Genomic DNA, 88,198 nt, shown 5'->3' on the forward strand with positions numbered 1-88,198 from the left:
CGTCAGATGTGTATAAGAGACAGCGACGTATCGATCCCCGAGATGCCCTTCACGGTTCGCGCGGCACAGGTCCTCGCGCTCGGCCTGGCCGTGGTCGGCGTCGGCTGCACGGTCACCGCGGGCTGGCTGTCCGGCTCGCATATCGCACTGATCACCGGGCTGTCGTTCGTCGCGAGCTGGATATTGGGCGCGGTAGCCCTGGCCTTCGGCGCCGTCGGCGCGAGCATCCGGATCAGTGCGGTCCTGCTCGCGGTGCTCAACGCACTGTGGACGGTGCCCTCGATCGTCGTGGGCCGCCCGCCCGGCTGGCTCGGGCCCGTGGTCTCCGTGCTGGTCGCCGGGTTGCTGCTGCGACGTTCGGCCCGAGACTGGTTCGAATCCTGAGGTCGCCGACCGGGCCGATCAGGAGGCGGCGGCGGTGGCGTGTGCCGGAGTCCGGCTCGAACCCGCGGACCGGACCGCGAGCAGTTCGGCGGCGATCGCCACGGCATGTTCCATCGGGGTGCGGGCGCCGACGTCGAAGCCCGCCGGCGCGTGCAACCGGGCGAGCGTGTCGGCGCCGAATCCGCCGGCCTGTAATGCCTCGAGCCGATGGTCGTGCGCCGAATGCGAGCCGAGCGCGCCCAGATAACCCAGCTCGGGTAGTCGCAGCGCGACTGTGAGCAGGGGAATCTCGAATTTCGGGTCCTGGGTCGCGGCGACGATCGCGGTGGTGCGGTCGATGGCCCCGGCGCCGGACTGGGCGTTGAGATAGCGGTGCGGCCAGTCCACCACCACCTCCGCGCCCGGGAACGAGGCGGGCACGGCGAAGGCCTCGCGCGGATCGCAGATGGTGACCCGGTAGCCGAGCAGCCGGACCTGGGTCGTCAACGCGGCGGCGAAGGTGTTCGCGCCGAAGATGATCAGTCGCGGCGGCGCGGTGTGGGAGGAGACGAACACATCCGATTCCGGCAGCGACACCAGCTCGGTGTTGTGCCGGCGGTCGGTGACCAGATGCTGGCCGATCACCTCCGGGTCGTTGTGCCACACGACGGTGAACACCGTGACCGGCTTGTGCCGCGCGATATCACCGGCCACCGCGGCGAATTCCGGAAAGTGGTTGCGGGAGAACGGTTCTACGAACACGTCGATGGTTCCGCAGTCCGCGCTCACCTCGAACCCGGAGGTCGCGTCGAAGCGCCGCAGCTCCCGGTGGCCGGTGCGCGCGGCCTCCACCGCGGTCTCGTAGACGGCTGCCTCGTAGCAGCCGTCGGAGACCGATCCGTGCACACCGCCGTCGGGGTCGACGAGCATCGCCGAGCCCACCGGTAAGGGGGAGCTTCCGAAGGTGCGGACCAGGGTTGCCAGGCCGCCCGTGCGGCCGCTATGCCAGACCCGTAGCAGGTCCTCGACGATGTCACGCATCACATGCTCCCGATCAGCGTGCGCGAGTGGGCGGGCCCGCCGGTCGTCGCGGCCCGTCGCCAGATCGTCACACGTGAGGGCCACGATAACCGCTTCCGTGCGCGGCGTCGTGTCGGTGATGGGAATTCCCCGGCGGGCACCGATCGGCGCGGGAATCCGGTTGTGACATAGCACAGCCGAATAACCGACCGAGTTGTACTGTCAGGCGAACAGGCCGCGAACGAACGGCAACGAATCGACCAGAGAGGCGTTCACCGTGCCGCTGTGATCGGTGGGATAGCTCCTGAAAGTCAGCGGCTGCCGGTTGGCGGTCAGAACCCCCGCGTAGCGCAGTGTCTCCGGGGTGATCACATCGGTGTCGCGCAGGCCCTGGCCCATGAAAACCGGCTTGTCGTAACCGGTTTCGGGCAAGCCCAGGTAGCCGGCCAGCAAACCGTGCAGATTCGGAATCTGCGCCAACGGGCGGGTGAACAGATCGCCGATCACCACGCCTGCGGCGGCCAGATCGTCCCCGAGGGGTGTGAGACATTCGTCCTTCGCGCGGTCGAGCCAGTTCCGGCCGGAATCGGTCAGGAAGGATTCGATGCCGAGCTCCGGGAATGTGGTGCGCAGGCCGTTGAGGATGTAAAGAACGTATCCGGTGGTGTGCGGGCTCAGCTTCACCGGCGGGATGCCCGGGCCCAGCGGCATCAGGATGTCCTCGATATAGGCCGGTACGCCGGTGCCGACGCCACCCCGGTAATCGAGGTCGGGACCGCCGAACTCCGTCGCGTAGCGCGCGGTGAACATCGCCGCGCCGCCACCCTGCGACTGGCCGACCACGACCCATCTGTGCGACAGCTGCGAATAGTGGCCGACGGCCGCCCGCACGGCGTCGACCACGTTGTGCGCTTCGACGACGCCGTTGAGATACGGGTGATCACCGGGAGTGCCGAGGCCGGCGTAATCGGCGGCCACGATCGCGTAGCCCTGCTTCAGCCAGGTACCCAGATACGCCCAGTCCCGATCCACGTCGCCGGGGCCGGCGATGCTGTAGGCGCAACTGTCACCGAGTCCGACCGTGCCGTGCGCCCAGGCGACGACCGGCCAGCCGCCGGCCGGGGCCGGGTCCGGCGGAAAGTACACCGCGGCGCTCGCGACCGTCGGCTGGTTCCCGACCGTGCTCGTCGTATAGAGAATGCGCTGGGAATCCACGGATCCGGGCAGCGTCGCCGCCGCGGCCAGCGGCTCCACCGATTGCACCGCCGGCGTATCTGCCGCCGCGCCGGGCGCCTCGATCACGGCGGCCGTCGTGACCAGTGCCAGGGAGCAGGCGACGCCCGCGACCGCGGTCCACAGTTTGCGCATCGTGTTCCTTTCCGGGTTCCGGTGCCGACCCCCGGGGCACGACGATCAGTGTCGCAGCCGCTCGGCCGAGCCGCCGCGGTATGTCCGAATCGTGCGGAGCTGGGAGTGACGCGACGCGCACCGAGGGCAGCCGCCCGCGCTTGTGAAGGTCATCACAGTCGGCAATGCGTGCTCCCGAATCGCCGCGGTGGTACGGCTCGCTGAAACAGTACGGGCGTTACGTAAAACCGCATGTCAGGCCTACTCGCCAGTAGAACTGGGGCGCGCAATCAATAGGCAAATTTTGCAGACTTAGCAAAGGCCCCCGCAAAGCTAGCGGAGATTCACACTTGCAACAGGTAGACGGCAATTTTTAGTTGTGCCATCGTGTGGAAGTACACCCGATGGGCATAGCAACCCTGCAAATTGCCGCTCCAGCAGAGTTTGGACATCGCGACCCGTAGTCGGCGCGGATGTTCGGCGAGCGGGGCAACCGAGACCGAACGAAGAAGTGGAGTCATCAGATGTCGAACGTCGGCACCCCGAAGACCGCTGCGGAGATCCAGAAGGACTGGGACACCAACCCGCGCTGGAAGGGCATCACCCGCGAGTACACGGCCGAGCAGGTCGTGCAGCTGCAGGGCAATGTCGTCGAAGAGCACACGCTTGCCCGCCGGGGTGCGGAGCTGCTGTGGGAGGGCGTCAACGCCGAAGGCGAGTACATCCACTCGCTCGGCGCTCTGACCGGTAACCAGGCCGTGCAGGCCGTGCGTGCCGGCCTGAAGGCCATCTACCTGTCCGGTTGGCAGGTCGCCGGTGACGCGAACCTGTCCGGCCACACCTACCCCGACCAGTCGCTGTACCCGGCCAACTCGGTGCCGTCGGTCGTGCGCCGCATCAACAACGCGCTGCTGCGCGCCGACGAGATCGCCAAGGTCGAGGGCGACACCTCGGTCGACAACTGGGTCGTGCCGATCGTCGCCGACGGTGAGGCCGGCTTCGGTGGCGCGCTGAACGTCTACGAGCTGCAGAAGGCCATGATCGCCGCGGGTGCCGCCGGTACCCACTGGGAGGACCAGCTGGCGTCGGAGAAGAAGTGCGGCCACCTCGGTGGCAAGGTGCTGATCCCCACCCAGCAGCACATCCGCACCCTGACCTCGGCTCGTCTGGCCGCCGACGTCGCCGACGTCCCGACCGTCGTCATCGCCCGCACCGATGCCGAGGCCGCGACCCTGATCACCTCCGACGTCGACGAGCGCGACCGTCCGTTCATCACCGGTGAGCGCACCGCCGAGGGCTTCTACCACGTCAAGAACGGCATCGAGCCCTGCATCGCGCGTGCCAAGGCCTACGCCCCCTACTCCGACCTGATCTGGATGGAGACCGGTATTCCGGACCTCGAGGTCGCCCGCAAGTTCGCCGAGGGCGTCAAGTCCGAGTTCCCGGACCAGCTGCTGGCCTACAACTGCTCGCCGTCGTTCAATTGGAAGGCGCACCTGGACGACGCCACCATCGCGAAGTTCCAGCGCGAGCTGGCGGCGATGGGCTTCAAGTTCCAGTTCATCACCCTGGCGGGCTTCCACTCGCTCAACTACGCGGCCTTCGACCTGGCCTACGGCTACGCCCGCGAGGGTATGACCGCCTTCGTCGACCTGCAGGAGCGCGAGTTCAAGGCCGCCGCCGAGCGTGGCTTCACCGCCATCAAGCACCAGCGTGAGGTCGGTGCCGGCTACTTCGACACCATCGCCACCACCGTGGACCCGAACACCTCGACGGCGGCCCTGAAGGGCTCCACCGAAGAGGGCCAGTTCCACTGAGATATCCCAGTCGCCCTTCGCGGGCGGCGGTGGTGTGAACCGGCGGCGGCAGCTGTCGCCGCCGGTTCCCACCACCCGAGATGGGCGCTCCTGCAACGAGTGTCCGAAGCCCTTCCCGTCCGAACAGCCCCGGCGGGGAGGGCTTTTCCGATAGCACACCACCCACAACCGGTTTGGCACCCGACGTAACACAACGGATGCACGACTACCGCGGCACTTAGCCGCCCGCAAAAAACCCGGAGAGGCGGAACCGCAGTGAGCAGCGAGAAGATTCAACGCGTCGGAGTCATCGGCGCTGGACAGATGGGCGCCGGAATCGCCGAGGTCTGCGCTCGGGCGCATATCGATGTGCTCGTGTTCGAACAGACCCGGGAACTGGCCGCCGCCGGCCGCGCCCGCATCCTGCGATCGCTGGATCGCGGTGTGAGCAGCGGCAAGATCACCGAGCGCGAGCGTGAACAGGCCGCCTGGCGGTTGCGGTTCACCTCCGACCTCGGTGACTTCGCCGACCGGCAGTTGGTCGTCGAGGCCGTCGTGGAGAGCGAAGACGTCAAGACCGCGATCTTCAGCGAACTCGACAAGGTGGTCACCGACCCCGACGCCGTGCTGGCCTCCAACACCTCCTCGATTCCGATCATGAAGATCGCCGTCGCCACCAACAACCCCGAGCGGGTCGTGGGCATGCACTTCTTCAACCCCGTGCCGGTGCTGCCGCTCGTCGAACTCGTGACCACCCTCAAGACCAGCGAAGCCGTTTCCGCGCGCGCCGAAGCCTTCGCGGCTGACGTCCTCGGCAAGCAGGTCGTGCGCTCCGCCGACCGCTCCGGCTTCGTCGTCAACGCGCTGCTCGTGCCGTACCTGCTCTCGGCCATCCGCATGGTCGAATCCGGTTTCGCCACCAAAGAAGACGTCGACAAGGCGATGGTGCTCGGCTGCGCCCACCCCATGGGCCCGCTCGCCCTGACCGACCTGGTGGGCCTCGACACGGTGAAGTCGATCGCCGACTCCATGTACGCCGAATTCAAGGAGCCGCTCTACTCGGCGCCGCCGCTGCTGATGCGCATGGTCGAGGCCGGACTGCTCGGTAAGAAGACGGGTGCGGGCTTCTACCAGTACAACCGGGGGTAAGCGGTAGAACGGGCCGAGGAGCAGCCGGCTCGGATGCTGCGGCAGAGCCTTTGCCCGGTCTGTGGACCAGGGGCTCGCTCGCCGGATTCGCTCCGGCCGGGGCGGGTGGGTCGTAGGCGCCGATTCGGTCGCCGGTGCGCAAACGCCGGGAGGCGTCGCGGCGCGGTTCACCCGGTGCACGTGGTGGCGATGCGAAGGCCCGGCATCGCAGCGCCCCGGACTGTTCCCAACTTCATCCACACCAGCTAGTACCCACCGCCTGGTCGGCGGGTATTCACCGTTACCGGGCATACGCTGCAGACAGGTCCTCGACCGCAGCTCGAAAGGGAGTCCCGCTCATGGTCAACGTCACCGACGGTTTCGGATCGAGCATCCTGGGTTACCCGCGGATCGGTCCGCACCGGGAGCTCAAGCGTGCACTGGAGTCCTACTGGCACGGCACCCTCTCGCGTGCGGAGTTGCTCGCGGTGGGGCGCGATATCCAGGACACCCAGTTCTCCGAGCTGGCCGCGACCGGACTGACCCAGGTACCCGGTAACACCTTCTCCTTCTACGACCACATTCTCGACAACGCGCTGCTGTTCGGCGCGGTGCCGAAGCGGTTCGAGCCGTATCGCGAGGAGTTGCACCCGCTCGACTTCTACTTCCTGATGGCGCGCGGCCGACCGGATCTGCCGCCGTTGGAGCTGGTCCGCCTGTTCGGCACCAACTACCACTACCGGCAGCCCGAACTCGACGCCGATACCGAATTCTCGCTGCATCCCGAGGCTTTGCTGGAGGAGTGGGATCGGGCGATGGACCGCGGCATCGAACTGCGGCCGGTGGTGCTGGGCCCGCTGTCGCTGCTGTTGCTGTCGAAGGCCGGACAGGTGCCGGGCGAGACCGAATTCGACAAGCTGACCCTGCTGGACAAGCTGCTGCCGGTCTACGAACAGCTGCTCGAGATTCTGGCCAAGCGCGGTTCCACCTGTGTGCAGTTCGACGAGCCGTGCTTCACCAGTGAGCGCACTCCGGAGGAACTGGCCGCGTTCGAGCGTGCCTACCAGCGACTGTCGACCGCAGCGCTGCGTCCCCGCATCCTCGTCACCGGCCAGTACGGCGATTTCGGTGAGGCCGTGCGGATTCTGGCGGGTACCGCGGTGGAGGCGATCGGGCTCGACTTGGCCAGTCACCGCACCCGGCCCGAGGAACTCGCCGAGATTCCCGGAATCCGGCGCAAGCGGCTCTACGCCGGCGTGATCAGTGGCACCAACGTCTGGCGTGCCGACCGGCTGGTCACCCTCGAATACCTCAACGCGTTGTCGAAGGTGTGCCCGGATCTCGTCGTGTCCACCGGTACCACGCTGCTGCACGTGCCCTACGACCTGCTGGTCGAATACGACATCGAGGGCAATGTCGCCGATCGCCTCGCATTCGCGAAACAGAAAGTGCTCGAGGTTGTTTCGCTGGCGAAGGCATTGACCGAAGCGCATCGGGGCGGCGAAGGGGGCGAGACCGCGGCGAAGTGGGCGAAGCGGCCGACGTCGGTGCATTTCAAGCAGAAACACGCTGTGCGGCAACGGGTTTACGCCGTCACGCCGCAGATGCGCGAGCGCGAACCGTACGAGGTGCGCGCGAAGGCGCAACGGGAGCGGCTGAATCTGCCGCTGGTTCCGGCGACCACGCTCGGCTCCTTCCCGCAGACCGATGCGGTGCGCCAGGCCCGCTACGACCTGGGCGAAGGCCGGTTGTCCTACGAGGAGTACCGCAAGCGGATCGAGGCCGAGATCGAGTCGACCATCCGCCTGCAGGAGGACATCGGCCTCGACGTGTTCGTGCACGGTGAGCACGAACGCAACGACATGGTCCAGTACTTCGCCGAACTGCTCGACGGTTTCGCGACCACTCACTTCGGCTGGGTACAGGTATACGGCTCGCGGTGTGTGCGGCCGCCGATCATCTACGGCGACGTGTCGCGGCCGAAGCCGATGTCGGTGGAGTGGATCACCTACGCGCAGTCGCTCACCGACAAGCCGGTGAAGGGCATCGTGACCGGTCCGGTGACGATGGTGGCCCGCTCGTTCGTGCGCCAGGACCAGCCGCTGTACGAGACCGCCGATCAGGTGGCGCTCGCGATCCGCGACGAACTGGCCGATCTCGAGAAGGCCGGCGTGGCGATCATCCAGGTCGACGAACCGGCGGTCCGGGAACTGCTGCCGCTGCGACCGGACGGGCGCACCGAATATCTGCGCTGGGCGGTCAACGCGTTCCGGCTGGCGACCTCCGGGGTGCGGCCCGACACCCAGATCCATACCCACATCGCCTATTCGGCCCGCTCCGAAATCGTCCGTGCCATCGAGGAACTCGACGCCGATGTCACCGCCATCGTCGCTACCCGCTCGCTGGAATGGGTGCTCAAGGCGCTGGCCGAGGATGTCGAGGAAGGTCACGGTCTGAGCCACGGCGTGGGTCCCGGTGTGTACGAGAGCCGTTCGGCGCGCATTCCGGATATCGACGAGATCGACGAATTGCTCACCGCCGCAGCCGAAGCCGTGACGCCGCAACGGCTGTGGGCGAATCCGGACGGCGGTTTGAAGACGCGCCATTACTGGCAGTTGGACCCGTCGCTGCGCAATATGGTCGCCGCGGCTCGCCGGGTGCGCCGCCGGGCGGAAGCGGCCGAATAGGTCTGCTCCGCTGAGCTATCCGCATCGCCCGGGTGGTCCGCCGCCCGGGCGTTGTGCGTCCGTGCCGGTCCTTCGCGGCCGGAGCCGGGCGAAATTCACAGCTGTTGCCGAGGATTCGCTCGCCCCGAGTGCGTTAGCCTACGAATACTGTTTCGAGATCAGGAGAACCGCTCATGGGTATGTTCGACCAGCTCAAGGATGCCGCCGGTAAGGCGGCCGACCTGGCGGCCAAGAATGCCGACAAGCTCGACCCGGTGATCGACAAGGTCGGCGATCTGGTCGACAAGCAGACCGGCGGCAAGTTCGAAAAGCAGGTCGACGCCGCGCAGCAAGCCGCGAAGAAGGCGCTGCACGAGCAGACCGAGAAGTAGACCACGCACAGGTGGTATACGGGCGAAGGCCACGTCCGGCTCCGCGCCGGACGTGGCCTTCGTGCTGTGCGAATCAGTGCCGGCCGAACAGCAGCGCCATCAGAGTCGCCATGGTGTCGTCGGCCTTCTGCGTGCGGTCGAAGGTCGTCAGGGCGAGCAGCGAGGGAAAGCGCTGCCGCGCGACGGCGTGGGCGTAGGTGAATTCACGCAGTCCGTCGGGGCCGTGGATGCGGCCGAAGCCGGAGTCGCCGACACCGCCGAAGGGCAGCGACGGAATTTGCGGGAAGGTGAAAACCGCGTTGACGCTGACCATTCCGGTGCGCAGCCGATCGGCCAGTTCCCGTCCGCGCGCCTTCGAGTACACCGCGGCGGACAGGCCGTAGCGGCTGTCGTTGGCGCGAGTGATCGCGGTGTCCATATCGGGCACCTTCGCGACCGTCAGGGTGGGCCCGAAGGTTTCCTCGGTCACGGCCGGGGCGTCCTCGGGCACGTCGACCAGCACGGTCGGCTGCACCACCTGCCCGACGATGGTGTCGATGCCGCCGGTCAGGGCCCGGCCGCCGCGCGCGACGGCGTCCTCGATGTGGCGGCGGATCACGTCGAGCTGCTTCGGCATCGTGATAGGGCCGATCTTGGCGCCCGGATCATTGCCCGCCCGTTGCTGTTTCGCCTTCGTCACCAAGGTGTCGACGAAGGTGTCGTAGACGCGCTCGTGGACGTAGACCCGCTCGGTGCCGATACAGGACTGGCCGGCATTGGCCATTCCGGCCCACAGCGCGGCGTCGGCCGCGGCGTTCAGATCGGCGTCGGCGTCGACGAGGAGCACATCCTTGCCGCCGCATTCGGCGACCAACGGCGTGAGGTTCTCGGCGCAGGCGGCCATCACCTTCTTGGCCGTCGCCGTGGAGCCGGTGAAGGCGATCTTGTCCACGCCCGATCGGCACAGCGCCGCACCGGTCGCCCCCTCGCCCGTGATCAGTTGCAGCACCGGCTGTTCCGGCACGACCTCGGCGAACATGTCGACCAGCCAGCGGCCGACACCGGGGGAGTATTCGCTGGGTTTGAACACCACGGCATTGCCCGCCGCCAGCGCGTACACGATGGAACCCAGTGGCGTGAACACCGGATAGTTCCAGGGGCCGATCACGCCGATGACGCCGAGCGGCTTGTACTCCACCGAGGCCGCCTGATTGATCGTGAGCAGTCCCACCCGAGCGCTCTTGCGGCCCAACACCTTCGGAGCGTTGCGGCCCGCCCACGTCAGATGGTCGAGACTGAGCGCCACCTCGAGCGCGGCATCGGAATACGGCTTACCGGTCTCGTCGTGCATCACCGCGGCCAGCTGTCGCATCCGCCGGGCCAGCAGTCCCGCGAATCCGGCCAGGCACCTGGCCCGTTCGGCGTAGTCGAGGCCCGACCACCACTCGTATGCGGTGCGGGCCCGGGCCACCGCCGCCTCGATATCGGCTTCGGTGTGGATGGGGTAGGTGCCCACCACCTCGCCGGTGCCGGGATCGTGCACATCGAAGGTGGCGTGCGTGTCGATCTCACCGATCTCGTTCACGGTCGTCATCGAGTGGCCTCCTTCGTAGCGGCGCCGGTGGTGGACGACGGGGTGCGGCCGCGGATCAGATCGGCCGCCTTCTCGCCGATCATGATGGTCGGCGCGTTGGTGTTGCCGCGGACCACGCGGGGCATCACCGAGGCGTCGACTACGCGCAGTCCGCTGACACCGTGGACGCGCAGTTCGGGGTCGACCACCGCGGCATCGCCGGTGCCCATCGCGCACGTGCCGACCGGGTGGAACAGCGTCTGGGTCCAGCGCGCGATGTGGGCCCGCCAGCCGTCCTCGTCGATCTGGTCGGCGCGTTCGGGCAGGTAGGAGCGATCGAGGAGCGGGGCCAGCGGCTGCTGCCGCGCGATCTCGAGCAGTTGCCGGCAGCCCGCGAGCAGGGCATCCGCATCGCGTGGGTCGGCGAAGTAGGCTGGATCGATCTCCGGCTTCCACCGCGGATCGGCCGACCGCAACCGCAGCCGGCCGCGGCTGTGCACCTCGACCAGCGTCGGTCCGGCGGTGAACATGGGCGCGATGTTCTCGTGAAAGCCGTTGTCGTAGAACGCCGTCGGCGCGACATGGTACTGGATGTCGGGACCTTCGAGCCCCTCCCGGGTGCGCACGAATCCGCCGCCCTCGCCGACATTGGAGGTCAGCGGCCCACGGCCGAGGGCCTGCCACTGGACGAGCCGGAACAGGGTCTCGAAATCGGCGAGATCGGAGACGCCGCGGGTGCGCCACAGGATCGGGGTCACCGGGTGGTCGTGCAGATTCTCGCCGACACCGGGCAGGTCCACCGCCACGTCGATGCCCAGTTCGCGCAGATGCGCCGCGGGCCCGATACCGGAGAGGATGAGCAGCTGCGGCGAGTTGATCGTGCCGCCGGACAGCAGCACCTCGGCCTCGGCATGCACGGTGTGCTCGCTGCCGTGGCGGCGATAGGTCACGCCGGCCGCGCGGGTCCCGGCGAGCACCAGCGCGGTGGCGTGCGCCTCGGTCCGCACGGTCAGATTCGGCCGGTCCAGCGCCGGGCGCAGATAGCCGTCGGCGGTGGACCAGCGGCGGCCGTTGCGATGGGTGACCTGGTACCGACCCACGCCCTCCTGCGTCGCGCCGTTGAAATCGTCGGTGCGGGGAATGCCCGCGGCGGCGGCCGCGGCGATCCAGGCGTCGGTCAGTTCATGGGTGTAGCGGCGGTTCTCGACGTGCAGCGGGCCGTCGGTGCCGTGATACGGCGAACGCAGGCCGGTGTTGGTCTCCGACCGCAGGAAGTAGGGCAGGACGTCCTCGTAGCTCCAGCCGACCGCACCGAAGTCGCGGCGCCAGCCGTCGTAGTCGGCACGGTTGCCGCGGATGAAGATCATCGCGTTCATCGATGAGCATCCACCCAGCGCCTTCATCCGCGGCCAGTACGCGCGCCGGCCGCCGAGATGTTTCTGCGGTGTGGTCTCGTAGCGCCAATCCCATTGGGTGCGAATCAATTTCCCCCACGCCGCCGGCATCGCGATCTCGTCGGCCCGGTCTTCGGGACCGGCCTCCAGCAGCAGGACCGAGACCTGTGGATCCTCGGTGAGGCGATGGGCGAGGACGCAGCCCGCGCTCCCGGCTCCGATGATGATGTAGTCGAACGATTCACGGTCGGGCACGCGAGGACCTCCAGCACGGTTGCCGAACACCGACACGGATCCGGCGGGGGACGACCTGCGGTTATAGCGGCAGTGGCGGTCCCGGACCCGGTTCCAGGGTCGACCTTACGCTGTGTGCGGCGGTCGGGAGCGGAGTTCGGAGGTAGCGAATCGGGGCCGGGGCCGGTGGGTCCGGACGGGGCGCGTACGCGGTGCGATTTCGCCGCCGAATACCAAGGCGCACAGGCGATTACCCGTCGTACGGGCGTCTGACGGCCGCGTGGCGGGCGCCCGCGACCTGTTCCGCCGTGCTGCGGCCGACTCCTGAGCGGGGTGTTCTCGGTGTGCGCGAGCCCGGGCGTGTCCGGACCACGACACGTAGGATTCGGCCGGACCCGCGAACCGGCCCGGATGCGTCGATGCCCGGCGCGACTGCGGGCGCGTGGGTATGGCGGCGAACGGCAGGAGGACCGTGATGGGTGGTTCGTTCCCATGGGGTGCGCGCCGTGGCCGGCGACGGCTCTCTCGGCGCGACCGGGGCGGTGCGCACGGGCCGGTCGGCGTCGGGCATGTCGCGAGTGTGGGCGTTCTCGCGACAGTGTGGGTCGGCGTTGCGGCCGCTCTTCCGGCCGCGCTCGCTCCGGTTCGTGCCGAGACGCCCGGCTGCCCGGCCTCGTCCGTGGAACAGTTGCTGCCCGCCCCGGCCCCGCTGCTGGATTTCGCGGAGAACCTCGGCTACGACGGGGAAGGCAACCTCTGGGTATCTCGCGTCTTCCGAAATGTGGTGCAGCGCTACGACTCCGGCGGGCACGTGACCGCGGAGGTGCCGGTGGATGCGCCCGGTGCGATCCGGCTCGGCCCCGACGGTGCGCTGTACGTGGTCTTCGGTGACTCGTCGACCGGACTGCTGCCCGGCGCGCATTCCTCCGGCGTCGTGCGGTTCGATCCCGGCGCCGGCCATCCGGCGCCGCAGGTCTACGTTTCCGGTCTCGGCATGGCCAACGGCGCGACCTTCGACGGCGCGGGCAATCTGTACGTCGCCGATACGGCGCACGGAGTGGTGAAGGTGCGGCCCGGCGGCTCCGTCGACGCCGACTGGACCGCGCGTGCGGCCGCATCCGGGGTGAACGGCATTGTGCTACAGGGTGATTCGCTCTACGCGACGCTCTATCAGAGCCTCGACGGCCGCATCGTCCGCATTCCCGTCGACGCTCCGCAGGCGCAGACGACCGTGGCCTCGGTCACCGTCGGGGCGCTCCCGCTGACCGCCCTGCCCGACGATCTCACCGTGGGTCCGGACGGGATGCTGTACGTCGCGACCACGACCGGTCGCGTGGTCCGCGTCGACCCGGACGCCGGCGGGGTCTGCACGGTCGCCGACCTGGGCGTGCCGGCCACCTCGGTCTCGAAAACCCCAACCGACGATCGCGCGCTGCTGGTCACCACGGGAACGGGGACTGTGCTTCGCGTGGTCCTCGGCGGGTGAGGTTCGTCGGCGCCTGTGCGCGGATGACCGGATGCGGGCCACGCCCGGACCGGCGGCTACAGCATCGGGGCGAGGGTGCGCAGACCGGCGACGAGCTGCTCGGCCGAGGGGGCGGACTTCGGGTCCAGTAGCCGCTGGACGAGCAGACCGTCGAGTAGCGTCCAGAGCAGCACGCCGATCGGGCCGCCGTCGTCGTCCTCGATGTCCTCGATATCTCTGTCGGGCAACAACATTCGAGTCAGCGCCACTTTCCCCTCGCGCTGTTCGGTCGTGATGTCGGCCTTCACCTCGCCGGATCCGAGCGGATCGAGCTGGAACCGGAGGTGACCGCGGCCTTCGCCGCCGCGGCGCGCTCGGCCGGGATCGGGGTCAACGCCTTGCTGAGCGGCTGTGCGCTGGCCGCGGTCCGGGCCGAACTGGGCGGCGTCGGCGCACTGCCGATGGTCTGCGGCTATGCCGCCGATATGCGGGCCGCGTTGGATCCGTGGCTGCCCGACGAGACGGTGCTCAACTGCGCCTCCGGCTGGGACACGCGCCTCCGGCTGGGACGCGCTACTGGCGGTGGCCGAATCCGCCGCTCCGTTCGAACTGGGCAGGGTGGTGCACGCCGACGTCCGCGCGGCCCTGGAGCGCCGCGACCCCGCGCGTCTGGCCTTGGCGGGCAGATACATTCGCGACGAGGCCACCGCCCGGATGCTCGCGGACAGCCCAGTATCGCGCGGTCGAACATCGGGCGGTTGCCGGACCATATCGTCCCCGAGGGGGTGCGGCTGGTGCGTGACACTCTGCTCGCCATGGGGCCCGGGATGCCACCCAAGCTGACCGCGTTCACCCTGGGGGAGCGGCTGACGGTGCAGGTGGAATACGACACCAACGATCACAGCCGCGCCCACATGGGAGAGTGCGCCGCAATCTTGCGGAGTTGTTGCATCGCACCGCAGGCCGCGCGGCAGCGTTGTCCGGCGACCGAGCGGGGCCATCCGCCGACGGCTCGATTGCGACATCGGCGGACGGATCGGTACCGCCGTCCGGCGACGGCACGGCTTCGCCCTGCGGTGACGACGCCGAGCGCGCGGACGCCGGCGTCGCCTCGACATTCACATGGTGGCGGCGTCGATGACGAACCGGTACCGCACATCGCTGGCGACCACGCGCTCGTAGGCCGCATCGATGCGGTCGGCGGAGATGACCTCGATTTCCGCGCCGATGCCGTGTTCGGCGCAGAAGTTCAGCATTTCCTGGGTTTGCGGGATACCGCCGATAGCCGAGCCGGCCAGCGACCGGCGGTTGCCGGTGAGGGTGAACGGATGCACCGCGAGGGGCTGGTCGGGCAGCCCGAGTATCACCATGGTGCCGTCGAGGTTCAACAGGCGCATATAGGTGTCGATCGGCAGATCGGCGGACACGGTGTTGATAATCAGGTCGAACCGGTTGCGCAGATCGCGGAAGATCTGGCGGTCGGAGGTGGCGTAGTAGTGATGCGCGCCGAAACGCCGGCCGTCGTCCTCTTTGCTCAGCGAATGGCTCAGCACCGTGACCTCGGCGCCCATCGCGGCGGCGAGCTTCACACCGACATGGCCCAAACCACCCATGCCGATGATCGCGACCTGCTTGCCGGGGCCCGCGTTCCAATGACGCAGCGGTGAATACAGGGTGATGCCGGCGCACAGCAGCGGTGCGGCCTCATCGAGTCCGATGCCCTCCGGAATGGACACCACGAAGCCGTCGGTCACCACGACCTGGGTCGAGTACCCGCCCAGGGTGTAACCGCCGGCCTGGACCTCCTCGGGGACGGTGCCGTTGTAGGTCGAGGTGGCGCCGCGGACGCAGTACTGCTGCTCCCCGGCCAGGCACGGCGCACACTGCCCGCACGAATCGACCAAGCAGCCGACGCCCACCCGGTCGCCCACCGCGAACTTGGTCACCTCGGAACCGACCGCGGCGACCAGACCGGCGATCTCGTGGCCCGGGACGCAGGGGTACTTGGTGCCGTGCCACTCGTTGCGGGCGAGGTGGATGTCGGAGTGGCAGATGCCGGCGTACATGATGTCGATCAGCACGTCGTGCGGGCCGAGTGCGCGGCGCTCGATAGTTGTTTTGGTGAACCGGCCGTCGGGCGCGGAAACGGAATACGCGGCAGCTGTGATCATGCGTTCATGCCTACCCCCGCATGGTTGCGTACGCAACTACAGCACCCGGAGCGACGCGACCGTAGGAGGCAGTGCGCGTAACCACGGAGGGAGCCGCGCAGGGGGCCATGGATACAGCACCCGGAGCGACGCGACCGTAGGAGGCAGTGCGCGTAACCACGGAGGGAGCCGCGCAGGGGGCCATGGATACAGCACCCGGAGCGACGCGACCGTAGGAGGCAGGCTGCCCTGACGCCTCCGGCGACCCGCCGGTCGGATGTGCTCGGCGGGCTCGCGCCGATATCGGATGCTGATCCGGTGGCGATCCTGCTGGCGTTGATATCGATGTGTTCGACGCTGGCAGGCGGGTTGGTCGCCGCGCGCATCGGTGAACGCAAGCGGCTGATCCTCGGGCTGGCCGCCGGAATCATGCTCGGCGTGGTCGCCTTCGACCTGATTCCGGATGCCCTGGCCGAATCCGGCCAGGTCGTCGCGGGTGTGCCCGGCGTGCTGGTGGCGGCGGTGATCGGCTTCTTCACCATTCACATCATCGAACGCGAGATGGCGATCCACGTCGGCCACGAACAGGATTTCGGCCGCCACACCCACGACTTCGCCGCTGTCGGACTGGTCGCCACCGGCGGGTTGATCTTCCACAGCATGCTCGACGGCCTGAGTATCGGCGTCGGGTTCCAGGCCGGGACGGCGCTGGGCATCTCGGTCGCGATCGCGGTGATCTCGCACGATTTCGCCGACGGATTCAACGCCTTCACCATCCCGACGCTGTACGGCAATGCGCGGCGGCGGGCGCTGACCCTGCTGTTCCTGGATGCGCTGGCGCCGGTCGCGGGCGCGATCATCGGCACCGTGGTCCGGGTGCCCGCCGATGTCGCGGGCTTGTATCTGGGATATTTCGCCGGATTCCTGCTGTATCTGGCGACGAGTGACATTCTGCCGGAAGCGCATTCGGGTCGACCGTCGCGCACCGTGCTGTTCTGCACGATCGCGGGCGCCGCGCTGATGTTCGCGGTGGCGGCATTGCAGGACTGATACCGGCCGTCCCGCCGATTTGATACACATAAAAGCACAAACTCCGCCAGCCCACCCCGGGCATGCAGAATCGGGAGCGGCGATGGACGAGCAGCATCAGGGCCGGCAATCGCGTCCGGCCCGCAGCGGGTGGCTGTCGGCGGTCGTCTTCGTGCTCGTCATGGCCCTGGTCGGCGCGGCATTTCTGGGCTATCGCGGGGATCTCCCGCACTGGGCGTTACCGGGGGGCCACGCCACGTCGGCGTTGTCGGGCCCGCCTGTGCCGCCGATGGATCCCGCGGCAGTGGCTTCGGCAGTCGAACCCGAATTGGTGAATATCAATGTCTCGATCCGGCCGAGCGGGATGGGCGCGGCCGGCTCGGGCATCGTGCTCAGTCCGGACGGGGAGATTCTCACCAGTCATCACGTGGTGAAAGGGGCGGAGACCATCACCGTCGGCGATCTCGGCAACGGCGGGCACTATCCGGCGACGGTGCTCGGCTACGACTCCGATGCCGATATCGCCCTGCTGTCGCTGACCGGCGCGACGGCGCTGTCGGTGGCCCGCATCGGCAGTTCGGCCGGGGTCCGGGTCGGCGACCAGACGATGGCGATCGGCAATGCGGGCGGAACGGGGTCACCGACCGCGACACCGGGCACGATCACCGCCCTCGATGCCTCGATCGTGGCGCGCGATGCCGCCGATCTGTCGCGGAAGGCGCTGATCGGGATGATCGAGGTGGCCGCGCCGGTGGTCTCGGGCCAGTCCGGCGGCGCACTGGTCGACCGGTCCGGCGCGGTGATCGGCGTGGTGACGGCCGCATCGGGAGAGCTTGCCCGCTCCGAGGGGCGGGCCAGCGGATACGCGGTGCCCATCGATCGGGCGTTAGGCGTGGTGCGCCAGATCCGCACCGGTATTCCGACCGATACGGTCCACATCGGCCCGACCGCGACTCTCGGCGTACTGACGTCCGATGCCAAACCCACCGGTGCCCGCGTGGACGTGGCGATCTACGGGCTGCCGGCCTTCACGGCCGGGGTGAATTCCGGCGAGGTGATCGTCGCGGTCGACGACACACCGGTCACCTCGGCCCAGACCCTCAAGGCAGCGCTCAACATGCGTCGGCCGGACGAGGTGATCCGGCTGGATGTGGTCGAGCCGGACGGCACGCACCGCATGCTCGCGGTGACCCTGGTCGCCGGCCCGCCCAACTGATCAGAACAGCGAGAGCCAGTAGTCCTGGAAGCGCAGGAAGACCAGCAGCAGCACGATCGCGTAGTAGACCACCACGATCGTCCACCGCCACTGCGCGATGATCCCGAGGATGCCACGGGCTCCACCCCACAGCTGGTCGGTGACCACCGCCAGGCAGACCGGCGTGAACGTCCACACCACCATGCAGTACGGGCACAGCGCGCCGATGCGGTAGAGGCTCTGGAAGATCAGCCAGAAGATGAAGCCCATCCCGGCGATCAGGCCGATCCACAGCCCGCCCCAGAACCAGCGCGGCAGGGCCACACCGGCGACGGCGAGCACCGCGATGGTGACCGCTACGGAGAATCCGCTCACGCCGATGATCGGATTCGGGAATCCGAACACCGACGCCTGATGGGTCGCCATCACCGAACCACAGGACAGGATCGGGTTGATACTGCACGACGGCCGATAGGACGGATCCTTCAGCAGTTTGAAGTCTTCGATCGTCAACGTCACCGCGGCCAGCCAGCCCAGCAGGGTGCCGAGCAGGAGCAGCCACGCGGGGCGGGGCCGGACGGTGATCACTTGGCCGCGGCCTCGATCACCGGGCGCAGACCGTCGGGCTGCATCAGCTGCTGCGAGCCGGTGATCTGCTTACCGTTCACATACACCGTCGGCGTGGACTTGATGCCGCTGTTGAGCACGTCTTTGGTGGTCTTCTGCACGTACTTGTCGTACTTGTCCGAAGTGATGCACTCGGCCACGGCCGGATCGGTGTATCCGGCGGCCTGGGCGATCTGCACCAGCTTCTCGTCGGGCAGGCCGGTGCCGCCCTCCGGGGGCTGCTGGTCGTACATGGTGGTCAGCCACGGCAGGAACTTGGTCGGGTCGGAGCCGGCGACGCAGTAGGCGGCGTTGGCCGCGCGCGAGGAGTAGCGGGTGCCGCCCGAGGACTGGTCCAGGAAGGCGATGATGTTGTAGCGCACGCTGGCCGTGCCGGCGTTCACCGCATCCTCGATGGCCTTGGCGTTGGCGGTCTCGAACATCTTGCAGGCCGGGCACTGCAGGTCGGCGACGACGCGAATGTCGACCTTGGCGCCGGGCTTGCCGATCTTGATCTCGCCCTGGTCGGTGATCGAGCCGGTGACCGCGTCGGGCGAGGCCGGCTGCGCGGTGACCGAGGGCACCGGCCCGGTGTCGTTCTTGTTGGACTGTTTGACGGCGATGCTGATGCCGATGGCCGCAATGAGCGCGATCAGCACGGCCGCGACACCCACCTGAATCAGGATCGTGCGGCTGCGATCTCCGCCTCGCACCGCCGTCAGCGAGTTCTTCCCACGCGGATTCTTGCTCACCTCGGAGTTCACCACGCCTTTCCTGTGTTACGTGTCTGTGTGCGACTCGGTGTTGTGCGGCCGGGCGCCGCCTGCGATCGTACGGGCCGTCCGCCGCGCCGTCGCGGTGCCGCATCGCCGGCGGGCGGCCGCACAGGGCGCACTCGGCACCACATGATTCCCTCTCAACCTGAGAGATCGCCGAGATTCGGGCCGAAATTTTCGCGGTGGTGACCGGCGTCTCCGTGCGGATCGGGCGTCGATCGAGCCGTGCCGATCAGCTCGCGGCGAGCCGCGCCTTCTCGGCATCGATGTCGAACTGCGGGGCGGGCCAGCTCAGCTTCAGACCGCCCAGCGCATCGATGAGCAGTTCGGTGACGGCCAGCCGGGCGAACCACTTCCGGTCGGCGGGAACGACGTACCACGGCGCGTGGTCGGTATCGGTGCGGCTCAGTACGTCCTGATAGGCCTGCTGATATTCGGGCCAGAGGGCGCGGTCGTCGACATCGCTCGGGTCGTACTTCCAGTATTTGTCCGAGCGTTCCAGCCGTTCGCCGAGCCGGCGCTTCTGTTCCTCCAGCGAGACGAACATCGCGACCTTGACGATCGTCGTGCCCGCTTCGGTGATTTCTTGTTCGAACCGATTGATCTCGTCGTAGCGCGGCTCCCATTCCGCGCGCGGCACCAGGTTCTGCACCCGCACCACGAGGACGTCCTCGTAATGCGAGCGGTCGAAGACACCGATCTGACCGCCGGCCGGCAGCCGGTGGCGGATTCGCCACAGATAGTGGTGCCGGCGTTCCTCCTCGGTGGGAACTCCGAAGGCGGCATGGCGCACCCCCTGCGGGTCGACCATGCCGATCACGTGCCGCACCACGCCGCCCTTCCCCGCGGTGTCCATACCCTGCAGGATGAGCAGCAGGTTGCGGTGGTCACCCGAGCGGCCGTTCGCGAACAGCATCTCCTGCAGCTCCGACAGCACCCGGCCGCGTTCGGGCAGCAATTGCTCGCCGAGTTTCTTGTCGCCGGTGAATCCGGGCGTCGCGGATAGGTCGTAGGAATCGAGCCGGACCCCGGCGGCTCGCAACGCGGTGGTGGCAGGTTCGGTCCACGGAGATTTCGCCATAACCGTCGAGTATGGTCGGCAGCCCGGCAGCCGGGTGGTGATCGTGCCGTGAGTCAGCCGATTCCGGCCAGTCTCGTCAACTGTGCGGCGAATTCGGCGTCGTCGACCGGGGTCAGCACCAGCTCGGCGGCCGTGGTGAGCAGATAACGTCCGTCACCGGTGATGTCGAGCCAGGTGCGATGCCGCGTCGGCGGCGACATGGGATTGTCGGGTGCGACGGTGACGGTGACGAATCCGCGCGCGTCGACCGGGGCGCGCAGCGTGCGGCGGAAACGGGCGACGCCCGGATCCGGCGGTGTGTCGACATCGCCGCCGGGCCGGGCGTCGGTCCCGATGTCGAGCACCGCGTGCTGCGGTTCGCGCATCGGCCCGCATGTGCCCGCCGGCGCCGAGCCGATCGCGGCCACCAGCCGTTCGCCGAGCCCGCGCGCGTGGCAGACGGCGACCGTGACGGCGTCGGGCCGCGCGATCAGCAACCCCGCGTGCCGGTGGACGACGGCGGCGAAGGCGAGGATCAGTTCCGGCTCGTCCGCCGGGGTGGAGCGCCGGCCGGAGACGGTGATCGTGGTGGCGTCCGGCCGGGTGCACAGCAGCAGTGCGGCGGTGAGATCCGGGTCGGTGTTGCGCGCATAGCGGGTGCGCAAACCCAGTGCGGCATATTCGGATTCGGTGCGCACGGTGGATCCCGGGATCATGTTCACCGGATAGGGGCGGCGGTCGAGATCGGTTTCGGTGGCCCAGACGTGGGCGAACTCGTCCGGCGTCAGCACCCACTTCACTACGGGTGACCCCCACCCGAATCCGGCCGGGGCGCGGGAACGAAGCGCGGCACCCGATCACCGGAGGCGACCAGGGTGCTGTTGTAGCGGAAGGTCATGATGTCGCGGGCGTCGGCCAGGGCCGCGGCGGCGGCGACGTCGTGGGTCATCCGGCGGGCGCCGCCGTGCACCACCTCGGCGACCGGATCGGGCAGCGGAATGTAGTTCGGCGGCGCGGGCAGGGCGTCCCGAATGGATTGCGCCGCTTCGGCATCGGACTCCAGCAGTTGCCGCAGCCGGGCGCAGACTTCAGCGGCGGCGGCGCCTCGTTCGACGAACGCCGCCGTCGCGGGTTCGGCCGCCGCACGGGATCGCCCGGACCAATGCTCGAATTCGGCGTGCGTGGCCTCGGCGAAGAACCGGAATGCCGCGGCGACGGCGTCGGCCTGTTGTTGCCAGGCCGCGGCCGCCGCACCGAGCGCGGCCGGGTCCAGTGCCTCGTGCACCAGCTCCCACAGTTGCCGGTGGCTGTAGGAGCCGTACACCTCCCGATCCGCGACGAAGGGCGGATCGAAGTGGGATGCGTCGGTCACTTCAGGCTCCCGGCTCGGGCCGGATCAGCGCCAGCGCCGCGCGGTTGGCGGCCTCCGCCTCGTCGAAGTGTTTCCCCGCGGCCAGGTAGGCGGCCTTGAACAGCAGTGCTGTCTGCTGGAACGAGAGGACGGTCTCGAGGAATTCGCCGCCCTTGCGGGAGAATCCGCGCGCCAGGGCCCGGCCGGAAGCGAGTTCGCCGAAGCCGCGCACCGCGGTCGGTACGGCGCCGCCGCTGCGAGCGGCATGGAGGTCCTCGACGAGGCGGTCGCAGGCCGCCGCGAGATTGCGGGCGGTGTCTTCGGCGATCTCGAACACCTCCGCTCCGGAACCTGTCGCCGCGGCGTACAACTCGCGCGCCAGATGCTGACCGGTCTCCGGAATCGGCACCGTGATGAACCCCTTCCGCCCGAGAGTTTCCCTCGGCGAGCTTACCCGAGCAGCCGGACGCGCGGCGACGCGTTGTGCATATGCACATCGATGAGCGCGAGAATGCGTAAATCGCTGTGGCGCTGCCTGTTTCACGGAGCTGGCTGTTTCGAGGCGCTGCCGGCCTCAGGCGGCGTCGGCGGCGCGGGCGCTGACGTCCTGCAGCAGGCCGTGCACTTCCTGCTCGATATCCACCAGCCCGTATTCGGCGAACAGTTTCGGGAAAGTATCGAGGTCGAATACGCGGAGCCCGCCCGCCCCGCCGACCGCGTTCGAGACCTGCCCCACCCAGCCCCGCGGGCGATGACTGGTGCCGATCGCGATGCGGCCGCTGGTGCGGCGTGCGAGATTCACCGGGTCATCCTCGGGTCGAGGTCGTCTACTGTCGAGATCCGATACGGCGGTGCGCTGTGCCCGATGAGCCGCAGTCGCCCCCGGAAGTCGCGATCACCCAGGATCGCGGCCGCGGCGCCTTCGGTGGTCCGCAACTCGACGCGCTGTTTCCGAGTGCCGGCCGCCGCATTCAGCGCCGCATCCGGATCGACGCGTCCGTACCAGCGGTAGATGCCGTCGATCGGCTGGCGACGGCCGCGCAGCCGCACCCGAACGGTCCTGTGTCGCAGGCTCTTCCGTCGTTCAGACCCGTTCCACCCCGATGGTCATCCCGGCCCGCCGCAGGCGATCGGTGAGGGGGTCGCCCATGGCGGAGGCGGGCGTGAGGATGCCGGCCAGTTCCGGGAGTTCGTCGAACGCCAGGCACAGTCCGGCCTCGCCCAGCATCACCGAGGTGGCCTGGTGACCCGGGTCGCCCTGTCCGGAGAAGGTGCAGACGTACCGTGCGCCCGAGGTGGTGTCGGCGAAGGTCTTCATGGTGAACCAGCCACTGCGGCGGGCCTGCTCGCCGGGGCCGGTGCCCGGCTTCGGCAGGATCCGGTCCAGGAGCCGGCGCCCCACCGACACGCGGGAGAGCAGGGCGCCGGCGGTCATGGTGGCGACGATGCCACCCGCCATGCCCGCGGCGACCAGCGGTGCCGCCGGCGAGCTTCCGGCGCTCATCACCTCGCGATAGCGGAAGTTCTTGCCGTACACCCAGCCCAGCAGGCCGTTGCTGCGCCGCACGACCTTGGTGTTGTGCGCGGCCATCACGAAGGTGGCGACCCAGCCGTCGAGGCTGGGGTCGATGGCCGAGGCGCGCGAGAGAGCCTGATCGGACTGCCGGCCCACCTCGGGTTCCATCGACTTGTCGGGGCTCAGCGAATACGGGTGCGAGAGCACCGAACCCTTGGCCGGATCGGTGGCGATGGCCTCCATCATCGCCCGCCCGGAGTCGATGGTGCCGCCGCTGGCGCCGCCCTTGAGCCACGCCACCAGGGTGGTGTCGGTGAGCTCCCCGGTGTTGTCCTCGACCGACCGGCGGTAGAGCCGATATACGCTCAGATCGGACGGAATCGAGTCGTAGCCACAGGAATTCACGATTTTCGCGCCGGTTTCGGCGGCCCGCTCGCCGAACCGATCGATACATTCGCGGATGAACAGCGGCTCGCCGGTGAGATCCGCGTAGTGGGTGCCGGCGTTCGCGCAGGACTGGGCCAGTGGCAGGCCGTACCGCAGATACGGGCCCACGGTGGTGACCACGACCTTGGTTCGGGCCGCCAGCGCGTCCAGTGCCGCCTGGTCGGAGGAATCAGCGACCAGCAGCGGCCAGATCGCCGCCCCGCCCCCGAGTTCGTCGCGCACCGCGGTGAGTTTCTCCGGTGAGCGGCCCGCGAGGGCGATCCGCGCATCGGCGGGGGCGGCCTCGGCCAGATACTGCGCGGTCAGCCGGCCGACGAACCCCGTCGCGCCGAACAGTACGAGGTCGAATTCCCTGTCGGTCATGCCCATCCCATTCTCGTGGTGGCCGATTACTTTGTGCTGGTACGTTTTCCGTCGGCGGCTTTCCGTGGCGCCGCGCGCTTCGCCGGTTTGCGTGGCAGGCCGGGCCGGGCCAGCCAGGCGTGGTGCTGCTTACCGAGTTCGGTCACCGGGTCGTCGCCGTAGAGCCACTCGCGGGCGATCCGATGCCAGTTCCCGGTCGCTTCCAACTGGCCGAGTACCCCGAAGGTCAGGAAATCAGCACGCCGCGAGAACAGATGTTCCGGCGGCAGATTCTGCTGCTTCATCCCGGCGTACTCACTCGCACGTGGGTCGACCGCCAGCACGAAGGCGCCGCTGGCCAATTCGGGGGTGATGGTCAGATCCTGGTCGATCAGCGCCCACTCACACGCGGCGAGCACATACTCCAGACAGTCCTCGGGGGTGATCTCCTCCGGCGAATCGATGATGCCGTGGTCGATCATCAACTGGCGCAGATCTTCCGCACGTTCCTCGGCCGCCGCACGAATGCAGGTGGCCTCGAATCGGACGTGTTCGGGATCCATCCGGTTGAACAGCCCGAAATCGAGGAAGGCGACCCGGCCGTCCTCGCCGAGCAGTAGATTGCCCGGATGCGGGTCCCCGCAGAATTCGTTGAAGGTGAACAGCGAACCCACGTAGAAGCGGTAGATGATCTCGCCCACCCGGTCGCGTTCGGTCTCCGGCAACCGGCGGATCTCCTCGAAACCGCGACCGGGGAAGTACTCGCTGACCAGCACGTGTGTACTCGACAGCTCGGGCATCGAGGCCGGGACCACGATGAACGGATGGTCGGCGAACAGTTCCGCCACCTCGCGCTGGGTATGCGCCTCGGCGACGTAGTCCAGTTCGCTCTCGAGGTTCAGCCGCAGTTCGTCGAGGACCGCCGGCGTCACCCACGGCATCGCCGACTGGAGGACGCGGCGGAACATCGCGAGGTTCTTCAGATCGGCGCGCACGGCGGTATCGATGCCGGGATACTGCACCTTCACCGCGACCACGCGTCCGTCGTGCAGCCGCGCCCGGTAGACCTGGCCGATCGAGGCCGCCGCGATCGGTTCGGCGTCGAATTCGGCGAACAGCTCCTCGAGCGTGCGGCCGAAATCCTTCTCGATGACGCCGCGCATGGTGTCGAAGGAAACCTCCGGCGCGCTGTCGCGCAAGACGGCCAGCCGGCGCTGGAATCGCTCGCGATGCTCCGGCGGAACGAGATCCAGGTCCAGCACCGAGAGCATCTGGCCGAGCTTCATGGCCACGCCCTTCATGGTGCCCAGCACCATGACCATCTGCTCGGTGGCGCGGATCATCGATTCCTCGGCCATCCGCTCGCGCACCGCTTCGGAGCGTCCGCGCATGGAACGGCGGGTCTTCTGCGCCCGTAAGACGTTGCCGGCGACGGCCACACCCAGTTTCGTCCCCCGCGCCAGCCGCGACGTCGGCAGCTCTTTCGCCATTGATGACCTCCGTTGATCCCCCGCCTGGCCGGTCTTCAGCGTAGCCAAGCACGAGCCGTCGGCCCAGAGACGGCGAGCACGGATTCCCTCGCGGGCGAATCAGCCCAGGCCGGCCTCGGGAAGTTCGTGTGGCACGGCGTTGAACTTCTCCGGCGAACCACCCGCGCGGACCATGCCCTCGATGGCGCTCCACACCATCATCGCCAGGTGGTCGAGCATGCGATCGGCCGACATCGAACGGTTGCTGATCCACCAGTCGGTGGCGAGCTGCACGCCGCCGACGATCACGTACGAATACAGCAGCACACCCTCGGTGTCGACGCCGCGATCGAACGCCTTGGTCCGCACCACCACCGAGACCACGTCGGCGAACAGCTTCTCGAAATCGGCGAGGCTGGACTTGTCGGTGGTCGAGCCGTTGCCCATGATGAAGCGGTAGACGTCGATATCGGCCTCGACGGTGTGCACATAGGCGGCCAGGGTGTTGCGGACGAGCTGATATTCGTCGGCGTCGTCGCTGATCGCCTCGTAGATCCGCGGCATCAGCGTGGTCTCGATGAACCGCTCCATGGTGGCGCGGGTCAGATCGGACTTGTCCGAGAAGTAGCGGTAGAGGACGGTTTTGGATACGCCGATCTCCGCGGCGATCTCGTCCATCCCGATATCGCCGCCGCGTTTGCGGATGGCGGCGAGGGTGCCGTCGACGAGTTCTTCCCTGCGGTCGATCTTGTGCTGATGCCAGCGCCGTTTGCGACCGTCCACCCGGCCGGGGCGCACCGCGGGGGTGTCGACGGCAGCGCTCGCGGCACGATGTGTGGTCATGCTCGAGGGGACTCCTGGATCCGGGGATATGGGCACCACCAGCTTAAGTCCTTCGCCGAGGTGATGTTCCCGGTTCGCCGGGTGGGCCGGCTCTCGGCCCCGGGGGTGTTCGCCCGCGGCGGGGACGGGCGCGGGGTGAGCGGGCGCACGCCGGCGGCGCCGATATTCCAGCCAGAATGGGGATATGGAGCAATCTGCCGGCAGCGCCCCCGTCCTGGCGGAAACGAGCGCGCACCCCGACACCCGGCCGGGAGTGGGAAATACCACACGGTCCTCGGCCCGGGGCGCGCCCGAACCACCGTCTTCGTTCGCCGACCTGATGGACGAAGGCGGGAAGAAACGCGATCTGCGCAAGATGAAGATGGTCGCGACCGGATTCCTGGCGGCGGCCACGGTCGTCTATCTGGTCTGTTGCTGGCTCGGCTCGCGCGATATCGGTGGCAGCTGGGTCGGCTACGTGCGCGCCGCTTCGGAGGCCGGCATGGTCGGCGCGCTGGCGGACTGGTTCGCGGTCACCGCGCTGTTCCGGCATCCGTTGGGCCTGCCCATTCCGCACACCGCGATCATCCGCAAGAAAAAGGATCAACTGGGCACCAGCCTGGGCGATTTCGTCCGCACCAATTTTCTCTCGCCCGACACCGTGGCGACGAAGGTGAATTCGGCGCAGATCTCGTTGCGTCTGGGGACGTGGATGGCCGATTCTCGGCACGCCGCGCGGGTATCGGAGGAGTCGTCGACCATTCTGCGTGCGGTGATCGGGGCGCTGCGCGACTCCGATGTCGAGCAGGTCATCGACCAGACCATCGTCAAGCGCATCGCCGAACCGCAGTGGGGGCCGCCGATCGGGCGGGTTCTCGCCGAACTGCTGGCCGAGAACCGGCAGGAGCCGCTGCTGGATCTGCTGGCCGAACGCGCCCACCAGTGGGCGCTGGCGAGTCAGGAGACCCTGGACCGGATCGTCATGCGCGATGCCCCGTCCTGGGCGCCGAAATTCGCCAATATCCTGCTTTCGGAGAAGATTTACCGGGAATTGGTGGAATTCACCTGGAAGATTCGCTCGCAACCCGATCACGAAGTGCGATTGGCGGCGAACCGATTTCTCGAGGATTTCGCTCGCGATCTGCAGTACGACGAGGCGATGATCGCCAAGGCCGAGCGAGTGAAGGCCGAGATCATGGGGCGCGAGGAAATAACCGGAATGGCGCGGGCGACCTGGCGTGCGGCCAAACGGATGATCCTGGAATCGGCCGACGATCCGGGCAGCACGTTGCGCCGCAAGATCTCGGAGAATGTGCAGCAGTTGGGGCAACGTCTGGTCGACGAACCCGAACTGACAAAACAAGTGGACGCTTGGGTCGAACGCGGTGTGAGATATCTCGTCGCCAACTACGGTTCCGAGATCGCGGCCCTGATCAGCGACACGGTTGCCCGCTGGGATGCCGATGAGGCGAGTCGCAAGATCGAATTGCAGGCGGGGCGCGATCTGCAATTCATCCGGATCAACGGCACGGTGGTCGGATCACTTGCCGGCCTGGCGATTTACGCCGTATCGCATTTACTTTTCCCGGGCTTCTGACAGTCGCTGCCCGAAGTTTGCTGAAATAGTGCTAACAAGGGTGCTTGCAAGAGTTAGCACCATCATTTAGAATCGACCGTACAACCGCCGGAAGGTGAGCAGTGTGATGGCACAGGAACCAGAGGTTTCTGATCGGAACGCGGGGGGAACCGCAGAGACGTCTGCGGTTCCCGGAGACCGGGTGGGTCGTGTAGCCAACGCGGCGCACGACATCGGAGGCTTCATCCGGGCGCAGCGGGAGGCCGCTCAGGTCTCGTTGCGTCAGCTCGCGCAGCTGGCGGGGGTGAGCAACCCGTACCTGAGTCAGATCGAGCGCGGATTGCGCAACCCGTCCGCCGAGGTACTCACGCAGATCGCCAAGGGTCTGCGTGTGTCTTCGGAGGTCTTGTACGTCCGGGCCGGCTATCTCGAACAGAGGGAGCACAGCCCGGTACGGGACGCACTACTGGCCGATACCGACATCACGGAGCGCCAGAAGCAGGTGCTCCTGGATATCTACGAATCGTTCCGCCGGGAAAACGGCGGGAACGAGGGGAACGTCTCGGAATCCGTTCAGGGGGAATCCGAGGGGGGCGTTCCCGGGGGGAGCGGGGGCGGTGTGCCCGAGAGCCCGAGGGGCGGTGCACCCGAAAGCCCAAGGGACAACGAGGTTCCGCACCATGCCACCGATGGCAGTACTACCGAAATCTCGCCACGCCAGGAGAACGAACAACCATGACCCAGCCCAATGTCACTGTAACCAAGCCGATCTACGCGACCGTCGGAGCCGGTGACGCGCTCTACGCGGCGGTCAACGACATCGTCGACCGCGTCCGCGACCGCGCCGCCACCGTCGATGTGAACTCCCGCGTCGAGGAGGCTCGCGAGCGCCTGTCGAATCTGCCGGCCGATGTGCAGGACCAGATCGAGACGCTGCGCGGCCGCCTGACCGGACTGCCCTCCGAACTGCCGGACGACCTCGCCGAACTGCGCGAGAAGTTCACCCCGGAGGAGCTGCGCAAGCTGGTCGACCAGTACTACCGCCAGCTGGTGGATCTGTACTCGGATCTGGCCGTGCGCGGTGAGGAGACCGTCGACCGACTGCGTTCCAATCCCGGCTTCGACGAGCGTTTCGACAAGGTCGAGAACATCTACACCGATGTCGTCACCCGGGCCGAGGATGTTCTGAACAAGGTGTCCGATCAGGCCCGCGGGTTTCTGGGCAAAGCGGCCGAGCAGGCCGACGAGGCCGCCGCGGTCGTCGACGCCGAGGTCGTCGCGGTGACCACCGAGGCTGCCGCCGAGGAGCCCGCCTCGGCCAAGAAGGCCCCGGCGAAGAAGGCCCCCGCCAAGAAGGCGCCGGCCAAGACCACCACCACCACCACCGCCGCCGCGAAGAAGACCACTCCGGCCAAGAAGTAATTCGGCCGCAGAAAAGACCGGCCGAGGGGTAATCCGGAACCGTCACACGGATCCGGGTCGTACCGGATCCCGCAACGCCCGCATGCGCACTGCCGCATGCGGGCGTTGCTTCTATCATGGGTGTTGTGTACCAGCTGACTAGTGCAATCCTATGGCTGCTCTGGCTCGCCGCGATGGCCGCGACCATCTTCGCGCTGGTGCATGCGATCCGGCAGCGTGCCGACGCGTTCACGGCCGTGGACAAGCTCACCAAACCCATCTGGGTCTCGATTCTGGCGGTCGCCCTCGGCTTCCTGCTGCTCGCCCGCACGCCGGTGGGGTTGCTGGGGATCGCCGCGGTGATCGCAACGGGTATCTATCTGGCCGATGTCCGGCCGAAGGTCGACGAAATTCAGCGCGGTCCACGCTGGTGAACCCGCCGAACCCGCGCTTGCACTAGCAAGCACCCACTCCTTCGGGTTACTGTATCGATCAGTAACACACAAAGGAGTGTTCTCATGCAGGCAACGTTGCCCAGCACGGTGGCGGGGATCGTGGATCGTCTCCGCGGACTGCCCGCCGCCCATCGCGCCGCACTGCGCACGCGGTCCTACGACCTGCCCGCACTGAATTCCCCCGCGGTGCCGTGTGAGGTGACCACGGTGACCGCCTCCGACGGCGCCCGGCTGCGCGTGCACAGCTACGGCCCCGCCGACGGCGAGGCGATCGTGCTGGCTCACGGCTGGACCTGCTGCCTCGAATACTGGAATCCCCAGATCAACGCCTTCGCCGGCGAATACCGTGTGATCGCCTACGACCAGCGCGGTCACGGCGCGAGCGAATCCGGCACCGCACCGCTGTCCACCGATCTGCTGGCCGACGATCTCGCGGCCATCCTGGATGCCACCCTGCGTCCCGGTCAGCGCGCGGTCCTGGTGGGGCACAGTCTCGGCGGAATGACCATCCAGGCCTGGGCCGGCCGGTATCCGCGGCAGGTCGCCCAGCGGGCCGATGCGGTGGTGCTGGCCAATACCGCCTCGGGTGACCTGATCGCCGAGACCACCGTGGTGCCGCGATTCAATCGCGGTCCGCTCGCACTGCCGTTTCCGATCGGTCGCCTCGGACTCGGGCTGCCGGTGGTGTTCCCGCCGATCCGGCCGGTGACGTGGATCTTCCGCCGCCAGATCATGACTCTGGCCTCCACCGGTGAGGTGGTCGACTTCGCCCTGGCGATCGTGCGCTCCTGCCCGGCGGTGGTGCGTTCGCGCTTCGGTTTCCTGCTGGCCGAACTGGCCCTGCAGAGCTGCACCCGCTGCGTGACCGTGCCGACCACGGTGATCTCCGGCTCCGCGGACGATATGACGCCGCCGGTGCACTCCGAGCGCCTGGCCGAGGAACTGCGCTCGGCCGGCGCGTTCCGCAAGTTGGTCGAACTGCCGACCGGCCACCTCGGCAACGTCGAAGCATACGAGGCGTTCAATGATGAACTCGCCGAGGTTATGGCCGAGACATATGCCTCGCGGCGCGTGCGCGAGGCGTCCGCCTAGCCGGTTCGGCAATTGCCTGGCGATTCCGCGTAGCACTTCCGTGGCGCCGGACGATAGAAGTGGGTAGTGGGATGTTGCGCCGGCGGATGTGAATGCCGTTGGGCGGAATGGGTATTCGGTCGATCTGGGGGTGTGAGCAGCGCTGATGTGCGGCTTCGCCGGACAAAGGTGCGAAACCGGAAAATCTTCGCTGCTTGCGCTAGCAAGCGCCGTTGCAAGCGCGGTAACGTGCGGTAGGACACAAAGGAGTGCTCATGCTGGTGAACCTGCCTGAGAACGTTGCCGACCTTCGGACCGGCATCGGCGCGCTGACCGGCGGATATCGCGCGAGAATGCGTTCGCGGACCTACCGCACGGCCGAGTTGAACTGCGCGCCGGACGCCGAGGTCGTCTCGGTCACGACCACCGACGGCGCCCGGCTTCGGGTACACGCCTATGGCCCGGCCGACGGCGATGTGATCGTCTTCGTGCACGGCTGGTCCTGCTGCCTCGAATACTGGAACCCGCAGATCAACTCCTTCGCCCGCGACCATCGCGTGATCGCGTTCGACCAGCGCGGTCACGGCGCCAGTACCCTCGGGACGGGCCGGTTCGACGCCGAACAGCTGGCCGACGATCTGTGCGCCGTACTGGATGCGGTTGTGCCGGCGGGACGTAAGGCCGTCCTGGTGGGACACAGCATGGGCGGCATCACGATTCAGGCCTGGGCCAAATTCCATCCGGAGCAGGTGGCGCAGCGCGCGGGCGCGGCCCTGCTGCTGACCACGACGGCAGGCGATATCGCCGCCGAAACGCGGGTTCTGCCGATCTTCAACGACATCGTCCCGGCCCCCGACTGGCTCGGACGTGCCTTGTTCGGTCAGCCCGTGCCGTTCCCGGCCGGCGCCGCGGTGCGCGGAATCTTCAAGGCACGCATCATGAATCGGTACGCTACGGGGGATCAGGTGGACTTCGGGCTCTCGATCGTGCGCTCCTGCCGTCCGCTGGTGCGGGCGAAATACGCTCTGGCGCTCATCGAACTCGAAATCCACGGCGCCGCAGCGAATCTGTGCATCCCGACCAGTGTCGTGGCCGGGGCCTACGACAATCTGCTGCCGGAGAGCATGTCGCGCAAGATCGCCGACGAGCTCGCCGCGGCGGGCAATCTGGATCGTTATTCGGTCTTCGCCACCGGACATCTGGCGAATATCGAGGCGAGTGCGGAGTTCAACGCCGAACTGCGCAGATTGATCGAGGTCACTCACTTCGGCCGCCGTGCGGTGGCGGGCTGAGCGCCCCGCGACTGCCCGCCGGGGCTGGACGTACTCGCGGCGCGGGTGCATCCTGGTGACCCACGTTCGGATCGGGAAGTCGCCACAAGACCTGTCGTAGCGGAGCGGCTCCGCGCGGCGAGGACGGCAACACGATGCGCAATCGTGTTGTCCGCCAAGGCCGGTCAAGGGCGCCCGGTCTTGGCCCGCCGCGTCGCTGCGAGAAGACCGGTTACGAGAAAACCGGCTACGAGAAAACCACGGTGCGCCGCCCGTGCACCAGCACCCGCCCCTCCAGGTGCCAGCGCAGTCCGCGCGCGAGCACCACGCGTTCGATGTCGCGGCCCTGCCGGACCATGTCGCGCACGGTGTCGGCATGGTCGATGCGGCTGACGTCCTGTTCGATGATCGGCCCCGCATCCAGGTCGGCGGTGACGTAATGGCAGGTGGCGCCGATCAACTTCACGCCGCGGGCGAAGGCCTGGTGATACGGCCGCGCCCCCACGAACGATGGCAGGAAGCTGTGGTGGATGTTCAGCGCGCGTCCGGCCCAGTGCTCGCACAATTCGGCCGGCAGCACCTGCATGAACCGCGCTAGCACCACCGCGTGCGGATCGTGGGCGTCGGTGAGCTCGCGCACCCGCTCGAAGGCCGGACCGCGTTCGGCCGGATCGGCGGGGAAGGGCACGTGGTGGAACGGGATTCCGTGCGCGCGGGTCATCTCGCCCAGGTCCGGGTGGTTGCCGATCACCGCTTCGATGGTGGCGGGCAACTCGCCACTGGCGGCCCGGCCGAGCAGATCGTGCAAGCAGTGCCCGTCGCGGCTGACCAGAAGGACGGCGCGGCGGCGACGCCCGGAATCCAGCAGCTGCCAGTCGGTCTGCGGCCCCAGTTCGGCGGCCATCATGGTGAAGCGCTCGCGCAACTCGTCGATGCCGAACGGCACGGTCGCCGCCGCGATGGCCTGGCGGGTGAAGAACCAGCCGGTATCGGGATCGGAGTGATAACCGGCCTCCACGATCGACCCGCCGAACTCGGCGATGAACGAGGTGATGCGAGCGATGATGCCCGGTCGGTCGGGGCAGCCCAGGCTCAGGACGAAACGCCGATCATCGGCTGACACGGTGCCACTCATGGGCATGATCCTCGCAGGTCGTACGCGGTTCGATCACGCCGCCCGGGCGGCGAGCCGCAAAGCCGGTCCGGGGTAGGCGAATTCGCCGGACGCATCGGATCGCGAGCGCTCGGCCGCCGGGAACGCTCGCGCGCTGTGCCAGACTTGGTCCTCATGTCCGAAACCGTTCCCAGCGCCTACACCCGCGCCCAGGTCGCCGCGATGATCGATCACACGTTGCTGGCCCCCGAGGCGACCGCCGCCGACGTCGCGAACACCATCGCCGAGGCTCGTGAACTGGGCGTCTACGCGGTGTGCCTGTCCCCGTCGATGCTGCCGGTGACCGCGTCCGGGCTGGTCGTCGCCACGGTCTCGGGCTTCCCCTCCGGTAAACACCACTCTCTGGTGAAGGGCACCGAGGCGCGATTCGCGGTAGAGCAGGGCGCGGCCGAGGTCGATATGGTGATCGACATCGGCGCGGCCGTCGCGGGGGATTACAACGCGGTCCTCGCCGATATCGTCACCGTGCGCGAGGCGGTCGAGGACCGGGCGCTGCTCAAGGTGATCGTCGAGTCCGCGGCGCTGTCCGATGCGGCGATCGTCGAGGTGTGCCGCGCCGCCGAACGCGCCGGTGCCGATTTCGTGAAGACCTCTACCGGATTCCACCCCGCGGGCGGTGCCGACGTGCGGGCCGTGCGGCTGATGCACGAGACCGTCGGCGGGCGACTCGGCATCAAGGCCAGCGGCGGAATCCGCACCGCCGCCGCGGCCGCCGAGCTGATCGCCGCCGGTGCGACCCGGCTGGGGTTGTCCCGCTCGGCGGACGTTCTCGCGGGTTTCCCGCGGTAGCGACGGCGATCAGCAGCGGATCTCCGTGTCCCCACCGCCCTGCAGGGTGGTCGGGCCGCCGCGCAGCGACACCGAGATGCCGTTGTCGGTGACCTTCACGCTGGTCGGCTGCATACCCATCGGGTAGTTCTGCAGGCTCTGCGTCATGGACTGGACGATGCTGTCGACCAGATCGGTGGGCAGCCCCAGCCCGAGCAGTGAGGCCGACTGCGTGCTGACCTCGATCTTGCCCTCCACGATGTGCGGCTGCACCTTCAGATCGGCGATACCGCCGAGTACCTTGACGTCCAGGGTGCCCCCGGCCGGATCCGATTCCACGCCGGAGACGAGCCCGGTCAGGGTCTGGGCGATGCCCTCGTTGCTCCAGGTCGCGTCGGCGGAGCTGCTGCCGACCTTCGCGCCGCCGCGCCCGCCGTCGAGCAGGGTGATGTCGTTGAGCCGGGCGTGCACCTTCATGTCCACGGCGGGCCCGAATTTCGCATCGTCGCTGTCGACGGTGATGTACTGGACCTTGTGGTCGACAGCGGTGAGCAGTAACGGCTTCGGTCCGAATCCCACATCGACCTTCGACCCCAGCTCCTTTTCGACCTGGGAGGCCATGCACTGCTGATTCTTGTGGCGCAGATAGGTTTCGGCGCCCGCCGTGGTGCCGATCAGCGCGAGCAGCACGACGAGTCCGATGATCAGTGCTATCCGCCGCCCGTTGCGGCGTTTCGGTTCACCCGCCGGTGCGGGAGCGGGTACCGCGGTGTCCGGAGTGGTCATGGCAACCGATTCTTCCCGAGCTTTCTGAGCCCGCTCTGTGGAGCCTGTGAGGCTTGTCATGTAGTGCCGACGACGTGATTGTGACATGAAGCACATCGGTCCGGCGTAACCTGATCCCATGTCCGCGCACGATGCAGGGGATGCCGCGGCCGCCCGCCGACCGGGAGATTCCGAGCCGCAGCGAGTACCCGAGCCGAATCGGGATTCCGAGCAGGGGTGGTGGGTTCTGCGCCGGCTTGCCGATCGGCACGCCGGATACTTCACCACGCGCATCGTCGTGCGTGCCGGCTGCGAGCGCCGGATCCGCGGCGCCCTCGCCGACGGTTCGGTGATCCGCGCCGGCCTCGGCATCCTGCGCATGGCCGATTGGCCGGACGGCCCGCTCGACGAATACGCGATGTGGGCGGCCTGGTTCGACGGCGCCGCCGCCGTCTCCCATCACAGCGCCGCCGAACTGCACGGCCTGGGCCGGCTGCGCCCGCGCTTCCTGCACCTGTCCGCGAGGGCGGGCCGCCCGCCCGCAGCCCCCCGGCTGGTCGTCCTGCGCCGCGAGTTGCACCGCGATGATGTGGAGTCGGCCGGTGCGTTCCTGGTGACCACCCCCGTGCGCACCGTACTCGATCTCGCCGAAACCGGGATCGGACAGGGCGCGCTGGACGAGGTGGTCGCCGACGCGGTCGCCATCCATCGCTGCATCCCGTACGAAATCGCCTCGGCGAGTGCGGGTTTGCCGCCGCATGCGGCCGCACGGGTGCGCCGGGCCCTCGCCGCGGCCTGAACCCGGCGATCCCGCACCGCGAATTCAGTCGGGCCGCACGCACTCCCACGGCACCGACAGCACGCAATCACGCATCCGCCGCCGGTAGTTCCGCACCGGAAAACCTTGCTCCCGCAACCGCTCCGCCGCCACCCGCCAGCGCACGCGCGGACCGTACACCGCCATCGGCGCGGCATGCGCCCACGCCCGGTCGGCCGCGGTGAGCAGCGTGTGCACGCGTTCACCGCGAATATTGCGGTGGATCAACGCCTTGGGCAGCCGTTCGGCGATATCGGAGGGTTTGCCGACGGTGAACGGATCCCAGGCCAGCGTCAGCGAGATCGGGCCGTCGCGGTCGAGCAGAATCCACGCGCAGCGGCGGCCCAGTTCGTCGCAGGTGCCCTCGAGCAGGAGTCCCCCGGGCGCCAATCCGCCGAGAATTGTCGCCCACGCCCGCGCGACCTCGCTCTCGTCGTATTGCCGCAGTACATTGAACGCCCGCACCAGCATCGGCCGCAGTCCCGCGAGTTCGAATCCGCCCCGGGCGAAGTGCACGCCGTCGCGATCGGGAACGACGCGTTCGGGATCGATCTCCAGACCGACGACGCGAACGTCGATGCGAACCCGGCGTAGCCGGGCCGCCAATTCCAGCGTGGTCACCGGACTCGCCCCGTAGCCCAGATCGACCACCAGCGGGTCCGTGGCCGACCGCAGCCGCCCGACCACCAGTGGGTCGTGGCTCAGCCAGCGGTCGCTGCGGCGCAGCCGATTGATCCCGGTGGTTCCGCGAGTGATGGCGCCCACCGGCTTGGACTTGGTCCCAACCACCAGGCCGGCAGGTGCGGCGGTGCGCGTGTGCGCGAGTGAGTCGAGGTGTCCGATGTTCGCGGTACGGGGTCGGCCCGGCGGTCTCATCGCGGTGACGCAGGCGTCCGGTGGAGCCACGGAACTCAGGCCGTCGGGCGCTGCTCTTCCAGCCACTGCTGGGTGAATTCGGCTTCGGCGCGGAACAGGTCGACGAGATTGACCAGCATCATCTGCTCGAGTTTGGGCCCCAGCATCGGAATGAAGACCTTCGCCACGGGTGAGGTGCGCAAGGTGCAGCCGGTCTCGGTGGGAAACAACCGCACGGTACCGGTCAGCGTCCCGGGACCGGCCGGAACCGATGCGCTGAACTCACCTTCCACCTCGGGCCCCAACGGCCCGTAGCTCTCCTTGCGGGTGATCACCAGGTCCTTGCGCATCACGGTCTGCGCGATTTCGGGCAGCATGTCGCGCGGCAGGATGTGGCGGACCTCGATCTCGATACCGTCCCCGTCGGCCTGCAGGTGGACCACCTCGTTCGGCGAGTGCTTGCGCATCTCCTCCATCCGCGCATCCCAGTAGGCGCGGTCGGACAGCGCCGCGTACACCTCGTCGGTGGTGTGCAGCGGATAGCGAGCGGAATAGTCCAATCGGCGGGCCATGGGGGACCAGGGTACTGGTCTCCGGCGAGCGCCCCGATCAGTGGCCGGCGATCCAGGTGTTGGTGAAGTCGGTCTCCGAGGCCAGCAGTTCCAGCAGTTTCTCGGCCACCACGGCCTCGATCTTCTTGCCGAACAACGGGATCGTCACCTCGACCGAGCCGTCGACCACGGCCTGCGAGGCGGTGCCGGAACCGGTCAGGGTGACCGTGCCACGCACCTTTGCCGGCGCGCCCTCGACATGTGCTTCGAAGACGCCGGACAGGCCCTCGTAGGTTTCGGTACGCGGGATGATCAGATCGCCCGGTCGGACCGAGGTGATCGCGGCGGGCAGTTCGGAGGCGGGGATGGTCTGCACCATCTCCACTCGCAGCCGGTCCCCGTCGGCCGAGAAGGAGTCCAGCCGAGCACCGGGCCCGCCGACCTCCTCGATGCGGTCCTTCCAGTACTGCTCGTCGGCGAGCACTACGCGCACCGCCGCGGCGGGATGCGCGTAGTGAGCTGTGTACGCCAGGGGTGTCGCCATGGTGTGACACGCTACCGTCTTTCGATGTGCAGACATCTCGAGTGGTGGCATTCGACAACGTGCGTGAGTTGCTGAGCGCGACCGGCGCGCAGGTGCGCGAATCGGTGCCGCTGGCGCAGCTGACCACGCTGCGGGTCGGCGGGCCCGCGACGGTCGCCGAATGTCGCACCACAGCGGCGCTCGTCGAGACGGTGCGCACGCTCGACACCGCGGGTGTTCCGGTGCTGCTGGTGGCCGGTGGCTCCAACCTGCTGATCGCCGACAGCGGATTCGCGGGCGTCGTCGTCCGCATTGCCACCGACACCGTCGAGCTCGGAGCCGACAGTGTGACGGCCGAGGCGGGCGCGGACTGGGACGGCGTGGTCGCCACGACGGTCGCCGCCGGATTCGGCGGACTCGAGTGCCTGTCCGGGATTCCGGGTTCGGCCGGCGCGACGCCGGTGCAGAATGTCGGCGCCTACGGCGTCGAGGTGGCACAGGTGCTGCGCCGGATTCGCCTGCTGGATCGCGGAAGCGGCGACATCCGCTGGGCCGCACCGGAAGAACTCGGCTTCGGTTATCGCACCTCGGTGCTGAAGCACTCCGATCGCGCGGTGGTGCTGGCGGTGGAGTTCGCGGTGAATCCCGACGGTGCCAGCGCCCCACTGCGATACGGCGAACTGGCCCGCGCCTTCGACGCCGCCGACGGCGAGTCCCGTCCGGCCGCGGCCGTGCGCGAGGCGGTACTCGCCCTGCGCGCCGGCAAGGGCATGGTCCTCGATCCGGCCGACCACGACACCTGGAGTGCCGGATCGTTCTTCACCAATCCCGTCGTGACGCACGATCGGGCGCCCGCCGTGGTCGATGCGATCCGGGCGCATGTGGGAGAGATCACTATTCCGGCCTACGCCGCCGAGGGTGGGGTGAAATTCTCCGCGGGCTGGCTGATCGAACGCGCGGGATTCGGTAAGGGCTTCCCAGGTCCGGACGCTCCCGTCCGGTTGTCGACGAAACATACGCTCGCCCTGACCAACAGGGGTTCTGCCCGCGCTGCGGACCTGGTAGACCTGGCGCGCACCGTGCGGGCGGGCGTCGAACAGCGTTTCGGAATCAGGCTGGAACCCGAACCGGTGACTGTCGGTCTCGAGCTGTAGGGGTGGCGGGCACCACGTTTCGATCTTGCCGGGCTGTCGCAGGGGCGCGGTAAATTCGCGGAAGTGAACATTCGAGGAATTGCCGGCCGCCGGGCCGTACTGGTCGGGGCCGGCCAGCTGGCGGTGGCCGCGCTGGTGGCCGGATGTTCGGGCAGCGGCGGGAGCGGTTCGTCCGCGCCGAAGGAGTCCGGCCCGGTTGCGAAGCTGAAATTCGAGCCCGGGAACGAAACCGGCGACGTCAACCCGATCGCGCCCGTCTCGGTGACGGTGACCAGTGGCCGGATCGACCGGATCGCGTTGACCAATCCGGAAGGTAAGCAGGTCACCGGCGTCCTGTCGCCCGACAAGAGCACTTTCAAGGTCAACGAGGCGCTCGGTTACGGCGTTACCTACACCTGGTCGGGCACGGCGGTCGGCACCGACAACAAGCCCGTGCCGATCGAGTCGAAATTCACCACGCTGGCCCCCAAGCAGACCGTGCCCGCCACCATCAATATCGGTGACGGGCAGGAGGTTGGCATCGCCGCGCCGATCATCCTGCAGTTCAAGAAGCACGTCGAGAACAAGGAGGCGGTCGAGAAGGCGCTGACCGTCACGACCACTCCGGAAACCGAGGGCGGCTGGGCCTGGCTGCCCGACGAGAACGGCGGGTCTCGCGCGCACTGGCGCCCCCGCAACTACTGGGCGCCCGGCACGGCGGTGACCTTCGCCGCCAAGCTGTACGGCCTGGACCTGGGCGACGGGGCTTACGGCAACTCCGACTTGTCCTCGCAGTTCACCATCGGCCGCAGCCAGATCGTGAAGGGGTACGCACCCAGCCACCGGGTGCAGGTGATCCGCGACGGCTCGACGCTGTTCGACTTCCCGTGCAGTTACGGCGAGGGTAACGAGGCGCGCAACGTGACGCGTTCGGGCATCCACGTGGTGACCGAGAAGTACGAAGACTTCCTGATGTCGAATCCGCCGTTCTACACCAACGTTCGCGAACGCTGGGCGGTACGCATCTCCAACAATGGCGAATTCATCCACGCGAACCCGGAATCGGCGTCCGCACAAGGCAATACCAACGTCACCAACGGCTGCATCAACCTGAGCACCAGCGACGCCCAGCAGTACTTCCCGACGGCCATGTACGGCGACCCGGTCGAGGTCACCGGCACGTCGATCGCTCTGTCCGCCGCCGACGGCGATCTCTACGACTGGACCATCGACTGGGACACCTGGAAGACCATGTCGGCGATTCAGGGCCAGCCCGCACCGGTGGTATCGGCGACTCCGGTGGCGCCGGGACCGGTGCGCGGCGGCAGCTAGAACCCGCTGACCGCCCCTCGAGTTCGGGCGTCACGGTCGCGTCCGGCTGCGCGCCGGGCGACGGCTCAGCTGCGGCGGGCGAAGCGGCCGGCGTCGGCCTGGTCGCGCGGCTTCACCACGATGGTGTCGAGGTTGACGTGCGGGGGGCGGCTCGCGACGAAGCCGATGATTTCGGCGATGTCGGCGGCGAACAGTGGGTCGATACCTTCGTAGACCTTGGCCGCGCGCTCGGTGTCGCCGCCGAACCGGACCAGCGAGAATTCGGTTTCGACCGCGCCCGGTGCGATTTCGGTGAGCCGCACCGGCTTGCCCAGCAGTTCACCGCGCAGTGTGCGGTGCAGGACGGCCTGCGCGTGTTTGGCCGAGGTGTAGCCGGAGCCGTTGTCGTAGGGCTGCAGGGCGGCGACCGAGGTGACGGTGACGATCAGCCCGTCACCCGAGTCGATCAATTTCGGCAGCAGCGCCTTGGTCACCCGCAGCGTGCCGAGCACGTTGGTCTCCCACATCCATCGCCAGTCGTCGAGGTCGGCCTCGGCGACCGGCGCCAGCCCCTTCGCCCCGCCGGCATTGTTGACCAGCACGTCGGCCCGTTCGACCGCATCCGTGAACAGCCGTACCGACGACTCGTCGGCGACGTCCAATTCGATTGCGGTACCGCCGATTTCGTCGGCCAGCGCCTGCAGCCGGTCCATCCGGCGCGCCCCCACGTACACGTGATAGCCCTGTTTCGCGAGCTCGCGGGCGGTAGCCTCACCGATTCCCGAGCTCGCTCCGGTGACGACGGCGTGACGAGTGCTCATGGGGATTGAGCCTAGCGGTGGGAGCACGGCCGGAAGGCGGCAGCTTGCGTGACCACGCAGGGCCGTGCGGACACCGCAGATGACACAGCGGTGGGAGCACGGCCGGAAGGCGGCAGCTTGCGTGACCACGCAGGGCCGTGCGGACACCGCCGCTGGTACTTCCACCGGTTCTCCAAGACCTGTCGAAGATCAGGGTCCCCGTTCACTCTCCTGCTGCTTCCGCGGAGCAACGGGTCACGGTCAGGCCAGGAACTGCACTGACAACCTGAGGTGGGGGGCCAAAGCGCGCCAAGCAATGCCAGACTTTCTCGAGCGCCTGCGTGTCGTGATGGCCTGTGTCGCGTCCTGCGTCGGTGGGGCATCAGGGTCAGGGCGTTGCGGGGCCAACAGCGAGGAAGGCCCGCAGCGGCCGGGTGGGCTGCGGGGTGCCCCGCCAGATCAGTGCCTTGCGGTAAGCGAGGGAGGGACTGACCGGGACGGCGCTGACTCGGGGGTTCCCGACGAGAGCCCGGTCGGTACCCACCGTCAGGGAGACGCCGACACCTTCCTCCACGAGAGCGACGTGCAGGGCCGCGTCGTTGATCGCGTACCGAGGACTGAAGTCGATGCCGGCGGCATCGAACGCGGACTGCAGCCATGGCCTCAGTCCGCTGTTCTGGCCGTAACTGATCAGGGTCTTTCCGGACAGCATCTCGATGGGGATGCTCTTGCGGCCTGCGAGCGGGGAGTCCGTCGGGACGACGGCCACGATCTCGTCTTCGAGCATGACCACACTCCGCATGCCCTGGGGCAGGGAATGCTCTGGCAGGGCCACCACGGCGGCGTCCAACTCGCCGTTCCCGACGCGCGAGATGAGCTCGGCGCTGCGCCCCTCGAGGAGCTGCACGGCGACGCCCGGGTACTGGCGGTGAAAGGCGCCCAGGAGCGCGGGCAGACGGGTGTGTTCGACCCCGTCCACGGCGCCCAGGAGGAGCGTGCCGGTGACCAGAGCGGTGCGGGAGGCGAACTCGGCGATCACCCTGTCCGCGTCAGCGAGAGTCCGGCCGGCCAAGGGCAGCAGCACCCGGCCGGCCTCGGTCAGGCGGACACTGCGTGCGTTGCGTTCGAAGAGCGCTTCGCCGAGTTCCTTCTCCAGGGAGCGGATCTGGTGACTGACGGCGGGCTGTGCGACCGACAGCCGCTCGGCCGCGCGCGTGAAGCTCTGTTCCTCAGCCACGGCGACGAAGCACCGCAGGGTTCTCAATTCCACGATCATGCACCTCATTTATCGCTGGAATCAAAAGTTGGTCTTTGACCTCTGTGCAACTTATCTTCAAAGTAGAGGCATCGCAGTAGCGATACAGGCGTCGAAGCGCCTTGACGGCCTTTTCGCCCTGCCCGCCGAAGGCCACAAGGCGGTCGACGGATAACCGAGGGCGGTCGAACCGGCAATGTCCGGTGGGTCTTCCCCTGCACAAGTCGGCCCGGCTCCAGCCGTGGCCCTCGCTGAAGGAAGCACGCAATGAGTGATTCGAAGAAGGTCCTGTCCGATCTGGTCCTGTCCGCCTCGACGGAACACGCCCCGCTCGACGCGCCCTGGGACGCGATCGACATCGCCGACTGGCTGCTGAACCTTCCGGACAAGGAGTACCAGCGCTGCGCTCCGCCAGACCACAAGGCGGCCGGCTACACCACGACCGACGACGGCCGGCCGATGTCGATCAACGTGGAGATGATCGGCACCGGGCTGGTGATCCAGCACTACGTCGCCGAGATCGCCGAGAAGCACCACTGTCACATGGTGTCCCTCTCCGACGTGTTCACCCCGCATGGCTGGACGACGGTCCAGGTGATCTGGGACCTGTCGGCCAAGGACAACGGCGACGGCACCGTCACCTACACCAACCAGGTCACCAGCCACCCCACCCAGGAATTCATGGAGTTCAACGAGAAGAACGGCGGCACCTTCGAGGAGGCCGCGGCCGCACGGCAGGCCGCCTCCGGTGATCACAACCGGCGGGAAACGCCACTGTTCGCCGCGAGCATCGCGCGCCACGCTCTGGCACGGAGCTCACGATGACCACGCGGGCCGACCCGCCTCCGTCGCCCCGCGAAATGGCCCGTGCCTTCACCCCGGCCCTCACCGAGTTGGTGGAGGACCCCCTCTACAGCCAGGTGTGGGCAGATCCCGCCCTCAGCCCACGGGACCGCAGCATCGCCACCGTAGCGGCGGTCGTGGCGCTCTACCGCCCCGAAGAGCTGCCTGCGCAGCTGCGGCGCGCCGTCGACAACGGTGTGACACCGGCCGAGCTCGAAGCGATCATCACGCACATCGCGTTCTACGCGGGCTTTCCCGCAGCCATCAGCGCCTCGGCCATCGCGGCCCGCACGCTCCTGGACTGAGAACGCGGACCTCGCCAGCCTCGCCGGCACCGTGATCACCACTCGGCCCGCCGAACGTGTCATGCAGAAGCCTCCTGGGTAGAAGGCCGTGAACCGGGCGGGCGGCGGCTTCGGCTTCGCGACTGCCGTCCTCGCCTGCTCCATCTCGTCCGCAGGCCTGATCACCGACGGCACCCGGGGCCTGTGTCGGTCACCTCGTCCATCGGCGCATGCGAGGCACAACACGATCGCGCCGTGTGAATAGTCATGGGTCAGACGTAAATCAGTGGGGTGAGGGAATTGAACCGAATGATGAAGGCCGTGGTGGTGCGCACCCCGGGACCTCCGGACGTTCTGGAGTGGGTCACCGTCGAGGCGCCGCAACCCGGACCCGGCGAGGTCGTCGTCGAGGTCAGGGCCAGCGGCGTCAACAACGCCGATCTCCTGCAGCGCCAAGGGATGTACCCGGTACCGGCGGACGACTCACCGCTCCTGGGATTGGAATGCTCGGGCTCCATCAGCGCGGTCGGTGAGGGCGTCGACGACTGGGCCGTGGGGGATGAGGTCTGCGCCCTGCTCAACGGCGGAGGCTACGCACAGGCTGTTGCCGTCCCTGCGGCCCAGGTGCTGCCCAAACCGGCGAACCTCTCCTTCGAGGAGGCCGCGTCCCTTCCCGAAGCGGCCTGTACGGTCTACTCGAACATCGCCATGCTGGCCCGACTGAAGCCGGGTGAGACGTTTCTCGTCCACGGCGGCACCAGCGGCATCGGCAGTCTGGCCATACAGTGGGCCAAGGCACGGGGTGCCCGGGTTCTGGTCACTGCCGGAACACCACACAAAGTGGCCAGAAGCGTCGAACTCGGAGCCGACGTCGCGATCAATTACCGCGAGGAGGACTTCGCCACCGCGGTCTGGGAGGGCACGCACGGGCACGGCGCGGACGTCATTCTCGACATCGTCGGAGCGCCCTACCTCACCCGCAACATCCGCGCCCTGGCCCCCGACGGACGCCTCGTGATAATCGGGGGCGGTGTCTCCCCCACGCCCCTCGGCATCGGCGAACTGATGGCGAAGCGCGGGTCCGTGGCGGCCACGACCCTTCGGTCACGCAGTCACCGCCAGAAAGCGGAGATCGTCGACGCGGTCCGTGTGAACCTGTGGCCCATGGTGGCCGACGGCCGCGTCCGGCCGGTCGTGGACAGCGTCGTCCCCATGGACAGCGCAGCACGGGCCCATCAACTCCTGGCGGACGGCAAGGTGGTCGGCAAGGTGGTGCTGACCGTATGAGCCTACTGATAGCGTCCCGGCCTGCCTTCAGCGCACCGAGCGAAGATGGTCCAACTCATCCTCGATTGCCTTGCGCAGTGGGTCGTGCTGCGGACCGAGTGCGAACTGCTCGTCGGTCCATCTGTCGCGGGGATAGAGCCACACCGGCTTGTCGACCAAGTCGGTTGGCTCCCACCTGAATCGCGGCCATATGTGCGCATGCAGGACCGGCACATCGTTAGTTCGGAAAAGACACCGCTGAAAATTCTGCCCGTTAGCCTGGCGAGCATGGCGATTCGGAATGTGGTCAGCGCGGACGGAACCACTATCGTGTATCAGGTCTCCGGGCCCGAACGGGGGCGTCCGCTGGTGTTGTTGCACGGGTGGGCCGGCACGTTGCGGTGCTGGGGCCGTGCGGCGGAGATTCTGGCCGAGACGTTCCGCGTGGTCGCCGTCGATCTGCGCGGGCACGGTTATTCCGATGCGCCCGAGACCGGATACGACGATCCGAAGAACTGGGCGGCCGACGTCGCCGCGGTGCTGGCCGCGGAGGACATCACCGCCGACGCGGTGCTGCTGGGCTGGTCCTACGGCGGCATCGTGCTCAGCGACTATCTGACCGCGTACGGCACCGGCGCCTTGGCCGGGGTGGTGTACTGCGGGTCGCAGGCCGGAATCGGCCGCGGCGTCGAGGGTTCCCAGCCCGGGCCGGCGATGCAGAAGGCCATCCCCGACGTGTTCGAGGAGAGCGCCGGCCGGGCGATGCGCGGCTTCGCCGCCTTCGGCAACGCCAACACCGGGCCCGGCCGCGACAAGGGCGAGGACGCCCAGCGCCTGTTCGGCGGCAGCCTCGCGACCCCGCCCCGGGTCCGCAAGGCGCTGTTCTACCGCACCGTCGACAACACCGAAACCCTGCGCAACCTCGACGTTCCGGTCTTCGTCATGCACGGCACCGCCGATCCGGTGGTTCCCGTCGAGAACGGCCGCTACATCGCCGAGCACGCTCCGCGTTCGCGCACGTCGTTCTGGGACGACGCCCAGCACGGCCTGTTCGTCGAGGATCCCCAGCGCTTCGCCGATGAGCTCACCGAATTCGTTGCCTCGCTCCAGTGATCCCGCGCACCCCACCTCCCAGCAGTGGGTGTGTGACTACGCTCACTCAGGCGTCGCGCGCATAACGGTTGACGCGGTGAGGCGTGCACACTGGAGTGTGTGAGTTATCGCCCGGATCAACGTCCGCATCGGATCGCGGTGTTGTCGGTGCACACCTCTCCGCTCGCGCAGCCGGGTACCGGCGATGCGGGCGGGATGAACGTCTACGTGCTGCAGTCGGCGCTACAGCTGGCTCGCCGCGGCGTGGAGGTGGAGATCTTCACGCGTGCGACATCCTCCAACGACGAGCCGGTGGTCGAGGCCGCGCCGGGGGTACTGGTGCGGCATGTGGTGGCGGGACCGTTCGAGGGGCTGGACAAGCACGATCTGCCGACTCAGCTGTGCCCGTTCGCGGCGGAGGTGTTGCGTCAGGAAGCCCGGCAGCTGCCCGGCTACTACGACCTGATCCATTCGCACTACTGGCTGTCGGGACAGGTGGGCTGGCTGGCCCGGGATCGATGGCGGGTGCCGCTGGTACACACCGCGCACACCCTGGCCGCGGTGAAGAACGCATTCCTGGCCGAGGGTGATACGCCGGAACCGCTGTCGCGGGTGGTCGGCGAGAAACAGATCATCGCCGAATCGGATCGGCTGGTCGCCAATACCGCGGAGGAGGCCCGCCAGCTCGTCGAGCTGTACGGCGCCGAATCCGAGCGCATCGACGTGGTGCCCCCGGGTGCGGATCTGTCCCGGTATCGCCCCGGTGATCGGGCGGCCGCGCGCGCCGAATTCGGTATCGAGCCGGATGAGCAGGTGGTGGCCTTCGTCGGGCGGATCCAGCCGCTCAAGGCGCCCGATGTGCTCGTGTTCGCCGCGGCCGAGGTGCTGCGCGCCGACCCCGAACGTAAGCTGCGGGTGCTCATCGTGGGTGGGCCTTCGGGCACCGGTCTGGATCGCCCGGACGCGTTGATCGAGTTGGCCGCCACGCTCGGCATCTCGGATCGGGTGACATTCCTGCCGCCGCAGCCGCCGCATCGGCTGGTGCAGGTGTACCGGGCCGCGGATATGGTCGCGGTGCCGAGTTACAACGAGTCGTTCGGCCTGGTCGCCATCGAGGCGCAGGCCAGCGGCACACCGGTGCTGGCCGCCGACGTCGGCGGGTTGAGTACCGCTGTACGAGACGGTGTTTCGGGCATGTTGGTGTCCGGGCACCAGGCCGACGAGTGGGCGGCCGCCCTGCGCGGGCTGCTCGACGATCCGGAACGGCTGCGGCGGATGGGCGCGGCCGCGGTGGATCATGCGGCCGGTTTCTCCTGGGAACACACCGCCGACGGGCTGCTCGACTGCTATGCCGAGGCATTGGCCGGGCATCGCGGTGTGCGTTCGCGAATGCCGGGTACGTTGCTCGCAGAGAGCAGTCAAGCCAGGTCGCGGGCGCTGTGGCGGCGCCGGATGGGAGTGGTACGCCGGTGAGTGACACCATCGCCCAGACCGCGCAGCTGATCGACGACACCGTGCGTGAGCGCGAGATCGACTACACCCGCGAGGGCCGGGACACCTTCGTCGTGGTGCTGCCCGGTGAGCGCAAGCTGAAGACGACGGTCATGCTGACGGTCGGCAAGCACGGCGTGCGCTTCGAATGCTTCGTGTGCCGCAAACCCGACGAGAACTTCGAGGGTGTCTACAAGTATCTGCTGCGCCGTAACCGCCGCCTCTACGGTGTCGCCTACACCCTGGACCGGGTCGGTGACATCTACCTGGTCGGCCGCATCGCGACCCATGCCGTGACCCCTGATGAACTGGACCGCATCTTCGGTCAGATTCTCGAGGCGGTCGACGGCGATTTCAATGTGCTGCTGGAGCTCGGTTTCGCGGAATCCATTCGGCGCGAATGGAAATGGCGTGTCTCGCGCGGTGAGTCGCTGAAGAATCTGCGGGCGTTCGAGCATCTGGTCGATACCGAGGAGTCCTGACAGCCCTCGCCCGCCGAGTGGGTACCGTGCATCCGATCGGTAATGCGCTGAGGAGGCGGTGGCGAGATGGGCGTGCTGGCTGTAGATATCGGCGCGACGAAATTCGCCGCGGCCGTCGCGAGGGCGCCGATCGAGTCCGCCTCGTACGACGAATCCGCCCCGTCCCGGTCCGCTCCGTCGGCCGATATCGACGACCCCGCAGCGCGCTCCGGATCGCTGTCCGTGTTGCGGCACATGCGCCGGGTCGACGTGCCTTCCCGGGGAGCGTGGGAAGCCTGCCGCGAGTTGCTGTGGCAGGTGGTAGCTGCCGCATCGGCCGACGAATCCTGTGGCACCGGAGAATTCGAGGTGACCTCGATCGGAATTGCCGCCGCCGGCCCGGTGGACATCGGTGTCGGTAGCACCGCGCCGTTGAACATTCCCGAGTGGCGCGACGGCTTTCCGATCGTCGCCGCGGTGCGAGAACTGTTCCCCGAGGCCGATATTCGATTCGCGATCGACGGCGCGGCGTTGGCATTGGCGGAGTATCGCGTCGGTGGTCTACGCGGTGTCCGTTCCGGATTGGCGATGACGGTCTCCTCCGGAATCGGCGGCGGCATCGTCAGCGACGGCCGAGTTCTCATGGGCCGCACCGGGAATGCCGGCCACGTCGGCCACATCGTGGTACCGGGCTGGGATGTGCCGTGTGCCTGCGGCGGTGTGGGATGTGTGGAGGCCGTCGCGAGTGGCATGTCCTCGGTCCGGTGGGCGCGTGCTCAAGGCTGGACGGGAACGACCGGGATGGAACTGGCGCGCGCCGCCGGAGCGGGTGACACCATCGCGGCGGCCGCGTTGTCGCGTGCGGGGACAGCTCTGGGACAAGCCATTTCGTCTGCCGCCGCGATGCTCGATGTCGACCGTGTGGTGATCGGTGGCGGCTTCGCCGAATCGGGAGCCCCGCTGTGGGATCCGCTGCGGGCGGCGGTGGTGAAACATGCCGGCCTCGGCTTCATCCGTCAACTTCGTGTCCTGAAATCCCCGATCACGGACGGAGCCACGCTGGTGGGCGCGGCGGCTCTCGCGACCCATTGAGGACTGGGGACAATTCGAAGGCCGGCGCCTCCGCAGGTTGCCGAGCGTGCCGTTGTCGGTGAACGCGTCCAGGCGGGACCCGGTGCCGATCACTCCGATCGCGCTCACCAGATCACTGCGTTGAGCGGCGAGTTCGGTCGCCACGTAGCCGCCAATGGAGTGCCCGACGACGATCGCGTGCCGCACGCCGAGCCGGTCGAGCACCGCCCCGACCCGATGTCCCTGCTCGGCCATGCCGTAACCGCTGTCCGGTTTGGCCGACCGGCCGTGACCGAGCAGGTCGACCCGCACCACGTAGAAGTCCGCCAGCGCGGGCAGTACCGGATCCCACCACGAGACCGAGCCGCCGGTCCCGTGGATCAGCACCACCGTGTGTCCGCCCGACCGGCAGCGGCAGTTTTCATATCTCCTCCTGAGGACGGCTGATGCCGTGACGGTCCCGGAGGCGCGGCTGCGCGTCTTGTAGAAATGTCAGCCGCTGCCGGCTGTTGGTCAGTCGACCACGCCCCAGTGCAACACCCGGACGGTGAACAGCACCACCAGTTTGCCGGCGGCGTCGGAGTAGGCGTAACCGGTCGCGGTGGTTTCGGCGGTGTTGTCCACGGCCAGACCCGACCAGAGACCGAATTCGTGATCGGTCAGACTGAGGCCGTGGCCGATAGCGGGGAGCGCGAACAGCGATACCGCGCCCAGCGTCAGAATGGCCGCGATGGCGTAGCCGACGTCCGCATTGCGGGCCCGGATGGCCCGCGCGCCGCCACGATCGCGGACACGCCGCAGATCGACGTGCCCACGGCCAGTAGCGATCCCATGCGTCATCATGAGCGGCGTCGCGTCGGCGGGATAGTAATCGAATCAATAGGATTCGAGGTTGTCGGCGCGGATCGCGCCGAGTTCGGTCATCGCCGCGCGGGCGCTCCCGGCCCTCGTGCCGGGTTCGCCGGCGGCCGACGCCGTGCGGCGAGGTCCGGAGTTGGCCGAGGATGACGCGGCGCTGGGTCCACCTCTCCCGATCGCGGTGCGGACCGTTCCCGGCGGTGACCACGCGGATCGATGCCGCGAGTCCCGGGCTGAGCAGGCCGGGTTGTGCGGCGCGTGGACGGGGCGTCGACGCCTGCGATTTGACCGTGAGCTGGTAGGTCGCGGCATGCGGCGGTCATGAGCGCCCGATCCGGCGCAGCTGAAATTCGCCGACGCGGCACCGCTAGCATGACCTGCATGACGTACACCCTCGTGTTGCTGCGCCACGGCGAAAGCGAATGGAATGCTCTCAATCTGTTCACCGGCTGGGTGGATGTGCACCTGACCGACAAGGGTGTCGCCGAGGGCAAGCGGGCGGGCGAACTGCTGGCCGAGCACGGCATCCTGCCCGACATCGTCTACACCTCGCTGCTGCGCCGGGCGATCAGCACCGCGAATATCGCCCTGGACGCCGCGGATCGACACTGGATTCCGGTGGTCCGGGACTGGCGGCTCAACGAGCGGCACTACGGCGCGCTGCAGGGTAAGAACAAGGCGCAGATCCGCGATCGGTACGGCGACGATCAGTTCATGATGTGGCGGCGCAGCTATGACACCCCGCCCCCGCCGATCGAGGCCGACAGCGAATACAGCCAGAGCGGCGACGCGCGCTACGCCGGTATCGACGTGCCGGCGACCGAATGCCTGAAGGACGTCGTCGCCCGCATGGTCCCGTATTGGGAGTCCACGATTTCCCGCGATCTGGTGGCCGGAAAGACCGTTCTGGTTGCGGCGCACGGAAATTCGCTGCGCGCGCTGGTGAAACATCTGGACGGTATTTCCGACGAGGATATCGCCGGCCTCAACATTCCCACGGGCATTCCGCTGCGCTACGAACTGGACGAGAATCTGCGTCCGATCGGTCCCGCGGAGTATCTGGACCCCGAGGCGGCAGCCGCGGGTGCGGCCGCCGTCGCGAGCCAGGGCGGCAAATAAACCGGATTCCCGCACTTTTCGACGCGCCGCGGTCATCGACCGCGGCGCGTTGTCGTATATCTCGAACCCGCTGCGTGTGAACGGTTTCCGAGTGCCGAAGTTCCCTCGGTCGCGTGGACGAATATGCGATACTCGGCGTTTTGTGAGCTACATCTCTTCTGCCGATTCGTGGCTATCGAATTGCCCCTGTGGCTGTTCGTGCCCCGATGTGCACTGCCGTTAGTGGCGTCCGGGCCGGTGGGGAGTGGTGTGGATAACTTCCGGTAGGTACACCGCCGGACTTTCCGCTGGTCATCGACGTGGATGAGAGGCTGAGAAGTTGAGGGTTTTTTCTTGTAGGAGTCGTAACCGCTGGTTTGCAACTTACTCCGCAGTAGATACACTCTCGGTCGTTCGACCATTTCGAGAGGCGGATCACGTTCGATGAAGTACGCGTTACGCGCCACAGTCGCCGCCGTCGCCGCTGCGGTGACCGTCCCGTTCTTCGCCACTCCGGCCCAGGCCGGACCCGTCGCGACCGGGCCGGACGGCGGTGCCGCCGGCGCCGCGTGGACCGCTACCGAGGACGGCCCGCAGCAGTATCCGAACATCCACATCGACTGGGATGTGCCGATCACCATGAGCGACGGCACGGTGCTGAAGGGCAATGTGTACCGGCCCGCCGATGCCGCCAGCCGTCCGATCGACACCCGCACGCCGGTCGTCGTGAACATGACGCCCTACACCAAACTGGTCTCGAATCTGGCCGACCACGCGGGCTCGGTTCCGGGGCTGTCCGACACGCTGCTGGGATTGTTCCGCCAAATCGATATGAGTGGCACCGCGCTGTCCGGGGTTACCGACCTGACCAAGGCCTTCGGCGGGGGCGAGCTCCGTAACTTCTCCGTCGATCGGCAGCTGATCAAGAGCGGTTATACCCAGGTCGTGGTCGATGTCCGTGGCACCGGCTTCTCGCAGGGCGAATGGGATATGTTGCGCCGGCGCGAGCAGCAGGACACCGTGGAGGTGATCGACTGGGCTTCGCGGCAACCGTGGTCGGACGGCAAGGTCGGGATGACCGGCATCTCCTATTCGGGCATCAACCAGGTTCAGGTGGCGGAGAAGCAGCCGCCCGCGCTGAAGGCGATCTTCCCGGTAGTACCCGGCAGCGACCTGGTCGACGATGTTCTCGCCCCCGGCGGCGGCTTCGGGTTCAACTTCATTCCGCTCTGGCTCACCGCGATAAACACCCTCAAATGGGTGCCGGACGTCCAGTCGATCGTGACCGGAAAATTCGACACCACGTGGTTGAACGACCGGATCAACGATCCGTACACCTATATGGATGTGCTGCTGAGCGCCTACACCAACACCGATATGAACACCCTCGATCCGCGGGTGAAGAACATGTTGAACGACATGTCCTCGGAACGGCAGGCGTGGATCGGTGATCCGGGCCGGATTCAGGTGCCGACCTTCGTCATCGGCGGGTGGCACGACCTGTTCACCTACTCCGAATCCAAGATCTACAACCAGATTCCGCTCCCGCCCGGGCAGAAGCAGCTGTTCATGGGCAACACCTACCACCTCAACTCGGGCAACGAGTACGGCAAGCCCGGTCTGCCGCCGCGGCTGGACGTACTGCAGCGCGCGTGGTTCGACAAGTGGCTCAAGGGAATCGACAACGGCATCGACACCTACGGTCCGGTGACGCTGCGCGAACAGGGCGGCGGCTGGATCACCCAGGGCGGTTTCGGGCCGTCGGCGCCGGCCGAGGAGGCCGCGAAGTACCGCCGCATGTACCTGTCCGGTGACCGCAGCGGTACCGCGAACAGCGTCTACGACGGCTCGCTGACCACCGAATTCACCGGTGCTCCGACGCGTCTGACGGTGGCGCCCGGGCTCACCACGCTGTGCTCCAACGATGCCGCGCAGGCGACCGCCGGTGTGCTCGCCGTCATCGACGGCTGCGGCAAGGACTCGCGCATCGCGGAAACCAACGCGCTCACCTTCACCAGCGCCCCGGTCACCGGGGAGACCACCATCTCGGGCCCGATCGCGATGCGGCTCAACACCGTTCAGGACGCCGCCGACGGGTATTGGGCGGTGACGGTCAACGACGTCGCGCCGGACGGGCAGTCGACCGTGCTGTCCTCGGGGCAACTGATGGCCTCGCTGCGTGAGGTCGACGAGGCGAACAGCACTCGGTCCGAGAACGGCGACTACACCGACCCTCGGGCCTACACCTCGCTGGACAAGCGGCAGCAGACGGTTCCCGGTGAAGCGACCGAACTGAACATCGCACTGCCCGCCACCCGGGCTGTCCTCGCGCCCGGCCATCGCCTGCGGGTGGACGTGTTCGCCGGCAACTTCCCGAAGGGTCTGCCGATCGCGCCGATGCTCGCCGACACCGGCCTGAAACCCGAACACCTGCAACTGGATCCGAATGTCCCGAGCTTCGTGAACATTCCGGTCGAGGGAGACTCCGGCTGGTGATCCGGTAGGGGGCTCCCCAACGGTCCCGGGTACGTACAACGGCGTACGTACCCGGGACTTTTCGTCTCCGGCCGGCGCCCGCGGCGCGAGATTGAGGCACACATCACACCTGGGACGTGGCGCGGGCGAGTGGCGCGGCCGATCGACACGCCGGAGCTGTTCACGCGCGATTCGCGCCGACTCCAGATGCGCGGTGCCGCAAGGCAAACTGTTCGCGCGACCATTGCCGGGCGGCCGAAAACCGCCGGTCGGGGCCGATCCGACGCTCGGCCAACTTTGTGTGAACACCCGGCCAACGATCGCCGAATCAGCCGTGACCTGCGCGAAACTTCGTCAACCTGGGTTTGGAGTACGTGTCCGCGACCGTACGATTCTCTATGTGAGCGTTCCCCAGGCCGTGCTGCTTGCAGTCCTCGCGGCCGTAGTCGGTCTGGCCGTCGGTGGCCTGGTCATCCCGTACATGAACGCCCGGCAAGCCGAGCGTCGCGCGGCCGAATCCGGCCTGACCATGTCGCAGGTTTTGGATCTGATCGTGCTGGCCTCGGAGAGCGGCATCGCCGTGGTCGACGAATATCGCGACGTGGTGCTGGTCAATCCGCGCGCCGAGGAACTGGGCCTGGTCCGCAACCGGTTGCTGGACGAACGCGCCTGGGCGGCGGTGGAGAAGGTGATCGCCACCGGTGAGGATGTCGAGTTCGACCAAACGCTGAAGAATCCGCTGCCCGGCCGCAACAGCATCGCCGTGCGCGGTGTGGCGCGCCCGCTCTCGCGCGGGGAATCGAACTTCGTCGTGCTGTTCGCCGACGACGATTCCGAACAGGCCCGCATGGAGGCCACCCGCCGCGATTTCGTCGCCAATGTCAGCCATGAGCTCAAGACCCCGGTCGGCGCGATGAGTCTGCTCGCCGAGGCGATGCTGGAGTCGGCCGACGACCCGGATTCGGTGCGGCATTTCGGGCAGCGACTGGTCAGCGAATCGAACCGGATGGGCAAGATGGTCACCGAGCTGATCGCGCTGTCGCGCCTGCAGGGGGCCGAGAAGCTGCCGCAGCTCGAGGCGGTCGACGTCGACACCGTGGTCAATGCCGCGATCGAACGGTCGCGTACCGCCGCCGAGGCCGCCGGAATCACCGTCAGCACCGATGCCAACAGCGGGCTGGAAATACTCGGCGACGAAACTCTGCTGGTGACGGCGCTGTCGAATCTGGTCGAGAACGCGATCAACTATTCGCCGAAGGGCTCGCACGTATCGGTGAGCCGGTCGCTGCGCAACGGCCACGTCAATATCGCCGTCACCGATCGCGGTATCGGTATCGCCAAGGAAGACCAGGAACGGGTCTTCGAACGTTTCTTCCGCGCGGACAAGGCGCGTTCGCGCGCCACCGGCGGAACCGGACTCGGGCTGGCTATCGTCAAACACGTGGCCGCCAATCACAACGGGGAAATCACGTTGTGGAGCAAATTGGGTACCGGTTCCACGTTCACGCTGCGTATTCCAGCGGTCGAATCAGGCAACCAGAATTCCGCCGCCCCGGCGGAGAGGAAGAGCCCCACCGCAATCGGGGTGGGCAAGAACGACGACGGTCCGCGCCGGCGGACCGGACAAAACGGTGTGGAGGCAACCCGATGACCAGTGTGTTGATCGTCGAGGACGAGGAGTCGCTGGCCGATCCGCTCGCGTTCCTGCTGCGCAAGGAGGGCTTCGAGGTCACGGTCGTGGGCGATGGGCCATCCGCGCTGTCGGAATTCGATCGCTCCGGTGCCGATATCGTCCTGCTGGATCTGATGCTGCCCGGGATGAGCGGCACCGACGTCTGCAAGCAGCTGCGCACCCGCAGCAGTGTGCCGGTGATCATGGTGACCGCCCGCGACAGTGAAATCGACAAGGTGGTCGGCCTGGAACTGGGCGCCGACGACTACGTCACCAAGCCGTACTCCTCACGTGAGCTGATCGCCCGCATCCGAGCGGTGCTGCGCCGCGGCGCCGGCGAGGAGATGGACGGATCCGGCGAGAGCGGCGTTCTCGAGGCCGGCCCGGTGCGCATGGACGTGGATCGCCACACCGTGCAGGTCAACGGCAAATCGGTGACGCTGCCGTTGAAGGAATTCGATCTGCTCGAGTACCTGCTGCGCAACTCCGGCCGAGTGCTGACTCGCGGCCAGCTGATCGACCGCGTATGGGGTGCCGATTACGTCGGCGACACCAAGACCCTCGACGTCCACGTCAAGCGGCTGCGTTCGAAGATCGAGGCCGATCCGGCCAAGCCCGAACATCTGGTCACCGTGCGCGGACTCGGGTACAAGCTCGAGGCCTGATTCTCGCCGGCACGAGAAAGCCGCGAGGCCCGACGGCCTCGCGGCTTTTCCGACGGTTCTGCTAGACGACGTGCACCCAGGCGGTGCCGATCTGCGGCAGCTCCTGCTTCTGCAGCTGGAACCAGCCGAAGTCGTCACGCTGCCAGCAGTCGTCCAGCGGCGCGGTGTTGTCGTGGCAGGCGATCGGCTTGGAGGTGCCGTAGGGGCTCACGATGACCTGCTTGCCGTTGTCCTTGGCCGACAGCGCCGCCGGGTCGTTGTAGGCGACGAAATTGTCGTTCTGCAGCGAGTAGTGGGCCGGATCGGTGGCCGGGTCGGCGTGCGCGGCGGGAGCAAGGGTGAGGGCCGCACCGGCGGCGAGAGCTGCGGTAGCCAAGAATTTCCTCATCATGACCTACACCTATCACGAGTATGTGAAGTGCGCATGGCGAGACGATGACCGTACAGAGATGCTTCACAATTCCCGTGACGCCGCCGCCGAAAGATATGCGCCGATTGCGGCGGCGGATTCCGCGAGCGCTTCCCGCACCGGCGCGTCGGCGGCCTTTTCGTCGGGCCCGACCATAGTGCCCAGCAACGTAATTCGCCGGCACGCCGATTCGATTTCCACCGCGCCGACATATCCGAGCACCGCACGCAGCGAGGTGATCGCGCCTTCGCCACGGCCGGGCGCCGCCACCGAAATCCAGGCCACGGGTTTCTCGTGCAGATCCGCGGTGCCGACGGTCCACTCCAGCAGATTCTTCAGACTGCCGGGGATGAGTCCCGCGTATTCGGGCGCGCAGAACACCACGGCATCGGCGGCCGCTAGTTGTTCACGCAGGGCCCGCACCGCCGGCGGTGCGGGCTGATCGCCGGGGACGAAGGCCGGAATCTCGACCAACCCGGTGAACAATTCCGCCATGAGTGCCGGCGCGGCGATATCGGCGAAGGTGCGCAATGCGGCGGTGTTGGTGGAGCCCGGCCGGGTACTTCCGGAAATCAACAGGATCCGGGGTGCACCCGGGCGTGCTTCCGGCGCGGAATCGGTTTCCCCGGATTCGGGCTCGACACCGGAGGACTCGGATGCCGGCGTACCCGGCGCGCTACCCATGTCGGTACGAAATGGGTTGGCGGATCAGATATTCCCGTCCGGGTCGGTTTCCGCTTTCTCGCGGGCGGCGGATGTGGCCGGATGTACCGCGATCAGGCCCAGTCCTTCGCGGCGGCGGCAGTGTCGGGCCAGTTCGTCGTAGGCCGGCTGCCCGATCAATTCGATCAGTTCGGGCGCGTAGGACTGCCAGACCGGGCGGCTGCCGACATGCGCGTCGGGCGAACCCGAGCAGTACCAGTGCAGATCCAGGCCACCCGGGCCCCAGCCGCGCCGATCGTATTCGGTGATGGTGGTGCGCAGGATCTGTTCGCCGTCGGGCCGGTCGACCCAGTCCTGGGTGCGCCGGATCGGCAACTGCCAGCACACCTCGGGCTTCACCGTCAGCGGCTCGATGCCCTTGCGCAAGGCCATCGTGTGCAGGGCGCACCCGATGCCGCCGGCGAAACCCGGGCGGTTGAGGAAGATGCAGGCGCCCTCGTAGCGACGGGTGCGGATGGCCGGCTCGTCGTCGAGTTCGTCCTCTTCCAGATACAGCTTCTTGCGCACCTTGCCGTCGCGACCGCGCGCCTCGTCCATCAGCTGCCAGTCCTGCGGCGTGAGCATCTTCACGGCCTTGGCCAGCTTCTTGCGATCGTCGTCGTCGCAGAGGAACGCGCCGTGCGAGCAGCAGCCGTCGTCCGGGCGGCCCTCGATGATGCCCTGGCAGGCGGGCGTGCCGAAGACGCAGGTCCAGCGCGACAGCAGCCAGGTGAGATCGGCCGCGATCAGATGCTCGGTATTTGCCGGATCGACGAATTCGATCCACTCCCGCGGGAAGTCGAGATCGACCTCCGGCGTCGGATCGATCTTCGCAGCTGGTCGCGGCCCGGTCGGCGCCGTGTCCGGCGAGACGGGGGTGGGCGCGGATGCTCCTGCGGTCACATCGCCAGACGCTAACAGCTTTGCCGCTCGAGCCCCAGTTCCGGGCTGGTGTGGTGAGGGGAGTTCCGATTCGTCCTCCGGTGCCTCCATCGACACCGGTACCGTATTCATGTGCGGCTCGGTGTTCTCGATGTGGGAAGTAATACCGTCCACCTGCTCGTGGTGGACGCGCATCGGGGTGGGCACCCGATGCCGATGAGCTCGACGAAGGCCACCTTGCGGCTGTCGGAGAATATGGACGACGCGGGCTGCATCACGCCCGAGGGCGCGGCCAAGCTCACCAAGACGATCACCGAATTCGCCAGCATCGCAAAGACTTCCGGCTGCGTGGAGCTGATGCCGTTCGCGACCTCGGCGCTGCGGGAGGCGGCCAATTCCGATGACGTGCTGGCCCAGATCCGCTCACACGCGGGTGTCGATCTGCGGGTGCTCTCTGGTGTCGACGAGGCCCGGCTGACGTTCCTGGCGGTGCGGCGCTGGTACGGGTGGAGCGCGGGACGCATCCTCAATCTCGACATCGGCGGCGGATCGCTCGAGATGAGCAACGGCTGCGACGAGGCGCCCGACGCGGCGTTGTCGCTACAGTTGGGTGCGGGCCGGCTGACCAGAGACTGGCTGAACGGCGATCCCCCAGGTAAGCGCCGGGTGGCGGTGTTGCGGGACTGGCTCGACGCCGAGTTGGTGATACCGGCCAAACAACTGCTCGCGGTCGGGCGCCCGGATCTGGCGGTGGGCACCTCGAAAACCTTCCGCTCGCTGGCCCGGCTGACCGGAGCCGCCCCTTCGGCCGCGGGACCGCGCGTGCGGCGTAGTCTCACCAGTTCCGGTCTGCGGCAGTTGATCGCATTCATCTCTCGGATGACCGCCGCCGATCGCGCAGAATTGGAAGGTGTCAGTTCCGATCGGTCCCAGCAATTGGTGGCCGGCGCGCTGGTAGCGGAGGCGAGTATGCGGGCTTTGTCCCTCGATACGCTCGAAATCTGCCCGTGGGCGCTGCGCGAAGGGCTGATCCTGCGCAAACTGGATACCGACCTGGGCAGCGACTCGGGTCCGGGTAGTACTCGGCCCATCGGAGTGCCGGGCCCGACCGAGGCCGTATCGGGATGATCGATGCGGGAAGCGGTCAATCGGAAAGGACCCGTCGTGAACGGCAGGAGCGGAGGCGGCAGCCCGACGTCACCGCGCCGCGACCCGTTCACGACCGAAAGGAGCCGGCATGAGTGAGGATTCGACCCAGCTGTCGGTCGCCGAACTGCTGGCGCGCAACGGCCAGGGAGTCCCGGCGTCGGGCGGCGGTCGCCGGCGCAGAGGCGGACGCGGCATCGCGGTCACGGACCTGACCGGCGACCTGCCGGCGGTCCGGGAGGGCTCCTCCTCGCACGCCGCTCCGGAGGCCGAACCGGATCCGGAACCGATGCCGGACTTCCAGCTCTCGGTACCCGGGTACGAAGCCGAATCACCGCTGTCCGGCCCGATCAGTTTCTACGATCCCCTGGCCGCCGCTCCGGAGGCGCCGAGCGCACCGAATTCGTGGGAGCCGCCGGGGTACGCGGCGAACGGCTTCCAGCCCACCTCGTTCGACTCTCCGGGGGTATACGGCGCCCAGCCCGATTCCACCCGGCACGCCGCCCCGGAGGGTGCGCCCGAGCCGTACGGCGCCGATTCCGCGCCGGCGCCCACCGGTCGCCGCGCCCGCCGCGAATTGCGGGAGGCGCTGGCCGAGCGGGAGGCGGCGGGTTCGTTCGCCGCCCCGGAGACACCGGTGGATTCGGGGCGGCCCGGGCGCCGGCATCGGCCGGAGCCCGACGAGAGCAACACCGTGATGGTGCCGCCGTTCCAGGGCGGCACGGGAACCGACCCCACGCCGCCCACCGCGGCCTGGGCGCCGCCTCGCCCGCCCGAAACCCCCGCTCCGACCCGCGAATTCGGCGCTCCGGCAGGCCGTGAATTCGGTGCGCCCGAGTTCCCGACACCGGGGCGCGCGGACCTGCCGCGCCGCAGCGGTACGAAGCCGGGGCGCGACGGGGCCGGCGCGCCCGATGCACCCGCAGGCGGCCGCGACGGCGCCGACGCACGTCCGGGACTTCCCGCGTGGTCGGCGCGGCGGCGGCCGGGTGCTCCGGCTTCGGCCCCCCGGGATTTCGGCGAACCCGAACCCGGCGGCCACCGGGACGAGCCGGCCGAGGACCGGTCGCCGGGATGGTCGCTGGCCGCCCGGGAGCAGCCGCTGCTGTCCGGGCAGACCGTTGCCGGAGATCTGCTGCGCGATGCCGGAGCGCGTGAGGAGCGGCGCGGGGCGGAGGCGCGCCGGGATCGCGGGCCGCGCCGCGGGGTGATCGATCTACTCGATCCGGCCGAGGCGCGCACCGAGTTCTACGCACCGGTCGAACTCGACGAACCCGGGGACGACGAACACGAGGACGACTACGACGACGATCTGCTCGACGACGAGGAGATCGAGTCCACCCCGCGCTGGCGCCGGGCCGCCCCGCGCGGCTTCTCCCTGCGCGACAAACTGCCGCAGCTGAGCCGGCCGGCTTCCCGCCGCGGCTCGGTCGAGGATCTCAACCGGCGACAGTGGATGATTCTCGGCGGCCAGGCCGTCGGCGCGGCGGTCGCGGGAATGTTGCTGTTCAAGGGCTTCGAGCAGATGTGGGACGTCATGCCGTTCGTGGCCCTGGTGCTGGCGATGGTCGTGATCCTCGGTCTGGTCGCGCTGGTTCGCGTGCTGCGCCGCACCGACGACATCCTCAGCACGGTGATCGCGGTCGTTGTGGGCATCTTCGTGACGCTCGGGCCGCTAGCCTTTCTTCTCAGCACGAACTGAGCAGGGAGCAGCAGTGGCGCACAGCGATCAGGTGGGGACCACCGTTCAGGTGGGATTGTCGACGGCGTCGGTTTATCCGGAGAATGCCGAGGCGGCGTTCCGGTATGCCGCGGAATTGGGTTACGACGGCGTGGAATTGATGGTCTGGGCCGAACCGGCCAGCCAGAACATCGCCACCGTCGAATCGTATGTGCGCCGGTACTCGGTGCCGGTGCTGGCCGTGCACGCGCCCTGTCTGCTCATCTCGCAGCGGGTGTGGGGCGCAGACCCGGTGGCCAAGCTCGAACGCAGCGTGCGGACCGCGGAGGTGCTGGGGTCGGCGACGGTGGTGGTGCATCCGCCCTTCCGCTGGCAGCGGCGTTATGCGGAGGGCTTCGCCCAGCAGGTGGGCGAACTCGAGGACAGCAGCCCGGTCGTGGTCGCGGTGGAGAACATGTTCCCCATGCGCGCCGACACGCTGTTCGGGCGCCGCTCCGGCTCGGTGCGCCGGCTGGAACGCCGTGGGGGACCGGGACTTTCCGTGACCGCGTTCAGCCCGTCCTACGATCCGACCGACACCGGCTTCCGGCACTACACCCTGGATTTGTCGCATACCGCGACCGCCGGGATGGACGCGCTGACGCTGGCCGACCGTATGGGCAGCGGTCTGGCGCACCTGCATCTGGCCGACGGTCGCGGCGCCGCCCACGACGAACACCTGATTCCCGGCGAGGGTGGGCAACCCTGTGTGGAAGTGTGTGAATCGTTGGTGCGCAACGGTTTCCGCGGTCACGCTGTGATCGAGGTGAATACGCAGAACGCACGGACCACCGCCGACCGCGCGGCGATGCTGGGGCGAGCACTGCGATTCGCGCGCACACATCTGAACAACCTGCAGCCGGTGCCGGGGCGGGAGCCGACCCGGCAGGGTTGATGGTCCTGGGTCCGTACAGCTTCGTCACACCCGGTAGGGAATCGAGCGGTCGTCCGGCAGAATTATACGGTGTACGAGCCGGGGTCGGAACCGGCTGGGTCCAGGGAGAGGAGCGGCGGGTGACGGAACTGGTGGTCGAGACGGTACGACCGGAGCTGGACGACGCACCGTTCAGCCGCGTGTGCGCGGTGACCGAGATGGAGGTCTCCGCGGAGTTCGCGCGCTATCGCGGCGTCATCGATCCGGTGTGGACGATCGACAAGAAGCTGCACGGCGGCACGATGGTCGCCTCGTCAGCGGCTGCCGCCACGACCCGGTTGCGCACCGCGTACCCCGATCTGGCCGAGATGTTCCCGATCGCGGCGAGCACCGATTTCCTCGGCGCCCCGGACCCGGGCGAGGTCGAGTACGAGGTTCGTATCCGCAAGACGGGCCGCCAGATCTGCCTGGTCGACGCCGACCTGGTCCAGGGTGGTCGCACGCTGGTGCATTCGGCGTTCACCTTCGGTCATCTCGACGACGCGGAACCGGCCTATCGGCGTGAGACCGTGGCGGATATGCCGCCGGAGCCGCCTGCGCAGGCCCTGGGATACGACGCACCGGATTCTCCGATGGGCCGGCTGGTCAACGTCTCGCGGGGCGCCTCGGTGGCGATCGACCCGGCCTGGGCGCGGTTCCTGTCCGGCGAGCGGGGCGAGCCGCGGCTGCGCCTGTGGATCCGTCCGCGGGCCGCCGACGGCCGCGACCCGGACGTCGCCGCGTATTTCGCCATGATGGCGGGCGATATGAGCCCGCCGGTGCCGATGAATATGGGCCGGTTCGGCTGGGCGCCGACCGTGCAGCTCACCACCTATCTGCGGCGGCGTCCCGCGCCGGGCTGGCTGCGGGTGATCGCGACCGCCCACGAAATCGGGGAGCGCATGTTCGACGAGGATCAGCTGGTCCTCGACAGCACGGGTGCGGTGGTGGCGCAGACCCGCCAGCTCGCGCTGATTCCCCTGCCCCGCTGATGTCTCTGCCCGCTGATCGCCCCTGCCCCGCGGCCGCCGCCGCGCACGGATAGCCTTGGGCCTCATGACGAGAATTGCGGTGATCGGTGGCGGACGGATCGGCGAGGCGTTGATTGCCGGGCTGCTCGAGGCCGGGCGGCCGGGTAAGGATCTGGTCGTGGTCGAGACGGTGACGGCCCGCGCGCACGTGTTGAGCGAGCGGTTCGGCATCCGGGTCACCGACAGTCTGGCGGAGGCCGCGACGGGCGCGGATGTGCTGGTGGTAGCGGTGAAGCCGCATGATGTCGAGGCGGTGCTGACCGAACTCGGCAAACTCGAACTCGACAACGATCGCGATCAGATCCTGGTGTCGCTCGCCGCGGGCGTGACCACCGCCCGGGTGGAGTCGAAGTTGCCCGCCGGATTCCCGGTCGTTCGAGTCATGCCGAATACCCCGATGCTGGTCGGCCAGGGCATGAGCGCGATCGCGGCCGGTCGCTACGCCAAATCCGCCGAGCTCGCGACGGTCTCGGAACTGCTGGGGGCGGTCGGCAAGGTCGTCACCGTCGCCGAGAGCCAGATGGACGCGGTGACCGCGGTATCGGGCTCGGGACCCGCGTACTTCTTCCTGGTGGTCGAGGCCATGGTGGAGGCCGGCGTCGGCCTCGGCCTGACGCGGGACGTGGCCACCGGACTGGTGGTGCAGACCATGCTCGGCTCGGCGGCGCTGCTGGAGGAATCCGGCCAGGATGCCGCGGAGTTGCGTGCTGCGGTGACCTCGCCGGCGGGAACCACCGCGGCGGCCGTGCGCGAACTCGAGCGCGGCGGCGTGCGCTCGGCGTTCTGGGAGGCGCTGCACGCGGCCAAGCGCCGCTCGGTCGAACAGGGGGCGACCGGCGAGTAACCGCGGAGTGGCCGCCCGGTGTGACGTGACATCCGCTGGTGACACTGCTATTTCTCCCACCCGTCGCAGCAATCCCACTGGTCACGCTAAGCTCGAGGGAGCACGTGCGTGTCTGTTCCGCCGGTGGGGAAGCCGGCGGCGCGGACGTGCCGGAGGTCAGTGGTGCAATGATGTCTGGAAACAGCTCTGCGAGTTCCGGTCCTGTCATCGGCGGAGGAGGAACGCAGTTCCTCACCGTTGCCGAGGTGGCGAATCTGATGCGGGTTTCCAAGATGACGGTGTATCGGCTGGTTCACTCGGGAGAACTACCCGCTGTCAGAGTCGGTCGGTCGTTCCGGGTACACGCCAAGGCGGTGCACGACTACCTGCAGACGTCGTACTTCGACGCCGGTTAGCGACGTGCGAACGCCGGTCGGCGGTGTCGGCGACCGGGCACTGCGGTGCCCGTTTCGTTCGCCGTGGGTTGGCCCGGTACGATGAACCACCGTTGTGTTACCCGCTGCCGATCTGGGTCAGGTCGGGAGCTGAACACTGGTTGCCAGGCGGCCGCCGAGCGAACCGGAAGATGGACGTACGTAACCGGCGTGCGTGCCGAGGGTAGAGAGAGAACGCGAGGAACAACCCTATGGGTTCTGTGATCAAGAAGCGCCGTAAGCGGATGTCGAAGAAGAAGCACCGCAAGCTGCTTCGCCGTACGCGCGTGCAGCGACGCAAACTCGGCAAGTAAGCTTTATACGCTGGAAATTAGCTGGAAGCCCGCCACCGTCTTGGGTGGCGGGCTTTGGCATTTGTTTCCGGTGACTGAAGACATCGTTAGAACCTGGTTAATACTCTCGGCCACCTCCGTAACAGCCGCTACTCTGGTTGACGGAACTAGCCAAGCAGGGGTGCACAGGTGGGATTCGGCGTGGGTTCGGATATGCGGGATGGGCATACGGCTGGCCGCGACGACCAGCCGCCCGGAGTTGTCCTCGTCACCGGCGTGAGCCGCTTCTTCGGCGGCAATGTCGTCACACGGCTGGCGGCCGATCCCACGATAGAACGCGTCATCGCCGTCGACACCCGGATGCCCAGCCGCGATCTGCTGCGCCGGATGGGGCGCGCCGAGTTCGTCCGCGCCGATATCCGAAATCCGTTGGTTCGCAAGGTGATCGACGGAAACAACGTCGACACCGTGGTGCACCCTTCTGTGCTCTCCCGCCCGCCCGCCGGCGGCGGCCGCGCGGCGATGAAGGATTACAACGTCTTCGGCGCGATGCAGCTGATGGCGGCCTGCCAGAAGGCGCCCAGCGTGCGCCGTGTCGTGCTCCGGTCCTCCTCGGCGGTGTACGGTTGTGGTCCGAAGGATCCGGCGAAATTCACCGAGGAAATGAGTGCGCGCACGCCGCCGAAGGGCTGGTTCGCGCGCGATATGATAGAGGTCGAGGGATTCGTCCGTGGGATGGCGCGTCGGCGTCCGGATATCGCCGCGGCGATCCTTCGTTTTACACCGATCGTGGGGCCGCGTCTGGCGGGCCGGGGTGTGGAGTATTTCCGCTCCCCGATCACGCCGACGATCTTCGGTCGCGACCCCCGTATGCAGCTATTGCACGAAGAGGACGCGATCGCGGCGCTGGCGCATGCGGCGCATTCCGCACCGGGCGGCACGTTCAACGTCGCCGGGGATGGGGCGCTGGCTTTGTCGCAGGTCATCCGTCGCGCGGGGCGCGTCGAACTACCGGTGCCGATGAGTGTTTTCCGGACGGTCGGCCGGTCGTTCATGGGCCCGGTGATGCGTGAGTTCACCACCGAGCAGATCGATTACTTCCACTACGGCTGTGGATTGGACACCACGAGAATGCGTACCGAACTCGGCTTCGCACCGCGCTGGACGACGGTGCAGGCGTTCGACGACTTCATCGGGGGCGCAGCGTTGCGGCCCGTCATAGATCCGCACTGGATCGACGCTGCAGAAAACAGACTCCTCGGCCTCGTCGGGGCCGGGACGGGAGCACATCGATGAACGACGTGGCCAAAGTCATTCACCTGCACGAGACGGATTTCGAGGCCCGGCAGCGCCCCGCGTCGCGGCGGTGGCCGGTGGAGCCGGCCATGCAGCCGGTGACCTCGCTGACCGAGCGGCTGGCCGAATCGGCCTCGCCGCGCTCGCTGGGTGATCTGGTGCGGGGTGCGGTGGCCGACGGTATTCGCAATACCGCCGATTTCGCCCGCCGCCGCCTCACCGGGGACTACCAGGTCGACGAATTCGGGCGAGACGAACATTTGCTCGAATCGGTCATTCTGCCGAGCCTGCGGCCACTGTCGGAACTGTGGTTCCGAGTCGAGGTCAACGGCATCGACAACATTCCGTCTTCCGGTGGTGCGCTGGTGGTCTCCAATCACGCCGGCGTGGTGGCGCTGGACGCGCTGATGCTGCAGCTGGCCGTGCACGACCGGCATCCCGCCCACCGGTCGCTGCGCTTGCTGGCCGCCGACCTGGTGTTCGAGACACCTGTGGTCGGTGGGCTGGCCCGCAAGGCCGGCCATACCCTGGCCTGCCCCGCCGACGCCGAGCGGCTGCTGCGGTCGGGCGAGGTCGCGGGGGTGTTTCCCGAGGGCTTCAAGGGCATCGGCAAGCCGTATTCGGAGCGCTACAAGCTGCAGCGCTTCGGCCGCGGCGGATTCGTCTCGGTGGCGGTGAAAACGGGTGTACCGATCATTCCGTGCTCGATCGTCGGGTCCGAGGAGATCTATCCGAAGCTCGCCGATATCAAGCCGTTGGCACGCCTGCTCGGATTGCCGTATTTCCCGGTGACTCCGACATTTCCGCATCTGGGACCGCTGGGCGCGATCCCGTTGCCGTCGAAGTGGACCATCGAATTCGGCAAGCCCATCGCGACCGAGGATTATGCGGCCGAGGCCGCCGACGATCCGATGACGATGTTCGAGGTCACCGATCAGGTCCGCGAGACCATCCAGCAGACGCTGTACAAACTGCTCACCAAGCGGCGTAACCCCTTCACCGGCTGACACCGGAGGAAAAGATATCGAGCCTCCTCGCTGCGGCGGGGAGGCTCGGTCGTTTTCTTCCGGGGAATCTCAGCCGTGCTGTTCGCGCCTGCGGGTGAGGACGGCCGCCGCCGCCCCACCGGCCGCACCCAGCGCCAATGCGGTGGGCACGCCGATCTTGGCGGCCTTGCGTCCGGTGCGGAAATCACGAATCTCCCAGCCGCGATTCTTGGCGACCTCACGCAGGTCCGAATCCGGGTTGATCGCCACCGCGGTACCGGCCAGCGAGAGCATCGGCACGTCGTTGTGGCTGTCGGAGTAGGCCGTGCAGCGTTTGAGATTGAGGCCCTCGCGAATAGCCAGGGTGCGCACCGCGTGTGCTTTACCCAGGCCGTGCAGAATATCGCCGACCAGCCGTCCGGTGAAGACGCCGTCCACACTTTCGGCGACCGTGCCCAATGCGCCGGTCAATCCCAGGCGTTTCGCGATGACCTGCGCGAGTTCCACCGGCGTGGCGGTCACCAGCCAGACCTGCTGACCGGCGTCCAGATGCATTTGCGCCAGCGCGCGGGTGCCGGGCCAGATCTTGTCGGCGATGATTTCGTCGTAGATTTCCTCGCCCAGCGCCGCGAGTTCGGCGGTCGAGCGGCCGGCGATGAATGACAGCGCCTTTTCCTTGCCGCTGGCCATATCGCCCTGGCTTTCCTTACCGGTGACCCGGAATTTCACCTGCTTCCAGGCCATATCGACGAGGTCGGAAGTCTTGAAGTATTTCCGCGCCGCCAGGCCGCGCGCGAAGTGCACGATCGAGGCGCCCTGCACCATCGTGTTGTCCACGTCGAAAAATGCCGCGGCGGTCAGGTCGCGCGGCGGGCGCGCATGGGGCGGTAATTCCGAATCGGCTTCGGCGCCATAGGTTTCGGCCAATTCCGCGTCGTGCAGCGCGAGGGCGGCATCGGCGCTGGCCTCACCGGCGAGGTTGGCGCGTACCTCTTCCTCGCTGGGCCCGAACGGGCTGCGCGCGATCCGCGTGAGCTGGTCCGACAGACCCTGCCCCCAGCGCGCCGGGAATTCGCCGAACCTGCCCGCGATGAAGCCCGCCCTCGCATCTTTCGATCGTTCCGGCACCAGTACCTCCGCCTGTTCGCGCGAACACTCCAACATTAGCCGAGCACAGCGTTGCCCCGACGGCTGCTCGGCGATGTGTGCTCAGCGACTCAAATCGGCCCGCAACCGGGATTCGTCCACGTCGAAGTAGCTGTGTTCACGGCCGTCGAGCAGCACCACCGGCAGCCGGTCGCCGAACTCGGCCCGCAGCGACGGGTCGGTGGCCGCCGCCGCGTCCACATCGACGGTCGCCGGTTCCACGCCGAAGTCGGCGCAGATGGCGCGCAGTTGCGTCAATGCGACCGTGCACATACCGCAACCCTCGCGGGTCAGCAACGTCACCGAATGCGTGGCAGTACTCATATCGCCATTAAATGCCACCATGCCGACAGACCCGCGATTAGCCGCGACTCGCCGGATTCGCGCGGGAAATCGCCGGTCCGGCGTGCCTGCACCGAAGCCGGTGCTACACGACGGTTGAATGTGAGCAGGCATTCGTGGAGCCGACGAGTGGAGAGTGACTGAATTCACCGACTTTGTGCAGGGCTTCACAAGCGGTTACGGTGGTGACACGCGACCCGCCTGCTTCTGGCGGCGGACGCAACCGCACCCCGTGTACCAATACCGATCCGATACCGATGCCTGTGCCCGGTATCGGTGGTGGACCAAGCGAAACCCCGGACACTACCCCCCGGCCGGACGAGGAGCCGAACGACGTGACAGAGCAGCATGAGACGCCGAATGGCGTCTCCGGCAGAGCTCTGAACAGCCTTTCCGGCAAATCCGTCAACAAGGACATCCCGCAGGCCACGGTGACCCGTCTGGCCACCTACCTCCGAGTGCTCGCCGTCCTGGCCGACGAGGGTGTGCTCATCGTATCGAGTGAAGAACTGGCTGTCGCGGCGGGTGTCGGTTCGGCCAAGCTTCGCAAGGATCTATCCTTCCTCGGCCCCAACGGTGTTCGCGGCGTCGGCTACGACGTGGCCAAGCTGCGCAACCGCATCGAGGACGTGCTCGGCCTGGCCGACGGCCATCGGGTGATCCTGGTCGGCGCCGGGAATCTGGGCCGGGCACTGGCCGGTTACGGCGGATTCTCGCGGCGCGGATTCACCATGGTCGGCATCTTCGACAACGATCCCGCGGTGATCGGCGCGTCGGTCGCCGGGCTGCGGGTGCTCGACACCGCCCGGCTGCGTGCCGCGGTCGCCGAACTCGCCCCCACGATCGCGGTGGTCACCGTTCCCGATGCCGCGGCTCAAGCCGTCTGCGATGAACTGGTCGCCGCCGGGGTGCAGTGCATTCTCAGCTTCTCGCCGGTGAACCTGGCGGTTCCGGCCACCGTGGAGGTCCGCCGCGTCGACCTCGCCGTCGAACTGCAGATGCTGTCGTTCGAGCGCGCTCGCAGCGCGGAACTCGGGGCGGCCGAGTCGGCGGCGACCGAGCGCGTCGCCGGGGGGGAGACCGTGCACGCGGTATCCACTCCGATCGGACGCCGGATGGCCGGACGCACGGCCCACCAGCCCACACCCCGCAAGACAGCCTCGCATTCGGCAACGGAGCCAACCAGCAAGGGATCGGTGGTCGCACCATGAGTGTGCTTCTCGTCGGAATTTCGCATCGCAGCGCTCCCGTGGCGGTGCTGGAGAAGGTCGCGGTCACCGAGGAGGACCGGCCCAAGCTGACCGACCGCATGCTGGCCTCCCAGCACATCTCCGAGGCGATGATCGTCTCCACCTGCAACCGCGTCGAGATCTACGCCGTGGTCGACGCCTTCCACGGCGGCCTGGCCGAGGTCGGCGATCTGCTGGCCAAGCATTCCGATCTGCCGCTGCACGAACTGACCAAACACGCCTACGTGCGCTACAGCGAGGCGGCGGCGGAACATCTGTTCGCGGTCGCCAGTGGCCTGGATTCGATGGTCGTCGGCGAGCAGCAGGTGCTCAGCCAGATCCGCTCTGCCTACGCCGCCGCCGATGCCCAGCAGGCCGCCGGGCGCACCTTGCACGAATTGGCCCAGCACGCCCTGCGGGTCGGCAAGCGGGTGCATTCGGAGACCGGGATCGACCGCGCGGGCGCCTCGGTGGTGTCGGTTGCCCTGGAGCGCGCCGCGAATGTCCTCGGCGACCTGGTCGGCCGCACCGCGGTCGTGGTCGGCGCGGGTGCGATGGGCGGGCTGTCGGTGGCCCATTTGGCACGGGCCGGAATCGGCAGAATCGTCGTGGTCAACCGCACCCTCGAGCGTGCCGAGCGGCTGGCCCACACCGCGACTACCATGCACGGCGCACCGGCGACCGCGTTGGAGTTGTCGAATCTGGTGAACGCCATGGCCGATGCCGACATCGTGATCACCAGCACCGGTGCGGTCGGTTCGGTGGTGAGCCTGGCCGACGCCCACCGGGCACTCAACGTCTCCCGCGCCGGACATCAGATGGTGATCTGCGACCTGGGCCTGCCACGCGATGTGGATCCCGCGGTGGCCGGCCTGCCCGATGTCACCGTCATCGACATGGAGACGTTGCAGCGCGATCCCGCGGCGGGTGCGGCGGCCGACGACACCAGCGCCGCGCGCGCCCTGGTCGCGGAGGAACTCGCCAAATATCTGTCCGGCCAGCGGATGGCCGAGGTGACCCCGACCGTCGCGGCCCTGCGCCAGCGCGCGGCCGAGGTGGTCGAGGCGGAACTGATGCGGCTGGAATCCAAACTGCCCGATCTCGGTGATCCGCAGCGCGAAGAGGTGGCCCGCACAGTGCGCCGGGTGGTCGACAAACTGCTGCACGCGCCCACGGTCCGGGTCAAGCAGTTGGCCTCGGTGCCCGGCGGCGGCAGCTACGCCGAGGCACTGCGTGAGCTGTTCGAATTGAAACCCGGTGCGGCACAAGCTGTTGCGGCGCCGATGGAAATCGCCACTCTCGGCGGCGAACTGGCCGACGACTTCACCACGAGCCATCTCGGAGACGAACAGGGGCATCCGCAGTGAGCGCTGATACGGCCACCGCATTCGGGGGCGCGGCCACCGGGGTCGACACGCAGGAGCACAACATGACGCGACGTGGCACCACGGATGCCCCGTGGCGGATCGGCACCCGCGGCAGCGTGCTGGCACTGACCCAGGCCGGCACCGTGCGCGACGCGCTGATCGCCGCCGGGCAGCACGCCGAATTGGTCATCGTGAAGACGGCAGGCGACAAATCCTCCGACCCGGTCGAGAAGATCGGTGTCGGGGTATTCACCGCCGCGCTGCGCGAGGAACTGGCCGCCGGGACCGTCGACATCGCGGTGCACTCCTACAAGGATCTGCCCACCGCGCCCGATCCACGCTTCACCATCGCCGCGATACCGCCGCGCGAGGATCCGCGTGACGTCCTGGTCGCCCGGGACGGCCTGGTGCTGGGCGAACTGCCCGCCGGATCCCGGGTCGGCACCTCCGCGCCGCGGCGTGCCGCCCAGTTGCGCGCCCTCGGCCTCGGTCTCGAGATCGTGCCGTTGCGCGGCAATATCGACACCAGACTTCGCAAGGTCGCCGAGGGTGAACTCGATGCCGTGGTCGTCGCGCGGGCCGGGCTGTCCCGCGTGGACCGGCTCGGCTCGGTCACCGAGGCCCTGGAGCCCGTGCAGATGTTGCCGGCACCGGCCCAGGGCGCGCTCGCGGTCGAATGCCGCAGCGAGGAAAGCGATCTCGTCACCATCCTGTCCACCCTCGACGATCCGGGCAGTCGCGCCACGGTCGTCGCCGAACGCGCTCTGCTCGCCGAACTCGAAGCCGGTTGCACGGCGCCGGTCGGTGCGCTCGCCGAAGTCGTCGAATCGCTCGACGACGAGGGCCGCGTGGTGGAGGAACTGTCGCTGCGCGGCGGCGCGGCGGCGATCGACGGCTCGGATGTCATCCGGGCCTCGGCGGTCGGCTCGCTCGCGAACGCAGAGCAGCTGGGCCGCGATCTGGCGCGTGAGCTCCTGGAGCTGGGGGCGCGCGACCTGCTGGCCGGCGAGGTATCCGCCGGCGCGTCCGACTTCACCAATCCCAGCCCGATGGAGAACAAGCCATGAGCCGAGCCACCAAGAAACATCCCGGTCGGATTCTGTTCGTCGGGTCGGGTCCTGGTGACCCGGCACTGCTCACGGTCCGCGCCCGCGAGGTGCTGGGACGAGCCCGGCTGGCGTTCACCGACCCCGATGTCGACAAGGGCGTGCTGGCCATGATCGGCACCGCCGTCGAGCCGGGCCCCGACGGGGAATCCGCCGTCGATGTGCGCCCCGCGCTGGGCGAGCCGGCCGAGGTCGCGAAGACACTGGTCCACGAGGCCCGCGCCGGACACGATGTGGTGCGGCTGGTCTCCGGTGATCCGATGACCACCGATTCGGTGATCGCCGAGGTCAACGCCGTCACCCGGTCGCATATGAACTTCGAGGTGCTGCCCGGGCTGCCGTCGGCGACCACGGTTCCAGCCTATGCCGGTATCGCGCTGGGCTCCTCGCATACCGAGGTCGACGTGCGCGGTGAGGTCGATTGGGCCTCGGTCGCGGCCGCTCCCGGCCCGCTGGTGCTGCATGCCACCTCCGGCCACCTGGCCGAAACCGCGAGCGCGCTGGTCGAGCACGGTCTCGCACCGCAGACCCCGGTGGCCGTGACCGTGCGCGGCACCACCCGGCAGCAGCGCACCATCGAGGCGACGCTGGCCACCCTGAACTCCGCTGCCTCCGAGCTGGTCGGACCGCTGGTGGTCACGGTCGGCAAGGAGGTCGAGAAGCGCGCCAAAATGTCGTGGTGGGAGTCGCGGGCGCTGTACGGCTGGACCGTGCTGGTGCCCCGCACCAAGGAGCAGGCCGGCGAGATGAGCGAGAAGCTCGTCATGCACGGCGCCATCCCGATGGAGGTGCCGACCATCGCCGTCGAGCCGCCGCGCAGCCCCGCGCAGATGGAGCGCGCGGTCAAGGGTCTGGTCGACGGGCGCTACCAGTGGGTGGTGTTCACCTCCACCAACGCCGTGCGCGCGGTGTGGGAGAAGTTCGGCGAATTCGGTTTGGACGCACGGGCTTTCTCCGGCGTGAAGATCGCCTGTGTCGGCGAGGCGACCGCCGACAAGGTGCGCTCGTTCGGTATCAATCCCGAACTGGTGCCCAGCGGTGAGCAGTCCTCGGAAGGTCTGCTGGCCGACTTCCCGCCCTACGACGATGTTTTCGATCCGGTCAACCGCGTGTTGCTGCCGCGCGCCGATATCGCCACCGAAACTCTGGCCGAGGGTCTGCGCGACCGCGGCTGGGAGATCGACGATGTCACCGCGTACCGCACCGTGCGGGCCTCGCCGCCGCCGGCCGAAACCCGCGAGATGATCAAGACCGGCGGTTTCGACGCCGTGCTGTTCACCTCCTCGTCCACCGTCCGGAATCTGGTCGGTATCGCCGGAAAGCCGCACGCGCGCACCATCGTTGCCTGCATCGGCCCCAAAACCGCCGAGACCGCAATCGAATTCGGCCTGCGCGTGGATGTGCAACCCGAGATCGCCCAGGTCGGCCCGTTGGTCGATGCCCTGGCCGAACACGCCGCCCACCTGCGCGCCGAGGGCCTGCTGCCCCCGCCGCGCAAGAAGAGCCGCCGCAGCCGCTGAGCGGCTCGTTAGTCAGGGTCGCTGAGCGGCTCGTTAGTCAGGGTCGCTGAGCGGTACGCCGAAAAGGCGCTCACACCCGGCGTACGCGCATGAGGTCTCGGACGAGGCTGCAGGTCTTGTTGGAGGGCGGACGGATGCCGACGACCTCGGCGGTGTGCCGAATGGTCTGGTTGTCGGCGAGGTTGGCGCGGTATACGCCGGAGTCGAGCAGGGCGATGGCCAGCCGCATGGCCTTCAACCTCCGGTTGTGCATCACGTACCAGGAGCGCGGCCGTCCGGCCGGTAGGGGCTGTTTCACCAGCGGCGCGTAGGGATCGATGATCGTCGGTGCGGTGGGCATGAGAATCCTCCCCTCGGATGGAGGTTCATCGGGTCGTCGGTGGGCCGAATCGAAGGCGGGACGGATATGGGCAGTCCGTCCCACCGCCGATCGATCGGTCGCGCGCCGTGGGCAGTAGCGCGTTACCGAGGCCGGTTCGACTGTTGACGAATCCCCTCGAACACATCTTCGATCCTACCGGAGGGCACCGACAAAAACCGGGCCTCGCAACGGGTTTCGGCGCCGCGCCCGCGTCGTCGGTGCGTCGCCCGGAATTCGCCGGGTGTGACCCACGCCAACCGGCCGGGAGGTGCCTGGGAGCCGGGCTCCCGTGCGGCGTATCGTGCGGTTATGACCGGAATGGACCGCCCGCGGCGGTTGCGTCGTACCCCCGCGATGCGTCGCCTCGTCGCCGAAACCACCTTGGAACCAAGGCAATTGGTACTCCCCATGTTCGTCGCCGACGGCCTGTCCGAACCGCGCGAGATCAGTTCGATGCCCGGCGTGTACCAGCACTCGATGGATTCGCTGCGCAAGGCCGCGGCAGAGGCGGTCGGGGCGGGGGTCGGCGGGCTCATGCTGTTCGGCGTGCCGCGCCCGGAAGACAAGGATGCGGCGGGTAGCCAGGCCAGTGCCCCGGACGGCATTCTCAACCGCGGCCTGCGCGCGCTGACCGAGGAGGTCGGCGGTGAGACCGTCGTGATGGCCGATACCTGCCTGGACGAATTCACCGATCACGGGCACTGCGGGGTCCTGGCCGGCGACGGCTCCGTCGACAACGACGCGACCCTGGAACGCTATGTGGAGATGGCGCTGGCCCAGGCCGAGGCCGGCGCCGAACTGCTGGGCACCAGCGGCATGATGGACGGCCAGGTTGGTGCGATCCGCGCCGGACTGGATGCGGCCGGTCACATCGACACCGGGATCCTCGCCTACGCGGCCAAATACGCCTCGGCGTTCTACGGCCCTTTCCGGGAGGCCGTCGGCTCGTCGCTGCAGGGCGATCGCCGGACCTATCAGCAGGATTCGGCGAATCGGCGGGAATCGCTGCGTGAGCTGGAACTGGATCTGGCCGAGGGCGCCGACATCGTGATGGTCAAACCGGCCATGTCGTATCTCGACATCCTGCGCGATGTCGCCGATCATTCGCCGGTTCCGGTCGCCGCCTATCAGATCTCGGGCGAGTACGCGATGATCACCGCCGCCGCCGAACGCGGCTGGATCGACCGCCGCGGCGCGATTCTCGAATCGCTTCTCGGCATCCGACGCGCGGGTGCCGATATCGTGCTCACCTACTGGGCCACCGAGGCCGCGCACTGGCTGTCGTGAATCCGGCGACCCTGCCGGCCGAGCCCGGCATTCGGACCAGACCCGAGGATGTGCGCACCGCCTGCCAGCTGTGGTGGGCCGTGGTCGCGCTCGGGGTCTTGCGACTGATCCTCGGCGCGGTCGACCGCCTCGGCAATCGTCGCCAGGTCGCCCAGGACTTCTACGACCAGCTGCACGGCCAGCGGCCCGACTTCAGCGTGGCGCAGATGGAGCTGGTGGTTTCGATTCTGGAGGTACTGGTCCTCACCTACGGCCTGGCCGTCGGCATCGGCGCGGTAGCCGTGGTGTACCAACTCGGGCGCGGCCGACTGTGGGCGCGCACGGTTGCCGATGTGGCGACCGCTGTGCTGGTGCTGGGCGCCGTCGGGTCGATGTTCGGTCTCGGCGCGGTCTCCGGTGGCCCGGCGGTGCTGATCGGGGCTGCGGCGATATTGCAGGCGGTGCTGGCCTGCGGAGCCGTATTTCTCTGCCGCAGAAAGGAATCCGAGGCGTATTTCCGAGCGAACGGCAGCTGAGACGCGAGGTCGAATTTGTCGCGTGCCGATCGGGATGTATGGTGAGGGTTGTCACAGGGAGCTCGGGAACTGAAAGTCGTTGGTTGTGCGTTGTTCTTCGGATGTGGTTTTTCGGTCGGTGGTCGCATCGATCGGCTACCGCGATGAGTACGCAGCACGGATGGCTTCGGTGGATCGGAGACATCGATGCGCGTGGTGATTCAGCAGCGACAAAGCATTCGACGCGATGTTCTGGTGATGGGTCTGCTGCTGCTCTTGGCACTGCTCACCCTCGCCGGCCTGCTGCTCCCGGGGAAGGTCGGCTGACTTCGCCGCCACCCGCTCGCACCGGCCCGCGCGTCGTATTCGGAGGTCTTGCGTGAGCGACGCCCCATCCACCGTCGCGGTGCGGCCGGATTCCGTGCTGTTCAGCGAGCCCGGTGCCCGCTGGCGAACGGTCGCCTACGGCCCCCTGCTCTGCCTGCTGGTGCTGATCCTGGAACTGGCGCTGCGGCGCGGCCCGGTGCACTGGTTTGGCCTCGCCTTCTGCGCGATTCTGCTCGCCGGATTCGTGACTTTGCAGGTCGTGGCCGGAAAGCGCCACGTCAGCGTCGAACTCACCGACTCCGTGCTGCGTCAGGGCACCGAAACGCTGCCCGTGAGTTCGATCGCGCGAATCTTTCCCGAACACGACAAGGAATCGTGGGACGACGATCCCTGGCAGTCTGCCCGCGCGCTGGGTGAGCTGACCGCAGTGCCGCGTCGTCGCCGCGGCATCGGCCTGAAACTGCGCGATGGCGCGATGGTGCAGGCATGGGCGCGCGATCATCAGCAGTTGCGCGCGCGATTGAGCGCCGCGATCGACCGGCTCGCCGAGGATTCGGCGCCCGCGACGGAGGAACCAGCGGCGGCCGCTGGCAGTCCCGAGGACGACGAGGCTACCGAGGGCAAGGAGGACGTGGCGTGATGCGCCGGCTGTGGATCTTGCTCGATCTGGTGCTGGTCGTGGTCTGCGCGGTGGCCGCCGTGCCCAGCTGGCGGCACGGTGTCCATCGGACCTGGTTCGCGGCGGCCGGGGATCAGCCCGCCTTCGAATCCACCCACTACGCCGGTCCGTGGCTCGCGCTGGCCACCGTATTGGTCACGGCCGCGGGCCTCGCGGCCATCGATCTGGTGGTGCGGTGCGCGGTTCGCCCGCGCTGACACGCCTGTTCGCCACAGCCGCACCCGATTTCGCGGCGTGTCGCCCGATAGCGGATCGAGTGTTGTGGGTATTGCCGGAAAATGAGCACCATGACGCGCAACCGAGCAGTGTGGAAGACCTCGTTCACGATTCTCGCGGCCGCCGCGATCGGTACGGCCCCGGTCGCCGTGGCGGCTGCTTCGCCCGAAAACCCCTCGGCCGCAGCCACTTCGGCTGTCGGTGGGGTGCCGGTCGGCCCGCAGACGTCCGGCCCGGCCGGATCGCCGAGCGGCACCGTCGCGAGTTCCGTCGATCCCCAGCCCGCCGGCGCGGTCTCCACCCCGCTGCGCACCGGGCAGGTCTCGCTGCTGGATCTGCTTCCCACGCCATTGAATTGCCTGCTGTCCACCGGCTATACCCTGCTGTGCCTGGGCGTTCCGGTCCCCTGAGCCCTGACCCTCAGGTCGCGGGGCCGCTCAGGTCGATGCGGGGCAGCTGGCTGCTCTGTGAAGAGCTGCGGTTAGTGCCACTGCTGGAAGACGTCGAGCAGGCGCGTTCCGTGCGATCCGGGTACGTTCGCCATCACCACGACGCTGCCGTCCGGGTGGCTCGCCGCCTCCTCGATCACCTGCCGCAGTGAGGCGTGCACATTGCCGTGCTGGTCGTGATAGAGCTGGGTGTCCGGCTTCAGTCCCGCCCCGATCCGGTTCATCGGAACGACCATCGTGACCAGTGCCGGAATCGGACCGTCGCCGAGTGCGGCGGTCTCGTCGTGTGTGAGGATGACCCCGGCGCGCTGCTGGTCGGGCTGGACGACCGGCGTCACGGCGGCAGCCTGGGTCGCCGCCGCGACGGAGCCGACGAGGGTTGTCAACAGGGCTACCCCGAATACTGCTTTACGCATGAACCCTCCCGGCCGTGAGCGTAGTGGTGGGTACGAGGTTACGCATGGGCAACTCGGCGACAACCCCTTATGGTCGGAAATTTACACGGCGTGTTGCGGTGACGGCGCTGACGGGCGGATGTGAGGAAATTCTCGGCAAACCGCCGGTCGGGTCGACGGGAGTACAATGTGCGACCTTGGCTTGTGGGGTGGCTCACCCCACTACACCCTGTCGTCGACCCCTTCGGCGCGGGCTGCGACACTGGTGGTCGTGAGTTCTTCTCCGCGCGCGACCCAGGTAAACGTGCCGGTCTCCGCCCGACTCTTCGAACGCGCCGCCGCGATCATCCCCGGCGGTGTGAACTCGCCTGTGCGGGCCTTCAATTCGGTCGGTGGCACCCCACGATTCATCGCTTCGGCGCGCGGGTACACGCTCACCGACGCCGACGGCAACGACTATGTGGACCTCGTGTGTTCCTGGGGGCCGATGATCCTCGGACACGCCCATCCGGCTGTCGTGGACGCGGTGCGGCGGGCCGCCACCGGCGGGCTGTCCTTCGGCGCGCCGACCGAGGCCGAGATCGAACTGGCCGAGGCGATCGCCGCCCGCGTCGATCCGGTGCAGCGGGTGCGGCTGGTGAACTCCGGCACCGAGGCCACCATGAGTGCGGTGCGGTTGGCGCGCGGGTTCACCGGGCGCAGCAAGATCGTCAAGTTCGCCGGCTGCTATCACGGCCATGTCGACGCGCTGCTGGCCGATGCCGGCTCCGGTGTCGCGACCCTGGGCCTGCCGACCTCGCCGGGCGTGACCGGAGCGCAGGCCGCCGACACCCTCGTGCTGCCCTACAACGACCTCGAAGCCGTCGCCACGGCCTTCGCCGAATACCCGGGTCAGATCGCCGCCGTGATCACCGAGGCTGCCGCCGGCAATATGGGCGCGGTCCCGCCGCTGCCCGGATTCAACGCCGGCCTGCGTGAGCTGACCAGCGAACACGGCGCCCTGCTGATCATGGACGAGGTGATGACCGGCTTCCGCGTGAGCGCCGCGGGCTGGTACGGGCGCGATCCGGTCGCGGGCGACCTGTACACCTTCGGCAAGGTGATGAGCGGCGGGCTGCCCGCCGCGGCCTTCGGCGGCCGCGCCGAGGTCATGGACCACCTCGCCCCGATCGGGCCGGTCTATCAGGCCGGCACGCTCTCGGGTAATCCGGTGGCGGTGGCGGCCGGGCTGGCCACGCTGCGTGCCGCCGACGCGGACGTCTACGCCGCCCTCGACCGCAATGCCGAACGCCTCGGATCCCTGATCACCGAGGCTCTGACCACCGCGGGGGTCCCGCACACCGTGCAATTCGCGGGCAATATGGTGAGCGTGTTCTTCGCCGAGGGTCCGGTTACCGACTACGCCACCGCCAAGGCCACCGCCACCTGGCGCTTCCCGGCCTTCTTCCACGCGCTGCTGGAACGTGGCGTCTACGCGCCGCCGAGCCCGTTCGAGGCCTGGTTCGTCTCGGCCGCCCTCGACGAGGACGCATTCGACCGCATTGCTGCCGCACTGCCCGCCGCCGCTGCGGCAGCCGCGACCGCCACACCCGAAGGATCCCGCGCGTGAGCGACCCAGATCAGCTCGAATCCGTCACTGCCGCAACAGAATCCCCATCGCACGAAGAACCGGCGTCGCCCGGGGTCGCCGCCGCGGCGAACGGGGAAGCCGAACCGTCGCAGGGGCCCGGCCCGGACTCGGGAGCCGATGCCGGCAAGATTCCCTCGCTACCCGGTGACGTCGCCTCGGATACCGAGACCATCGTGCACGTGATGCGCCACGGCGAGGTGCACAACCCCAAGGGCATCCTGTATGGCCGCCTGCCCGGTTTCAGCCTCTCGGTGACGGGTCGCTCGCAGGCGGCTACGGTTGCGCGCACCCTGGCCGATCACGATGTCGCCCTGGTTGTCGCCTCGCCGCTGCAGCGCGCCCAGGAGACCGCCACGCCGATCGCCGGACAGCACGGGCTGATCGTGCGCACCGACGACAACCTCATCGAGGCCGGTAACACCTTCGAGGGGCTGCGGGTGTCGGTCGGTGACGGCGCCCTGCGCAAGCCGCGGCACTGGTGGAAGTTGCGCGATCCGTTCACGCCATCGTGGGGTGAGCCGTATCTGCAGATCGCGCATCGCATGCTCGCCGCCGTGAACAAGGCGCGGGTGGAGGCGGCCGGGCACGAGGCCGTGGTGGTGTCGCATCAGCTGCCGGTGTGGACGCTGCGGCGCTTCCTGGAGGGCAAGCGGCTGTGGCACGATCCGCGGCAGCGGCAGTGTTCGCTGGCCTCGCTGACTTCGCTTGTGTACCAAGGCGATACGTTGATCGACATCGTCTACTCCGAGCCGTCGGGCGGCTCGGATCCCAGGGTGACCGGGGCGTGAGCGGGGCGGTCCGGCGTCTGCTGCCGATGCTGCTGGCCTGCGTGGCGGTCGTCGCCGCGCTGGCCGGCTGTTCGTCGGGGAACGACGCGGTCGCCCAGGGCGGCACCTTCGATTTCGTCTCACCCGGTGGCAAGACCGATATTCGGTACGACCCGCCGGCCGCCCGCGGCACGATCGGCCACCTCTCGGGGCCGAATCTGATGACCGGCAAGACCGTCTCGGTCGACGACTTCCCGAACCAGGTCGTCGTGCTGAACCTCTGGGGCCAATGGTGCGGGCCGTGCCGCGCGGAAGCGCCCGCGCTGGAACAGGTCTACGAACAGTCCAAGGACAAGGGCGTCGCCTTCCTCGGGATCAATGTGCGTGATCCGCAACAGGACAAGGCACGTGACTTCGTAACCGACAATCACGTCGGCTACCCCTCCGTCTACGACCCCGAGATGCGCAGCCTGCTGGCGCTCGGCGGCAAATTCCCCACCAGCGTCATCCCCACTACGCTGGTACTGGATCGGCAGCATCGCGTCGCCGCGGTCTTCCTGCGGTCACTGCTGGCCGAGGATCTGCTGCCGGTGGTGAACCAGGTCGCGCAGGAGGGCCGGCAGTGACGGCTCTGGCTTCCCCGGCGGTGCCGGCATTGGCTTCCCGGGCGGTGCCGGCGTTGGCTTCGGTCGGCGAATCGTTTCAGCAGACCGCGGCAACCGGGCCGCTGCTGCTGGCGCTGGGCGCCTGCCTGCTCGCCGGACTGGTCTCGTTCGCGTCGCCGTGTGTGGTGCCGCTGGTGCCGGGATATCTGTCGTACCTGGCCGGGCTCGTGGGAGCCGAAGCGCCGCCGGTCACCGTGGACGAAGCCCAGGGGAAAGGGCCGGCCGTCGCGCTGCGCTCCGGCCGGATGCGCGTCGCGGGTGCGGCCGGACTCTTCGTCGCCGGCTTCACGGTGGTGTTCGTGCTGGCCTCGGCGACGGTTTTCGGTGTCATCCAGACGTTGAATGTCAATCGTGAACTGCTGCAACGCGTCGGCGGTGTGGTGACGATCCTGATGGGGCTGGTGTTCCTCGGCCTGGTGCCGATGTTGCAGCGCGACACCAGAATGCATCCGCGCCGGCTCACCGGAGTCGTCGGTGCCCCGCTGCTGGGCGCGGTCTTCGCCCTGGGCTGGACGCCGTGCCTGGGCCCGACGCTCTCCGGCGTGATGGCCGTATCCGCCGGAACCGAGGGGGCAACGGCCGCGCGCGGTGTCGTGCTGATCGTGGCGTACTGCCTCGGTCTCGGCCTGCCGTTCGTGATTCTCGCGTTCGGATCGGCCACCGCGCTGCGCGGCGTCGGCTGGCTCCGGCGCAATTCGCGCACCATCCAGATCATCGGCGGCGTTCTGCTCGTCGTGGTCGGTATCGCGCTGGTCACCGGGATGTGGGATCAGTTCGTCGGATGGATCCGCAATGTGTTCGTCTCCCAGGTAACCCTGCCGATCTGAGCCCCATGACTGTCACGATGACGCCCCCGTCCACCGCCGCGAAGCCGCCGCGCCAGTCGCTGCCGCGCCGCGCGTTCGCACTGCTGCGCAACGCCTGGCGCGGATTGACCAGCATGCGCACGGCGCTCATGCTGCTGTTCCTGCTGGCGCTGGCGGCGATTCCGGGGGCGTTGCTGCCGCAGCGCAGTCTGAACCCGCAGAAGGTCGACAAGTACATCGCCGATCGCGGCACCCTCGGCCCGTGGATGGACCGGCTGCAGCTGTTCGACGTGTTTTCCAGCTTCTGGTTCACCGCGATTTACGCCCTGCTGTTCGTCTCGCTGGTCGGCTGCATCGTGCCGCGCGTCTTCGACCACTACAAGGCGCTGCGCACACCGCCGGTTATGGTGCCGCGTAATCTGTCCCGGCTGCCGCACCATGCCGCGACCGTCACCGGCGACACCCCTGCCGAGGCGATCGAGCAGGCGCGGCGCGGGCTGCGCGGCTGGCGCACGGTGGTGCGGGACGGCTCCGAGGTGCGCAACGGCCGTCCCGGTGAGGTGACGCTCTCGGCGGAGAAGGGTTATCTGCGCGAACTCGGCAACCTGGTCTTCCATCTGGCCCTGGTCGGCCTGCTGGTCGCGGTGGCGGCGGGCAAGCTGTTCGGCTACGAGGGCAACGTGATCGTCGTCGCCGACGGCGGTCCCGGATTCTGCACCACCTCGCCGGCGGTCTTCGACTCGTTCAAGGCCGGCCGGGTCAACGACGGCACCGGACTGACCCCGGTCTGCGTGCGCGTCAAGGACTTCAAGGCCGACTACCTGCCCAACGGCCAGGCCGAGATGTTCACCGCCAACATCTCGTACCAGACCGGCGACGATCTGGCGACCGACACCTGGCGCGACACCACCATCCAGGTCAATCATCCGCTGCGCGTCGCCGGAGACCGCGTGTACCTGCAGGGACACGGGTATGCGCCGACCTTCACCGTCACCTATCCGAACGGGCAGAAGCGCACCGAGACCATCCAGTGGCGGCCCGACGACGGCGCGACATTCCTGTCCAGCGGTGTGATGCGGTTCGACCCGCCGGGCGGCATGTACGGCAGCGAGGACGAGCGGCGCAAGAACCAGATCGCGATCGAGGGCCTGTTCGCGCCCACCGCGTTGATGCACGGCAGTCTGCTGACCTCCTCGTATCCCGGACTGACCGATCCGGCGGTGGCGATCGACATCTACCGCGGCGAGACCGGGCTCGACACCGGTCGCGCGCAGTCGCTGTTCTCGCTCGATCCGGAGATGATCAAACAGGGCCGGTTGACGAAGCAGCAGCGCGTCAATCTGCGGCCGGGTGAATCGGCCACCCTGGCCGACGGCACCAAGGTCACCTTCGACGGGGCGCAGCAGTACGCGAATCTGCAGGTTTCCCACGACCCGGCGCAGAACTGGGTCCTGGTGTGCGCGTTGACGATGATGGCGGGGCTGCTCGTCTCGCTGCTGGTGAAGCGGCGGCGAATCTGGTTGCGCGCATATCCGGAAGGCCCGGATGCCGACGGTTCCGGTGAACGACGTACTGTAGTAGAAATGGGTGGGCTGGCCCGCACCGACCAAGCGGGTTGGGGCGGCGAGTTCGACCGCTTGCTGACGCGGCTGCTGGGCTCCGACCGCGCCGGCACCGGCAGCCCTGCGGATCAGCGCCCGGTCGCCCGGACCGAGAGCACGGGAGAGTGAACATGCCGATCGACGAAACACTCGCCGGTTACAGCAATCTCGCCTTCAAGACGGCGTTCGTCGTCTACCTGCTGGTGCTGGCGATGCTGATCGTGCAGTACGCCTCGGCGAAGAAGAAGGTGACCAGCGCCCAGGAGCGGGAGCGCGAACTGGTCGGCGTCGGCGCCTCCGGCGGGGTGAGCGCGGACCGGCCGATCGTGCCCGGCAAGCTGGAGCCCGCCCCGAAGCGTTCGCTGGCGGAGCAGCTCGGCAATATGGCGTTCGCGGTGCTCTTCGTCGCGATCGGCCTGCACCTGGCCTCGATCGTGTTGCGCGGCTTCGCGACCCACCGCTTCCCGCTCGGCAACATGTACGAGTTCATCACCATGGCGACCGCGGCCGCGATGGTCACCGGCCTGGTGTTCATCCACGACCGCCGGTACCGCGCGATGTGGGTCTTCCTGCTGGTTCCGGTGCTGATCCTGATGTTCCTGGCCGGCCAGGTGCTCTACGCCGACGCCGCGCCCGTGGTTCCGGCGCTGAAGTCGTACTGGCTGCCGATTCACGTCACCATCGTCAGCATCGGCAGCGGCATCTTCATGCTCTCCGGTGTGGCGAGCCTGCTGTTCCTGCTGCGCATGTACCAGCCGGAAGGACAGGAATCGAGTAACCCGCTCGGCGCCCTCGCCCGCCGCCTCCCCGATGCCCGTACCCTCGACCGCCTCGCCTACCGCACGACGATCGTTGCCTTCCCCCTCTTCGGCACCGGCATCATCCTGGGCGCCATCTGGGCCGAAAGCGCGTGGGGCCGCTTCTGGGGCTGGGACCCGAAGGAAACCGTCTCCTTCATCGCCTGGGTCATCTACGCGGCGTACCTGCACGCCCGCGCGACCTCCGGCTGGCGCGAAACCAAGGCCGCCTGGATCAACGTGGCCGGTTTCGTCGCGATGCTGTTCAACTTGTTCATCATCAACATCGTGGTGAGCGGGTTGCACTCCTACGCGGGACTCAACTAGGTTCACCCAGTTCGAGGACGGCGTGGAAACCATCGGCTAGGCAGTCGGTGAAGGTTTCCACGTCCGGTACCGCGGCGGTATCGGCGTTGATGCCCACGCAGCAGGTATCGGTATGGGAGATGAGCGTGACGTTGAACGCCGTGCCGATGGTGGGGCCGAAGGCGTACATCCGCTCGACCGCGGCGCCGGCGATGTAGATCGGCACGGGGGAGCCGGGGACGTCCGAGGCGACGAAGTCCACGTGCTTGAGCATCGCGGTGACGATGGCGACCGGTAGTCGGTTGAGCGTGGCGGCGACGGCGGCCGAATAGGGGATCGCCGGTTCGTGCCGCCAGCCGACGACCATCGCGTCGAGTACGGGCATCAGGGAGGCCGGGTCGGTGATGCCGGCCGGCAGCGCGAATCTGACCAGGGTGATGCGATTTCCGCCGATCGGGTCGGTGTCCTTGCGCATGCTGACCGGCATGGTGACCCGCAGCCGCTCGACCTCCGTTTCGTGCAGTTCGTGATAGCGGTGCAGCCCGATGACCACCCCGGCGAGGAAGGCGTCGTTGAGGGTGCAGCCGACCGTGTGCGCGGCGCGGCGCAGCGGTTCGAGCGGAACGTCGAGAGTTGAAAGGTGGCGCGCCAGACCACGTTTCGTCATCACAGGGGACAGGGTGTCGACCACCGGTCGCGCCAGCTTGCCGATCGAGACGGCCAGCTCCACCCCGTCGCGCACGGTACCCACCGGGTGGGCGAGGACGTGACGGGCCAGCGGCAGCACATGCGCGAGGCCGCCGCGCAGCAACTCCGACCACACCGCCCAATTCCATCCGACGACGTCGGCCAGCCCACCGCGGCTTTCCGGGGCGGGCTCGGGATCCGGACGAGGTTCGCCGCCGGCGCGGGTGAAATCGACGATCTCGTTGGCCAATTGGATGCCGCCCAACCCGTCGGTCAGGCAGTGATGCACCTTGAGCACCAACGCGCTGCCGCGACCGGCCACATTGCCCAGCACGGTTGCCTGCCACAGCGGGCGGACCGGGTCGAAGGCCGTCATGGCCTCGACGCGAGCGAATTCGAACACCGCCCTTCGGTCGACCGCGGCCGGTAGCGCAACTCGCCGCATATGCCAGGACAGGTCGAAATCGGGGTCGGCTTCCCAGCGCGGGGGCGCGAGACCGGCCGGCAGGGCGACCAGCCGATCCCGGAAGCGGGGGGCCACCCGGGTGCCGCGATCAATGGCCTGCACCAGGCGTTCCCAGTCGGGCTCCGCGTCGAGTATCACGACCGAGACGATCGTCGAGCGCAGGATCGCGTCGCGCTCCATGCTCCACGAGAACAGGTCGGACTGGCTGAGATGAGATTCGCGCGTGTCCGTCATCGGCTTGCCTTCGCTGAGGAATCGGCGCCGTGATCGCCGCGGATGCGACTCCCGGCGCCGCTCGTGTGTCGAGCGTATTCACCTCACGCGCCACGCCGGTAGGGCCGAACGTCGGCGCCGGCGTGACCAAGGGCTCCCGGAAAGAGTTTTTTCCTTCCCTGTCGAACCCTGTCGAACCCTGTCGAAATCCCGGACCGTCGCAAAGGTCTCGTTCATGGTTTTCGGCGCACAGGACATCGAGCCGGCTTCCGCACCCGCGTCGACGACAACGGCATTCCGGTCCAACTCGAGCACCAGGACCGCCGCCGCTGGGACCGCACGCCGATCGAACACGGTCTGGGCATGCTCGACCGCGCCTTCGATCTGGCGCGTCCGCTCGGGCCGTATTCGCTGCAGGCGGCGATCTCCGGATGTCATGCCCACGCCACCACCTTCGGTGATACCGATTGGGTCGCCATCCTCGCCCTCTATGACGCTCTCGTCCAGCTCACCGCTCGATACCACCTGCTCGGCGCGGTCCGCGGCGATTTCCTCACCCGGCTCGGCCGGCATCACGACGCCGCCGCCGAGTTGGAGCGAGCCGCCGAACTCGCCCCCACCAGGCAAGAGCGGCACCTTCTGCTGGACCGCATGGCCGCCGCACTCGCGGCCGCGGGGTAAGGCGTCGGCGCGGGCAGTTGCGAGGTCTTACGGCTTTGCCCGCCGCACCCACTCTCATCCGCGCCATCCGCGCGGTTCGGTGGCCTGCCGGGGTGTCGGAATCGGTATCAGCGGTGTGCGTTGGTCTCTGTCCCGTTGCGCAATCTTGCGACCTTTCGCGCTGGACGTTGGAACTGCGGAGCGAACCCGGACAAGCCCGTGTCAACCTGCGTAGACGCGCGGGCATTCGCCGTACCTGCAGGGTTGCGGCTCGGCCGTCGGCGGGCAGGTAACGATTCATTGCAATCGCATTAATGCGACCTAACCGGAGGGGTGGTACCGGTTACCGTGTATGCGCGGAGGTCGCCCTCGATAGGGAGCGGATACGTCGGCCTCCGTTGTTAGGGGATGAACCGGTGCCCCACTTCTGTGGGTCTGAGCCGCCCAGCGGGTGGGGCACTGCCCTCCTCTCGCGCCGCCGAGGGATGTCGACGGTGGCCGCGGGACGTCACGGCACCACGGCATCGTCGCGGACGTGCGAGGTGGCCGCGGGTTCGTACCGGCCCGCGGGACGCCCGATGGCGCCACCGCCGATGACGATCCGGGACGGTGCATATCGTCCGCCGAGCGCGGGCTCCTCGGCCGGAACAGGGTTTCGCCCGTACAGGTCGGCCAGTATGCGGCCCAGAGGAATACGGTCGTCGGGATCCCGCGGCGATCAGCAGGCCGATCACCGGATCGTCGCCGCGACGGCGCGACCGTGCGGGCTCAGCTGTCGTCGGGCGTGGTCCCGGCTCGGGACGATCACGCCGCGAGCGTGCAGGCGGGCCAGGGCGCGGCGAATGCTTCGCGCAGTATGCGCCGTGGCCCGTCGCAGTGGGGCGGTGGTGCGGAGACCTCCCGGCGCGAGCGTGCGCAGGACGGCGCGCTCGCTCGGATTCACGCTCGGGCTCCGGATGCGCTCCACCGTGCGAAAGACAATCGAGGGCATGCGGTTTCGACGTCCGCTAGGTGCATGATCAGGTCGAGGGTGCGGACGTCGAGATGGGCGGGTGCGGGCATGACGATCGCATCCACGTCGGCAGTTCGGATCTGGTCGATCAGCGGAATCGTCCGATGCGGGACCGGCCAGACCAGTGTGTAGCCGAGGTGGCGGGCGAGCCGTTTCACCTGTGCCGCATCCCAATTCGGTGCGGTACTGACCTCCGGATCGATCCAGGCCAGCGCTGTCGGACGTGTTCTCATCCGTACCCCTCCTGTCTGTGTATTTCAGATTCGGCGCAGGTAGGAGCCCCGAGGACCAGTGAAGGGACAGGGGGACAGGGCGGCAGTATCGATCTACTCTCGGAACATGGGCGAACACGTGGGGCGGCGAATCGCATCCGAGCGCAAGATCGCCGGTTTGGGGCAGCGCCAATTGGCGGCGCGCGCGAACTACTCGCTGTCGATGGTGAAGGCGGTCGAGCAGGGGCGAGAGGTTGCGTCGCCGGGGTTCATCTCGGCCGTCGCGCGGGCGTTGCACATCACGCCCGAACAGCTCACCGGGGCGCCGTACGACGACGGAAAGCCGTTGTCGGACGCGGTGAACGAGCTATCGGTACTGCTCACCGAGGGGCGATACGCGCGAGCGGCGGAGCCGGGCACGCTCGTTCAACTGGAATCGGAACTGATTGCGGCGCAACGGCTCTACCGGAGCGATCGAACGCGTCAAACGATCGAGGTACTGCCGGACTTGCTTCGCCGTCTGCACGGCGCGGTGCGAGATCTGAGCGGCGATGAGCGAGCGCGGGCATACACGCTGCTGACCGCGGCCTACGTCCTGGCGGAATGGTCGGTACGCCGCACCGGGCACATGATGCTCGCCCTTCCGGCATTGGATCTGGCGGATACCTATGCCCCGCTGGCCGACGACTCGAACTACGCGGCGTTCTCGGTACTGGCACGCGCACGGGCGCTCACGCACTACGGCGAGTCGGAAGTCGCTGCGCAGCTGATCGATTCGGCGCTGGACGCGGCGGACGATTCTCATGCCGGGATGGTGCTCGCCGGCTACTCACATCTCGCCGGCGCGATCAACGAAGCGCGCTCCTTGAATTACGCACGTGCGCTGGACCATATCGGTTCCGCACGTGAACTGGCCGCACACACCGGCGAGACCGACCTCTACATGACTGCGTTCGGTCCGCTGAACGTCGACATACATGCTCACGCAGTAGAACTCGAAGCGGGCGACCCGAACAGGGCGGCTATCGCCGGCGCACAACTAGCCGCGCCGGCGGGTGCGCCGCCTACCCGCGTCGGCCATCACTGGCAGGACAATGCGCGGGCGTGGTTGATGTCCGGCAAGCCGGATCGAGCGCTGGCGGCGCTCAACAAGGCCCGCGCCGCCGCGCCGCAGCAGACGCGATTGCATCCGTCGGTGCGCGAAACGGTGTACGGCATCGCTGCGGCACAGCGCCGTCAGTCGGAAGGGTTGCTGGGATTCGCCGCGTGGATCGGCGCGGGACTGTAGAGGTCGTCCTCTTCTCTGCGCGGCACGATTCGGCGATGAACGCGGGCAGAGAAGCCATTCGAGTCGTTTACGGTCAATTCGGGTCGAACGCCCGGGCGACCGTAAGGCTGTCCTCGTAGACGTGGTGACGAGTGATCAGGCCGTTCTCGACCGTGAGGTGAAGGGCGAAGCGGGCACGATAGGGGCGACGGGTCGCGCGCGCGGTTTGGCGAATTTCGCCCGCTACCACCGCATCCGGGCCGTCGACGAGAATTCGCTCGACCACCGTGTCGACCTCTTCGGGGATTGTCGGCAGCACGTGAAAAATGACCACCGCGCGGCAACTCAAAACGGACCACCTGGTCGGTGACCCTGGCTGTATCCGAGCCAGGGAGGACCGAAGGGATGCTTGCTGTGGAGGATTGGGCTGAGAT

Annotated in this window: 88 protein-coding genes and 3 pseudogenes; 55 read left to right on the forward strand and 36 right to left on the reverse strand. The window is 67.9% G+C overall.

Annotation, left to right across the window (positions count from 1 at the left end; translation table 11 throughout):
- Positions 1 to 402 precede the first annotated feature (402 nt).
- Both C5E41_RS26090 and C5E41_RS26095 read right to left on the reverse strand, forming a co-directional pair.
- Positions 403 to 1,404, reverse strand: coding sequence for an XdhC family protein (locus C5E41_RS26090; protein ID WP_104378461.1), 1,002 nt, complete (start codon positions 1,402 to 1,404; stop codon positions 403 to 405).
- Between the two features lie 201 nt (positions 1,405 to 1,605).
- Complete coding sequence (locus tag C5E41_RS26095; protein WP_104378398.1) at positions 1,606 to 2,751, reverse strand: alpha/beta hydrolase; 1,146 nt, start codon at positions 2,749 to 2,751, stop codon at positions 1,606 to 1,608.
- Between the two features lie 503 nt (positions 2,752 to 3,254).
- Between C5E41_RS26095 and aceA the strand changes: the two genes are divergently transcribed.
- From aceA to C5E41_RS26115, 4 genes are all read left to right on the forward strand, one after another.
- Positions 3,255 to 4,547, forward strand: a complete 1,293-nt coding sequence (aceA, locus tag C5E41_RS26100) for an isocitrate lyase (protein ID WP_104378399.1) — start codon at positions 3,255 to 3,257, stop codon at positions 4,545 to 4,547.
- A 255-nt stretch (positions 4,548 to 4,802) separates the two neighbouring features.
- Complete coding sequence (locus C5E41_RS26105; protein ID WP_104378400.1) at positions 4,803 to 5,675, forward strand: 3-hydroxybutyryl-CoA dehydrogenase; 873 nt, start codon at positions 4,803 to 4,805, stop codon at positions 5,673 to 5,675.
- Between the two features lie 338 nt (positions 5,676 to 6,013).
- The gene (metE, locus tag C5E41_RS26110; protein WP_104378401.1) at positions 6,014 to 8,341 is read left to right on the forward strand and encodes a 5-methyltetrahydropteroyltriglutamate--homocysteine S-methyltransferase; all 2,328 of its coding nucleotides are present in this window, start codon (positions 6,014 to 6,016) and stop codon (positions 8,339 to 8,341) included.
- A 173-nt stretch (positions 8,342 to 8,514) separates the two neighbouring features.
- On the forward strand, positions 8,515 to 8,712 hold the full coding sequence (locus C5E41_RS26115) for an antitoxin (protein WP_051757293.1): 198 nt from the start codon (positions 8,515 to 8,517) through the stop codon (positions 8,710 to 8,712).
- 73 nt (positions 8,713 to 8,785) lie between these two features.
- On the opposite strand, the gene C5E41_RS26120 is transcribed toward C5E41_RS26115, so the two are convergent.
- A complete protein-coding gene (locus tag C5E41_RS26120; protein ID WP_104378402.1) occupies positions 8,786 to 10,285 on the reverse strand; it encodes an aldehyde dehydrogenase family protein in 1,500 nt (499 codons plus the stop codon).
- Positions 10,282 to 11,913 (reverse strand): GMC family oxidoreductase, encoded by a 1,632-nt coding sequence (locus C5E41_RS26125; protein ID WP_104378403.1) that lies wholly within the window; start codon positions 11,911 to 11,913, stop codon positions 10,282 to 10,284. Before C5E41_RS26125 ends, C5E41_RS26120 begins: the two co-directional genes overlap by 4 nt.
- Before the next feature lie 454 nt (positions 11,914 to 12,367).
- Here C5E41_RS26125 and C5E41_RS26130 point away from each other — a divergent pair, with 454 nt between their 5' ends.
- Positions 12,368 to 13,378 (forward strand): SMP-30/gluconolactonase/LRE family protein, encoded by a 1,011-nt coding sequence (locus C5E41_RS26130; RefSeq protein ID WP_181063435.1) that lies wholly within the window; start codon positions 12,368 to 12,370, stop codon positions 13,376 to 13,378.
- A 56-nt stretch (positions 13,379 to 13,434) separates the two neighbouring features.
- Here C5E41_RS26130 and C5E41_RS33475 read toward each other — a convergent pair whose 3' ends face one another.
- Positions 13,435 to 13,665: a hypothetical protein gene (locus C5E41_RS33475; RefSeq protein ID WP_146097699.1), complete on the reverse strand. Its 231-nt coding sequence runs from the start codon at positions 13,663 to 13,665 to the stop codon at positions 13,435 to 13,437.
- Between C5E41_RS33475 and C5E41_RS36035 the strand changes: the two are divergent.
- A pseudogene (locus tag C5E41_RS36035) lies at positions 13,639 to 13,920 on the forward strand (phthiocerol/phthiodiolone dimycocerosyl transferase family protein); the annotation flags it as partial. The gene C5E41_RS33475 and the pseudogene C5E41_RS36035 sit on opposite strands and share 27 nt — an antisense overlap.
- Before the next feature lie 555 nt (positions 13,921 to 14,475).
- On the opposite strand, the gene C5E41_RS26140 reads toward C5E41_RS36035, so the two are convergent.
- On the reverse strand, positions 14,476 to 15,528 hold the full coding sequence (locus C5E41_RS26140; protein ID WP_104378406.1) for an NAD(P)-dependent alcohol dehydrogenase: 1,053 nt from the start codon (positions 15,526 to 15,528) through the stop codon (positions 14,476 to 14,478).
- A gap of 297 nt (positions 15,529 to 15,825) precedes the next feature.
- Here C5E41_RS26140 and C5E41_RS26145 point away from each other — a divergent pair, with 297 nt between their 5' ends.
- Both C5E41_RS26145 and C5E41_RS26150 read left to right on the forward strand, forming a co-directional pair.
- Positions 15,826 to 16,557, forward strand: coding sequence for a ZIP family metal transporter (locus C5E41_RS26145; RefSeq protein WP_104378462.1), 732 nt, complete (start codon positions 15,826 to 15,828; stop codon positions 16,555 to 16,557).
- Between the two features lie 82 nt (positions 16,558 to 16,639).
- On the forward strand, positions 16,640 to 17,752 hold the full coding sequence (locus C5E41_RS26150; RefSeq protein WP_104378407.1) for a S1C family serine protease: 1,113 nt from the start codon (positions 16,640 to 16,642) through the stop codon (positions 17,750 to 17,752).
- On the opposite strand, the gene C5E41_RS26155 is transcribed toward C5E41_RS26150, so the two are convergent.
- From C5E41_RS26155 to C5E41_RS26205, 11 genes are all read right to left on the reverse strand, one after another.
- Positions 17,753 to 18,319 (reverse strand): vitamin K epoxide reductase family protein, encoded by a 567-nt coding sequence (locus C5E41_RS26155; RefSeq protein WP_104378408.1) that lies wholly within the window; start codon positions 18,317 to 18,319, stop codon positions 17,753 to 17,755.
- On the reverse strand, positions 18,316 to 19,101 hold the full coding sequence (locus tag C5E41_RS26160) for a DsbA family protein (protein ID WP_258081262.1): 786 nt from the start codon (positions 19,099 to 19,101) through the stop codon (positions 18,316 to 18,318). Before C5E41_RS26160 ends, C5E41_RS26155 begins: the two co-directional genes overlap by 4 nt.
- 244 nt (positions 19,102 to 19,345) lie before the next feature.
- Complete coding sequence (locus C5E41_RS26165) at positions 19,346 to 20,194, reverse strand: PPK2 family polyphosphate kinase (protein ID WP_104378410.1); 849 nt, start codon at positions 20,192 to 20,194, stop codon at positions 19,346 to 19,348.
- Between the two features lie 53 nt (positions 20,195 to 20,247).
- On the reverse strand, positions 20,248 to 20,973 hold the full coding sequence (locus C5E41_RS26170) for an ESX secretion-associated protein EspG (RefSeq protein ID WP_104378411.1): 726 nt from the start codon (positions 20,971 to 20,973) through the stop codon (positions 20,248 to 20,250).
- Entirely contained in the window at positions 20,973 to 21,545 is a 573-nt protein-coding gene (locus C5E41_RS26175) for a hypothetical protein (protein ID WP_104378412.1), read from the reverse strand. The genes C5E41_RS26170 and C5E41_RS26175 overlap by 1 nt, the downstream gene beginning before the upstream one ends.
- Position 21,546: 1 nt before the next feature.
- Positions 21,547 to 21,933: a hypothetical protein gene (locus C5E41_RS26180; protein ID WP_104378413.1), complete on the reverse strand. Its 387-nt coding sequence runs from the start codon at positions 21,931 to 21,933 to the stop codon at positions 21,547 to 21,549.
- A gap of 165 nt (positions 21,934 to 22,098) precedes the next feature.
- Positions 22,099 to 22,326: a hypothetical protein gene (locus C5E41_RS26185; protein ID WP_104378414.1), complete on the reverse strand. Its 228-nt coding sequence runs from the start codon at positions 22,324 to 22,326 to the stop codon at positions 22,099 to 22,101.
- Positions 22,323 to 22,595, reverse strand: coding sequence for a DUF4873 domain-containing protein (locus C5E41_RS26190; protein WP_104378415.1), 273 nt, complete (start codon positions 22,593 to 22,595; stop codon positions 22,323 to 22,325). Before C5E41_RS26190 ends, C5E41_RS26185 begins: the two co-directional genes overlap by 4 nt.
- 13 nt (positions 22,596 to 22,608) lie before the next feature.
- Positions 22,609 to 23,856 (reverse strand): saccharopine dehydrogenase family protein, encoded by a 1,248-nt coding sequence (locus tag C5E41_RS26195; protein ID WP_104378416.1) that lies wholly within the window; start codon positions 23,854 to 23,856, stop codon positions 22,609 to 22,611.
- 20 nt (positions 23,857 to 23,876) lie between these two features.
- Complete coding sequence (locus C5E41_RS26200) at positions 23,877 to 25,319, reverse strand: ABC1 kinase family protein (protein ID WP_104378417.1); 1,443 nt, start codon at positions 25,317 to 25,319, stop codon at positions 23,877 to 23,879.
- 99 nt (positions 25,320 to 25,418) lie between these two features.
- Entirely contained in the window at positions 25,419 to 26,141 is a 723-nt protein-coding gene (locus tag C5E41_RS26205) for a TetR/AcrR family transcriptional regulator (RefSeq protein WP_104378418.1), read from the reverse strand.
- Positions 26,142 to 26,460: 319 nt separating this feature from the next.
- Between C5E41_RS26205 and C5E41_RS26210 the strand changes: the two genes are divergently transcribed.
- The 6 genes from C5E41_RS26210 (at position 26,461) to C5E41_RS26235 (ending at position 31,915) form a co-directional block, all read left to right on the forward strand.
- The gene (locus C5E41_RS26210; protein WP_104378463.1) at positions 26,461 to 27,717 is read left to right on the forward strand and encodes a DUF445 domain-containing protein; all 1,257 of its coding nucleotides are present in this window, start codon (positions 26,461 to 26,463) and stop codon (positions 27,715 to 27,717) included.
- Between the two features lie 106 nt (positions 27,718 to 27,823).
- Entirely contained in the window at positions 27,824 to 28,435 is a 612-nt protein-coding gene (locus tag C5E41_RS35375) for a helix-turn-helix domain-containing protein (RefSeq protein ID WP_258081263.1), read from the forward strand.
- Positions 28,432 to 29,118: a heparin-binding hemagglutinin gene (locus C5E41_RS26220; protein WP_104378419.1), complete on the forward strand. Its 687-nt coding sequence runs from the start codon at positions 28,432 to 28,434 to the stop codon at positions 29,116 to 29,118. Before C5E41_RS35375 ends, C5E41_RS26220 begins: the two co-directional genes overlap by 4 nt.
- Positions 29,119 to 29,234: 116 nt before the next feature.
- Complete coding sequence (locus tag C5E41_RS26225; protein WP_104378420.1) at positions 29,235 to 29,531, forward strand: DUF2516 family protein; 297 nt, start codon at positions 29,235 to 29,237, stop codon at positions 29,529 to 29,531.
- 84 nt (positions 29,532 to 29,615) lie between these two features.
- The gene (locus C5E41_RS26230; protein WP_104378421.1) at positions 29,616 to 30,644 is read left to right on the forward strand and encodes an alpha/beta fold hydrolase; all 1,029 of its coding nucleotides are present in this window, start codon (positions 29,616 to 29,618) and stop codon (positions 30,642 to 30,644) included.
- A 254-nt stretch (positions 30,645 to 30,898) separates the two neighbouring features.
- Positions 30,899 to 31,915: an alpha/beta fold hydrolase gene (locus tag C5E41_RS26235; protein WP_104378464.1), complete on the forward strand. Its 1,017-nt coding sequence runs from the start codon at positions 30,899 to 30,901 to the stop codon at positions 31,913 to 31,915.
- Positions 31,916 to 32,141: 226 nt separating this feature from the next.
- Here C5E41_RS26235 and purU read toward each other — a convergent pair whose 3' ends face one another.
- Positions 32,142 to 33,029, reverse strand: coding sequence for a formyltetrahydrofolate deformylase (gene purU, locus C5E41_RS26240; protein ID WP_104378422.1), 888 nt, complete (start codon positions 33,027 to 33,029; stop codon positions 32,142 to 32,144).
- A gap of 153 nt (positions 33,030 to 33,182) precedes the next feature.
- On the opposite strand from purU, the gene deoC reads away from it, so the two are divergent.
- Positions 33,183 to 33,857 carry a deoxyribose-phosphate aldolase gene (gene deoC, locus C5E41_RS26245; protein ID WP_104378423.1) on the forward strand — a complete coding sequence of 225 codons (675 nt, stop codon included), beginning with the start codon at positions 33,183 to 33,185 and terminating at the stop codon, positions 33,855 to 33,857.
- Between the two features lie 9 nt (positions 33,858 to 33,866).
- Here deoC and C5E41_RS26250 read toward each other — a convergent pair whose 3' ends face one another.
- Positions 33,867 to 34,622, reverse strand: coding sequence for an LmeA family phospholipid-binding protein (locus C5E41_RS26250; RefSeq protein ID WP_104378424.1), 756 nt, complete (start codon positions 34,620 to 34,622; stop codon positions 33,867 to 33,869).
- Between the two features lie 118 nt (positions 34,623 to 34,740).
- Between C5E41_RS26250 and C5E41_RS26255 the strand changes: the two genes are divergently transcribed.
- The gene (locus C5E41_RS26255; protein ID WP_258081264.1) at positions 34,741 to 35,400 is read left to right on the forward strand and encodes a hypothetical protein; all 660 of its coding nucleotides are present in this window, start codon (positions 34,741 to 34,743) and stop codon (positions 35,398 to 35,400) included.
- A 24-nt stretch (positions 35,401 to 35,424) separates the two neighbouring features.
- Here the strand turns inward: C5E41_RS26255 and C5E41_RS26260 are convergent, their stop codons facing one another.
- From C5E41_RS26260 to C5E41_RS26270, 3 genes are all read right to left on the reverse strand, one after another.
- Complete coding sequence (locus C5E41_RS26260; RefSeq protein WP_181063440.1) at positions 35,425 to 36,210, reverse strand: class I SAM-dependent methyltransferase; 786 nt, start codon at positions 36,208 to 36,210, stop codon at positions 35,425 to 35,427.
- A 119-nt stretch (positions 36,211 to 36,329) separates the two neighbouring features.
- Positions 36,330 to 36,845 carry a DUF2505 domain-containing protein gene (locus tag C5E41_RS26265; protein ID WP_104378425.1) on the reverse strand — a complete coding sequence of 172 codons (516 nt, stop codon included), beginning with the start codon at positions 36,843 to 36,845 and terminating at the stop codon, positions 36,330 to 36,332.
- Between the two features lie 37 nt (positions 36,846 to 36,882).
- Positions 36,883 to 37,368, reverse strand: a complete 486-nt coding sequence (locus C5E41_RS26270) for a DUF2505 domain-containing protein (protein ID WP_104378426.1) — start codon at positions 37,366 to 37,368, stop codon at positions 36,883 to 36,885.
- A 92-nt stretch (positions 37,369 to 37,460) separates the two neighbouring features.
- Between C5E41_RS26270 and C5E41_RS26275 the strand changes: the two genes are divergently transcribed.
- Together C5E41_RS26275 and C5E41_RS26280 are read left to right on the forward strand one after the other, a co-directional pair.
- Positions 37,461 to 38,501, forward strand: coding sequence for a UDP-N-acetylmuramate dehydrogenase (locus C5E41_RS26275; protein WP_439956507.1), 1,041 nt, complete (start codon positions 37,461 to 37,463; stop codon positions 38,499 to 38,501).
- A gap of 69 nt (positions 38,502 to 38,570) precedes the next feature.
- Positions 38,571 to 39,812: a L,D-transpeptidase gene (locus tag C5E41_RS26280; RefSeq protein ID WP_439956508.1), complete on the forward strand. Its 1,242-nt coding sequence runs from the start codon at positions 38,571 to 38,573 to the stop codon at positions 39,810 to 39,812.
- Between the two features lie 65 nt (positions 39,813 to 39,877).
- Here the strand turns inward: C5E41_RS26280 and C5E41_RS26285 are convergent, their stop codons facing one another.
- Together C5E41_RS26285 and C5E41_RS26290 are read right to left on the reverse strand one after the other, a co-directional pair.
- Positions 39,878 to 40,612, reverse strand: coding sequence for an SDR family NAD(P)-dependent oxidoreductase (locus C5E41_RS26285; RefSeq protein ID WP_104378428.1), 735 nt, complete (start codon positions 40,610 to 40,612; stop codon positions 39,878 to 39,880).
- 367 nt (positions 40,613 to 40,979) lie between these two features.
- Entirely contained in the window at positions 40,980 to 41,867 is an 888-nt protein-coding gene (locus tag C5E41_RS26290; protein ID WP_219823251.1) for a LysR family transcriptional regulator, read from the reverse strand.
- Between the two features lie 246 nt (positions 41,868 to 42,113).
- On the opposite strand from C5E41_RS26290, the gene C5E41_RS26295 reads away from it, so the two are divergent.
- The 7 genes from C5E41_RS26295 (at position 42,114) to C5E41_RS36040 (ending at position 48,375) form a co-directional block, all read left to right on the forward strand.
- Positions 42,114 to 42,671 (forward strand): hypothetical protein, encoded by a 558-nt coding sequence (locus C5E41_RS26295; protein WP_104378429.1) that lies wholly within the window; start codon positions 42,114 to 42,116, stop codon positions 42,669 to 42,671.
- The gene (locus C5E41_RS26300) at positions 42,668 to 42,994 is read left to right on the forward strand and encodes a carboxymuconolactone decarboxylase family protein (RefSeq protein ID WP_104378430.1); all 327 of its coding nucleotides are present in this window, start codon (positions 42,668 to 42,670) and stop codon (positions 42,992 to 42,994) included. Before C5E41_RS26295 ends, C5E41_RS26300 begins: the two co-directional genes overlap by 4 nt.
- A 291-nt stretch (positions 42,995 to 43,285) precedes the next feature.
- Positions 43,286 to 44,260, forward strand: coding sequence for an NAD(P)H-quinone oxidoreductase (locus tag C5E41_RS26305; RefSeq protein ID WP_104378431.1), 975 nt, complete (start codon positions 43,286 to 43,288; stop codon positions 44,258 to 44,260).
- 267 nt (positions 44,261 to 44,527) lie between these two features.
- Positions 44,528 to 45,352: an alpha/beta fold hydrolase gene (locus C5E41_RS26315; RefSeq protein WP_104378432.1), complete on the forward strand. Its 825-nt coding sequence runs from the start codon at positions 44,528 to 44,530 to the stop codon at positions 45,350 to 45,352.
- Positions 45,353 to 45,451: 99 nt separating this feature from the next.
- Positions 45,452 to 46,804, forward strand: a complete 1,353-nt coding sequence (mshA, locus tag C5E41_RS26320; RefSeq protein ID WP_104378433.1) for a D-inositol-3-phosphate glycosyltransferase — start codon at positions 45,452 to 45,454, stop codon at positions 46,802 to 46,804.
- Positions 46,801 to 47,304: a YbjN domain-containing protein gene (locus C5E41_RS26325; RefSeq protein ID WP_369801564.1), complete on the forward strand. Its 504-nt coding sequence runs from the start codon at positions 46,801 to 46,803 to the stop codon at positions 47,302 to 47,304. The genes mshA and C5E41_RS26325 overlap by 4 nt, the downstream gene beginning before the upstream one ends.
- A gap of 234 nt (positions 47,305 to 47,538) precedes the next feature.
- On the forward strand, positions 47,539 to 48,375 hold the full coding sequence (locus C5E41_RS36040; protein ID WP_439956509.1) for an ROK family protein: 837 nt from the start codon (positions 47,539 to 47,541) through the stop codon (positions 48,373 to 48,375).
- On the opposite strand, the pseudogene C5E41_RS36045 reads toward C5E41_RS36040, so the two are convergent.
- Positions 48,322 to 48,744, reverse strand: a pseudogene (locus C5E41_RS36045) (alpha/beta fold hydrolase); the annotation flags it as partial. The gene C5E41_RS36040 and the pseudogene C5E41_RS36045 sit on opposite strands and share 54 nt — an antisense overlap.
- A 162-nt stretch (positions 48,745 to 48,906) precedes the next feature.
- Positions 48,907 to 49,190 (reverse strand): annotated as a pseudogene (locus tag C5E41_RS26335) (putative sulfate exporter family transporter); the annotation flags it as partial.
- 403 nt (positions 49,191 to 49,593) lie between these two features.
- Here C5E41_RS26335 and C5E41_RS26345 point away from each other — a divergent pair.
- From C5E41_RS26345 to C5E41_RS26360, 4 genes are all read left to right on the forward strand, one after another.
- Complete coding sequence (locus C5E41_RS26345; RefSeq protein WP_062967309.1) at positions 49,594 to 50,331, forward strand: phosphoglyceromutase; 738 nt, start codon at positions 49,594 to 49,596, stop codon at positions 50,329 to 50,331.
- Positions 50,332 to 50,754: 423 nt separating this feature from the next.
- On the forward strand, positions 50,755 to 52,806 hold the full coding sequence (locus C5E41_RS26350; RefSeq protein ID WP_104378436.1) for a CocE/NonD family hydrolase: 2,052 nt from the start codon (positions 50,755 to 50,757) through the stop codon (positions 52,804 to 52,806).
- A 379-nt stretch (positions 52,807 to 53,185) separates the two neighbouring features.
- Positions 53,186 to 54,436 (forward strand): sensor histidine kinase, encoded by a 1,251-nt coding sequence (locus C5E41_RS26355; RefSeq protein WP_104378437.1) that lies wholly within the window; start codon positions 53,186 to 53,188, stop codon positions 54,434 to 54,436.
- Positions 54,433 to 55,122: a response regulator transcription factor gene (locus tag C5E41_RS26360; protein WP_030516181.1), complete on the forward strand. Its 690-nt coding sequence runs from the start codon at positions 54,433 to 54,435 to the stop codon at positions 55,120 to 55,122. Before C5E41_RS26355 ends, C5E41_RS26360 begins: the two co-directional genes overlap by 4 nt.
- Before the next feature lie 61 nt (positions 55,123 to 55,183).
- On the opposite strand, the gene C5E41_RS26365 is transcribed toward C5E41_RS26360, so the two are convergent.
- The 3 genes from C5E41_RS26365 to C5E41_RS26375 form a co-directional block, all read right to left on the reverse strand.
- Entirely contained in the window at positions 55,184 to 55,513 is a 330-nt protein-coding gene (locus C5E41_RS26365; protein ID WP_104378438.1) for a hypothetical protein, read from the reverse strand.
- A gap of 63 nt (positions 55,514 to 55,576) precedes the next feature.
- The gene (locus C5E41_RS26370) at positions 55,577 to 56,215 is read right to left on the reverse strand and encodes an NADPH-dependent FMN reductase (RefSeq protein ID WP_104378439.1); all 639 of its coding nucleotides are present in this window, start codon (positions 56,213 to 56,215) and stop codon (positions 55,577 to 55,579) included.
- Between the two features lie 24 nt (positions 56,216 to 56,239).
- Complete coding sequence (locus C5E41_RS26375; RefSeq protein ID WP_104378469.1) at positions 56,240 to 57,061, reverse strand: hypothetical protein; 822 nt, start codon at positions 57,059 to 57,061, stop codon at positions 56,240 to 56,242.
- A gap of 186 nt (positions 57,062 to 57,247) precedes the next feature.
- On the opposite strand from C5E41_RS26375, the gene C5E41_RS26380 reads away from it, so the two are divergent.
- The 9 genes from C5E41_RS26380 (at position 57,248) to C5E41_RS26420 (ending at position 65,778) form a co-directional block, all read left to right on the forward strand.
- The gene (locus C5E41_RS26380; protein ID WP_104378440.1) at positions 57,248 to 58,243 is read left to right on the forward strand and encodes a Ppx/GppA phosphatase family protein; all 996 of its coding nucleotides are present in this window, start codon (positions 57,248 to 57,250) and stop codon (positions 58,241 to 58,243) included.
- 109 nt (positions 58,244 to 58,352) lie between these two features.
- A complete protein-coding gene (locus tag C5E41_RS26385) occupies positions 58,353 to 59,963 on the forward strand; it encodes a hypothetical protein (RefSeq protein WP_104378441.1) in 1,611 nt (536 codons plus the stop codon).
- 49 nt (positions 59,964 to 60,012) lie between these two features.
- Positions 60,013 to 60,876: a sugar phosphate isomerase/epimerase family protein gene (locus C5E41_RS26390; protein ID WP_104378470.1), complete on the forward strand. Its 864-nt coding sequence runs from the start codon at positions 60,013 to 60,015 to the stop codon at positions 60,874 to 60,876.
- 155 nt (positions 60,877 to 61,031) lie between these two features.
- Complete coding sequence (locus tag C5E41_RS26395; RefSeq protein WP_439956510.1) at positions 61,032 to 61,886, forward strand: thioesterase family protein; 855 nt, start codon at positions 61,032 to 61,034, stop codon at positions 61,884 to 61,886.
- A 64-nt stretch (positions 61,887 to 61,950) separates the two neighbouring features.
- Positions 61,951 to 62,769: a pyrroline-5-carboxylate reductase gene (gene proC / locus C5E41_RS26400; protein ID WP_104378442.1), complete on the forward strand. Its 819-nt coding sequence runs from the start codon at positions 61,951 to 61,953 to the stop codon at positions 62,767 to 62,769.
- Between the two features lie 167 nt (positions 62,770 to 62,936).
- On the forward strand, positions 62,937 to 63,164 hold the full coding sequence (locus C5E41_RS26405; RefSeq protein ID WP_030516190.1) for a helix-turn-helix domain-containing protein: 228 nt from the start codon (positions 62,937 to 62,939) through the stop codon (positions 63,162 to 63,164).
- Positions 63,165 to 63,394: 230 nt separating this feature from the next.
- Entirely contained in the window at positions 63,395 to 63,496 is a 102-nt protein-coding gene (locus C5E41_RS26410; RefSeq protein ID WP_003402602.1) for a 30S ribosomal protein bS22, read from the forward strand.
- 192 nt (positions 63,497 to 63,688) lie between these two features.
- On the forward strand, positions 63,689 to 64,771 hold the full coding sequence (locus C5E41_RS26415; protein WP_104378472.1) for an NAD-dependent epimerase/dehydratase family protein: 1,083 nt from the start codon (positions 63,689 to 63,691) through the stop codon (positions 64,769 to 64,771).
- Positions 64,768 to 65,778 carry a lysophospholipid acyltransferase family protein gene (locus tag C5E41_RS26420; protein WP_104378443.1) on the forward strand — a complete coding sequence of 337 codons (1,011 nt, stop codon included), beginning with the start codon at positions 64,768 to 64,770 and terminating at the stop codon, positions 65,776 to 65,778. The genes C5E41_RS26415 and C5E41_RS26420 overlap by 4 nt, the downstream gene beginning before the upstream one ends.
- 69 nt (positions 65,779 to 65,847) lie before the next feature.
- Here C5E41_RS26420 and C5E41_RS26425 read toward each other — a convergent pair whose 3' ends face one another.
- Both C5E41_RS26425 and C5E41_RS26430 read right to left on the reverse strand, forming a co-directional pair.
- Positions 65,848 to 66,885: an HAD family hydrolase gene (locus C5E41_RS26425; protein ID WP_439956505.1), complete on the reverse strand. Its 1,038-nt coding sequence runs from the start codon at positions 66,883 to 66,885 to the stop codon at positions 65,848 to 65,850.
- Between the two features lie 81 nt (positions 66,886 to 66,966).
- Entirely contained in the window at positions 66,967 to 67,227 is a 261-nt protein-coding gene (locus C5E41_RS26430) for a glutaredoxin family protein (RefSeq protein ID WP_104378445.1), read from the reverse strand.
- Between the two features lie 353 nt (positions 67,228 to 67,580).
- Here C5E41_RS26430 and C5E41_RS26435 point away from each other — a divergent pair, with 353 nt between their 5' ends.
- The 4 genes from C5E41_RS26435 to C5E41_RS26450 all read left to right on the forward strand — a co-directional run bounded on the left by C5E41_RS26435 (position 67,581) and on the right by C5E41_RS26450 (position 72,467).
- Entirely contained in the window at positions 67,581 to 68,456 is an 876-nt protein-coding gene (locus C5E41_RS26435; RefSeq protein WP_104380627.1) for a redox-sensing transcriptional repressor Rex, read from the forward strand.
- Positions 68,453 to 69,841 (forward strand): glutamyl-tRNA reductase, encoded by a 1,389-nt coding sequence (locus tag C5E41_RS26440; RefSeq protein ID WP_104378447.1) that lies wholly within the window; start codon positions 68,453 to 68,455, stop codon positions 69,839 to 69,841. The genes C5E41_RS26435 and C5E41_RS26440 overlap by 4 nt, the downstream gene beginning before the upstream one ends.
- A 62-nt stretch (positions 69,842 to 69,903) precedes the next feature.
- Complete coding sequence (gene hemC, locus C5E41_RS26445) at positions 69,904 to 70,908, forward strand: hydroxymethylbilane synthase (protein WP_104378473.1); 1,005 nt, start codon at positions 69,904 to 69,906, stop codon at positions 70,906 to 70,908.
- Entirely contained in the window at positions 70,905 to 72,467 is a 1,563-nt protein-coding gene (locus C5E41_RS26450; RefSeq protein WP_104378448.1) for a uroporphyrinogen-III synthase, read from the forward strand. The genes hemC and C5E41_RS26450 overlap by 4 nt, the downstream gene beginning before the upstream one ends.
- Before the next feature lie 70 nt (positions 72,468 to 72,537).
- Here C5E41_RS26450 and C5E41_RS26455 read toward each other — a convergent pair whose 3' ends face one another.
- Positions 72,538 to 72,807, reverse strand: coding sequence for a hypothetical protein (locus C5E41_RS26455; protein WP_062967249.1), 270 nt, complete (start codon positions 72,805 to 72,807; stop codon positions 72,538 to 72,540).
- A gap of 330 nt (positions 72,808 to 73,137) precedes the next feature.
- Between C5E41_RS26455 and hemB the strand changes: the two genes are divergently transcribed.
- The 5 genes from hemB (at position 73,138) to C5E41_RS26480 (ending at position 76,241) form a co-directional block, all read left to right on the forward strand.
- On the forward strand, positions 73,138 to 74,115 hold the full coding sequence (gene hemB, locus C5E41_RS26460) for a porphobilinogen synthase (protein ID WP_104378449.1): 978 nt from the start codon (positions 73,138 to 73,140) through the stop codon (positions 74,113 to 74,115).
- Positions 74,112 to 74,630, forward strand: a complete 519-nt coding sequence (locus tag C5E41_RS26465; protein WP_104378450.1) for a hypothetical protein — start codon at positions 74,112 to 74,114, stop codon at positions 74,628 to 74,630. The genes hemB and C5E41_RS26465 overlap by 4 nt, the downstream gene beginning before the upstream one ends.
- A 358-nt stretch (positions 74,631 to 74,988) precedes the next feature.
- Positions 74,989 to 75,576, forward strand: coding sequence for a hypothetical protein (locus C5E41_RS26470; RefSeq protein WP_439956551.1), 588 nt, complete (start codon positions 74,989 to 74,991; stop codon positions 75,574 to 75,576).
- Entirely contained in the window at positions 75,573 to 75,812 is a 240-nt protein-coding gene (locus C5E41_RS26475; RefSeq protein ID WP_146097700.1) for a hypothetical protein, read from the forward strand. The genes C5E41_RS26470 and C5E41_RS26475 overlap by 4 nt, the downstream gene beginning before the upstream one ends.
- A 90-nt stretch (positions 75,813 to 75,902) precedes the next feature.
- The gene (locus C5E41_RS26480; RefSeq protein ID WP_146097701.1) at positions 75,903 to 76,241 is read left to right on the forward strand and encodes a hypothetical protein; all 339 of its coding nucleotides are present in this window, start codon (positions 75,903 to 75,905) and stop codon (positions 76,239 to 76,241) included.
- A gap of 71 nt (positions 76,242 to 76,312) precedes the next feature.
- On the opposite strand, the gene C5E41_RS26485 is transcribed toward C5E41_RS26480, so the two are convergent.
- Complete coding sequence (locus C5E41_RS26485; protein ID WP_104378453.1) at positions 76,313 to 76,696, reverse strand: hypothetical protein; 384 nt, start codon at positions 76,694 to 76,696, stop codon at positions 76,313 to 76,315.
- 250 nt (positions 76,697 to 76,946) lie between these two features.
- On the opposite strand from C5E41_RS26485, the gene hemL reads away from it, so the two are divergent.
- The 6 genes from hemL to ccsB all read left to right on the forward strand — a co-directional run bounded on the left by hemL (position 76,947) and on the right by ccsB (position 83,268).
- Positions 76,947 to 78,284 carry a glutamate-1-semialdehyde 2,1-aminomutase gene (gene hemL, locus C5E41_RS26490; protein ID WP_104378474.1) on the forward strand — a complete coding sequence of 446 codons (1,338 nt, stop codon included), beginning with the start codon at positions 76,947 to 76,949 and terminating at the stop codon, positions 78,282 to 78,284.
- A 203-nt stretch (positions 78,285 to 78,487) separates the two neighbouring features.
- Complete coding sequence (locus C5E41_RS26495; protein WP_104378475.1) at positions 78,488 to 79,093, forward strand: histidine phosphatase family protein; 606 nt, start codon at positions 78,488 to 78,490, stop codon at positions 79,091 to 79,093.
- A 26-nt stretch (positions 79,094 to 79,119) separates the two neighbouring features.
- Complete coding sequence (locus C5E41_RS26500) at positions 79,120 to 79,698, forward strand: TlpA disulfide reductase family protein (RefSeq protein WP_104378476.1); 579 nt, start codon at positions 79,120 to 79,122, stop codon at positions 79,696 to 79,698.
- A 5-nt stretch (positions 79,699 to 79,703) separates the two neighbouring features.
- On the forward strand, positions 79,704 to 80,564 hold the full coding sequence (locus C5E41_RS26505) for a cytochrome c biogenesis CcdA family protein (RefSeq protein ID WP_439956511.1): 861 nt from the start codon (positions 79,704 to 79,706) through the stop codon (positions 80,562 to 80,564).
- A 5-nt stretch (positions 80,565 to 80,569) separates the two neighbouring features.
- A complete protein-coding gene (gene resB, locus C5E41_RS26510) occupies positions 80,570 to 82,273 on the forward strand; it encodes a cytochrome c biogenesis protein ResB (protein WP_104378454.1) in 1,704 nt (567 codons plus the stop codon).
- A gap of 2 nt (positions 82,274 to 82,275) precedes the next feature.
- Positions 82,276 to 83,268 (forward strand): c-type cytochrome biogenesis protein CcsB, encoded by a 993-nt coding sequence (gene ccsB / locus C5E41_RS26515; protein ID WP_104378455.1) that lies wholly within the window; start codon positions 82,276 to 82,278, stop codon positions 83,266 to 83,268.
- On the opposite strand, the gene C5E41_RS26520 is transcribed toward ccsB, so the two are convergent.
- Positions 83,261 to 84,634, reverse strand: coding sequence for a wax ester/triacylglycerol synthase domain-containing protein (locus tag C5E41_RS26520; protein WP_104378456.1), 1,374 nt, complete (start codon positions 84,632 to 84,634; stop codon positions 83,261 to 83,263). The two genes, ccsB and C5E41_RS26520, sit on opposite strands and share 8 nt — an antisense overlap.
- A gap of 186 nt (positions 84,635 to 84,820) precedes the next feature.
- Between C5E41_RS26520 and C5E41_RS26525 the strand changes: the two genes are divergently transcribed.
- Positions 84,821 to 85,294, forward strand: coding sequence for a DUF6596 domain-containing protein (locus C5E41_RS26525; protein ID WP_308706133.1), 474 nt, complete (start codon positions 84,821 to 84,823; stop codon positions 85,292 to 85,294).
- A gap of 918 nt (positions 85,295 to 86,212) precedes the next feature.
- Here the strand turns inward: C5E41_RS26525 and C5E41_RS26535 are convergent.
- Positions 86,213 to 86,518, reverse strand: coding sequence for a hypothetical protein (locus tag C5E41_RS26535; protein ID WP_104378459.1), 306 nt, complete (start codon positions 86,516 to 86,518; stop codon positions 86,213 to 86,215).
- A 106-nt stretch (positions 86,519 to 86,624) separates the two neighbouring features.
- On the opposite strand from C5E41_RS26535, the gene C5E41_RS26540 reads away from it, so the two are divergent.
- Positions 86,625 to 87,785: a helix-turn-helix domain-containing protein gene (locus tag C5E41_RS26540; protein WP_104378460.1), complete on the forward strand. Its 1,161-nt coding sequence runs from the start codon at positions 86,625 to 86,627 to the stop codon at positions 87,783 to 87,785.
- A 73-nt stretch (positions 87,786 to 87,858) separates the two neighbouring features.
- On the opposite strand, the gene C5E41_RS26545 is transcribed toward C5E41_RS26540, so the two are convergent.
- The gene (locus C5E41_RS26545; protein ID WP_258081266.1) at positions 87,859 to 88,098 is read right to left on the reverse strand and encodes a nuclear transport factor 2 family protein; all 240 of its coding nucleotides are present in this window, start codon (positions 88,096 to 88,098) and stop codon (positions 87,859 to 87,861) included.
- Between the last annotated feature and the right edge of the window lie 100 nt (positions 88,099 to 88,198).

This window comes from Nocardia nova (assembly GCF_002933465.1).
In the GTDB taxonomy this organism is placed as follows: Bacteria; Actinomycetota; Actinomycetes; order Mycobacteriales; family Mycobacteriaceae; genus Nocardia; species Nocardia nova_B.

Excerpts from the sequence above, each read along its gene's own strand:
- C5E41_RS26495 (WP_104378475.1), top strand. The coding sequence starts at position 78,488 with ATGCGCCACGGCGAGGTGCACAACCCCAAGGGCATCCTGTATGGCCGC.
- deoC (WP_104378423.1), top strand. The coding sequence starts at position 33,183 with ATGTCCGAAACCGTTCCCAGCGCCTACACCCGCGCCCAGGTCGCCGCG.
- C5E41_RS26230 (WP_104378421.1), top strand. The coding sequence starts at position 29,616 with ATGCAGGCAACGTTGCCCAGCACGGTGGCGGGGATCGTGGATCGTCTC.
- C5E41_RS26270 (WP_104378426.1), bottom strand. The coding sequence starts at position 37,368 with ATGGCGACACCCCTGGCGTACACAGCTCACTACGCGCATCCCGCCGCG.
- C5E41_RS26430 (WP_104378445.1), bottom strand. The coding sequence starts at position 67,227 with ATGAGTACTGCCACGCATTCGGTGACGTTGCTGACCCGCGAGGGTTGC.
- aceA (WP_104378399.1), top strand. The coding sequence starts at position 3,255 with ATGTCGAACGTCGGCACCCCGAAGACCGCTGCGGAGATCCAGAAGGAC.
- C5E41_RS26220 (WP_104378419.1), top strand. The coding sequence starts at position 28,432 with ATGACCCAGCCCAATGTCACTGTAACCAAGCCGATCTACGCGACCGTC.
- C5E41_RS36040 (WP_439956509.1), top strand. The coding sequence starts at position 47,539 with ATGCGCCGGGTCGACGTGCCTTCCCGGGGAGCGTGGGAAGCCTGCCGC.
- C5E41_RS26300 (WP_104378430.1), top strand. The coding sequence starts at position 42,668 with ATGACCACGCGGGCCGACCCGCCTCCGTCGCCCCGCGAAATGGCCCGT.
- C5E41_RS26165 (WP_104378410.1), bottom strand. The coding sequence starts at position 20,194 with ATGGCGAAATCTCCGTGGACCGAACCTGCCACCACCGCGTTGCGAGCC.
- C5E41_RS26250 (WP_104378424.1), bottom strand. The coding sequence starts at position 34,622 with ATGACCACTCCGGACACCGCGGTACCCGCTCCCGCACCGGCGGGTGAA.
- C5E41_RS26385 (WP_104378441.1), top strand. The coding sequence starts at position 58,353 with ATGAGTGAGGATTCGACCCAGCTGTCGGTCGCCGAACTGCTGGCGCGC.
- C5E41_RS26265 (WP_104378425.1), bottom strand. The coding sequence starts at position 36,845 with ATGGCCCGCCGATTGGACTATTCCGCTCGCTATCCGCTGCACACCACC.
- purU (WP_104378422.1), bottom strand. The coding sequence starts at position 33,029 with ATGAGTGGCACCGTGTCAGCCGATGATCGGCGTTTCGTCCTGAGCCTG.
- C5E41_RS26480 (WP_146097701.1), top strand. The coding sequence starts at position 75,903 with ATGACGCGCAACCGAGCAGTGTGGAAGACCTCGTTCACGATTCTCGCG.
- C5E41_RS26200 (WP_104378417.1), bottom strand. The coding sequence starts at position 25,319 with ATGGCGAAAGAGCTGCCGACGTCGCGGCTGGCGCGGGGGACGAAACTG.
- C5E41_RS26195 (WP_104378416.1), bottom strand. The coding sequence starts at position 23,856 with ATGGGCATGACCGACAGGGAATTCGACCTCGTACTGTTCGGCGCGACG.
- C5E41_RS26305 (WP_104378431.1), top strand. The coding sequence starts at position 43,286 with ATGAAGGCCGTGGTGGTGCGCACCCCGGGACCTCCGGACGTTCTGGAG.
- C5E41_RS26140 (WP_104378406.1), bottom strand. The coding sequence starts at position 15,528 with ATGATCACAGCTGCCGCGTATTCCGTTTCCGCGCCCGACGGCCGGTTC.
- C5E41_RS26150 (WP_104378407.1), top strand. The coding sequence starts at position 16,640 with ATGGACGAGCAGCATCAGGGCCGGCAATCGCGTCCGGCCCGCAGCGGG.
- C5E41_RS35375 (WP_258081263.1), top strand. The coding sequence starts at position 27,824 with ATGGCACAGGAACCAGAGGTTTCTGATCGGAACGCGGGGGGAACCGCA.
- C5E41_RS26405 (WP_030516190.1), top strand. The coding sequence starts at position 62,937 with ATGATGTCTGGAAACAGCTCTGCGAGTTCCGGTCCTGTCATCGGCGGA.
- C5E41_RS26535 (WP_104378459.1), bottom strand. The coding sequence starts at position 86,518 with ATGAGAACACGTCCGACAGCGCTGGCCTGGATCGATCCGGAGGTCAGT.
- C5E41_RS26440 (WP_104378447.1), top strand. The coding sequence starts at position 68,453 with ATGAGTGTGCTTCTCGTCGGAATTTCGCATCGCAGCGCTCCCGTGGCG.
- C5E41_RS26115 (WP_051757293.1), top strand. The coding sequence starts at position 8,515 with ATGGGTATGTTCGACCAGCTCAAGGATGCCGCCGGTAAGGCGGCCGAC.
- C5E41_RS26360 (WP_030516181.1), top strand. The coding sequence starts at position 54,433 with ATGACCAGTGTGTTGATCGTCGAGGACGAGGAGTCGCTGGCCGATCCG.
- C5E41_RS26130 (WP_181063435.1), top strand. The coding sequence starts at position 12,368 with ATGGGTGGTTCGTTCCCATGGGGTGCGCGCCGTGGCCGGCGACGGCTC.
- C5E41_RS26315 (WP_104378432.1), top strand. The coding sequence starts at position 44,528 with ATGGCGATTCGGAATGTGGTCAGCGCGGACGGAACCACTATCGTGTAT.
- C5E41_RS26210 (WP_104378463.1), top strand. The coding sequence starts at position 26,461 with ATGGACGAAGGCGGGAAGAAACGCGATCTGCGCAAGATGAAGATGGTC.
- C5E41_RS26450 (WP_104378448.1), top strand. The coding sequence starts at position 70,905 with ATGAGCCGAGCCACCAAGAAACATCCCGGTCGGATTCTGTTCGTCGGG.
- C5E41_RS26350 (WP_104378436.1), top strand. The coding sequence starts at position 50,755 with ATGAAGTACGCGTTACGCGCCACAGTCGCCGCCGTCGCCGCTGCGGTG.
- C5E41_RS26540 (WP_104378460.1), top strand. The coding sequence starts at position 86,625 with ATGGGCGAACACGTGGGGCGGCGAATCGCATCCGAGCGCAAGATCGCC.
- C5E41_RS26285 (WP_104378428.1), bottom strand. The coding sequence starts at position 40,612 with ATGAGCACTCGTCACGCCGTCGTCACCGGAGCGAGCTCGGGAATCGGT.
- C5E41_RS26295 (WP_104378429.1), top strand. The coding sequence starts at position 42,114 with ATGAGTGATTCGAAGAAGGTCCTGTCCGATCTGGTCCTGTCCGCCTCG.
- C5E41_RS26205 (WP_104378418.1), bottom strand. The coding sequence starts at position 26,141 with ATGACCACACATCGTGCCGCGAGCGCTGCCGTCGACACCCCCGCGGTG.
- resB (WP_104378454.1), top strand. The coding sequence starts at position 80,570 with ATGACTGTCACGATGACGCCCCCGTCCACCGCCGCGAAGCCGCCGCGC.
- C5E41_RS26420 (WP_104378443.1), top strand. The coding sequence starts at position 64,768 with ATGAACGACGTGGCCAAAGTCATTCACCTGCACGAGACGGATTTCGAG.
- proC (WP_104378442.1), top strand. The coding sequence starts at position 61,951 with ATGACGAGAATTGCGGTGATCGGTGGCGGACGGATCGGCGAGGCGTTG.
- C5E41_RS26120 (WP_104378402.1), bottom strand. The coding sequence starts at position 10,285 with ATGACGACCGTGAACGAGATCGGTGAGATCGACACGCACGCCACCTTC.
- C5E41_RS26370 (WP_104378439.1), bottom strand. The coding sequence starts at position 56,215 with ATGGGTAGCGCGCCGGGTACGCCGGCATCCGAGTCCTCCGGTGTCGAG.
- metE (WP_104378401.1), top strand. The coding sequence starts at position 6,014 with ATGGTCAACGTCACCGACGGTTTCGGATCGAGCATCCTGGGTTACCCG.
- C5E41_RS26225 (WP_104378420.1), top strand. The coding sequence starts at position 29,235 with ATGGGTGTTGTGTACCAGCTGACTAGTGCAATCCTATGGCTGCTCTGG.
- C5E41_RS26415 (WP_104378472.1), top strand. The coding sequence starts at position 63,689 with ATGCGGGATGGGCATACGGCTGGCCGCGACGACCAGCCGCCCGGAGTT.
- C5E41_RS26365 (WP_104378438.1), bottom strand. The coding sequence starts at position 55,513 with ATGATGAGGAAATTCTTGGCTACCGCAGCTCTCGCCGCCGGTGCGGCC.
- C5E41_RS26485 (WP_104378453.1), bottom strand. The coding sequence starts at position 76,696 with ATGCGTAAAGCAGTATTCGGGGTAGCCCTGTTGACAACCCTCGTCGGC.
- ccsB (WP_104378455.1), top strand. The coding sequence starts at position 82,276 with ATGCCGATCGACGAAACACTCGCCGGTTACAGCAATCTCGCCTTCAAG.
- C5E41_RS26235 (WP_104378464.1), top strand. The coding sequence starts at position 30,899 with ATGCTGGTGAACCTGCCTGAGAACGTTGCCGACCTTCGGACCGGCATC.
- C5E41_RS26090 (WP_104378461.1), bottom strand. The coding sequence starts at position 1,404 with ATGCGTGACATCGTCGAGGACCTGCTACGGGTCTGGCATAGCGGCCGC.
- C5E41_RS26095 (WP_104378398.1), bottom strand. The coding sequence starts at position 2,751 with ATGCGCAAACTGTGGACCGCGGTCGCGGGCGTCGCCTGCTCCCTGGCA.
- C5E41_RS26500 (WP_104378476.1), top strand. The coding sequence starts at position 79,120 with ATGCTGCTGGCCTGCGTGGCGGTCGTCGCCGCGCTGGCCGGCTGTTCG.
- hemB (WP_104378449.1), top strand. The coding sequence starts at position 73,138 with ATGACCGGAATGGACCGCCCGCGGCGGTTGCGTCGTACCCCCGCGATG.
- C5E41_RS26455 (WP_062967249.1), bottom strand. The coding sequence starts at position 72,807 with ATGCCCACCGCACCGACGATCATCGATCCCTACGCGCCGCTGGTGAAA.
- C5E41_RS26520 (WP_104378456.1), bottom strand. The coding sequence starts at position 84,634 with ATGACGGACACGCGCGAATCTCATCTCAGCCAGTCCGACCTGTTCTCG.
- C5E41_RS26290 (WP_219823251.1), bottom strand. The coding sequence starts at position 41,867 with ATGATCGTGGAATTGAGAACCCTGCGGTGCTTCGTCGCCGTGGCTGAG.
- hemC (WP_104378473.1), top strand. The coding sequence starts at position 69,904 with ATGACGCGACGTGGCACCACGGATGCCCCGTGGCGGATCGGCACCCGC.
- C5E41_RS26255 (WP_258081264.1), top strand. The coding sequence starts at position 34,741 with ATGTCCGCGCACGATGCAGGGGATGCCGCGGCCGCCCGCCGACCGGGA.
- C5E41_RS26410 (WP_003402602.1), top strand. The coding sequence starts at position 63,395 with ATGGGTTCTGTGATCAAGAAGCGCCGTAAGCGGATGTCGAAGAAGAAG.
- C5E41_RS26345 (WP_062967309.1), top strand. The coding sequence starts at position 49,594 with ATGACGTACACCCTCGTGTTGCTGCGCCACGGCGAAAGCGAATGGAAT.